This window comes from Butyricicoccus sp. AM78-15b2TA, assembly GCF_027665985.1.
GTDB lineage: Bacteria > Bacillota > Clostridia > Oscillospirales > Butyricicoccaceae > Agathobaculum > Agathobaculum butyriciproducens.
Window position 1 is genome coordinate 267 of the sequence record NZ_JAQEHY010000004.1, and the last position, 115,343, is coordinate 115,609.

The 115,343-nt window shown below is 53.2% G+C and carries 105 protein-coding genes, 3 tRNA genes, 6 pseudogenes, 1 riboswitch and 1 other annotated feature (1 of these 116 only partly in view); of the genes and pseudogenes, 51 read left to right on the forward strand and 63 right to left on the reverse strand.

The window, feature by feature from the left end; translation table 11 throughout:
* Window positions 1-199: pseudogene (locus tag PGS25_RS05060) on the reverse strand (IS256 family transposase); the annotation flags it as partial.
* Between the two features lie 227 nt (window positions 200-426).
* On the opposite strand from PGS25_RS05060, the gene PGS25_RS05065 reads away from it, so the two are divergent.
* Window positions 427-502: transfer RNA gene (locus PGS25_RS05065), tRNA-Ala, on the forward strand.
* A 128-nt stretch (window positions 503-630) separates the two neighbouring features.
* Here PGS25_RS05065 and PGS25_RS05070 read toward each other — a convergent pair.
* The 7 genes from PGS25_RS05070 to PGS25_RS05100 all read right to left on the reverse strand — a co-directional run bounded on the left by PGS25_RS05070 (window position 631) and on the right by PGS25_RS05100 (window position 3,759).
* Window positions 631-990, reverse strand: a complete 360-nt coding sequence (locus tag PGS25_RS05070; protein ID WP_270417886.1) for a hypothetical protein — start codon at window positions 988-990, stop codon at window positions 631-633.
* Between the two features lie 21 nt (window positions 991-1,011).
* Window positions 1,012-1,530, reverse strand: a complete 519-nt coding sequence (locus tag PGS25_RS05075) for a rolling circle replication-associated protein (RefSeq protein WP_270417887.1) — start codon at window positions 1,528-1,530, stop codon at window positions 1,012-1,014.
* 40 nt (window positions 1,531-1,570) lie between these two features.
* Window positions 1,571-2,002, reverse strand: a complete 432-nt coding sequence (locus PGS25_RS05080; RefSeq protein WP_270417888.1) for a hypothetical protein — start codon at window positions 2,000-2,002, stop codon at window positions 1,571-1,573.
* A gap of 66 nt (window positions 2,003-2,068) precedes the next feature.
* Window positions 2,069-2,725 carry an FtsK/SpoIIIE domain-containing protein gene (locus PGS25_RS05085; RefSeq protein WP_270417889.1) on the reverse strand — a complete coding sequence of 219 codons (657 nt, stop codon included), beginning with the start codon at window positions 2,723-2,725 and terminating at the stop codon, window positions 2,069-2,071.
* A gap of 53 nt (window positions 2,726-2,778) precedes the next feature.
* Window positions 2,779-3,003 carry a hypothetical protein gene (locus PGS25_RS05090; protein ID WP_270417890.1) on the reverse strand — a complete coding sequence of 75 codons (225 nt, stop codon included), beginning with the start codon at window positions 3,001-3,003 and terminating at the stop codon, window positions 2,779-2,781.
* 2 nt (window positions 3,004-3,005) lie between these two features.
* On the reverse strand, window positions 3,006-3,143 hold the full coding sequence (locus tag PGS25_RS05095) for a hypothetical protein (RefSeq protein WP_270417891.1): 138 nt from the start codon (window positions 3,141-3,143) through the stop codon (window positions 3,006-3,008).
* A gap of 382 nt (window positions 3,144-3,525) precedes the next feature.
* The gene (locus tag PGS25_RS05100) at window positions 3,526-3,759 is read right to left on the reverse strand and encodes a helix-turn-helix domain-containing protein (protein ID WP_270417892.1); all 234 of its coding nucleotides are present in this window, start codon (window positions 3,757-3,759) and stop codon (window positions 3,526-3,528) included.
* A gap of 146 nt (window positions 3,760-3,905) precedes the next feature.
* Between PGS25_RS05100 and PGS25_RS05105 the strand changes: the two genes are divergently transcribed.
* From PGS25_RS05105 to PGS25_RS15720, 3 genes are all read left to right on the forward strand, one after another.
* Entirely contained in the window at window positions 3,906-5,654 is a 1,749-nt protein-coding gene (locus tag PGS25_RS05105; protein ID WP_270417893.1) for a leucine-rich repeat protein, read from the forward strand.
* Between the two features lie 228 nt (window positions 5,655-5,882).
* Window positions 5,883-6,854: an S-layer homology domain-containing protein gene (locus PGS25_RS05110; RefSeq protein WP_270417894.1), complete on the forward strand. Its 972-nt coding sequence runs from the start codon at window positions 5,883-5,885 to the stop codon at window positions 6,852-6,854.
* Window positions 6,784-6,969, forward strand: coding sequence for an S-layer homology domain-containing protein (locus PGS25_RS15720; protein WP_442865237.1), 186 nt, complete (start codon window positions 6,784-6,786; stop codon window positions 6,967-6,969). The genes PGS25_RS05110 and PGS25_RS15720 overlap by 71 nt, the downstream gene beginning before the upstream one ends.
* A 142-nt stretch (window positions 6,970-7,111) precedes the next feature.
* Here the strand turns inward: PGS25_RS15720 and PGS25_RS05115 are convergent, their stop codons facing one another.
* Window positions 7,112-7,321 (reverse strand): hypothetical protein, encoded by a 210-nt coding sequence (locus PGS25_RS05115; protein ID WP_270417895.1) that lies wholly within the window; start codon window positions 7,319-7,321, stop codon window positions 7,112-7,114.
* A 212-nt stretch (window positions 7,322-7,533) separates the two neighbouring features.
* On the opposite strand from PGS25_RS05115, the gene PGS25_RS05120 reads away from it, so the two are divergent.
* The 4 genes and pseudogenes from PGS25_RS05120 to PGS25_RS05135 all read left to right on the forward strand — a co-directional run.
* Window positions 7,534-8,052: a helix-turn-helix transcriptional regulator gene (locus tag PGS25_RS05120; RefSeq protein ID WP_270417896.1), complete on the forward strand. Its 519-nt coding sequence runs from the start codon at window positions 7,534-7,536 to the stop codon at window positions 8,050-8,052.
* Window positions 8,053-8,215: 163 nt separating this feature from the next.
* A complete protein-coding gene (locus tag PGS25_RS05125) occupies window positions 8,216-8,584 on the forward strand; it encodes a helix-turn-helix domain-containing protein (RefSeq protein WP_270417897.1) in 369 nt (122 codons plus the stop codon).
* Window positions 8,585-8,759: 175 nt separating this feature from the next.
* The gene (locus PGS25_RS05130; RefSeq protein ID WP_270417898.1) at window positions 8,760-9,263 is read left to right on the forward strand and encodes a recombinase family protein; all 504 of its coding nucleotides are present in this window, start codon (window positions 8,760-8,762) and stop codon (window positions 9,261-9,263) included.
* A pseudogene (locus PGS25_RS05135) lies at window positions 9,260-9,673 on the forward strand (recombinase family protein); the annotation flags it as partial. The gene PGS25_RS05130 and the pseudogene PGS25_RS05135, both read left to right, overlap by 4 nt.
* A gap of 584 nt (window positions 9,674-10,257) precedes the next feature.
* Here the strand turns inward: PGS25_RS05135 and PGS25_RS05140 are convergent.
* The 4 genes from PGS25_RS05140 to metG form a co-directional block, all read right to left on the reverse strand.
* Window positions 10,258-11,031, reverse strand: a complete 774-nt coding sequence (locus PGS25_RS05140; protein ID WP_110436818.1) for a TatD family hydrolase — start codon at window positions 11,029-11,031, stop codon at window positions 10,258-10,260.
* 12 nt (window positions 11,032-11,043) lie between these two features.
* Window positions 11,044-11,808, reverse strand: a complete 765-nt coding sequence (locus tag PGS25_RS05145; protein WP_270417899.1) for an HAD hydrolase family protein — start codon at window positions 11,806-11,808, stop codon at window positions 11,044-11,046.
* A 264-nt stretch (window positions 11,809-12,072) separates the two neighbouring features.
* Window positions 12,073-12,486, reverse strand: coding sequence for an EamA family transporter (locus tag PGS25_RS05150; RefSeq protein ID WP_117488099.1), 414 nt, complete (start codon window positions 12,484-12,486; stop codon window positions 12,073-12,075).
* A gap of 203 nt (window positions 12,487-12,689) precedes the next feature.
* Window positions 12,690-14,624, reverse strand: coding sequence for a methionine--tRNA ligase (metG, locus tag PGS25_RS05155; protein WP_270417900.1), 1,935 nt, complete (start codon window positions 14,622-14,624; stop codon window positions 12,690-12,692).
* Between the two features lie 527 nt (window positions 14,625-15,151).
* Window positions 15,152-15,394 (forward strand) — a binding site (T-box leader).
* Between the two features lie 76 nt (window positions 15,395-15,470).
* Between metG and PGS25_RS05160 the strand changes: the two genes are divergently transcribed.
* The 4 genes from PGS25_RS05160 to leuB are packed head-to-tail and all read left to right on the forward strand — an operon-like array spanning window position 15,471 to window position 19,856.
* A complete protein-coding gene (locus tag PGS25_RS05160; RefSeq protein WP_118359336.1) occupies window positions 15,471-16,982 on the forward strand; it encodes a 2-isopropylmalate synthase in 1,512 nt (503 codons plus the stop codon).
* A gap of 21 nt (window positions 16,983-17,003) precedes the next feature.
* The gene (gene leuC / locus PGS25_RS05165) at window positions 17,004-18,266 is read left to right on the forward strand and encodes a 3-isopropylmalate dehydratase large subunit (protein WP_270417901.1); all 1,263 of its coding nucleotides are present in this window, start codon (window positions 17,004-17,006) and stop codon (window positions 18,264-18,266) included.
* 17 nt (window positions 18,267-18,283) lie between these two features.
* Window positions 18,284-18,775: a 3-isopropylmalate dehydratase small subunit gene (locus tag PGS25_RS05170; RefSeq protein WP_117488093.1), complete on the forward strand. Its 492-nt coding sequence runs from the start codon at window positions 18,284-18,286 to the stop codon at window positions 18,773-18,775.
* Window positions 18,776-18,779: 4 nt separating this feature from the next.
* Window positions 18,780-19,856, forward strand: coding sequence for a 3-isopropylmalate dehydrogenase (leuB, locus tag PGS25_RS05175; protein ID WP_118285757.1), 1,077 nt, complete (start codon window positions 18,780-18,782; stop codon window positions 19,854-19,856).
* Window positions 19,857-20,019: 163 nt separating this feature from the next.
* Here the strand turns inward: leuB and PGS25_RS05180 are convergent, their stop codons facing one another.
* On the reverse strand, window positions 20,020-21,756 hold the full coding sequence (locus PGS25_RS05180) for a carbon starvation CstA family protein (RefSeq protein WP_195385599.1): 1,737 nt from the start codon (window positions 21,754-21,756) through the stop codon (window positions 20,020-20,022).
* A 766-nt stretch (window positions 21,757-22,522) separates the two neighbouring features.
* On the opposite strand from PGS25_RS05180, the gene thiD (PGS25_RS05185) reads away from it, so the two are divergent.
* The 7 genes from thiD (PGS25_RS05185) (at window position 22,523) to PGS25_RS05215 (ending at window position 27,984) form a co-directional block, all read left to right on the forward strand.
* Window positions 22,523-23,314: a bifunctional hydroxymethylpyrimidine kinase/phosphomethylpyrimidine kinase gene (gene thiD, locus PGS25_RS05185; RefSeq protein WP_118480029.1), complete on the forward strand. Its 792-nt coding sequence runs from the start codon at window positions 22,523-22,525 to the stop codon at window positions 23,312-23,314.
* 6 nt (window positions 23,315-23,320) lie between these two features.
* Window positions 23,321-23,830 (forward strand): energy coupling factor transporter S component ThiW, encoded by a 510-nt coding sequence (gene thiW, locus PGS25_RS05190; protein WP_118480031.1) that lies wholly within the window; start codon window positions 23,321-23,323, stop codon window positions 23,828-23,830.
* Window positions 23,827-24,654, forward strand: a complete 828-nt coding sequence (gene thiM / locus PGS25_RS05195; protein WP_243022916.1) for a hydroxyethylthiazole kinase — start codon at window positions 23,827-23,829, stop codon at window positions 24,652-24,654. The genes thiW and thiM overlap by 4 nt, the downstream gene beginning before the upstream one ends.
* Window positions 24,655-24,732: 78 nt before the next feature.
* Window positions 24,733-25,401, forward strand: a complete 669-nt coding sequence (gene tenA, locus PGS25_RS05200) for a thiaminase II (protein WP_270417902.1) — start codon at window positions 24,733-24,735, stop codon at window positions 25,399-25,401.
* Window positions 25,402-25,404: 3 nt separating this feature from the next.
* Window positions 25,405-26,160: an ABC transporter ATP-binding protein gene (locus tag PGS25_RS05205; RefSeq protein WP_270417903.1), complete on the forward strand. Its 756-nt coding sequence runs from the start codon at window positions 25,405-25,407 to the stop codon at window positions 26,158-26,160.
* Window positions 26,157-26,906 (forward strand): ABC transporter permease, encoded by a 750-nt coding sequence (locus tag PGS25_RS05210; protein WP_270417904.1) that lies wholly within the window; start codon window positions 26,157-26,159, stop codon window positions 26,904-26,906. Before PGS25_RS05205 ends, PGS25_RS05210 begins: the two co-directional genes overlap by 4 nt.
* Before the next feature lie 61 nt (window positions 26,907-26,967).
* Window positions 26,968-27,984 carry an ABC transporter substrate-binding protein gene (locus tag PGS25_RS05215; RefSeq protein ID WP_270417905.1) on the forward strand — a complete coding sequence of 339 codons (1,017 nt, stop codon included), beginning with the start codon at window positions 26,968-26,970 and terminating at the stop codon, window positions 27,982-27,984.
* A gap of 50 nt (window positions 27,985-28,034) precedes the next feature.
* Here the strand turns inward: PGS25_RS05215 and PGS25_RS05220 are convergent, their stop codons facing one another.
* Window positions 28,035-28,979, reverse strand: coding sequence for an L-lactate dehydrogenase (locus PGS25_RS05220; protein WP_117488082.1), 945 nt, complete (start codon window positions 28,977-28,979; stop codon window positions 28,035-28,037).
* Between the two features lie 116 nt (window positions 28,980-29,095).
* Between PGS25_RS05220 and PGS25_RS05225 the strand changes: the two genes are divergently transcribed.
* From PGS25_RS05225 to pyrB, 6 genes are all read left to right on the forward strand, one after another.
* On the forward strand, window positions 29,096-30,349 hold the full coding sequence (locus tag PGS25_RS05225; protein ID WP_270417906.1) for an S-layer homology domain-containing protein: 1,254 nt from the start codon (window positions 29,096-29,098) through the stop codon (window positions 30,347-30,349).
* A gap of 51 nt (window positions 30,350-30,400) precedes the next feature.
* On the forward strand, window positions 30,401-31,099 hold the full coding sequence (locus PGS25_RS05230) for an N-acetylmuramoyl-L-alanine amidase (RefSeq protein WP_270417907.1): 699 nt from the start codon (window positions 30,401-30,403) through the stop codon (window positions 31,097-31,099).
* 10 nt (window positions 31,100-31,109) lie between these two features.
* Entirely contained in the window at window positions 31,110-32,465 is a 1,356-nt protein-coding gene (radA, locus tag PGS25_RS05235) for a DNA repair protein RadA (RefSeq protein WP_110436803.1), read from the forward strand.
* Window positions 32,466-32,526: 61 nt separating this feature from the next.
* Window positions 32,527-33,483: an efflux RND transporter periplasmic adaptor subunit gene (locus tag PGS25_RS05240; RefSeq protein ID WP_270417908.1), complete on the forward strand. Its 957-nt coding sequence runs from the start codon at window positions 32,527-32,529 to the stop codon at window positions 33,481-33,483.
* Window positions 33,480-34,652 carry an ABC transporter permease gene (locus PGS25_RS05245; protein WP_270417909.1) on the forward strand — a complete coding sequence of 391 codons (1,173 nt, stop codon included), beginning with the start codon at window positions 33,480-33,482 and terminating at the stop codon, window positions 34,650-34,652. Before PGS25_RS05240 ends, PGS25_RS05245 begins: the two co-directional genes overlap by 4 nt.
* Before the next feature lie 88 nt (window positions 34,653-34,740).
* Entirely contained in the window at window positions 34,741-35,805 is a 1,065-nt protein-coding gene (pyrB, locus tag PGS25_RS05250) for an aspartate carbamoyltransferase (RefSeq protein WP_117488072.1), read from the forward strand.
* A 215-nt stretch (window positions 35,806-36,020) separates the two neighbouring features.
* On the opposite strand, the gene PGS25_RS05255 is transcribed toward pyrB, so the two are convergent.
* Window positions 36,021-37,073, reverse strand: a complete 1,053-nt coding sequence (locus PGS25_RS05255; RefSeq protein WP_117488071.1) for a tyrosine recombinase XerC — start codon at window positions 37,071-37,073, stop codon at window positions 36,021-36,023.
* 129 nt (window positions 37,074-37,202) lie between these two features.
* On the opposite strand from PGS25_RS05255, the gene PGS25_RS05260 reads away from it, so the two are divergent.
* Both PGS25_RS05260 and PGS25_RS05265 read left to right on the forward strand, forming a co-directional pair.
* Window positions 37,203-37,727, forward strand: coding sequence for an O-acetyl-ADP-ribose deacetylase (locus PGS25_RS05260; protein WP_270417910.1), 525 nt, complete (start codon window positions 37,203-37,205; stop codon window positions 37,725-37,727).
* Complete coding sequence (locus PGS25_RS05265; protein WP_118480049.1) at window positions 37,720-38,718, forward strand: helix-turn-helix transcriptional regulator; 999 nt, start codon at window positions 37,720-37,722, stop codon at window positions 38,716-38,718. The genes PGS25_RS05260 and PGS25_RS05265 overlap by 8 nt, the downstream gene beginning before the upstream one ends.
* Before the next feature lie 478 nt (window positions 38,719-39,196).
* Here PGS25_RS05265 and PGS25_RS05270 read toward each other — a convergent pair whose 3' ends face one another.
* Genes PGS25_RS05270 through metF form a run of 3 tightly spaced genes read right to left on the reverse strand, consistent with a single transcriptional unit; the run spans window position 39,197 to window position 43,073 of the window.
* Entirely contained in the window at window positions 39,197-41,566 is a 2,370-nt protein-coding gene (locus tag PGS25_RS05270) for a homocysteine S-methyltransferase family protein (protein ID WP_270417911.1), read from the reverse strand.
* A 5-nt stretch (window positions 41,567-41,571) separates the two neighbouring features.
* The gene (locus PGS25_RS05275; RefSeq protein WP_270417912.1) at window positions 41,572-42,216 is read right to left on the reverse strand and encodes a vitamin B12 dependent-methionine synthase activation domain-containing protein; all 645 of its coding nucleotides are present in this window, start codon (window positions 42,214-42,216) and stop codon (window positions 41,572-41,574) included.
* Entirely contained in the window at window positions 42,213-43,073 is an 861-nt protein-coding gene (metF, locus tag PGS25_RS05280) for a methylenetetrahydrofolate reductase [NAD(P)H] (protein WP_110436794.1), read from the reverse strand. The genes PGS25_RS05275 and metF overlap by 4 nt, the downstream gene beginning before the upstream one ends.
* Window positions 43,074-43,249: 176 nt before the next feature.
* On the opposite strand from metF, the gene PGS25_RS05285 reads away from it, so the two are divergent.
* Entirely contained in the window at window positions 43,250-44,143 is an 894-nt protein-coding gene (locus PGS25_RS05285) for a radical SAM protein (protein WP_270418013.1), read from the forward strand.
* Between the two features lies 1 nt (window position 44,144).
* Complete coding sequence (gene thiD, locus PGS25_RS05290) at window positions 44,145-44,942, forward strand: bifunctional hydroxymethylpyrimidine kinase/phosphomethylpyrimidine kinase (RefSeq protein WP_270417913.1); 798 nt, start codon at window positions 44,145-44,147, stop codon at window positions 44,940-44,942.
* Between the two features lie 237 nt (window positions 44,943-45,179).
* On the opposite strand, the gene hydF is transcribed toward thiD (PGS25_RS05290), so the two are convergent.
* The 4 genes from hydF to PGS25_RS05310 all read right to left on the reverse strand — a co-directional run bounded on the left by hydF (window position 45,180) and on the right by PGS25_RS05310 (window position 49,227).
* Complete coding sequence (gene hydF / locus PGS25_RS05295; protein ID WP_270417914.1) at window positions 45,180-46,397, reverse strand: [FeFe] hydrogenase H-cluster maturation GTPase HydF; 1,218 nt, start codon at window positions 46,395-46,397, stop codon at window positions 45,180-45,182.
* 12 nt (window positions 46,398-46,409) lie between these two features.
* The gene (gene hydG / locus PGS25_RS05300) at window positions 46,410-47,858 is read right to left on the reverse strand and encodes a [FeFe] hydrogenase H-cluster radical SAM maturase HydG (RefSeq protein WP_119194651.1); all 1,449 of its coding nucleotides are present in this window, start codon (window positions 47,856-47,858) and stop codon (window positions 46,410-46,412) included.
* A 72-nt stretch (window positions 47,859-47,930) separates the two neighbouring features.
* On the reverse strand, window positions 47,931-48,977 hold the full coding sequence (hydE, locus tag PGS25_RS05305) for a [FeFe] hydrogenase H-cluster radical SAM maturase HydE (RefSeq protein WP_270417915.1): 1,047 nt from the start codon (window positions 48,975-48,977) through the stop codon (window positions 47,931-47,933).
* Entirely contained in the window at window positions 48,970-49,227 is a 258-nt protein-coding gene (locus PGS25_RS05310) for a TM1266 family iron-only hydrogenase system putative regulator (protein ID WP_110436788.1), read from the reverse strand. Before PGS25_RS05310 ends, hydE begins: the two co-directional genes overlap by 8 nt.
* Before the next feature lie 426 nt (window positions 49,228-49,653).
* Between PGS25_RS05310 and nrdD the strand changes: the two genes are divergently transcribed.
* The 3 genes from nrdD to PGS25_RS05325 are packed head-to-tail and all read left to right on the forward strand — an operon-like array spanning window position 49,654 to window position 52,806.
* Window positions 49,654-51,774, forward strand: coding sequence for an anaerobic ribonucleoside-triphosphate reductase (nrdD, locus tag PGS25_RS05315; protein WP_118480065.1), 2,121 nt, complete (start codon window positions 49,654-49,656; stop codon window positions 51,772-51,774).
* A gap of 5 nt (window positions 51,775-51,779) precedes the next feature.
* Window positions 51,780-52,274: an anaerobic ribonucleoside-triphosphate reductase activating protein gene (gene nrdG / locus PGS25_RS05320; RefSeq protein ID WP_270417916.1), complete on the forward strand. Its 495-nt coding sequence runs from the start codon at window positions 51,780-51,782 to the stop codon at window positions 52,272-52,274.
* 16 nt (window positions 52,275-52,290) lie between these two features.
* Window positions 52,291-52,806, forward strand: a complete 516-nt coding sequence (locus PGS25_RS05325; RefSeq protein WP_118285774.1) for a deoxyuridine 5'-triphosphate nucleotidohydrolase — start codon at window positions 52,291-52,293, stop codon at window positions 52,804-52,806.
* A gap of 153 nt (window positions 52,807-52,959) precedes the next feature.
* Here the strand turns inward: PGS25_RS05325 and PGS25_RS05330 are convergent, their stop codons facing one another.
* A complete protein-coding gene (locus tag PGS25_RS05330) occupies window positions 52,960-53,106 on the reverse strand; it encodes a hypothetical protein (protein ID WP_158557213.1) in 147 nt (48 codons plus the stop codon).
* A gap of 141 nt (window positions 53,107-53,247) precedes the next feature.
* Between PGS25_RS05330 and PGS25_RS05335 the strand changes: the two genes are divergently transcribed.
* The 8 genes from PGS25_RS05335 to PGS25_RS15725 all read left to right on the forward strand — a co-directional run bounded on the left by PGS25_RS05335 (window position 53,248) and on the right by PGS25_RS15725 (window position 61,250).
* Entirely contained in the window at window positions 53,248-54,723 is a 1,476-nt protein-coding gene (locus PGS25_RS05335; protein WP_270417917.1) for a DUF3794 domain-containing protein, read from the forward strand.
* A gap of 14 nt (window positions 54,724-54,737) precedes the next feature.
* Window positions 54,738-56,213, forward strand: coding sequence for a stage IV sporulation protein A (gene spoIVA / locus PGS25_RS05340; protein ID WP_270417918.1), 1,476 nt, complete (start codon window positions 54,738-54,740; stop codon window positions 56,211-56,213).
* Window positions 56,214-56,343: 130 nt separating this feature from the next.
* Complete coding sequence (locus PGS25_RS05345; RefSeq protein WP_118729857.1) at window positions 56,344-56,856, forward strand: hypothetical protein; 513 nt, start codon at window positions 56,344-56,346, stop codon at window positions 56,854-56,856.
* A gap of 61 nt (window positions 56,857-56,917) precedes the next feature.
* The gene (locus tag PGS25_RS05350; RefSeq protein ID WP_270417919.1) at window positions 56,918-58,837 is read left to right on the forward strand and encodes an HlyD family secretion protein; all 1,920 of its coding nucleotides are present in this window, start codon (window positions 56,918-56,920) and stop codon (window positions 58,835-58,837) included.
* Window positions 58,838-59,000: 163 nt separating this feature from the next.
* Window positions 59,001-59,873 (forward strand): pyridoxal 5'-phosphate synthase lyase subunit PdxS, encoded by an 873-nt coding sequence (gene pdxS / locus PGS25_RS05355; RefSeq protein WP_110436780.1) that lies wholly within the window; start codon window positions 59,001-59,003, stop codon window positions 59,871-59,873.
* Between the two features lies 1 nt (window position 59,874).
* The gene (pdxT, locus tag PGS25_RS05360; RefSeq protein ID WP_270417920.1) at window positions 59,875-60,459 is read left to right on the forward strand and encodes a pyridoxal 5'-phosphate synthase glutaminase subunit PdxT; all 585 of its coding nucleotides are present in this window, start codon (window positions 59,875-59,877) and stop codon (window positions 60,457-60,459) included.
* A gap of 355 nt (window positions 60,460-60,814) precedes the next feature.
* Window positions 60,815-60,997 (forward strand): transposase, encoded by a 183-nt coding sequence (locus tag PGS25_RS05365; protein WP_442865238.1) that lies wholly within the window; start codon window positions 60,815-60,817, stop codon window positions 60,995-60,997.
* Complete coding sequence (locus PGS25_RS15725; protein WP_442865239.1) at window positions 60,969-61,250, forward strand: helix-turn-helix domain-containing protein; 282 nt, start codon at window positions 60,969-60,971, stop codon at window positions 61,248-61,250. Before PGS25_RS05365 ends, PGS25_RS15725 begins: the two co-directional genes overlap by 29 nt.
* A 69-nt stretch (window positions 61,251-61,319) precedes the next feature.
* Here the strand turns inward: PGS25_RS15725 and PGS25_RS05370 are convergent, their stop codons facing one another.
* The 22 genes from PGS25_RS05370 to PGS25_RS05470 all read right to left on the reverse strand — a co-directional run bounded on the left by PGS25_RS05370 (window position 61,320) and on the right by PGS25_RS05470 (window position 86,635).
* Window positions 61,320-62,132 (reverse strand): HAD family hydrolase, encoded by an 813-nt coding sequence (locus PGS25_RS05370; protein WP_270417921.1) that lies wholly within the window; start codon window positions 62,130-62,132, stop codon window positions 61,320-61,322.
* Window positions 62,129-63,049 carry an RluA family pseudouridine synthase gene (locus PGS25_RS05375; RefSeq protein ID WP_270417922.1) on the reverse strand — a complete coding sequence of 307 codons (921 nt, stop codon included), beginning with the start codon at window positions 63,047-63,049 and terminating at the stop codon, window positions 62,129-62,131. Before PGS25_RS05375 ends, PGS25_RS05370 begins: the two co-directional genes overlap by 4 nt.
* A gap of 2 nt (window positions 63,050-63,051) precedes the next feature.
* Window positions 63,052-63,522 carry a signal peptidase II gene (lspA, locus tag PGS25_RS05380; protein WP_270417923.1) on the reverse strand — a complete coding sequence of 157 codons (471 nt, stop codon included), beginning with the start codon at window positions 63,520-63,522 and terminating at the stop codon, window positions 63,052-63,054.
* A 61-nt stretch (window positions 63,523-63,583) separates the two neighbouring features.
* Window positions 63,584-66,373 carry an isoleucine--tRNA ligase gene (ileS, locus tag PGS25_RS05385; protein WP_270417924.1) on the reverse strand — a complete coding sequence of 930 codons (2,790 nt, stop codon included), beginning with the start codon at window positions 66,371-66,373 and terminating at the stop codon, window positions 63,584-63,586.
* Between the two features lie 27 nt (window positions 66,374-66,400).
* Window positions 66,401-66,994, reverse strand: coding sequence for a DivIVA domain-containing protein (locus PGS25_RS05390; protein WP_117488033.1), 594 nt, complete (start codon window positions 66,992-66,994; stop codon window positions 66,401-66,403).
* Window positions 66,995-67,089: 95 nt separating this feature from the next.
* On the reverse strand, window positions 67,090-67,368 hold the full coding sequence (locus PGS25_RS15730; protein WP_147358098.1) for a YggT family protein: 279 nt from the start codon (window positions 67,366-67,368) through the stop codon (window positions 67,090-67,092).
* A gap of 9 nt (window positions 67,369-67,377) precedes the next feature.
* Window positions 67,378-67,878: a cell division protein SepF gene (locus tag PGS25_RS05395; protein ID WP_243022707.1), complete on the reverse strand. Its 501-nt coding sequence runs from the start codon at window positions 67,876-67,878 to the stop codon at window positions 67,378-67,380.
* 20 nt (window positions 67,879-67,898) lie between these two features.
* Window positions 67,899-68,624, reverse strand: coding sequence for a YggS family pyridoxal phosphate-dependent enzyme (locus PGS25_RS05400; RefSeq protein WP_118729850.1), 726 nt, complete (start codon window positions 68,622-68,624; stop codon window positions 67,899-67,901).
* Window positions 68,621-69,910, reverse strand: a complete 1,290-nt coding sequence (locus PGS25_RS05405; RefSeq protein ID WP_270417925.1) for an HlyD family efflux transporter periplasmic adaptor subunit — start codon at window positions 69,908-69,910, stop codon at window positions 68,621-68,623. Before PGS25_RS05405 ends, PGS25_RS05400 begins: the two co-directional genes overlap by 4 nt.
* A 19-nt stretch (window positions 69,911-69,929) precedes the next feature.
* Complete coding sequence (gene hfq / locus PGS25_RS05410) at window positions 69,930-70,178, reverse strand: RNA chaperone Hfq (protein WP_199667438.1); 249 nt, start codon at window positions 70,176-70,178, stop codon at window positions 69,930-69,932.
* 32 nt (window positions 70,179-70,210) lie between these two features.
* Window positions 70,211-71,152, reverse strand: coding sequence for a tRNA (adenosine(37)-N6)-dimethylallyltransferase MiaA (gene miaA, locus PGS25_RS05415; RefSeq protein ID WP_118359415.1), 942 nt, complete (start codon window positions 71,150-71,152; stop codon window positions 70,211-70,213).
* A gap of 16 nt (window positions 71,153-71,168) precedes the next feature.
* On the reverse strand, window positions 71,169-73,175 hold the full coding sequence (mutL, locus tag PGS25_RS05420; protein ID WP_270417926.1) for a DNA mismatch repair endonuclease MutL: 2,007 nt from the start codon (window positions 73,173-73,175) through the stop codon (window positions 71,169-71,171).
* Between the two features lie 60 nt (window positions 73,176-73,235).
* Complete coding sequence (gene mutS, locus PGS25_RS05425; protein WP_270417927.1) at window positions 73,236-75,830, reverse strand: DNA mismatch repair protein MutS; 2,595 nt, start codon at window positions 75,828-75,830, stop codon at window positions 73,236-73,238.
* A 15-nt stretch (window positions 75,831-75,845) separates the two neighbouring features.
* On the reverse strand, window positions 75,846-77,243 hold the full coding sequence (gene miaB, locus PGS25_RS05430; protein ID WP_270417928.1) for a tRNA (N6-isopentenyl adenosine(37)-C2)-methylthiotransferase MiaB: 1,398 nt from the start codon (window positions 77,241-77,243) through the stop codon (window positions 75,846-75,848).
* A 12-nt stretch (window positions 77,244-77,255) separates the two neighbouring features.
* The gene (locus tag PGS25_RS05435) at window positions 77,256-77,924 is read right to left on the reverse strand and encodes a TIGR03936 family radical SAM-associated protein (RefSeq protein ID WP_118359423.1); all 669 of its coding nucleotides are present in this window, start codon (window positions 77,922-77,924) and stop codon (window positions 77,256-77,258) included.
* On the reverse strand, window positions 77,917-79,767 hold the full coding sequence (locus PGS25_RS05440; RefSeq protein ID WP_270417929.1) for a TIGR03960 family B12-binding radical SAM protein: 1,851 nt from the start codon (window positions 79,765-79,767) through the stop codon (window positions 77,917-77,919). The genes PGS25_RS05435 and PGS25_RS05440 overlap by 8 nt, the downstream gene beginning before the upstream one ends.
* Before the next feature lie 132 nt (window positions 79,768-79,899).
* On the reverse strand, window positions 79,900-82,596 hold the full coding sequence (locus PGS25_RS05445; protein ID WP_270417930.1) for a heavy metal translocating P-type ATPase: 2,697 nt from the start codon (window positions 82,594-82,596) through the stop codon (window positions 79,900-79,902).
* A 5-nt stretch (window positions 82,597-82,601) separates the two neighbouring features.
* Complete coding sequence (locus PGS25_RS05450) at window positions 82,602-82,976, reverse strand: ArsR/SmtB family transcription factor (RefSeq protein WP_442865240.1); 375 nt, start codon at window positions 82,974-82,976, stop codon at window positions 82,602-82,604.
* 152 nt (window positions 82,977-83,128) lie between these two features.
* Window positions 83,129-84,052 (reverse strand): SPFH domain-containing protein, encoded by a 924-nt coding sequence (locus PGS25_RS05455; RefSeq protein ID WP_118645575.1) that lies wholly within the window; start codon window positions 84,050-84,052, stop codon window positions 83,129-83,131.
* 12 nt (window positions 84,053-84,064) lie between these two features.
* On the reverse strand, window positions 84,065-84,511 hold the full coding sequence (locus tag PGS25_RS05460) for an NfeD family protein (protein WP_118359429.1): 447 nt from the start codon (window positions 84,509-84,511) through the stop codon (window positions 84,065-84,067).
* 154 nt (window positions 84,512-84,665) lie between these two features.
* Window positions 84,666-85,031 (reverse strand): DUF2752 domain-containing protein, encoded by a 366-nt coding sequence (locus PGS25_RS05465; protein ID WP_118645579.1) that lies wholly within the window; start codon window positions 85,029-85,031, stop codon window positions 84,666-84,668.
* Window positions 85,031-86,635 (reverse strand): ABC-F family ATP-binding cassette domain-containing protein, encoded by a 1,605-nt coding sequence (locus PGS25_RS05470; protein WP_118359433.1) that lies wholly within the window; start codon window positions 86,633-86,635, stop codon window positions 85,031-85,033. The genes PGS25_RS05465 and PGS25_RS05470 overlap by 1 nt, the downstream gene beginning before the upstream one ends.
* A 181-nt stretch (window positions 86,636-86,816) precedes the next feature.
* Here PGS25_RS05470 and PGS25_RS05475 point away from each other — a divergent pair, with 181 nt between their 5' ends.
* From PGS25_RS05475 to PGS25_RS05485, 3 genes are all read left to right on the forward strand, one after another.
* Window positions 86,817-87,338: a nitroreductase family protein gene (locus tag PGS25_RS05475; protein WP_270417931.1), complete on the forward strand. Its 522-nt coding sequence runs from the start codon at window positions 86,817-86,819 to the stop codon at window positions 87,336-87,338.
* 101 nt (window positions 87,339-87,439) lie between these two features.
* Window positions 87,440-88,156: an NAD-dependent protein deacylase gene (locus PGS25_RS05480; RefSeq protein WP_188886191.1), complete on the forward strand. Its 717-nt coding sequence runs from the start codon at window positions 87,440-87,442 to the stop codon at window positions 88,154-88,156.
* A 66-nt stretch (window positions 88,157-88,222) separates the two neighbouring features.
* Window positions 88,223-88,438, forward strand: coding sequence for a DUF378 domain-containing protein (locus PGS25_RS05485; RefSeq protein WP_118285795.1), 216 nt, complete (start codon window positions 88,223-88,225; stop codon window positions 88,436-88,438).
* A gap of 80 nt (window positions 88,439-88,518) precedes the next feature.
* Here PGS25_RS05485 and PGS25_RS05490 read toward each other — a convergent pair whose 3' ends face one another.
* The gene (locus PGS25_RS05490; RefSeq protein ID WP_117488003.1) at window positions 88,519-89,811 is read right to left on the reverse strand and encodes an O-acetylhomoserine aminocarboxypropyltransferase/cysteine synthase family protein; all 1,293 of its coding nucleotides are present in this window, start codon (window positions 89,809-89,811) and stop codon (window positions 88,519-88,521) included.
* Between the two features lie 371 nt (window positions 89,812-90,182).
* A complete protein-coding gene (locus PGS25_RS05495; RefSeq protein WP_110436756.1) occupies window positions 90,183-91,595 on the reverse strand; it encodes a glycine--tRNA ligase in 1,413 nt (470 codons plus the stop codon).
* Window positions 91,596-91,981: 386 nt separating this feature from the next.
* Here PGS25_RS05495 and PGS25_RS05500 point away from each other — a divergent pair.
* Window positions 91,982-92,057, forward strand: a tRNA-Ala gene (locus PGS25_RS05500).
* 144 nt (window positions 92,058-92,201) lie between these two features.
* Complete coding sequence (locus PGS25_RS05505; RefSeq protein WP_270417932.1) at window positions 92,202-92,465, forward strand: DUF1653 domain-containing protein; 264 nt, start codon at window positions 92,202-92,204, stop codon at window positions 92,463-92,465.
* A gap of 94 nt (window positions 92,466-92,559) precedes the next feature.
* On the opposite strand, the gene PGS25_RS05510 is transcribed toward PGS25_RS05505, so the two are convergent.
* From PGS25_RS05510 to PGS25_RS05520, 3 genes and pseudogenes are all read right to left on the reverse strand, one after another.
* Window positions 92,560-92,712: a hypothetical protein gene (locus PGS25_RS05510; RefSeq protein WP_270417933.1), complete on the reverse strand. Its 153-nt coding sequence runs from the start codon at window positions 92,710-92,712 to the stop codon at window positions 92,560-92,562.
* Between the two features lie 271 nt (window positions 92,713-92,983).
* Window positions 92,984-93,151: pseudogene (locus tag PGS25_RS15735) on the reverse strand (ssDNA-binding protein); the annotation flags it as partial.
* 257 nt (window positions 93,152-93,408) lie between these two features.
* Entirely contained in the window at window positions 93,409-93,579 is a 171-nt protein-coding gene (locus tag PGS25_RS05520) for a hypothetical protein (RefSeq protein WP_158577985.1), read from the reverse strand.
* Window positions 93,580-93,770: 191 nt separating this feature from the next.
* Between PGS25_RS05520 and PGS25_RS05525 the strand changes: the two genes are divergently transcribed.
* Window positions 93,771-94,139, forward strand: coding sequence for a S24 family peptidase (locus PGS25_RS05525; protein ID WP_117487993.1), 369 nt, complete (start codon window positions 93,771-93,773; stop codon window positions 94,137-94,139).
* A gap of 164 nt (window positions 94,140-94,303) precedes the next feature.
* Window positions 94,304-94,690 (forward strand): annotated as a pseudogene (locus tag PGS25_RS05530) (tyrosine-type recombinase/integrase); the annotation flags it as partial.
* Between the two features lie 152 nt (window positions 94,691-94,842).
* Here the strand turns inward: PGS25_RS05530 and PGS25_RS05535 are convergent.
* The 3 genes and pseudogenes from PGS25_RS05535 to PGS25_RS05545 all read right to left on the reverse strand — a co-directional run bounded on the left by PGS25_RS05535 (window position 94,843) and on the right by PGS25_RS05545 (window position 99,888).
* Window positions 94,843-94,918 (reverse strand) — tRNA-Val (locus PGS25_RS05535).
* Between the two features lie 165 nt (window positions 94,919-95,083).
* Entirely contained in the window at window positions 95,084-98,758 is a 3,675-nt protein-coding gene (locus PGS25_RS05540) for an S-layer homology domain-containing protein (protein WP_270417935.1), read from the reverse strand.
* 383 nt (window positions 98,759-99,141) lie between these two features.
* Window positions 99,142-99,888, reverse strand: a pseudogene (locus PGS25_RS05545) (transposase).
* Window positions 99,889-100,158: 270 nt separating this feature from the next.
* Here PGS25_RS05545 and PGS25_RS05550 point away from each other — a divergent pair.
* Window positions 100,159-101,350 (forward strand): annotated as a pseudogene (locus tag PGS25_RS05550) (IS256 family transposase).
* Window positions 101,351-101,561: 211 nt separating this feature from the next.
* Here PGS25_RS05550 and PGS25_RS05555 read toward each other — a convergent pair.
* The 8 genes from PGS25_RS05555 to PGS25_RS05590 form a co-directional block, all read right to left on the reverse strand.
* A complete protein-coding gene (locus PGS25_RS05555; protein WP_110436750.1) occupies window positions 101,562-102,173 on the reverse strand; it encodes an ECF transporter S component in 612 nt (203 codons plus the stop codon).
* Between the two features lie 89 nt (window positions 102,174-102,262).
* Window positions 102,263-102,394, reverse strand: a riboswitch (FMN riboswitch).
* Window positions 102,395-102,503: 109 nt separating this feature from the next.
* Window positions 102,504-103,418, reverse strand: a complete 915-nt coding sequence (argF, locus tag PGS25_RS05560) for an ornithine carbamoyltransferase (protein ID WP_270385745.1) — start codon at window positions 103,416-103,418, stop codon at window positions 102,504-102,506.
* A gap of 113 nt (window positions 103,419-103,531) precedes the next feature.
* Complete coding sequence (locus PGS25_RS05565; RefSeq protein WP_118729826.1) at window positions 103,532-104,713, reverse strand: aspartate aminotransferase family protein; 1,182 nt, start codon at window positions 104,711-104,713, stop codon at window positions 103,532-103,534.
* 65 nt (window positions 104,714-104,778) lie between these two features.
* The gene (argB, locus tag PGS25_RS05570) at window positions 104,779-105,651 is read right to left on the reverse strand and encodes an acetylglutamate kinase (RefSeq protein WP_118729825.1); all 873 of its coding nucleotides are present in this window, start codon (window positions 105,649-105,651) and stop codon (window positions 104,779-104,781) included.
* A 43-nt stretch (window positions 105,652-105,694) separates the two neighbouring features.
* Window positions 105,695-106,903, reverse strand: coding sequence for a bifunctional glutamate N-acetyltransferase/amino-acid acetyltransferase ArgJ (gene argJ / locus PGS25_RS05575; RefSeq protein ID WP_270417936.1), 1,209 nt, complete (start codon window positions 106,901-106,903; stop codon window positions 105,695-105,697).
* A 21-nt stretch (window positions 106,904-106,924) separates the two neighbouring features.
* On the reverse strand, window positions 106,925-107,845 hold the full coding sequence (gene argC, locus PGS25_RS05580; RefSeq protein WP_270417937.1) for an N-acetyl-gamma-glutamyl-phosphate reductase: 921 nt from the start codon (window positions 107,843-107,845) through the stop codon (window positions 106,925-106,927).
* A complete protein-coding gene (gene argH / locus PGS25_RS05585) occupies window positions 107,835-109,229 on the reverse strand; it encodes an argininosuccinate lyase (RefSeq protein ID WP_118480142.1) in 1,395 nt (464 codons plus the stop codon). The genes argC and argH overlap by 11 nt, the downstream gene beginning before the upstream one ends.
* Before the next feature lie 70 nt (window positions 109,230-109,299).
* Window positions 109,300-110,553: an argininosuccinate synthase gene (locus PGS25_RS05590; RefSeq protein ID WP_117487980.1), complete on the reverse strand. Its 1,254-nt coding sequence runs from the start codon at window positions 110,551-110,553 to the stop codon at window positions 109,300-109,302.
* Window positions 110,554-110,805: 252 nt separating this feature from the next.
* Between PGS25_RS05590 and PGS25_RS05595 the strand changes: the two genes are divergently transcribed.
* The gene (locus tag PGS25_RS05595) at window positions 110,806-112,248 is read left to right on the forward strand and encodes a nicotinate phosphoribosyltransferase (protein ID WP_118480144.1); all 1,443 of its coding nucleotides are present in this window, start codon (window positions 110,806-110,808) and stop codon (window positions 112,246-112,248) included.
* A 262-nt stretch (window positions 112,249-112,510) separates the two neighbouring features.
* Complete coding sequence (locus PGS25_RS05600; protein ID WP_270417938.1) at window positions 112,511-113,719, forward strand: MFS transporter; 1,209 nt, start codon at window positions 112,511-112,513, stop codon at window positions 113,717-113,719.
* A gap of 45 nt (window positions 113,720-113,764) precedes the next feature.
* Here the strand turns inward: PGS25_RS05600 and PGS25_RS05605 are convergent, their stop codons facing one another.
* Window positions 113,765-114,751 carry an alpha/beta fold hydrolase gene (locus PGS25_RS05605; protein WP_118359493.1) on the reverse strand — a complete coding sequence of 329 codons (987 nt, stop codon included), beginning with the start codon at window positions 114,749-114,751 and terminating at the stop codon, window positions 113,765-113,767.
* Window positions 114,752-115,006: 255 nt separating this feature from the next.
* On the opposite strand from PGS25_RS05605, the gene PGS25_RS05610 reads away from it, so the two are divergent.
* Window positions 115,007-115,343, forward strand: the 5' portion of a protein-coding gene (locus PGS25_RS05610) for a phenylpyruvate tautomerase MIF-related protein (RefSeq protein ID WP_158575149.1). 5 nt of this gene lie beyond the right edge of the window; only the first 337 of its 342 coding nucleotides appear in the window; its start codon is at window positions 115,007-115,009; its stop codon lies beyond the right edge, outside the window.

Consider the following 115,343-nt stretch of genomic DNA (forward strand, 5'->3'; position numbering starts at 1 on the left):
TCTTGTTCTTGTAGTCATACCGGTTGTAGCCCAGCTGATCGTCCAGCTCGGCTTCCAGACCGTTTTCCATGAACTCCGCGATAGTGTCCTTGAACAGTTCCTGAATGTCATCCATGCTGCCTACATTCGCCAGCTGCAGCAGCTCACGAATTTTTTCGCGACGTGTGTTTTCTTCTGGGGTTCTTTTCCTTCTTGCCATTGTGATTACCTCCGTCATCCTGCTTCTATTCTACACCTTGTTGGAGGTTTACACAAAGTTTGGGATGGAGTCACAGCAGCGGATAAAAATTGGCAGTTCCGCCTAAATTTTAGGCAGCACTACCAATTTTTACTTTGCGATTTCGGTGATACTGCCAGATGCTCTGTGCTTGACATTAACCGATCCGTTGCGTTATAATTTTTATACGAAGTTATTTTAGCCGAATCGGGGGCGTAGCTCAGCTGGGAGAGCGTTTGACTGGCAGTCAAGAGGTCATGGGTTCGATCCCCACCGTCTCCACCAAATCAAGATAATCCGAACCTTTTTCCGGTAGGGAATGGGTTCGGATTTATCATTTATTTAGACGAGATAGTATAAAGTAAAACGGCGGCGGTATGTGTGGTACATACTGCCGCCGCTGTTATTTGGAATTATCCCCCTGTTTTTGCTGCTGTGTCAAGCTGGCCCCCCTCCTTTGAGGCACTATTGTATTGTCGATAGTTGATAATGTTCTTGACTGCCCCGGCTTCATCGGTGATGGAGATTGTTTTTTCGTAGGTGAGCGGTGCGCCGTGTACCAATGCTTGCGCTTCGGCTTCCGTTGTCTGCCATATTTCCGGCCTTTTCACACCCCGGCTTGCCCGGTACAGATTAAAGCCGGGCGGGTACAGGTGCAGCCGCGCCCCTTTGATAATTGCTTTCTTTTGGTGCCTGCCCTGTGTGTCCGTTATTTTCGCTTCTGCTATCTGCCCTTTGGCGTTTCCGGCGCGGAGCGCTTCCGATAATTCCATATCGCCCAGATATGCGGTCAGCTACAAGCCGGGGTTGTCAATTCCTTGCAGGCCTTTGGTCTTGGTGAATCCATGCCCCAAAATTCGCGCCATATCCGCATTAGGAATGTAAGGCGCTTTTTCCGGGAACAGAAAGAGGCAATGCAAATGCCATGCGCCCCGCCCTTGCGGTTCTGCCGCCGTGATATATTCCGCAGGGCGGTATTCATGCTTTTTGAGGTAATACCGAAATCGCTGCCAGAAACGGCGGAAATCTTCGTAGACGCGCCTTTCATCCCGCATGTTTTCTTTATATGTCAGCGTTACCCACAATGCCGTTTCCGGGGCTGTTAGATTGGCATTGATTAAGTCGCGCAGCTTGCGGAGCGATTGTGCAACACTGGCTTTGCTGTCTGCGCGGTTTGCTGAATGGCAGAACTCTTTGACTTCGCCAGTCCGCTTATCAACATACAAGTCGGCGTTTACCTTTTCAATGACAGCACATGGAGTTGAACGCATATAGCGAACTTCAATCACATTCCCGCATCGTTTGACCGTCACGGGCGTTTCCGCCGTGTCTGGCCGCACATCCAGGATTCTGTCAATGTTCATAAAATATCAAGTTAAGCCGCCTGCGGCGGCGGGCGGTTCGGCGGCTCTCGCGCTGCTTCGCCGCCCGCCCCGCCCAACACCAACGGCTCATTGCCTCTTGAATCGCCTCGTCCAAAGCATCCATGCTCTGCACCTCCGCAATTCTGATTTTCTCGATACCAACGCCATCAATATAAAGATGCCCCTCACGCTTGTTGCACTGTGTAATGGATTCTGCAAAATCATCCGGGAACAACATTCTCCGCCCCTCACAGCTGAGATTGCCAAGAGCAAGACAGCATTGAAAGTTATCTCTCGCCCCGGCAAAATAGGCAGCATCCGGCCTCTGGATTCCGACAATCGGAAAGAAGCGATATGCCCGCCCCAGCATGAGCAGCTCCGCGAGTTTTGCTTTTGTCTGTTCGGCGGTTTTCTTATCCAAAGACAGGAGAAAGCTGCCCCACTCATCAATGATAAGGTATTGGGGCACACCCGCTGTGCCGCTTTCCTACTGCTGCTTGAACGCCGCATAGCAATCTTCCAAGCCTTGCAGACAGTCTGTGTAACCGTAATATCTGGGTTTGTCCATAAGATTTCGAAAGTCGAATTGCTTGAAATCAAGCAGCCAAATTTTCGCGTCCGGCTGGAATCGTGCAATTTTTGCAAGCAGGATTTTTAGGGCAACGGTTTTCCCCGTACCCGTCGCGCCGACAATCAGCATATTGATTATGTGTTTGACATCAATGCTGCCGGAAGCCGAATCATCTGGTGTGAATAAGGCGGGGCGAATATATTTTTGTGGAAGAAAGAATAGAAGAGTATAGTTTATATTGCACCCGTACTCCATGCGGAAGATTCCACCCATTGTTACCTTTAGCCGCTCATAATGGCGGTCAAAATCCGGCAGCGACAGTCCTTTATTTCTGACTTTCAAAATCAAGCCATGCGGCTTGTCCTTATCCCGTTTGACGCTGATAAGCACAGGGTATTCGTTTTGCGCGTTGTGCAGGTCGCAGCGCCGCACAGCGCGGTCAAATCGCCGTTTCAAAAGCGGCGGTGTACGAATGACTTGAACAAGGCAGATAGCCACAGTCAAGACGAGGGCAAATATGACAGCAAACAAAGTAAAGTTTTCGTGGAAAATTAGATTTTTCACTTGCTCCATGTAAGATTCCTTTTCCGGGCAGACATAGGAAACCCTATGTCTGCCCTATATTTTTATTTGCTGTTAAGGGTAACGATCTGGGCGGTTTCCGCCGTAGCGGTCATGCCGATGCCGCCGCTGTTGCTTGAATAAAGGTTGACAACACAATCCGGGATTTGAACATAGATTAGGTTATTACTTACACAAGCTGCTTCAATGTCCTCGTCATGAAATTTTGGCAGCGGGTCATGCGAGTATCGGATAGTAAGCGGCGCAAAACGTGCACCTTGCAGCGCCACAGTCAGCTTAACCCCGATAGCTTCACTTGAACTGCGTTTTCCATCACTTCCGTATGGAAAATACTGGATTTTCCTGTAAGTACAGCGTAATCATACCCCGCATTGACTGCGGGAAGGTCTACTGAAAGCTTGTAGGGCATACTGTATGCTCCTTTCTCCCCGTCAAGCCGGATAGGACAGCTCTGTTTTATGATTTAGTTCATGACAATTTTCTGGGGAACTCCTTCCTCAAAGACAGCGGTTGCCCGTCATCGGTGGGAATAAGTTGGATTGTGGTGATTTTCTTCTGGGATATATGAGTTCTCCTTTCTGCACAACTGTGTAGCTATCACAGCAATGCGAAAAAGTTTAATTCAGCTAACGAGCCTCGCTGCAATACTATACTACCAAACGGATTTTTTGAACTCCATACCACAGAACATCTTTTGATTCGGTGTAGAATGTCCTGTATATGCATATATATGCTGAGCAACAAGAACAACAGCCCATGCAGTATTTAATACTGCATGGGCTGTTGTTCTTTCACTTTTCTATTAACAGGTCTAAGCTGACTTCCAGTGCTACAGAAATTCTATAAAAGGTATCCACGCTGAAATTGTAGGCAACCTTTTCACTCTCAATCTGTCGCATAAAGTCATGTGAGCGTCCGATTTGCTCTGCCAATTCCGCAGCCGTTAGGCCGCGCTGTTTACGATATTTTTTGATATTGCGCCGTATCGTATTATAAATATCCTCGTCGAATACAAGTTGTTTCATTTTGTGAGCCACCACCTAACGAAAGTGTACCCAAATTCGTTAGGAATGTATGTTAGGCAATGCCTCACAAATAGCGATTGCGCCAAAGAAAAATATATGGTAGACTACAAGTGGCCCACTTAACCAAAATTAGGAGGAAAGGAAAAATGAAAAAATTTTTATCCCTTGCACTTACATTAGTTTTTTGCTTTGGTCTATTTCCGGTTGTGACATATGCGGCAGATTCAGATTTTGTCATCGAAGATGTTTATGTCGAGGGGAAGGGTACATTTACTGATGTATTGGTAGCCTATAATGGACCGGGCGGAAATGTGGTTATCCCAGATGGAGTACAGTATGTCGGTTTAGGAATTGGTCTTAACGCCTCCGGTACAGGTGGCTATGTATTCGCAGGACGCAAAGATATTACTAGCGTAACAATTCCAAAGAGTGCAATTATTATAGGAAACGGTGCATTTGAGGGCTGTACTGCTCTCACCAACATAACAATTCCTGATAGTATAAAAGAAATTGGAAGTTTTGCGTTTTCCAATAGTGGTTTGACAAGTATAACAATCCCTGGCAGTGTTCAAAAAATCCATACATATGCATTTTCCGGTTGCACCAAATTGACCAATCTTACCCTGTCCGAAGGCGTAGGACTTATACGCGGAGACTCGTTTCGAGACTGCACTGGTTTAACAAGCGTATCATTCCCAAATAGTGCAACTGTTGAAGAAGGGGCATTTCAAAACTGTACCAGTTTGGCTCATGTAAATATTCCATCATCCGTTACTATTACCGGTAATCCGTTCAATAAAACGGCCTGGCGAGAGAAACAGGGAGCATGGCTGATTATAAACAACACGCTTCTTGAGTATGATCCATATGGTTTGTATCTTATTGGCGTTGATGAAGTAGAAACAGATAGTGTATCGTTTAACCCGAATATTGTAATACCTAATGGCGTCACAACATTGGGGTATGGATGGTGCCATGTCACTTGGGACGATATTAAGAGCATAAGCATACCGAATAGTGTAACAAAGATTGGATATGGTGCATTTTTTAGTGCGTTTAGCGGCGCGCCATGGGGCGTAAACACCATAAACCTTCCTGATAGTGTGACTGAAATTGAGTCTGACGCCTTTGCTTACAGTTACTTGGTCAGTCTGATACTGCCTGATAGCGTGACAGTTATCGGCGACACAGCGTTTCGAGAGTGCCAATATTTGAGCAGCATAACAATTCCCAACAGTGTGACTTCCATAGGTGATAGGACTTTCGAAGGGTCTCCCAATGTTACCATTCACGGCAGTTCCGGGAGTTATGCCGAAGCCTACGCAAAAAAGCATAACATACCGTTTGTTGCTGACATATCCCCAAAAGTAGGTGGTTTCAACGATGTAAAGGAAAGTGATTATTACGCTACCCCGGTTTTGTGGGCAGTCGATAAGGGTATCACAGCAGGAACATCTAAAACAACCTTTTCCCCGAATAGCACCTGCACCACGGCGCAGATTTTAACTTTCCTCTGGCGGTCACAGGGTTCGCCCGAACCGACTAGCAAGACGAACACATTCACCGACATAAAGGAAAGCGACTATTTTTATAAGGCCGCGTTGTGGGCGAAAGAAAATAATATCGTTTCCAGAGATAGCACTGTTTTCAATGGAAATACCCCTTGCACTCGCAGTTCGGCGGTTCTTTATATCTGGCGTGCGACAGGCTTCCCCGCTGCGACAAAAAGCAGCAGCTTTACCGATGTAGCCACTACAACGATTTATGCTCCCGCTGTTGATTGGGCGGTTGAACAAGGTGTGACAAGCGGCACAAGCAAAACGACATTCTCTCCCGATACCACTTGCACCCGCGCCCAGATTGTGACCTTCTTGTACCGGGCATTTTCTAAATAAGTCTTTGTTAGTTCAGAGGCGGTCAGAGTATTTATTCTGACCGCCTTGCTTTATTCTTCGTGTTGTCTACAACATTCATTTTGTGTGCCACTGTCGAACGAAAGTATTCCTCGATTTACCAAAGGCGTATGTTAGGTATAACCTCACATAAAATGATTGCGTCACTCAAAAATATATGTTAGACTACAAGTAGCAACCCCACTTCGCACAAATTAGGAGGAAAGAAAAATGAAAAAATTCCTATCCCTCGCACTCGCATTAGCACTCTGTTTCAGTTTGACTGTCCCCGCATTTGCCGCAAACAAAGCGGGAGACACCACCGTCACTGACAAATCTGGAAACATTTACACGCTTTCAAAACCCATCCTGTACACCATTCCTGTTTCGGATTTGGAAGCAATACAGGGCAGCAGCTACATTTTGAATCGAATCAAAGAGGAAACATCCGTTGTTTATGCGGTTTCTACCGGTACGGTTATTACGGCTCCAAATGGCGGCTGGATCGACTCTATGCTTGGCGTGTGGCTCACTCAGGAAGGCGATGCCTGCAAAGTCGATGAAGATGACGGCGGCGGCTACCCGTGGAAGTCTTTTGAGTACGAAGATGGTTCACAAGGTCTTTTAGCCGCGCACTTCTGCACATCGGGCGGCGCAATCGATGAATCGACTGGATATTTGACAAGCGATGCGGTCAATAACGGCATGATTGCTTTCTTTGTTCCATGGGACGAAACGGCGGGCAGTCCATTCACTTCAAAATCCACTCCGAGCACTCCGAGCAAACCCAGCACGCCCACCGGCCAGACCTTTACCGATGTAGCCGCCAACGCCTATTACGCGAACTCGGTGGCTTGGGCAGTCGATAAGGGTATCACAGCGGGAACATCTAAAACGACCTTCTCCCCGAATAGCACCTGCACCACGGCGCAGATTTTGACTTTCCTCTGGCGTTCACAGGGTTCACCCGAACCGACCAGCAAGACGAACATATTCACGGACATTAAGGAAAGCGACTATTTTTATAAAGCTGCGCAGTGGGCGAAAGAGAAGAATATCGTTTCCAAAGACAGCACGGTTTTTGGTGGAGATACGCCCTGCACCCGTAGTTCGGCGGTTCTGTATATTTGGCGTGCCGCTGGCTTCCCCGCTGCCACAAAATACCGATGTAGCTGCTACCACGATTTACGCGCCCGCTGTTGATTGGGCGGTTGAACAGGGCGTGACGAGCGGCACGAGCAAAACGACTTTCTCCCCCGATACCACTTGCACCCGCGCCCAGATCGTGACTTTCCTGTATCGGGCATTTTCTAAATAAACATTTATTGTTTCAGAGGCGGTCAGAGTAGTTATTCTGACCGCCTCTGTTTAAGCTATATTCGTGTTGACTGCAACCTAGCAACCAAAGGGGTTATTCTCCATTCCCCCGTCAAGTCGATAGGCTATCTCTGGTTTACGATTTATTCCATAACGACTTTCTGGGGAACTCCTTCCGCAAGAAAAATTGTTACAGCGCGGTTGTTTTCGACGCAGAATGCCGTAAATTCTGCATCTTCTGCGTTTCCATCTGCCAGTTTAGTTGTGGCTGCGCTATCAGCGTAGAGAATGAGCGTTCTCCCATCATCAGTGGGAATAAGTTGGATTGTGGTGATTTCCTTTTTATGTAGCATGAAGTAACTCCTTTCATCGTAGCTGTGTAGCTATCACAGCAATACGAGAAAAATTTAATTCAGCTAACGAGCCTCGCTGCAATGCTATACTACCAAATAACTTTTTTGAACTCCATACCACAGGGCATCTTTTAATTCGGTGTAAAATGTCCTACACATTGTAGCAATAATATTGTATGATAAAAAGTAACCTATATAGGAGGTCATTAACTATGAATTCTAACAAATCGCGCAAAAAAATCTTGAAGCAAAGTCATGGTGATAGAATACGCTTACTGCAAGATTTTGAGCATAAAACTCAAGAACAACTTGCGGAGATTCTTGGAGTTGGAAGCAAGACAATAAGCCGTATTGAAAATGGCGAGGGCATTTTATCTGGTGCAAGCGCAATAAAATTGTATTTGCTCTGGGGGTATCTTCCGGATTGGATATACGGAATATCCGAAATACCCAAGGATACAGAAAGTGTGTATCGTGTAGATATACGGAACATATTCGAAATTAAAAATGGAAAGGTCAATATTACAATTCCCAAATATTTGTTTGAACTCTTGGCTCGTAAAGATGAGGTTTTCAGTAGAATCGAAACTGATGAAAGCCAGCCGGCATTGCTTGAAGGAGTTTATAAGCAGATGCGAGCCTTGGTATATTCACACAATAAGAAGGAATTTTGTTGTGCAAGCATAGATACCGAACAATTTACAATTAGAGAAGATACTAAACAACAGTAACAATGGCCCTTGCAGCTTCGAATACTGCAATGGCTTTTTTGCGACATATATCATTCAAAAGCGGTCAGAGTATTTACTTTGACCGCCTCATTTTATGCTATATTCGTGTTGACTATTTAACTCATATATTGTATTATAAGAAAACAAGAAAGGAGTGTTAACCATGCAAGAGGTAGCGCAGCGGCTTAAATCTCTGCGAGAAAGTGTCGGCGTGTCACAGGCTAAATTGGCCGCGCTGATGGGCGCAACACAGGCCAGTGTGAACCGCTATGAAAACGGACAGTCCTCTCCGCCGCTAAAGATTTTGCGGTGGTATGCCGATTTCTTTGATGTTTCTTTGGATTACATTTTTGCCAGAACGAAGCAGCCGGAGGGAAAGCTATACGAGCATAAGCCGAAAGTGGTGGAAGCTATTACACAGGACAACAAGGAACTACGGCAGTTTGTCGATATGTGCTTTGACCCGGCTTCTCCGGTCAGTGAAAAATTACGGGAAACACTGACAAAGCTGTTGGAAGAACAGCGAAAATAAGGCGGGAGTTTCCCCTTGCGGAGAATATTCAAAAGATCTCCGCCCGTCAAGGTTAAAATGAACTGGCTGCGCCAGACCTTGACAAACGGAGATTTTTGAATGGCAGGACATCAAGGGAAACGCCCACCAGTGAGGCGGACAAGCCACCCACAGAGTAACGAAAGGTTGTGCAGATATGAAAGCTGTGATTTACGCCCGGTATTCCTCTGATAGTCAGCGCGAGGAAAGCATAGAGGGGCAGCTTCGGGAGTGCAAGGAATACGCCGAGCGCAACGGCATAACGGTGTTAAGCACCTATATTGACCGCGCATTGTCCGCGAAAACAGATAACCGCCCGGATTTCCAACGCATGATTAAGGACAGCGCAAACGGCCTGTTTGATATTGTACTTGTTTGGAAGCTAGATAGATTCGCCAGAAACCGCTATGACAGCGCCCACTACAAGGCCATTTTGAAGAAAAACGGCGTTAAGGTGGTATCGGCAAAGGAAGCTATCGCAGAGGACAGCACCGGAATTTTGTTGGAAAGTCTGTTAGAGGGGTACGCCGAGTTTTATTCCGTTGAACTGTCCGAGAAGATACACCGAGGGCAGAAAGAAAACGCCCTAAAGGGGTTGAACAACGGCGGCGGTATTCCGTTGGGGTATATGCTGATAAACGGTTGGCGGTTGACCCCATGACCGCGCCCGTGGTGTTGGAGATTTTTACCCGCTATGCCGATGGCGAAACCGTCCGTGCTATCGTGGAATCTCTCAATGAGCGAGGGTTGCAGACCAAGCACAACAAGCCGTACAGTTTAGGCAGCTTCAACGCCATCTTGAAAAACAGAAAGTACATAGGCGAGTATCGGTATCAAGATGTAGTTATTCCCGGCGGCGTTCCCGCTATTGTTCCGCAGGAACTATTTGACCGGGTACAAGCACGCATAGCACGGAACAAACGCGCCCCGGCTATGAGCAAAGCGGATGAAGCCTTTTTGCTGACAACGAAACTGTTTTGCGGCAAGTGCGGGCGGCTGATGGTAGGCGAAAGCGGTACAAGCCATACCGGGAAGAAGCACTACTATTACAAGTGCGGAAGCGCAAAGCGGAAAACCGGCTGCACCAAAAAGGCGGTTAAAAAAGACTGGATAGAAAATCTGGTGGTCGAGCGTACCATGCAAATGATATTTGATGATACAACGCTTAACGCAATCGCAAGTATGGTGCTTGATGTGCAAGCGCGGGAAAATACCTCTCTGCCCGTTCTAAAGGCACAGTTAGCGCAGACCGAGCAAGGCATACAAAATATGCTGAACGCCATTCAGCAGGGAATTTTCACCGTGTCTACAAAACAGCGGTTGGAGGAACTGGAAGCCACCAAGGATCGGTTGACGGTCAGCATCTTACAGGAAGAACTGCAAAAGCCGCATCTTAGCAAAGAACAGATTTTATTTTTCCTGCAACGCTTTCGCGCCATTGATACTACCAAGCAGGAGCAGCGGCAGCGCTTGATTGATAGCTTTGTCAATGCGGTTTATGTGTACGATGACAAAATCATTCTGACCTTTAACTATCAAGACGGAACGGAAACAATTACTTTGGACGATATAAACGGTTCGGATTTGGAAGCAAGCGCTCCACCATACAAAACAGGGACAAGAGATTTTACCTCTTGTCCCTGTTTTGTTCTATCTTACCCGGAAATACCAAACAGCTGTCTGCCGTTTTCGGTTGTAATCCGTTCAACCTCTGCGGCACTTATGCCCTTGATTTCCGCGATAGTCTCAGCCATGCGATGCACATACAGCGAGGAATTACGGCGGCCGCGAAACGGCTCGGGTGCCATGTAGGGCGAATCGGTCTCGATCATCAGTCGCTCAATCGGCACTTCACGAATGACTTCCTTCGCCTTTTTGGCATTTTTGAATGTGATAACACCGGTAAACGACAGATAATAGCCGAGTTTCAGCAGTTCGCGTGCCATTTCGACGTGACCGGCATAGCAGTGGTACACGCCGATCACATCCGGATACCGACGGGTGATCTCCATGCTGTCGGCGTGCGCATCGCGGTCATGCACGATGACAGGGAGATGCAGTGCACGCGCCAGCTCCATTTGGCGGGCAAATACAACCTGCTGCCGCGCACGCGCACGCTCGTCTTTTTCCCAGTAATAGTCAAGACCAATTTCGCCGATGGCGCGAACCTTGCTTTCGTTCTGTGCCAGTGCGCGGATGGTCTCCAGATCAGCCTCCCAGCCGTCCTCGATGTTCTCCGGGTGAATGCCGACCGCCGCATATACAAATGGATATTTATTCGCGTAGCTGACTGCCTTGCGCGAGCTTTCCACATCACAGCCGGGATTGAGAATCAGGCCGACATTGTTCTCGGGCATGGAAGCCAGCAGCGTATCGCGGTCCTCGTCGAACCGTTCATCGTCATAGTGTGCATGTGTATCAAAAAGCATAGTAAACCTTCCTCAAATCCAGCCGAAATGCCTGCAGGCGTTCCAAAGTCCGTCCTTATCCACGTCGGTTGTGATGTAATCCGCTTTCTCCTTGAGCGCGGCGCGGGCATTGCCCATCGCAATAGACAGCCATCCCTGACCGAACATGCAGATGTCGTTCATGCCGTCGCCAAACACCACAATATCCTCATCCGGAATGGATAAAAGCTGCTGAAAATAGCGAATCCCTCGCTGTTTTTCCTTCGGCTCAACGAAAATCACATGGGGATTGTACCGCACAAGCGGCAGACCGCCCGCGTCAATATGATTCTCTTCATCAGGCGTGCAGACGTAGTAAACCTTGTACAGATGCTCCAACCTGTGATAATCAAAATGCGGGTCCCACAGAACAGGGAAGTAGTTCTCCGGTGCATACGGAAGATAATTTTTATCCGTTGTTATACATAGTTTCTCGTTCTCCGGCGACACCGCCCACGGAATACCGGCCTGCTCGAGCCGCTCGATCAGCGCAATGCAGTCGGCCGTCGGCAGCGACTCCATCTCGACAATTTCGCCGTTGTGCGTTACGCTCCAGCCGCCGTCCGCTACAATGTCCGTGAAGCCGTAGCGCGCGGCAACGGCTGCCGCAGATGCCTGCAGCCGTCCGGTCGCAATGGCGGTAAAGTGGCCGTTCGCACGAAGCTGCGCCAGTGCCTTTACTGCGCTTTCCGGCATCATGGTGGTAAGACCGGTGGAAAGCGTGCCGTCAATGTCAAAAAAGAAGTATTTTTTGTGCATGTAAAACCCTCAAAACAGAGTGAAGAGTGGAGGGTGCAGAGAACATAAATCTCTACTCTTCACTCTCCACTCTGTTCTTAAGGCAACACCGCACAATTAAAGCGGCGGTGCTTTGCGGAAATTTTGTGTCCTGACTTTGTTGCAGTTTCACGGTAATACATCAAGTATTACCGCAAAACTGTGCCTCGTCAGTACGCAAAATTTACTCGTAAATCACTCTTGTTCAATTATGCGGTATTGCCTTAACTCTTTTGCTTAAAATAATCACAGAATCATAAACAGCGTGCCTGCCGCAATCAGAATGCCGCCGATCACACCCTTGACCGTCACGGTCTCGTGCAGGACAACAAACGCCAGAATCATCGTGATAACAACGCTCAGCTTGTCGATCGGAGCCACACGGCTGGCCTCTCCCATCTGCAGTGCCTTATAGTAAAACAGCCACGAGCCGCCGGTCGCCAGTCCGGACAGGGTAAGGAATACCCAGCTTTTGGCGCCGATTGCGCTTACGCCGCCCTGTTTTCCCAGCAGGAAGACCATGCCCCATGCCATCACGAGCACCACAGCGGTTCGGATAGCAGTAGCAAGCGTGCTGTCCACGTTTTCCACGCCGATTTTGGCTAAAATCGTTGTCAGTGCGGCAAATACCGCAGAGAGCAGCGCATAAATGATCCACATTGCATTTCGCCCTCTTGTCATAATTTTCGCTTCCTAAATTGTTGATTGTAGTGTGTGCGAAATTATACATGGGATAACACATCTGTTAACCCATTCGTAGGGCGGGCTGCCCTCAGCCCGCCGTTGCAACCGAGTGTTCCCGTTTATGTGCGGCGGGGTGAGAGCACCCCGCCCTGCGGAATCCGTTGTAAAGTGTGTTTATTTTAGCACAGTTTAGCGCCAGCCGGAATGCTGTCGTCCAGCATGAGCAGGTTGAGCTTTTCGTCCTTTTCGGCGGAGAGCAACATGCCGTTGGACTCCTGACCCATCATCTTGCGCGGCGGCAGGTTGGTAACGGCGACGACCGTCTTGCCGACCAGCTCCTCCGGCTTGTAATACTTGGCAATACCGGACAGAATCTGACGCGGCGTGCCCGAGCCGTCATCCAGCTGGAACTTGAGCAGCTTATTGCTCTTCTTGACGTTCTCGCATGCGAGTACCTTGCAGACCGTCATATCGACCTTGCAGAAATCGTCAAACGGGATATCCGGCAGGAACTCAACTGCGGGCTTCTGCTCTGCCTCGGCAGCCTTCTTTTCCTCCTCGATCTCAGCGAGCTTCTTCGGAATGTCGATGCGCTCGAACAGGATGAAGGCTTCGCCGACCGGCTGACCCGGCTGCATGCCGTCAAACGAGGTCAGGCTCTCAACACCCTTGTTTTCAACACCCAGCTGTGCGAAAATCTTGTCGGCGGTGTCCGGCAGATACGGCTTCAGCTCAACAGCGGCAAAGCGGATCGCTTCGAGCAGGTTGTACAGTACCGTGCCCAGACGCGCCTGCTTGCTCTCGTCCTTGGCGAGTGCCCACGGCATGGTCTCGTCGATATACTTGTTGGAGCGACGCAGCAGTGCAAATACCTCGTCGATGGCATCTGCAACGTGCAGGGTGTCCATCTTCTTCTCAACAGCCGCCGGCAGACCGAGTGCGACTGCCTTCAGCTCGTCGTCGAGTGCTTCCGGTGCGGTCGGCGCCGGAACAATACCGCCGAAATACTTCTTGGTCATGGCAATCGTGCGGTTGACCAGATTGCCGAGCACATTTGCCAGATCAGAGTTAATGCGCTCGCAGATCAGCTCGTAGGAGAGTACACCGTCATTTGCGAACGGCATCTCGTGCAGAACGTAGTAGCGGATGGCATCCACACCAAACAGGCGAACCAGATCGTCCGCATAGATAACGTTGCCGAGCGACTTGGACATCTTGCCGTCGCCGACCAGCAGCCACGGATGACCGAATACCTGCTTGGGCAGCGGCTCGCCAAGAGCCATCAGGAAGATCGGCCAGTAGATGGTGTGGAAGCGGATGATATCCTTGCCGATCAGGTGCACATCAGCCGGCCAGAACTTCTTGTAGTGCTCGTCGTGGTTGCCGTCCGGATCGTAGCCGCAGAAGGTGATATAGTTGGTAAGTGCATCCAGCCAAACGTAAACAACGTGGCCCGGGTCAAAGTCTACCGGAATGCCCCAGCTGAACGAGGTGCGGGAAACGCACAGGTCCTGCAGACCCGGCTTGAGGAAGTTGTTTACCATCTCGTTCTTGCGGCTCTCCGGCTGGATGAACTCGGGGTGCTCCTCGATGTGCTTCATCAGGCGGTCGGCGTACTTGCTCATGCGGAAGAAGTATGCCTCCTCCTCAGCGTCTACACACGGGCGGCCGCAGTCCGGGCAGCAGCCGTCCTTCAGCTGGCTTTCGGTCCAGAAGGACTCACACGGCTTGCAGTATTTGCCCTTGTACGCACCCTTGTAAATATCGCCCTGATCATACAGTTTTTTGAAGATCTTCTGCACCTTTTTCTCATGCATCGGGTCGGTGGTGCGGATGAATTTGTCATAGGTGGTGTTCATCAGATCCCAGATGGTCTTAACCTCACCGGCAACCTTGTCAACGTGCTGCTGCGGCGTAATGCCGGCTGCCTCGGCCTTCTCCTGAATCTTCTGACCATGCTCGTCCGTACCGGTCTGGAAGTAAACATCGTAACCGGTCATGCGCTTGTAGCGTGCGATAGCGTCGGCCAGCACGATCTCGTAGGTGTTGCCGATGTGCGGCTTCGCCGAGGTATAGGCGATCGCCGTCGAGATATAATAGGGTTTCTTGTCCATTCGTGTATTCTCTCCTTACATATATAAATATGTTTTATGCGTAACAGCGGGGAACAGGGAACAAAAAATCCTCCGTTCCTGCAATGGCCTGTATTTTGCCACTGCAAGGACGGAGGACAAACCTTCCGTGTTACCACCTTGCTTTACGCCTTCCTCGCGGAAAGGCGCCTCAGCGGGTAGGATGCTACCCATCGTCCTCGATAACGGCAGGATCTTGCCGCCGCAGCCTTGCCTACTATTATAAAGTAGGTTCGGTGCGAAGCTCCAAGACCATGTTCGGCAGTGCCCTCCGTGCTCCGCTTTCACCGCCCGGAACTCGCTTTGACGTACCTCACTGCGTACTCTTCTCTTCACTGCTTTTAACAGATGTGCTCAGGAAAACAGCGTTTTCCTGTATACAATGTTATTTTACTATATCGGGAAAGGTTTGTCAAATCTGTTTACGGTGCAGCATGGCCGGTCGTCGCAGCCTCAAGTAAAAAAAGTCTTGACAACAGTGGCTCAGAGGTCTAATATAAAACATATTGATAAAGGTGATGAACGGGTAAAGTAATTGTCACCCCTGTCCGCAGAGAGTTGCCGGTTGGTGTAAGGCAGCGTCAGGAAGCAGTGAAACTCGCCCGGGAGCTGTCCGCTGAAAGTCCTTCGGACCGGTAGGAGGGAACGGATACCCACCGTTACAGGGGAGCGCATTGTCAGATGTGCATAGAGTGGTCGCACCTACTGCGGCAACAAGAGTGGTACCGCGGAGCTTTCGCTTCGTCTCTTAATGATTGGATTAAGGGACGAAGCTTTTTTTGTCCCTGTAAGCCCGGTAAAATTCTGAATAGGAGAGGACAAGATACCATGGGAAGAACAGTTAAGATTTTTGATACGACGCTGCGTGACGGTGAGCAGTCTCCCGGCTGCAGCATGAACCTGAATGAGAAGATCGAGGTTGCAAAGCAGCTCGAAGCCCTCAAGGTTGATATCATTGAAGCAGGCTTTGCCGCTGCTTCGCCCGGCGATGCTGCTGCTATCGCAGCAATCGCTGATACTGTACGCGGCGCTACCATCTGCTCGCTGGCACGCTGCCGTGAGCAGGACATCGAGGCGGCATGGAACTCCATCCGCCGTGCAGAGTCTGCCCGCATTCACACCTTCCTGGCAACCAGCCCGGTACACATGGAGTACAAGCTGAAGATGACACCGGATGAGGTGCTGGAATCCGTAGCGCACAACGTTGCGTTCGCTAAGAAGTTCTGTTCGGACATCGAGTTCTCCGCTGAGGACGCAACCCGCTCCGACCTCGACTTCCTGTGCCGCGTTGTGGAAACCGCCATCAAGGCCGGTGCTACTACCATCAACATTCCGGATACCGTCGGCTACATGATTCCGCAGGAGTACGCATCCCGCATCAAGTATCTGCGTGAGCACACCGAGGGTATCGAGAACGTAATCCTGTCCTGCCACATGCACAACGACCTCGGCATGGCAGTTGCAAACTCTCTGGCAGGCGTTGAGGCCGGTATTGACCAGATCGAGTGCACCATCAACGGCATCGGCGAGCGCGCAGGCAACGCCTCGATGGAGGAGTGCGTTATGGCGCTCAAGACCCGTGCCGACCACTTTGGCATCGGCTGCAACATCGAAACCACCCAGATCTACCGCGCAAGCCGCATGATCCAGACCATTACCGGCGTTGCTGTTGCACCGACCAAGCCGATCATCGGTGCAAATGCGTTCGCACACGAGGCAGGCATCCACCAGCACGGCGTAATGGCCAACAAGGAAACCTACGAGATCATGACTCCGGAATCCGTCGGTATCCCGAAGAACGCGATCGTGCTCGGCAAGCATTCCGGCCGTCACGCCTTCGAGGAGCGTCTGCATGAGCTGGGTTACACGCTCGACCATGAGAAGCTCGAAAAGGCATTCGAGAAGTTCAAGGTTCTGGCCGACAAAAAGAAGGTCATCAAGGACCGCGACCTCGAGGGTCTGATCGGTGCTGTTCCGGTTTCCGGCGAGGAGCGCTATACGCTCGACCGCTTTGTTATCAACTCTGGCAACACCATTACCTCTACCGCTGTTATCCGTGTCAAGAAGGGCGACGAGATGTTCGAGCGCGCTGCCGCTTCCGACGGCCCGATCAACGCATCGTTCCATGCAATCGACAAGATCATCGGCAAGGAAATCGTTCTGGAGGACTACTCGCTGCGCGCACTGACCGACGGCGAGGACGCACAGAGCGAGGCTATTGTCAAGATCCGCGTAGACGGCAGCAACGAGGTTGTTACCGGCCGCGGCGTATCGGTTGACGTTATGGAGGCGTCCATCAAGGCGTACATCAACGGCATTAACAAGTATTTTAACGACTAATTCAGCAGGAGGAACGCTGTTATGGGTATGACAATGACGCAGAAGATCCTCGCAAAGCATGCGGGTCTGGAAAGCGTAACGGCAGGTCAGCTGATCGAGGCAAACGTAGATCTCACGCTGGCAAACGATATCACCGGTCCGGTTGCCATCCGAGAGATGGAGAAGGCGGGCTTCGACAAGGTGTTCGACAACACTAAGATCGCGCTCGTAATGGACCATTTTGCACCGAATAAGGACATCAAGTCCGCCGAGCAGTGCCTCGAGTGCCGCGAGTTCTCCAGGAAGTACAATATCGTCAACTTTTTCGATGTTGGCGCAATGGGCATCGAGCACGCGCTGCTGCCGGAAAAAGGTCTGACCGCTCCCGGTGAGCTCATCATCGGCGCGGACAGCCACACCTGCACCTACGGCGCACTGGGCGCATTCTCCACCGGCGTCGGTTCTACCGATCTCGCGGCGGGCATGGCGACCGGCAAGGCGTGGTTCAAGGTGCCGAGCGCCATCAAGTTTGTGCTCACCAGCAAGCTGAACCCGTGGGTATCCGGCAAGGACGTCATCCTGCACATCATCGGCAAGATCGGCGTGGACGGCGCGCTGTACAAGTCGATGGAGTTCGTCGGCGAGGGTGCACACGCGCTGTCCATGGATGACCGCTTCACCATCTGCAACATGGCGATCGAGGCCGGTGCGAAGAACGGCATCTTCCCGGTAGACGACAAGACGATGGACTACATCAAGGGCCGCGTAAACCGCGAGGTTATCGCATTCGAGGCTGACGCTGACGCCGAGTACGAGCAGACCATCGAGATCGACCTGTCTGCACTCCGTCCGACCATCGCGTGCCCACACCTGCCGGAGAACACCAAGACCATTGACGACCTCGGCCATATTGAGGTTCAGCAGTCGGTCATCGGTTCCTGCACCAACGGCCGCATCGACGATATGCGCGTTGCAGCCGAAATCCTCAAGGGCCGCAAGGTAAATCCGAATGTGCGCACCATCATCATCCCCGCGACACAGGAAGTTTACCTGCAGTGCATCGAGGAGGGTCTGACCAAGATCTTCATTCAGGCTGGCGCTATCGTTTCCACACCGACCTGCGGCCCGTGCCTCGGCGGTCATATGGGTATCCTGGCGCACGGTGAGAAGGCGGTTTCCACCACCAACCGCAACTTTGTAGGCCGTATGGGTCATATCACCTCGGAAATTTATCTGGCAAGCCCGGCCGTCGCTGCCGCAAGTGCGGTAGCAGGCTATATCTGCGCACCGGACGACCTGAAGTAAGGGAGGAAACACATACTATGAACGCAAAAGGCAAGGTTTTCAAGTACGGCGATAATGTCGATACCGACGTTATCATCCCCGCACGTTATCTGAATATCGCAGACCCGAAGGAGCTGTCCACCCACGCCATGGAGGACATCGACGCGGATTTCGTCAAAAATATGCACCCGGGCGACATCGTTGTTGCGACCCGAAACTTCGGCTGCGGCTCCTCCCGTGAGCACGCACCGCTTGTTCTCCGTGAGAACGGCGTTTCCTGCGTTATCGCGTCCTCGTTCGCGCGTATCTTCTACCGCAACGCTATCAATATCGGTCTGCCCATCCTCGAGTGCGAGGCAGCGGCGAACGGCATCGACGCGGGCGACGAGGTAGAGGTCAACTTCGACACCGGCGTTATCACCGACGTTACCAAGGGCGAGAGCTGGCAGGCAGCCGCTTTCCCGCCGTTTATCCAGAACATCATCAAGGCGGGCGGCCTGCTCAAGTCGCTCAAGGAGAGAGAGGCATAATCCCATGGAATACAATATTGCTGTTGTCAAGGGCGATGGCATCGGTCCGGAAATCGTATCCGAGGCTATGCTCGTGCTCGATAAGGTCGGCGAGAAGTTCGGCCACAAGTTTGGTTTTCAGGAGGTCCTCGCAGGCGGCTGCTCGATCGACAAGAACGGCATTCCGCTGACCGATGAGACCATCGAGATCTGCAAGAATGCGGATTCCGTGCTGCTCGGCGCGGTAGGCGGCCCGAAGTGGGACGATGTGCCGAGCGCTAAGCGTCCGGAAAAGGCGCTGCTCGGTCTGCGCGCCGCACTGGGCCTGTTCGTCAACCTGCGCCCGGCGCAGATGCACAAGGCACTCGCGGATGCGTGCCCGATCAAGCCCGAGATTATCGGCGACGGCTTCGATATCCTCGTTTGCCGCGAGCTGACCGGTGACGTTTACTTCGGCAAGCACTATCGCCGCGAGAGCGACAAGGGCTGGGGCGAGACCGGCGCGGACGACATGAACTACTCGGTTTATGAGGTAGAGCGCATCGGCCGCCGTGCTTTTGAGATGGCGATGAAGCGCAATAAGAAGGTCTGCTCGGTAGACAAGGCAAATGTACTCGAAACCAGCCGCGTATGGCGCGAAACCATGCACCGCATCAAGGACGAGTACCCGGAGGTTGAGTACACCGATATGTACGTTGACAACTGCGCGATGCAGCTCGTCCGCAATCCGGGTCAGTTTGACGTTATCGTAACCGGCAACCTGTTCGGCGATATTTTGTCCGATGAGGCTTCCATGATCACCGGCTCTATCGGTATGCTGCCGTCCGCCTCTATGAACGAGAGCGGCAAGGGTATGTACGAGCCGATCCACGGCTCCGCGCCGGACATCGCGGGCAAGGGCATCGCGAACCCGATCGCGACCATCCTGTCGTGCGCGATGATGCTGCGCTACTCCTTCGGTCTGAAGGACGAGGCAGACGCCATCGAAACCGCTGTTGAGAATGTCCTCAACGCAGGCCACCGCACCGCGGACATCGCCGCAAAGGGTGAGAAGGTACTGTCCACCTCCGAGATGGGTGCACTGATCCGCGAACAGCTTTAATTGTGCGGTGTTGCCTTAAGAATAATCAGGAATGAGTAATCTGTAATTACTCCGTGAATTTTTCCTATCAAGAAACCCGGTTGCGATTAGGCTGCAACCGGGTTTTTCGATAGTCTTGCGGCTTCGTTTTTTGAAGCCGTTTTTGTTATATGGAGAATCGGCTTTACGCGTTCTCACTGTTTCTCTCGCTCTTGGCATAGCTCTTGAACGAGTGGATAACGATCGTCAGACCGAGTACGATCAGCAGTACCGCAAGGATAAGCTGCAGACCGTTTGCGATGAATACCGCTCCCCAAGTGGTCTCACCGGCCGGAATAGCCGTTGAGGCGGCAGCAGAGATCGCCTTTACCATAGCGAGGAAACGCTGCACCAGCGCGGTGAAGGTAACACACAGCATGATGATCAGCGGCGGGAAGATCATCTTGTTGCTGCGGCCGGTAACCTTGAGGAATACGCAGAGCGTGATGAGCACCAGAGCGCTCAGCAGCTGGTTGGCCGAACCGAACAGCGGCCAGATATTGGCATAGCCGATCTTGGTGAGCAGGAAACCAAATGCCAGCGTGATAACCGTGGAGAAATATACGTTGCAGAACAGCTTGCGCCAGCCCTCGGCATGCTCCATGTCATCGACGGAGAACAGCTCCTGAAAGCTCATACGGCCGATACGCGCAACCGCATCCAGACTGGTCAGCGCCAGTGCGGAAACACACATGGTCATAAATGCAGTAGCAACATAAACCGGAACGCCGAACATCTCGAAGAAGCCTGCGACACCGCTGCTGAATACCTGGAACGGCGTGCCCGCTGCCGGCGTACCGTCAGCTGCTGCAGCAGCACCGGCAACGCACAGTGCCAGAACAGCCAGCAGGCTTTCCAGCACCATTGCGCCATAGCCAACCTTGGGCATGTCCTTTTCGTTCTCGATGGTCTTGGAGGACGTACCCGAGGAAACCAGACTGTGGAAACCGGAAACCGCACCGCATGCAACGGTTACAAACAGGATCGGGAACATCGTGCCGAGCTTCTCATTGGTAAAACCGGTGAATACCGGCAGGTTCATAGTCGGATGTGCAACAACCAGACCGACGACTGCACCTGCGATCATGCAGATGAACATGAAGGTGGTCATGTAGTCGCGCGGCTGCTTGAGCAGCCACATCGGAAGGACAGCGGCAAAGAAGATATAAACGAAGGTGATATAGCTCCATGCTGCCTTGCCGAAGATAAGCGGGCAGTTCATGCCGATTGCAAAGGAGGCAACGATGCACACAATGCCGACAACGGCTTCCTTCCAGCCGGTCAGGTTAAACTTTTTCTGGATAAGACCGAGCACAACCGCGAATACCATAAACATGATGGAGATCATGCCTGCTGCACCGTTGGTGGTTGCGGTAGCAGCCAGCTCGGTAACGCCTGCGTCAGTGACAGTGTAGGCGTTGAATGTGCCCGCAACCATATCTGCGAATGCCGCAACAACGATGCAGCAGAAAATCCACGAGAAAATCAGGAACAGCTTGCGGCCGGTTTTGCCGATGTACTTCTCAATCAGCATACCCATCGACTTGCCCTTGTTCTTAACCGAAGCGTACAGCGCGCCGAAGTCGGCTACCGCGCCGAAGAATACGCCGCCGATCAGCACCCACAGCAGTACCGGCAGCCAGCCGAACGCCGCAGCCTGAATTGCGCCGGTTACAGGGCCTGCACCCGCGATGGAGGAGAACTGGTGACTGAATACCGTCCAGCCGTTGGTCGGCACAAAGTCCTTGCCGTCATTAAATTCAACGGCAGGCGTCTTGGCTTTCGGGTCGATACCCCATTTGTTCGCCAGCCAGCGTCCGTAGAAAACGTACGCGCCGAACAGAACAACAGCCGCGATCAGCACGATTACAAGTGTGTTCATGTTTTTTCGTCTCTTTCTTGAAATGATTTGCGATTCCGCAGCCAAAGACGCAAAAAAGCCTTCGTCCATGCAGGAGGATCACGAAGATGATCCTGCAAAGACGAAGGCATATACATTGCTATTGCTGTATTTACTTCCGCGTTACCACTTTGCTTGCCGACAGTACGCTGCCGACCTCTCATTGCCGCCCGGTACCGCATTCTTCCGGAGGGCTTTTCCTGTTAACGGTGGATATCCGGCCTCGACTACTCGGCATTGCCTTTGATCGAAGCTGCTCGCAGGGGATAGCGAACCCGTGCCTTGCTGCCGTCTTGCACGACCGACGGCTTTCTGTGAGCGGTGATACGGATACGTCATGTCCTGTTCAAAGCATTTGGCTACTGAACGATTCGTATGATAGACCTCTTTTTGCCGTTTGTCAACCGGACAGGAGACGAAAAATGCAATTTTGGCAACACCTGCAAATCAGGCAGTATTGATAAATAAAAATTTGTTTATTTTTTAACGGCGTATCAGATACAGCAAGATTCTATACTTGACAAATGCATTTTACACGGCTTATACTGATATTATGTAAAAGACAAGCAAGGGTGCTGTGATGAGCGGCTGAGAGGGCGAGAAACCCAACCTTTTGAACCTGTTGGTTAATGCCATTGTAGGGAAGCTGTCGCATTGCTGGGATTGAGTGCTTCGGTTTTGCCGCAGGGTGAAAACGAGGCGTTTTTTTATTTTCCCGGCAGCGATGATAAAATTGGAGGGAACAGGAATGAAAACAGTGCTTACTATTGCCGGTTCGGACTGCTCCGGCGGTGCAGGTGTACAGGCCGATCTGAAAACCATGGCGGCACACGGCGTGTTCGGCATGAGCGTTATCGTATCAGTCGTAGCGGAAAACACCGCACGCGTGATCGACATTCAGGACATCAGTCCCCGGATGATCGAGGAGCAGATTGACGCGGTGTTTGAAGACATCGTGCCGGATGCGGTTAAAATCGGCATGCTGTCCTCGCCGGAGTGCATGAAGGCGGTAGCCGGCAAGCTGGCACAGTACAAGCCGGCGCACATTGTGATTGATCCGGTGATGTTCGCTAAAAACGGTGATCCGCTGATGGATCCGGCGTCTGTCGGCGCACTTATTGAGACCGTGCTGCCGTTTGCCGAGGTGCTGACACCGAACGTACCGGAGGCGCAGTATCTGGCAGATATGGAAATCCGCACGCCGGAGGACATGGAGGAGGCGGCACGCCGCATCTATGCCAAGGGCTGCAGAAACGTGCTAGTCAAGGGCGGCAAGAACATCGCGGGCGCGGTGGATGTACTGTTTGACGGCGAGACCTGTCACCGCATTGAGATTGAGCAGATCGACACCACCAGCACGCATGGCACGGGCTGCACGCTGTCCTCTGCGATCGCATCCAATCTGGCGCTCGGCCACAGTGTACCCGAGGCGGTGAAGCTGGCTAAGGAGTATGTCACCGATGCCATCCGCCATGCGCCCGGTCTGGGACATGGCTGCGGTCCGCTGGGCCATTTTTGCCGTATTTTTTCGGAGGAGTAAGAGAAAATGAAGAAAAGTTCTATCCGTAAACTGACAATCGCAGGTGTTCTGGTCGCGGTAGCAGTCGTTGGCAGCCTGTTTTCCATTCCGGTGCTCGGCGCGAAGTGCTCGCCGGTGCAGCATATGGTGAATGTGCTCGGCGCTGTTCTGCTTGGACCGTGGTACGCACTTGGCATGGGCTTTGCAGCAGCACTGATTCGCAATGTGCTCGGCTTGGGAAGTCTGCTGGCGTTCCCGGGTTCGATGATCGGTGCGCTGCTGTGTGGTCTGGCCTACAAGGCCTGCCCGAAGCTGCCGGTCGCTTACATCGGTGAGGTATTCGGCACCGGCATTCTCGGCGGTCTGGCTTCCTACCCGATTGCCGCATTCGTGATGGGCAATACCAAGGCAGCTCTGTTCACCTTTGTGCCGTCCTTCCTCGTGTCCACTGCGGTAGGTGCCGCAATTTCTGTTCTGGTGCTGAGTGCCCTCAAGCGCACGCATGTTCTCAGCACACTGGAAGGTGCTAAGCATTGATCGAAACCATTAAAACCGTTCTCGAAAATACACAGAACCGCACACCGATGGTGCATTCCATCACCAATAATGTTACCATCAACGATTGCGCGAATATCATCCTTGCGGCAGGCGGCACGGCCATTATGGCGCAGGATGAGCGCGAGGTCGAGGAGATTACCTCGCACGCGCAGGCGCTTGTACTCAACATGGGTGCTGTCCGCGCGCAGGAGGCCATGCTGCGTGCAGCCAAGATTGCCAGGCGAAACGGCAATCCGGTCGTACTCGATCCGGTAGCCGCCGGTGCCAGCACGCTCCGGCGTGAAATGTGTTCCCGTCTGTTAAGTGAAAATCTTGTTTCGGTCATTCGCGGCAATGCATCCGAAGTGCGGGCGCTCGCCGCAGGAGCCGAGCAGGAAACCGGCGTGGAAGCCAGTGCGCTCGACAGCGTGACCGAGGACAATTTACAGGAATCCGCAGCGTGGCTGCGGTCGTTCAGCCGCCGGACCGGAGCTGTTGTCATGCTCACCGGCGCGATGGATGTAATTACCGATGGAACCCGTACCGCAGTGGTGCGCGGTGGCAGTGCGTATCTGCGGCGGATCACCGGCGCGGGCTGTATGCTCACTTCGCTGACCGGCGTATACTGCGGTGCGAATCCAGATACATTGTTAGAAGCCGCAGTCACGGCATCGGAGGTGATGAAGCATTGCGGAGAAACAGCCGAGGCGCGTGTGCGTAAAGAGATGGAGGGCACCGCTTCCTTTCGTACGCGCCTGATCGACGCGGTAAGTCTGCTGAACGCGGACGAGCTGACGCCGAACCTCTGTTTGCAGATTCTGTAAGCAGGAAAAGTGCTGCCGGCAGAATTTTGCCGTCAGTCTTAGGAAAATCATCAACATACTTTCATTGGGGGTACCACCTTGAACAACAAAACCACCGAAAGACTGCTTGCCGCAACGCAGGACATCTGGGAAGGCTATCTGAACCATCCGTTTGTCCACGGTATTGCCGACGGCAGCCTCGACATTCAAAAATTTCGTTTTTATCTTCTGCAGGATTATGTTTATCTGTTTGATTACGCAAAGGTATTCGCGCAGGGCGTTGTCAAGTCCCGTGATCCCGAGATCATGCGCGTGTTCGCAACCTCGGTGGCGAATATTCTCGGCGGCGAGATGAACATTCACCGCGGCTACATGGGCCGTCTCGGCATCACCGAGGAGGATGCAGAGCGCGTCAAGCCATCGCTGAATAACGAGTCTTACACCTCATACATGCGCGCTGTTGCGGCCGAGGAAGGTCCGGCGGAGATCATGGCGGCTGTGCTTTCGTGTGCACTCAGCTATGAATACATCGCCAAGTGGATCGTCGCCAACTACCCGAACGCCGATCAGCATGAGTTCTACGGTGAGTGGGTACAGGGCTACGCATCCGAGGACTATGCGGCAGAAAACCGCAAGCTGGTCGCTTATATGGAGCGCCTGAGTGAGGGCTATACCGAGCCGCAGCTTGCGCGTCTGACCGATATTTTCGTCGCATGCTCGCGCTACGAGGGCATGTTCTGGGACATGGTCTGGAACGAGGCGATGTAAGCCATGCTGGAGTTTCAGAGCGTCGTTTTTCAGTACGACAGTGAGGATTTTAACATCATCGACGGTCTGTCCTTCCATCTTGAGAAGGGAGAATTTGTGTCGGTCATCGGGCCGTCCGGCTGCGGCAAATCCACCATTTTCCGCCTGACCAACCAGCTTCTGCCGCGCAAGAGCGGTGAAATTCTGGTGGACGGCAAGAGCATCGACGGACGGCGCGGCTACTGCGGCTACATGCCGCAGCGCGACCTGCTGTTTCCGTGGCGCACGGTGAACGAAAACCTGCGTCTGCCGATGGAAATTCGCGGCGGCATTTCCCGCGCGGAGATGGACAAGCGTGCAGCGGAAACGCTTGAGCACGTCGGTCTGGCTGGCTGGGGCGACAAGCGCCCGGAGGAGCTTTCCGGCGGTATGCGTCAGCGTGCGGCATTCGCGCGTACGCTGCTGACCGGCTCGGAACTGCTGCTGCTCGATGAACCTTTTTCCGCGCTCGACTTTCTCACGCGCATCACTATGCAGGAGTGGCTGCTCGACCAGTGGGAGCAGGACAGCAAGACCGTCCTGTTCATCACGCACGATGTGGAGGAGGCCATCTTCCTCTCCGGCCGCGTATTGGTCGTGGAGGATACGCCGATCCGCAAGCTGCACTCGTTTGAAGTGCCTGCGCCGTATCCGCGCACGCGTGCGTGCCTGACCGATCCGAAGATGCTCGAGCTGAGAGAAAATCTGATTTCGCTGCTCAGAAAAGAGGTGCAGGCATGAAAAAGAATGCAAATCTGCCCGCACTGATCTTTATGTTCGCGCTGCTCATCGTCTGGCAGTGCATAGCCATGGGCATGAATGCGGCCTACATTCTGCCGTCGCCGACACAGGTGCTTGTGCGCCTGTGGGAGCTGCGCAAGCCGCTGTTCACCGCACATCTGCCGGCCACCATGCTGTGTACCGGAGTCGGCCTTGCGATCTCGATCGCGCTCGGTCTGCTGCTCGCCATCGTAATGGACGCGAGTCCGTCGGCGGAGAAAATGCTGTATCCGCTCATCGTCGCTTCACAGACCATTCCGACGACTGCACTTGCGCCGCTGTTTGTGCTCTGGTTCGGCTACACGATCTGGAGCAAAGTGCTCGTTACCGTGCTCATCACGTTTTTCCCGATCGCGATGACCGTGTTTGACGGTTTCCGCTCAGCGAAGACCGATATGATCGATATGCTCAAGACCTTCGGCGCAGGCAAGAAGGAGATTTTCCTCAAGCTGAAGATCCCGGCAGCGCTGCCGTACTTTTTCTCGGCGCTCAAAATGGCGATCCCGATGTCGATCATCGGCGCTGCGATCGGTGAGTGGTTGGGCGCACAGGCGGGTCTCGGCTATTTCAGCCGCCGCATGATGACGCAACTGGACGGCGCAGGCGTGTTTGCACCGATTGTACTGTTGAGCGTGGTTGCGATGATCTCAGTAGGTATTATAAGCTGGCTGGAAAAGAAGATCATCACCTGGCGCAGCAGTTTATAATCTTGATAACACAATTTTAAGAAAACGAAATTTTTGTTCTAACATAAGGAGAAAATTACATATGAAAAAGCGTATTCTTGCACTTCTGGCAGCAGGCACCATGCTGCTGACCGGCTGCGGCGCACAGAACGCCGCACAGTCTGATGCGGCAAACAGCGGCAGCGATGATCTGCAGCACCTGACCGTTGTGCTCGACTGGTATCCGAATGCTCTGCACGCATTCCTGTACGAAGCGCAGGAGAAAGGCTACTTCGCAGAGGAAGGTCTGGATGTGGATATCCAGTCTCCGGCAGGCGTAAACGATGCTATGAGCATGGTTGCCGCCGGCAAGGCAGACATCGGTCTGTACTATCAGCAGGATGTGATTCAGGCTCGCGCAGAGCAGAATGTGCCGATCAAGTCCATCGGTGCGGTAGTTCAGGGTCCGCTGAACATCATCCTGTCGCTCAAGGACAAGAACATCACCAAGCCGCAGGATCTCGAGGGCAAAACGGTCGGCTACGCAGGCACCGAGCTTTCCGAGGCACTGGTCCGCAGCATCATGCAGTCCAACGGTGCCGATCCGAACAGCGTGAACATGGTTGACGTTGGCTTCGACCTGATGAGCTCGATGACCACCGGCAACGTCGATGCAACCATCGGCTGTCTGGTCAACCACGAGGTACCGCAGATGGAGAAGGAAGGCTTCGAGGTCAATTACTTCTTCCCGGATGATTACGGTGTGCCGAAGTATTACGAAGGTATTTTCCTCGCAAGCGATGATATGATTGCGAACAATTCCGATACGCTGAAGGGCTTCCTGCGCGCTTGCAGCAAGGGCTTTGAGGACTTCAAGAGCAACACCGCTGATGTTCTGCAGGTTCTGCTCGACAATCAGGATGAGGCAAACTTTGCACTCGACCCGGACGTAGAGAAGAAGTCCTGTGAGACGCTGCTGCCGCTCATGGAGACCGAGGACACGAAGTTCCTCTCTCAGACCGAGCAGTGCTGGCAGGAAAATATTGATTGGATGTACGATCAGGGCCTGATTGCAGAGAAGCCGGATGTTTCCGACGTTATGGTAAACCTCGACTTCTAAAAATACGCATATAGAACAGGGGACAGAGCATTGGCTCTGTCCCTTTTGTGTTATCCGTCCAGCTTGTCGATCATCTCGCGCATTGTGTTCGCAGAACGCTGCAGCTGTGCCAGTTCTTCCTCGGAGAGCGGAATATCCAGCACGGCTTCCGCGCCGTTTCGTCCGACGATGGTCGGCACACCCAGACAAATACCGTCCACGCCGTAGTGTCCGTAAATCATCGAAGTGACCGGCAGCACGGAATGTTCATTGCGTACAATGGCCTCCGCGATGCGCCGCACCGCCATGCCAATACCGTAATAGGTGGCGCCTTTGCTGTCGATAATCTGATACGCTGCATCGCGCACATGCTCGTAAATGCGGGAAAGCTCATCTGCTGGCTTGGTGATGCCGGCAATGCGGCAGTAATCGTCCAGATCGGCACCGGAGATGTTAGCGCTCGACCATACCGCCAGCTCGCTGTCGCCGTGCTCGCCGATGATGAACGCATGCACGTTGCGGCTGTCCACGCCAAGCCGCTGTCCGAGCAGATACTTGAGCCGCGCGGTATCCAGTACGGTACCGGAACCGAGTACACGTCCGGCAGGGAAGCCGCTCAGCTGCTGCGCCAGACAGGTCAGCACATCGACTGGATTGGACACAACCAGCAGAATCGCCTCACGATTGACTGCCGTAAGCTGTGCGATGACGGAGGACAGGATGCCTTTATTTCGTCCGAGCAGCTCCAAACGGCTTTCGCCGGGCTTCTGGTTTGCGCCTGCCGCAATGATGATAAGACCGCATTCGGCGAGGTCAGCATAGTCTCCGGCCATGACGCGGCACGGCTTGCTGAACGCCACACCATGATTGATGTCCGCAGCTTCACCGATAGCCTTGTCGCGGTTCATATCCACGAGTACCAGATCGGAGAACAGTCCGGAAACCGCCAATGTGTATGCGCAGGTCGCGCCGACAAAGCCCACGCCGATCACGCCGCATTTTTGAATATTCGTCATATTGGATACACTCCTTCTGCGAGTAGTATATCCGTTTTGTTGTTGGAAAACACATGACTTTGTGCTATACTTATACTGTATTTTTATCGGCAATATCAGTTCAGGAGGATAGGGCTATGAATAAATGGTTACGCGCTGTCTGTGTTGGCGCGGCTGCCGCTGCTATGCTGACCGCTTCGGCCTTTGCGGCAAATTATACGAATTGTGCGGATTCGCTGCACGAAATGGGGCTGTTTCAGGGCACGCAGAACGGCTACGATCTTGACCGCACGCCGACCAGAGCGGAAGCGGCTGTCATGCTGGTGCGGCTGCTCGGCAAGGAGGCTGAGGTCAAGACGCTGACGTATACTGCACCGTTTACCGATCTCAAGGGATGGGAAAAGCCGTATGTGCAGTATCTGTACAGCAACGGTCTGGTGAACGGCACGAGCCGGACGACCTTCAATCCGACCGGCAAGTGCACCGCGCAGATGTACGCGACCTTCCTGCTGCGTGCGCTCGGCTACTCGGATACGGCGGATTTCAGCTATGCGAACGCAATAGAGACTGCTCGTGAGCAGGGTATTTACGACACCGGTATCATCAACACGCAGAATTTTCTGCGCGATGATGCTGCAGCGGCAAGCTACACGGCGCTGTCCGTTTCGCCGAAGAACAGTGAAGGCACGCTGCTCGATCAGCTTGTCAGCGAAAACGCGATAACCGAAGCGGACGCGAAGCGGTATCAGAGCCTGTTTTTAAGCTATGCACAGTACCGCGAGACAACCGCCGGTATGGATGCTCTGCTGCATTACTCGGTCAACAGCGAGTTTGCGTCTCCGGCGGCTGTGACCCATGACGGCAGGACGGTCATGCAGGTGCAGACGAGCGAGACCACCGTGTTCGACCGTGAGAAGAATGAACTGCTCACCGATCGCAAAATGACGCTTTCCGCGCCGAATACATCGGATAAGCAGCTGCTGACGCAGAGTTATCTGTCGGACGGTGCGCTGTATCACAAATTGAACGGCTCATGGTCGGCAGAGCTGGTGACTGTCGCTGAGCAGGAGAGCCTTGCCGCGATGTATGGCCGCGTACCGCTGGTATGTGTCGATTCGCTGAGTCAGCGTGCAGGCAGCTGGACCATTATCTGTGCCGATACGCCGAACGCGTACACCGAACTGCTCTGGTCGGTCGAAAGTGCAATGGGTGATTTAGACGAAGCCGTCCGGCTGCAGCCGACCACGGTAACGCAGTCGGTCAGCGGCGGTACGATTCGCAGGCAGAGTGTTTCCGCAGCCTTCACGCTGGACGGCATGACGGCAGAGCCTATTATCATCAGCACACTGGACAAAACCGGTGCAGATGCTGTGCTGAACGCGCCCAAGTAAACGCATAAGTTCCGCCTTTTTCGCATATTTGTGTGATACGGAGGTGCGGAGATGGAGAGACGGCTGAAATGCGGCGTTTGCGCCGCGGCGGCACTGGCGCTGGTGCTGTGCTTTGGCATGGAACAGAAAATCCGTGCAATACAGACAGCAGGGAACACCGAAGTTACGCTCGTCATCGATGCCGGACACGGCGGCTTCGACGGCGGCGCGGTCGGCGCGGATGGAACCGCCGAGCAGGATATCAATTTGAGCATTGCAAAACGGGTGCAAGTGCTGGCGAATTTCTTCGGTGTGCCGACTGCTATGACGCGGCCGGATGAAAATGCACTTGATTACGACCCTTCCCGCACGGTGCGAGAGAACAAAATCGCGGATATCAAGGCGAGAGAAAAGCTGGTAAACAGCATTCCGTCACCGGTGTTTCTGAGCATTCACCTGAATAAATTCAGTGACGCACAGTACCATGGCGCACAGGTGTTCTACTCGGCAGGGAATGTGCAGAGCAAGCCGTTGGCCGAGCAGATACAGCAGTGCTTGATCGACGGCTGCGACCCATTGAATCATCGCAAGGCTAAACAGGCAGACAGCGCCATCTATCTGATGAAAAGGCTGGACTGTCCGGCGGTTATCATCGAATGCGGCTTTCTGTCCAATCCGGCCGAAGAAGCGCGGCTGCGGGACGAAACCTATCACAAACAACTTGCTGCTGCCGTGATCTGCGGATATTTACGCAGTCAGAGCGGTATGTAACGGAGGAAATATGAAGCAAAAGACAGTTTTTCTGTGCGGTGACTGTGGCTATGAAAGTCCGAAATGGTACGGCAAATGCCCGTCCTGCGGCGCATGGAACACCATGAGCGAATTCAAGGAGAAGCCGGTTTCGGCGGCACGCGGCACGAATACATTTCAGCGCGGCGAATCGCGGCCGACGCTGCTCAAGGATATTGATACCGGAGACGAAAGCCGGTTCCATTCTGGAATCGGTGAACTCGACCGCGTTCTCGGCGGCGGCGCTGTACACGGCTCGTTTGTGCTGGTCGGCGGTGAGCCGGGCATCGGCAAATCAACGCTGCTGCTGCAAATGTGTCAGGAAATGTGCAAAAATGCCCGCGTGCTCTATGTTTCGGGTGAGGAATCGCTCAAGCAGATCAAAATTCGTGCGGCACGTCTACACATTTCTTCACCCGAGCTGTACATCCTTGCAGAAACCGACATGGAGCAGATCATCAACGAAACTGAGTTGCTTGAGCCGGATATTCTGATCGTGGACTCTATCCAGACGGTCTACAAGCGTGATTTAACTGCCGCTCCCGGCGGTACAACGCAGATCAAGGAATGTGCGATGAGCCTGATGCAGTACGCGAAGAATCGCAACGTGACGATTTTTATTGTTGGTCATGTCAACAAAGAGGGTACGCTGGCAGGCCCCAAAATCCTCGAGCATATGGTAGACTGCGTGCTGTATTTCGAGGGGGAATCCGCAGGTCCGTTCCGCTGTCTGCGTGCGGCGAAAAACCGCTACGGCTCAACCAATGAAATCGGCGTGTTTGAAATGAGCGATCACGGTTTGCTCGAGGTGCAGAATCCGTCTGCGGCTATGCTGGCCGGTCATCCGCAGGGTGCGTCCGGCAACTGCATTGCCTGCGTGATGGAGGGCAGCCGTCCTCTGCTCGCCGAGGTGCAGGCGCTTGCTGCGAAAACGCAGTTTGGTGTGCCGCGCCGCACCGCTGCCGGCGTGGACTACAACCGCATGGTGCTGCTGCTCGCCATTCTGGAAAAACGCTGCGGGCTGTTTCTCTCATCGAGCGATGTGTACGTCAACGTCGTCGGCGGCATGCGGCTGGACGAGCCTGCTGTGGATTTGCCGATGGTGCTGGCAATCGCATCCAGCTTTCGAGACAAGCCGCTGCCGGAAGGCGTCATGAGCTTCGGCGAGGTCGGCCTGACCGGCGAGCTGCGTGCGGTGTCCAATCCGGGACAGCGTATCAATGAAGCATATCGTCTTGGTTTCCACACCTGCATCATGCCTATGCAGGATGTGGACGAGGACCTGCTGCAGAAAATGAATATCGTGCGTGCGAAAACCGTCGGTGACGCGATTCGTGCCGTATTGTAAGCATAATTTTCACCTCCTCTCCGCAGACTAAACTCAGTTTGCGTCAGAGGAGGTTTTGCATTTGGAGAAAAAGATCCGCGCGGTGCTGCTTACGACGGCAGGTGCGCTGACGGCAATGCTGTTCTGGTCGTGGAAGCACCGTCCGCCGGAGGCGGTTTTGGTACGCACAGCGGCCGCCGAAACGCAGGATATCTACAATAGTGTGACGATTTTCGGCACGGTCGAGTCCGCAGAAAGCACAGCGGTTTGTCCGGCGGAAAATGCCGTAGTAAGCGCAGTGTATGCCGCGGCAGGTGATACTGTACAGCAGGGCGATATCCTGTGCACGCTGACTGATATCGGCAGATCGCAAACAGCTGCGGATTACTGGCAGACCGCACAGAGCGTGTTTGCGATTTCCGGCACAGTGAATACTGTCACCGCCGAGGACGCTCACGCGCTGTATGCGCCGATGGACGGTACTGTGCTGACCGTTCCGCAGGCGGGCGAGAGCGTATCGGCCGATATGCCATGCATACAAATTGCGAATCCGGATAAGCTGCGCGTGCGTGCGCAGTCTCCCGAGCTATATGTGGGAGAGCTTGCTGTCGGGCAGCGCGCTAACATCACATTTTCGGCAGTGGACGGCACCTTTCACGCCGAATTAACCGCAATCGCGCCTGCGGCTGTGAAAACCTTTAGTCTGACAAACGAAGATGCCGAAGCAACCGTTGAGGTGCTGCTTGATTTGAACGGCTCAACCGAAAATCTGCGCCCCGGCTATTCCGCGACCGTTAAGGTATTCACAGACCATCGAGACGATGCTGCGGTTGTACCATATGAAGCAATTTGCCAGCGCGGAGAACAAGAGTTTGTATTCTGCGTGCAGGACGGCCATGCCGTGCAGTGCGCGGTACAGACCGGCTATCTGCTCGAGGATACGGTTGAAATTATAGACGGCTTGCCGACAGGTGTATCAGTCATTCTGTCGCCGCCCGATGAATTGACTGACGGTGATCCGGTGGAGGTACAGACATGAAACTGCGGGATATTCTGTCACTGGCGGCACATAATCTGCGGGAAAGTCCGCTGCGGACGGCACTTTGCGCGCTTTCTGTTGCGGTTGGAAGCGGTGCACTGCTGCTTATCCTTTCCATTGGTCTGTATGGGCGAAAACAGGTGGACGTCGGTTTGCAGACACTCGGCGTCAGCGGTTTATCGGTGTACACGGAAAGCGGACACGCGGGAACGATACTCTCGGCAGCACTGGCGGATGAGATAGAGCAGGATGTAGACGGCATTCGCGCGCTGATGCCGATCAAGGCGCAGAGCGGCACCGTGCGCGTCGGACACACAACTGAGCACGCGGTACTTCTCGGTGCAGACGAACGGCTCGGTGAAGTCATGCAAATGGAGATGCTGGCAGGCACACTGCCGAACGCATGGCAGTGTGCAAACGCTGAGCCGGTCGCCGTGGTCGGCGATGATCTGGCACAGACGCTGTACAGACGGACAAATATCACCGGACGGCAGATTCGGCTAAAGGTAAACGGCACCGACCGGTATTTCACGGTATGCGGTGTTGTGCGGGCACAGACGGGGGCATTCGGCGGAATGCTGTCGGCGGTTGCACCGCATCTGGTCTATGTGCCGTATGCGTGTATCGCGTCGCAAACCGAACGCACGGATCAAGTGTTCGTGCAGTGCATTTCGCAGACAGATACTGCTTCGGTCAGCTCTCAGATCGAAAAGTACCTGACCGATCGACAGCAGGTGCGCGGCGTGCATGTACAGAATATGTCGGGTGCGGTGCAGACCGTACAGCAGCTTGCCGAAATGGGAATCGGCCTGTTTGCCGCCGTCGGTGCGGTGACACTGTTTGTCGCGCTCATCGGTGTGATGGGAAGCATGCTGGCTGCCGCTCACGAGAAAACAGGGGAGATCGGCATTCTGCTGGCGCTCGGCGCACAGCCGCATGATATTCGCCGGACATTTCTCCTGCAGGCTGTGCTGCTGTGCCTGTTCGGCGGAATCGTCGGTCTGGCAGCCGCAGGTGCGCTCCTGCACTTCGGAGCAGCACTGCTCCTGCCGGAAGGCCGTGTGTTTGCCGGATTGCTGATACTTTCCACACTCAGCGGAGCCGCTGCCGGACTGCTCCCGGCGGTTCGTGCGGCCGCTCTCGATCCAATCGACGCAATGTGCAAATAACTCTTTTCTTTCGCCTTTATTTGTGCTATCATTAACAGTGACAAATAACGAATAGGGCGATTGTACCGTAGAAAGGAATGGAGTTCGCATGCGCCATATTATTGATTTATGTGATTTAACGGAAAAAGAATTTTCCGATCTGTACAAGCTGGTCAGCAATATTATCGACCGACCGGAGGGTTATGTAGATGCCTGCCGCGGCAAGGTGCTGGGCAGCCTGTTTTATGAACCTTCTACCCGTACCAACCTGTCGTTTTCCACCGCAATGATGAGACTGGGCGGCAGTGTTGTCGGTTTTTCCGATCCGAACGCCACTTCTGCGTCCAAGGGCGAAACGCTCAAGGATACTATCAACATGGTATCCAGCTATGCGGATATGATCGTCATGCGCAACCCGCGAGAGGGCGCAGCCAAGGTAGCTTCAATGTACTCGTCTGTGCCTGTCATCAATGCCGGCGACGGCGGTCATCTACACCCGACCCAGACGCTTGCCGATATGATTACCATTTTGCGTATGCGCGGCTCTGCTGACGATATGAAGATTGGTCTGTGCGGTGATTTGAAGTACGGCCGTACCGTGCATTCTCTGTTGCATTTCCTGCAGCGGTATCATAATGTACAGTTTTATCTGATCGCACCTGATGCACTCAAGCTGCCGGACTATATGGTAAAATTCCTGAAAGACAACAATATGCCGTTCTGCGAGGTAGACAGCATTGATGAAGTTCTGCCCGAGCTGGATGTGCTGTACATGACTCGCATTCAGCGCGAGCGCTTTGTCACGGCAGAGGAGTACGCAAACCTTGAAGGCAATTATCAGCTGACTGCTGAGAAGATGAAGCGCGCCAAGAAGGACATGCTGGTGCTTCATCCGCTGCCGCGTGTTGATGAGATTGCACAGGACGTGGATGATGATCCGCGTGCAGTCTATTTCCGCCAGGCACGATTCGGCATGTTCGGCCGTATGGCACTGCTGCTGACGCTGTCCAAGCTGCCGTTCGAGCGTGCCGGTCATCATGAAATCGGTGCAGATCCCGGCATCCGCTGCTCCAACCACAAGTGCATTACGCGAAGCGAGCTGTATGTACCGCTGCACGGCAAGGTCGGTGACCGCTGTCCGTACTGCGATGCCGCGCTGGAGATGCAGCTGTAATAAAAAAAACAAAGAGTCTGTTGCAGAACAGGTCCGCAAAGAACGCAGGGACGAAAAGTCGCATAAGGCATTTCGTCCCTGCGTTTGTTTTCGAAAATGGGTGGTTTGATCTTGTTTCACACCTAATCATAAAGCAAAAAGACGAGTAAGCAATCCCTTTCGAGGAAACTTACCCGTCTTTTCTTACGCACTATTTTGCAGCGCGCCCTTTTATGTTACTTATCGCTGTTTTTCGGCTGTTTTACAGGCACACGCTCACCGTTCGGCCGGATTTCCGCCAGCGGATTCCTTGCCGCAGCTTCGCGCATGTTTTCATTCTCGATGTGGGTGTAGATCATGGTCGTATCCACACTCGAGTGACCAAGAATGCTTTGCAGTGTGCGGATATCCACGCCGTTCTGGTACATGAGCGTTGCCGCTGTGTGACGCAGCTTGTGCGCAGAGTATTTTTTCTGATCGAGACCGGCCTGACCGATATATTTCTTTACCAGCCACTTGACCGTCTGTGCGTTAATACGGTTGCGCTTTTTGCTGACGAACAGCGCGTCCGCGTCCTGCTCATTCGGCTCCAAGCGTTTGGGCAGATACTGCTCGAGCGCGGCGAGACACGCATCGTTGAGAAATACCGTCCTCTGCTTGCCGCCCTTACCGAGCACGCGCACGGTATCGTCCTTGAAGTCGGTCAGATTCAGACCGACCAGCTCGGAAACACGCATGCCACAGTTAAGGAAAAACGTCAGGATGCAGTAATCTCGCTCGGCATACGGGCCGGTGACGGATTCCAGAAGCCGCACACTGTCGTCTGTCGTGAGGTAAGTCGGCAGGGACTTTCGGACAGTCGGCGCTTCCAGTCCGCTGACCGGATTAACCTCTAAAACATGCTGTTTATCGGTCAAATACCGGAAAAATGCGCGTATCGCAGAGACCTTGCGTGCACGCGAGTTGACACTCAATCCGTAATTGGTGTGGTTGCTGTTCTGCTGAGTTGGGCGGCTCTGCGCCATGTATTCCAGATAATCATAGGTGTCCGACAGCGTGATATCACGGATAAAATCCAGATCAATGTCGCTGATGTCGATCTCATCAAGCGGAAGATTTTTATCGACTGCGCCTTTGTTGTGCTTGAGTACGCGAAAAAACAGCCGCAAATCAAGATAATACTCGTGTGCGGTTTTTGCGGATTTGCCGCGTATTGTGGAAATATAGGTTAAAAAATCCCGCAAAACGCGCGGTGCGTCTGCGGCGTATTCGTTCATCGGCTTGTCCATTGCTGCGCTCTCCTCGCCTGCTGTGATACTGTATTTATTATAACGCATTCTGCAATTTGCGTCAAACTTGCAATTTTCGGAAAAACAACGTATAATAAAGCCAACAACTTAATGGAAGGGGCATGGCTGATGAGCCGAATTTCTATTCAGCGTGGAGATATTACTCAATGCACGACCGATGCGATCGTAAACGCTGCCAACACGTCCCTGCTGGGCGGCGGCGGTGTGGACGGTGCCATTCATCGAGCGGCAGGACCGGAGCTGCTGGCGGAATGCCACACGCTCGGCGGCTGTCGGACCGGCGAAGCCAAAGCAACACGAGCATATCGTCTGCCATGTCGGTATGTCATTCATACGCCGGGACCGATCTGGCGCGGTGGACATGCGGGTGAGGCGGTACTGCTGGCAGGCTGCTATCAAAACTGCCTGCGCATTGCATCTGAATTAAATTGCAAAACCGTGGCGTTTCCGTCCATCAGCACCGGTGTGTATCGCTTTCCGCTGAATCGTGCCGCTGAAATCGCTATCCGTACGATTGAGGAATATCTTTCAACTCATGCAGAAATTGAACAGGTAAGCATGATCTGCTTTGATGGAACCACGCTTTCGGCGTATCAAAACGCGCTTTCTGAACGGGAGGCTAACCATGTCTAAAAATCCGAATCAAAAGCTGAAGCTGCTGTATTTATACCAAATCCTGCTGCAGCGAACGGATGAGAACCATAAACTCACCACAGATGAACTGCGTGCGGCGCTCGAGCGCTGCGGCATTACCGCTGAGCGCAAAAGCATTTATTCGGACATCGAAGCACTCCAGAATTTTGGTCTGGATGTAATTTGTCAGAGAGGTACCGGCGGCGGCTATTACGTCGCGTCACGCGAATTTGAACTGCCCGAGCTCAAGCTGCTCGTGGATGCAATCCAGTGCTCCCGCTTTATCACCGAGAAAAAATCCAACGAGCTCATCGGCAAAATCGAGCACCTCACCAGTGACCATGAAGCGCATACGCTCCAGCGTCAGGTGTATGTTTCCGAACGTGTGAAAACGCTTAATGAGCAGATTTACTACAATATTGATGCGCTGCATGCGGCCATATCCAACGATGTCCAGATTACGTTTCACTATTTCAACTGGGTGCTGAATTTCTCTGCCAGTCCGCGCATTCAAAAGCAGTACCGCCGAGATGGTGCGCGCTACCGCGTCAGTCCGTGGGCACTAACGTGGGACAATGAAAATTACTATCTGATTGCCTTCGATCACGATGCCGGTGAAATCCGCCACTACCGCGTAGATAAGATGGATTCACTTGTGCAGACCGACCTGCCTCGTGAGGGTAAACAGCTGTTCGACGATCGGTTTGACGCGGCAGCCTACTCCCGTAAGGTGTTCGGCATGTTCTCCGGCGAGGAGAAAACCGTGAAGCTGAAATGCCTGAACCGCTTTATCGGTGTCATGCTCGACCGCTTCGGCAGCAGTCTGCGTCTGTTTCCGGCGGATAACGAACATTTTTATCTGGATGTGGATGTTGTCGTCAGTCCGCAGTTTTTTTCCTGGGTGTTCAGTCTGGAAGGCGATGTGCGCATTGTAAACCCGCCGGAGGTCTGCGAAGCGTTTGAAAAGCAGATTCACAAATTCATAGACTAAGTACCGTTTAACGTACTTTTCTTTTGTTATACTATGTACAACAAAAGGAAAGGGGATGCGCAAGATGAACTGCACTCTCGAATATGTAAACGGACACATTGAAGTATATGACGGAACCGGCGCGTTTCTTTTCTCTGCCGACACCAAACAGGAGGCGCTTGAAGAACTCGAAGACGCCGCTTAATTTCATAAAAAAGAGACTGTATCGGTGATACAGTCTCAGCTTGTCGAAAAAGTCAGATTTCTATTTTGTGCTTCGTGCGACAGCACGCATAAAATAGAATTTGCGCAGCAAATTCATAAAAACCGGGGGCGTGTACCTCGGTTTTTATACAAGGGAAGAAAAAATGTGTCCGGAGGACGCGGTTTTTCTTCAGCATTCGATCGAAAGCGTGGTTTCGATCGAGAGGCTGCTCGAAAAACGATAGTTTTTCGACAGCCTCAGACTGTATCGGTGATACAGTCTCTTTTCCTTATCTTATACGCCAAATACGGAATCCGCATAATGCACGGTTGCCATAGCGTCCTTCGCGTAGCAGTCCGCGCCGATGGAATCTGCGTATTCCTGCGTAAGCACGGCACCGCCGACAACGACCTTGGTGCCCGGTTTTCTCTCACGCAGCTGCTTAATGGTTTCTTCCATGCTGACAACCGTCGTCGTCATCAGTGCACTCAGGCCGACCACCGGAACATCTTCCTTGATAGCGGTATCAACGATCACCTCGGGCGGAACGTCCTTGCCGAGATCAAGCACCTGATATGCGTAGTTTTCCAGCAAAACCTTGACAATATTCTTGCCGATATCGTGAATATCTCCCTTGACGGTCGCAAGAATAATTTTGCCCTTAATCTGCTGGCTCTCGCCCTTCATCGCGTCCTTTACGACTTCGAAAGCCGCCTTGGCCGCTTCTGCGCTCATGAGCAGCTGCGGCAGGAATACGGTGCCCTTCTCGAAGCCCTTGCCGACGCGGTCAAGCGCCGGAATCAGCTCGTTATTGACGACCTCGAGCGGTGGAACCGTCTGCAGCATTTCCTTTGCCGCGTCGATCGCGCGCTCACGCAAGCCGCGTTCAATGCTCTCCGCGAGCGGCATCGCCGTGCCGCCTGCTGCCGCAGGAGCCGCTGCCGGCTGGTTGCCGTAGGCCGCAATGTAGCCTGCGCACTGCTCATCCAGATTGGCCAGCGCCAGATAGGAACGGTACGACCTCATCATCGCCTCGTTATTCGGGTTGATGATCGCGCAGGACAGACCGCTCTGCATCGCCATCGTGAAGAAGTTCGAGTTGACAATCTCACGCTGCGGCAGACCAAATGAAATGTTCGATACGCCGAGAATCGAGTGACCGTGCAGCTCATCACGAATGCGGCGCAGCGTTTCAAGCGTTACGAGAGCCGAACCGCTGTCCGACGAAATGGTCATCGCCAGACCGTCAATCACGATATCCTCATGCGGAATACCGTATTTCTCCGCTGTATCGTAAATCTTCTTTGCAATCCGGATGCGGCCCTCTGCCGTGGACGGAATGCCGTTTTCATCCAGTGCCAGACCAACAACAACACCGCCGTACTTGCGTACAAGCGGGAACACGGCTTCCATGCTTTCCATCTTGCCGCTGACCGAATTGATCATCGGCTTGCCGTTGTACAGACGCATGCCGCGCTCCATTGCGATGGTATCCGAGGTGTCAATCTGCAGCGGCAGCGCGATAACACTCTGCAGGCGCGTAACAACGCGCTCCATCATCACGGGTTCGTCGATTTCAGGCAGACCGACGTTGACATCAAGGATATGTGCGCCGCTGTCCTCCTGCGCCATGCCTTCACCGAGGATGTACTCGATGTTATTCTCGCGCAGAGCCGCCTTGAATTTGCTCTTGCCGGTCGGGTTGATACGCTCACCAATGATAACCGGCTTCGGACCGATCTCCACGGCCTGCGAGAACGAGGAGACCACCGTGCGGCGCTTGGCTACCGGCGGTCGGAACGGTACTTTGCGGCACTTTTCGATGGTCAGCCGCAGATGCTCCGGTGTGGTGCCGCAGCAGCCGCCAAGCGCCTGCACGCCCATACCTGCAATTTCTTCCATCAGGTCGGAAAACTCAGCAGGCGCGATATCGAATACCGTCTTGCCGTTTTCGCTGCGCGGCAGACCGGCATTCGGGTTGACGATGATCGGCAGTGAGCTGACCTGCGTCAGTCGTTCGATGATCGGGTGCATCTGCTTCGGTCCCAGACCGCAGTTAACGCCGAGCGCGTCTACGCGCAAACCCTCGAGCATGGCAACCGTGGAATCCACCGTGCCGCCGGTCAGCAGCTTGCCTTTTTCGTCGAAAATCAGCGTTACGAGCACCGGCAGATCGCAGTTTTCCTTGGCAGCCAACACGGCCGCCTTAGCCTCGTAGCTGTCGCTCATGGTTTCGATGAGCACGAGGTCTGCGCCCGCCGCCGCGCCGATACGGATGGTTTCGCCGAACAGCTCGACCGCACGCTCGAACGGCAGATCGCCCATCGGCTGCAGCAGCTTGCCGGTTGGGCCAATATCGAGCGCAATATAGGCGTCCTCTCGGTCTGCCTGCTGACGCGCGGTTTTTGCATGCGAAACTGCAGCTTGTACGATTTCCTGCAGGTTATCCGGATATTTAAGGGCATTTGCACCGAAAGTGTTGGTGTTCACTACATCACAGCCAGCTTCAAAGTAGCTGCGGTTCAGCGCAATAATCTCATCCGGATGGGACAGGTTCCACGTTTCCGGCAGTTCACCGGCTTTTAAGCCGTGCTCCTGCAGGATGGTGCCCATGCCGCCATCGAAAAATACCCATTCTTTTCCCAGTCGTTCGGTCAGTTTCATTCTTTTCATCTCCTGTAAGCGCAATCCGTCTTGCCGCATTCCTCACAGCCCTTGCGGTGACACGGCTGCGGTGTTTCAGACAGACCGATTACCGCCGTTACCGACTTGATAGGTGCCAGAAGACAGCTTTCGGTCACGGTCAAGCCAATCTTGCGCGGCGTATCCAGCAGGCGGCTGAAATCCCGCTGGTGTGCGATCGGAAAATCGCCGTAGCCGGGACTGAACCGCGGCCGGCAGTACATGCCGCGCTGCGCTGCGTCCTGCCGGATGTGTTCGTTGACCTCATCGCAATAGGTCTCGACCATGGCCGCTGCCGCCGCCTGATAGATCACCGCGTCGCTCATCCGGACTGCAGACGCGCGGGCAATCAGGCGATCCGGTCCGATGCCGAGCGTTGCTGCCATCAGACAGACCTCGCTGCAGCCCTGCAGATTGCGTGCCAGATTTTTGCTGTGAATTTGTACATCTGCGATCTCGAGTGTTTGCGCGTCAATATGCTGCAGCGGAAACACGCGGTAGATCGATTTGGGTTCTGCCGCCTGCTGCAGTGCTTCACCGCATCGTGTCAGGCTGGCCTGCACAGCCTCATCCGGCTGCGTGCCGTGATAACCCATGTAGCGGATGGCTTCCGATCTGTCCAGTTCAATCACTTGAGAATCTCCGACAGGCTGGACTGAATGCCTGCGGCAATTTCCGGCTTGTTCATCGAGTAAACATGGATATGGTTGACGCCGTTTGCAATCAGGTCGATGATCTGCTCGGTCGCGTAGATAACGCCTGCCTGCTTCATAGCCGCCGGATTGTCACCGAAACGGTCAACGATGGCCTTGAAGCGTTCGGGCAGGTAGGTGCCGGACATAGAAGTGATACGCTTGATCTGCTTGACATTCGTCACCGGCATAATGCCTGCAACAACCGGAACCGTAATGCCCTTTTCTCGGATACGGTACAGGAAGTTGTACATGATGTTGTTATCAAAGAACATCTGCGTGGTCAGAAATTCACAGCCTGCGTCTACTTTTTCCTTGAGGTGCAGAATATCCTCGGTTTTATTGGCTGCCTCAACGTGACCCTCCGGGTAGCAGGCGCCGCCAACGCAGAAATCGCCCTGCGACTTGATATCGCGTACCAGTTCAGCGGCATAGTGGTAGTCAGAATGCGGAGCGCCGCCCTCCGGAATATCACCGCGCAGTGCAAGAATGTTCTCGATACCGGCATCCTTATACTTTTTTACCATCGCTGCAACGTGCTCACGGGTAGAGGAAACACAGGTCAGATGGGTCAGAACGGTAACATCATACTTCTTCTTGAGATCTGCCGCGATGTTGACAGTGTGTTCGCTCGTGCCGCCGCCTGCACCGTATGTAACGCTCATAAAGTCCGGACGCAATGCCGCAATTTCCTGCGTTGCGTGTGCGACAGACTCATAGCTGCTGCTGGTCTTGGGCGGGAATACCTCAAAAGAAAGGGTTACTTTGTCCTGATTCAAAAGTTGAGAAACCTTCATATTGCATCTCCTATGTTTCTACTTGTATTTCTGTTTAATAAAAGACACGATTTTGATCCGAGCGAAAATTCTATACGTTCCAAAGCCGTAGTGTTTATTATATCACATTTCCCTACTTTATTTCCAGACAAAAATACGATATAATATAACGTATCGGAGGGATTATTTTGACCGATATGCTTAAGAACTGTCAGCTGTGTCCGCGCGCCTGCGGCGCAGACCGCACAAAGAGCCGCGGAGCCTGCGGTGCAGGCATCGAAATCGAAGCTGCACGCGCATCGCTTCATATGTGGGAGGAGCCGCCGATTTCGGGTACAAATGGCTCGGGCACGGTGTTTTTCTCTCATTGCTCGCTCGGCTGTGTGTTCTGCCAAAACCGCAAGATCAGCCGCAGAGAGGCCGAGGGACAGAACATTACGGTAGATGCACTGGCGAAAACCTTTCTCTCTCTGGAGAAAAAAGGTGCGCATAACATCAACCTTGTTACCGGCGCCCATTATGTGCCGCAAATTATCGAAGCGCTGCAAATTGCCCGAAAACAGGGGCTTTCACTTCCTGTTGTATACAATTCCAGCGGATATGAGCAGGTGGAAACGCTGCAGCTGCTCGATGGTCACATTGACATCTATCTGCCGGATTACAAGTATTACAGCAGCTACTATGCAGGTCTGTACTCGCATGCGGAGGATTACCGTGAGTTCTCCGTTCCGGCTATTGATGAAATGGTGCGCCAGACAGGTGCACCGCAGTTTGATAAAAATGGTCTGCTGAAGCGTGGCACCGTCATCCGGCATTTGATGCTGCCCGGACTGGCCGGCGACACCGCGCAGGTGCTCCGGGATATTGCCTCTCGATGGGGTGACAGCGTGCTTGTCAGCCTTATGCAGCAGTACACGCCGTTTGATATGCAGGATTATCCCGAGCTTGACCGCACCATCACCGCAGAGGAGTACGCAGATGCCTGTACGCTGTTCGGTGAGCTTGGACTCGGCGGTTTTTTTCAGCAGGACGAATCCATCAGCGAGAGTTTTATTCCCGCCTTTGACGGCACAGGATTGGAGGAAAATTAACATGAAAACCGTTCTCAGCATTGCAGGCACCGACCCGACAGGCGGCGCAGGTATTCAGACCGACCTGAAAACCTTTGAAGCCTTCGGCGTGTATGGCATGGCCGTTATCACTGTCGTGTGTGCACAAAATACCACTGGTGTATTCGGTATGCAGCCGGTTTCCGCTGAACTGGTTGGCAAACAGATTGACTGTGTGTTTGACGATATTTTCCCGGATGCCGTCAAGGTCGGCATGCTGTATGACGCAGAGATTATTCACACAGTAGCGGAGCGCTTGAAGGCGTACCAGGCCAAGAATATCGTACTCGACCCGGTAATGATGTCCTCAAGCGGTACCGCGCTGCTGCATCACGATGCGGCAAAGGTTCTGCAGGAGGAGCTGTTCCCGCTGTGCACTCTGGTAACGCCTAATCTGCATGAGGCAGCCGCTGTCTGCAGCCATAGCATCACCAATCGTGAAGATATGGAGCAGGCGGCACGTGAAATCGTCGGCAAGACCGGCGGCGCCGTTCTGGTCAAGGGTGGTCATCTGGCAGACTGCGCAGATGATCTGCTGTTTGACGGCACAGAAATGCACTGGCTTCCCGCGCCGCGTATTGATAACCCGAACACGCACGGTACCGGCTGCACGCTATCCAGTGCAATCGCATGCGGACTGGCACAGGGCGTGTCGCTCGTCGGCAGCGTCAAGCGGGCCAAGCGGTATCTGACCGCCTGCATTGACTTTAGGCTGGATCTTGGTCACGGTTCCGGTCCGCTGCAGCACCGCATTGTGGATTGGGAGAACTGGCATGCGTGAACTGCGGTGCATTCCCGACGCAGGCCAAGCATTTCAATTTTTCAAAATGTAAGCAGGAAAAAGCGCAAAGAATACAGGGGCAAAAGGCTGAAGAAGGCTTCTTGTCCCTGCACTCATTTACACTGCACCGGTGTTGTTTCACACCTTAATCTAAAGCAAAAAAGACGAGTAAGCAAACCCCATTCGGAGAAACTTACTCGTCTTTTTTTGCGCGCTGTTTTCAGCGCGCCCCATGTTTTATCCGTTTGCGGTGCTGCTCCATGCCTGATGCAGATCAGGGAACGGAGCAAGCGCACGATCGAGAATGCCGTGCATATGAGCGATGGCAATGCCATAGTTGGTCATCGGCACATTCCGCTCGGCGCTGTGCCGCAGACGATACTGCATTTCCCGCTCGTTCAGCATGCAGCCGCCGCAGTGCACGACAAGTGCGTACTTGCTCACGTCCTCAGGAAACTCATTACCCGCGGTAAACGAGAACTGCACATCTTTGCCGGTAAATCTGCGAATCCAGTTCGGCAGTTTTTCCGTGCCGATATCGCCGCACTGGCGGTGATGCGTGCAGCCTTCGGAGATGAGCACAGTATCGCCATCCTGCAAAGAATTCAACTGTGCAGCACCGAGAATCGCCTGCCGTAGATTGCCTTTGTATCGGGCAAACAGGATGGAGAATGAGGTCAGCCGGACATTTTTCGGCACCAGCTTGTCCACAATGCCGAACGCCTGCGAATCCGTGATAACCAGCCGCGGCGGCTCACGCAGGGATTCCAGCGTGCGGGTCAGCTCGGTTTCACGGGTGACAAGCGAAATTGCGCCTGCTTCCAGAATATCGCGGATGGTCTGCTGCTGCGGCAGGATGAGCCGGCCTTTCGGTGCAGCTGAGTCGATCGGCACGACCAGTACGACTGTGTCATTCGGCGCAAGCAGGTCAGCAACCAGACGTTTTTCCGGCTCGGTCGGCTTGACGGCTCGTGCGATTAGTTCCTTGAGTTCACGGATGTTGCTGTCGGCTGCTGCGCTGATGTAAATCTCGTTTTCCGGCATGGCGGCAGGAACCGAAGTCAAATCCGCCTTGTTGTGCGCGATGACAAACGGAATCTCCCGCTTGCGGAACAACTCAAGCAGTTCCTGCTCGGCAGGCTGCAAACCGCGCGTGCTGTCCGTGACAAGAACCGCAATATCCGTCTTGTCCAGCACGCGGAGCGCCCGGCGGACACGTTCCTCACCGAGCGTGCCCTCATCATCAATGCCCGGCGTGTCGATGATAACCACCGGACCGATAGGGAGCAGTTCCATCGCCTTCTGCACCGGATCGGTGGTCGTGCCCTTGACATCGGAAACAATGGACAGTGTTTGTCCGGTCACGCGGTTTACCACGCTGGATTTGCCCGCATTGCGCAGGCCGAAAAAGCCGATGTGTACGCGCTCGCCGGAGGGCTGTGTGTTCAGTCCCATAGGAAACCCTCCTTAGAAGCGGAAATCACGGCGGTTGGAGCTGCAGATATCCTTGATATGCTCGGCTGCAATTTCGCGTACCTTATCGCGCGGGATTTTTTTAAGTTCCTCCTGAATCAGCTCCATGCCGACGCGCCTGGTGTCCTCGCTTGCGTAATCGACCAGATACTCCGCGAGTGTCATCAATGCGTTCGGGTGGCAGCAGTTGAGGATCTGACCGTTCTTGCACAGGCTCATGAAACGGTCGCCGGTGCGCCCCTCGCGGTAGCAGGCGGTGCAGAACGACGGAATAAACCCAAGCTGCATGAGCCAGTGAACAACCTCATCGAGCGAGCGCTGATCGGATACATCAAACTGCTCAGAGTCGTGCGGACGCTCCTCTTCCTCATAGCCACCGACCGAGGTACGGGAAGCACCGCTGATCTGCGAAATGCCCAGACCAAGTGCCCTCTCACGCACCTGCTGGCTCTCGCGGGTGGAGATGATCATGCCGGTGTACGGCACGGCAATGCGGATGCACGCGATAACCTTTGCGAACAGCTCGTCGCTCAGGCCGTTGTCGAATACATCCGGGTCAATATCGTCCGCGCGCTTGATACGCGGTACGCTGATAGTATGCGGGCCAACGCCGTGTACAGCCTCCAGATGCTCGGCGTGCATGAGCAGACCAGCGAACTCGTACTTGTACATTTCCAGACCGAACAGAACACCCAGGCCAACGTCGTCGATACCGCCGTCCATCGCGCGATCCATTGCTTCGGTGTGGTAGTCGTAATCGTGCTTCGGACCTGCCGGATGCAGCTTGAGGTAGCTCTGCTTGTGGTAGGTCTCCTGGAACAGAATGTAAGTGCCGATGCCGGCGTCCTTCAGCTTGCGGTAGTTCTCGACTGTGGTCGCCGCAATGTTGACGTTGACACGTCGAATTGCACCGTTTTTATGTTTGATGGAGTAAATGGTGTTGATGCACTCGAGAATGTACTCAATCGGGTTGTTGACCGGGTCCTCACCGGCCTCGATGGCAAGGCGCTTGTGACCCATATCCTGCAGTGCGATAACCTCGCGGGCAACCTCTTCCTGCGTCAGCTTTTTGCGAGTGATATGGCGGTTTTTTGCGTGATACGGACAGTAAACACAGCCGTTTACGCAGTAATTCGACAGATACAGCGGTGCAAACATAACAATACGGTTGCCGTAGAACGCCAGCTTGATCTCCTCGGCCAGCTGATACATCTCCTCGATCTTCTCGGGGATATCGCAGGCCAGCAGCACAGAGGCTTCGCGATGCGTCAGACCGGCACAGTGTACGCCGGTAGCCGTTTTCTGCGGACGGGCCTTTTCCAGAATGCTGTCGATCAGCTCGATGTTGTGTTTGTTCTCCTCGGCGTATTTCAGCGTTTCAAGGATTTCCTCATGGTTGATAAACTCCTCTGCATGGAGTGATTTCGGGTTGTACTGAGCCATTTTTTCGTTTTCCTTTCTTATCTTGCGGTCAGAGGATTACTCTTTCCGTCAGAGTCCCTTAAAATGTATCACTTATCGGATAATATCTCCGCGTGCGGTAACAATCCGGCAGCCGACCGACGCCACACGGCGCGACAGGCAGCCGATGCACTGTGCAGCCTCCTCACCGGTACATAGTTTGCCGTCGTACAGTGCATATTTTTTTCGCACCCCAAGCGGAGACAGATTGGGCATCACTACGTTTGCACCAGCCTGCAGTCCGCGTTCGCGGCCGTCCGGCCGGATGGTGCCGAGCGCCGTTGTGGCGGGCAGCAACAAATTCGGTTGAATCAACCGCAGCAGTGACAGCAGATACACTGTCTGCTCACACGTTCCGGCCGAAAAATCGCGGAACGGTGTGTCCTTCTGCGGAATAAACGGGCCGATACCGCACATCTCCGGCCGAAATTTTTCGATGAACTTTAAGTCCTCAGCGAGTGTTCGTGCCGTCTGATACGGCGAGCCGACCATAAAGCCGCAGCCGGTCTGGTAGCCGATGTCTTTCAAATCACGAAGGCAGCGCATACGGTTGTCAAACGACATCTGCGCCGGATGCAGCTTTTCATAATGTGCCTTATCGGCGGTTTCGTGACGGAGCAGATAACGGTCCGCGCCTGCGTCGAACATCGCCTGATAGGCTTCACGAGGGAACTCTCCGAGCGACAGCGTTACTGCACAATCCGGGAACTCTGCTTTGATCTGTCGTACCAGATGGCAAACCACATCGACTGAGAATGCGCTGTCCTCGCCGCCCTGCATGACAAAAGTGCGGAAACCGAGCGCATAACCTTCCCGGGCACAGTCCAGTATCTGCGCCTCGGTCAGTCGGTAGCGGTCACATGCGGGATTGGAGCGCCGGATACCGCAGTAATAGCAGTCGTTGCGGCAGATATTGCCGATTTCGATCAGTCCTCGAATGTACACATCCATACCGTATACCTGTTTTCGTAAGGCAACCGCTTTCTCCGCGGCATAGGCCGCCAGTTCGTCGCTCTGGTTTTCGATCAGATATTCGTATTCCTCTATTGACAGGCTGTGCTGCGCTTCCAGCCGGTCAATGAGCTGCTTCGCCTTATTCATCGCTCTGCACATTGGAATATGCGGTCTTGACGCTGATACCGTCCAGATTGCCGATCTTGCCGGACAAAGCCGAGATCACATCCTGCGGCGCATCAATGGCGATGGACACAATGTTGATATTGCGCGCTCGATAGGGAATACCCATGCGCCCGATGATATAGCTGCCGTACTCATGCAGCAGGGTATTGAGCCGTTCCACAGAATCCGTGTTCTCTACCACGATTCCCATTACGGCAACTCTTGTTTGCATAAAAACACCTCGGAATAAAAAATAACTGCGTCCTCTGAAAGACGCAGTCCGGTACAGATATAAACGGCGCTTCCGTGCAGGAAACGCTGCAATACAATATGGACGGCTCCTTTCATGCAGAATCTGCGGACGCAGAGGCTTACTGTCAGGATCGCTACATCTATTATAGAGGATAGTCGGCAGACCCGCAAGCAAAACCGACGATTTTATGCAAAGAATTATTTTCGCAAAAATATGTATGATATTTTTGTCGAATTTTATCCTTCCAAATCTATATCTTGTATGGTACAATGCAATAGCAGCACATGATGTATGGGTATGTACTTTTACACTTTACCTGTAAACGGCAGTGCTTTTTTGTTCGCTTTTTGTCGGACAATATGATATAATAATGAACGTATGAAATTTAGAGAGGAAGAACAACACATGGTTCGAGTTGTCAAAAAGGATCACACCAAAGAACCGTTTAACATCCAGAAGGTTGTTATCGCCGTTAATAAGTCGGCAAACCGTGTCCTCTACAACTTTACAGAGGATGAGTTGAAGTCGATCTGCAATCATGTCGAGGGTTATATCCGTGACCATCACATGACCGAGATTCAGATCTGGCAAATGCACAACATCGTTGAGTCTGCACTTGAGTCGGTGCAGCCGGAGGTTGCCAAAAGCTACCGCGACTACCGCAACTATAAGCAGGATTTTGTCGGCATGCTGGACAGCGTATACCAGAAAAGCCAGTCTATCATGTATATCGGCGATAAGGAAAATTCCAACACGGATTCCGCGCTGGTCTCCACTAAGCGCAGCCTGATCTTCAATCAGCTCAACAAGGAGCTGTACCAGAAGTTCTTTATGAACACCGAGGAACTGCAGGCCTGTCGGGACGGCTACATTTACGTCCACGATATGTCGGCACGCCGCGATACCATGAACTGCTGCCTGTTTGATGTAGCGAGTGTCCTCAAGGACGGCTTTGAGATGGGCAATCTGTGGTACAACGAGCCAAAAACACTTAATGTTGCATTTGACGTGATCGGTGATATCGTGCTTTCCGCTGCAAGCCAGCAGTACGGCGGCTTTACCGTGCCGTCGGTCGATCTGCTGCTCGAGCCGTATGCCGAGCGCAGCTACAAAATGCTGACCGAGAAGTATACTCGTCTGGGACTGGATGCTGATACGGTCGAGAAGGAAGTTATGGCGGACATTCTCAACGACTTTGAGCAGGGCTTCCAGGGCTGGGAGTACAAGTTCAACACGGTAGCATCCAGCCGCGGCGACTATCCGTTCATCACCATGACAATGGGAACCGGCACCGGTCGTTTTGCCAAGCTGGCCTCCATTACCATGCTGAATGTACGCCGCAAGGGGCAGGGCAAAAAAGGCCAGAAAAAGCCGGTCCTGTTCCCGAAGATCGTATTCCTGTACGATGAGAACTTGCACGGTCCCGGCAAGCTGCTTGAGGATGTATTTGAAGCCGGTATCCTGTGCTCGTCCCGTGCGATGTATCCGGACTGGCTGTCGCTGACCGGTGAAGGCTATGTGCCGAGCATGTATAAGAAGTACGGCGCGATCATCAGTCCGATGGGCTGCCGCGCGTTCCTGTCTCCGTGGTACGAGCGCGGAGGCATGAAGCCCGCTGATGAGAGCGACAAGCCGGTATTTGTCGGCCGCTGGAACATTGGCGCGGTATCGCTGCACCTGCCGATGATCTACGCTAAGGCACAGCAGGAGAGCCGTCCGTTCCGCGAGGTACTCGACTATTATCTGGAGCTTATCCGCAAGCTGCATATCCGCACCTATGCGTACCTGGGGGAGATGCGTGCATCTACCAATCCGCTGGCGTACTGCGAGGGCGGTTTCTACGGCGGACATCTCAAGCCGTCGGACAAGATCAAGCCGATCATGAAAACCGCTACTGCGTCGTTCGGCATTACTGCACTTAACGAGCTGCAGGAGTTGTACAACGGCAAATCGCTTGCCGAGGACGGTCAGTTTGCCCTCGAAACACTGCAGTATATCAACGATAAGGTCGAGCAATTCAAGAACGAGGACGGCAATCTGTATGCTATCTACGGTACACCGGCAGAGAGTCTGTGCGGTTTGCAGGTCGAGCAGTTCCGCAAGAAATACGGCATCATCGAGGGTGTTTCCGATCGTCCGTATGTCTCCAACAGCTTCCACTGCCACGTTACCGAGGACCTGACACCGATTCAGAAGCAGGATCTTGAGGGTCGTTTCTGGAATCTGTGCAACGGCGGTAAGATTCAATACGTCAAGTATCCGATTGACTACAACCATGAGGCGATTCGCTCTCTGGTGCGCCGCGCCATGGCAAAGGGCTTCTATGAGGGTGTCAATCTTTCACTCGCGTACTGCGATGACTGCGGTCATGAGGAACTGTCTATGGATGTCTGCCCGAAGTGCGGCAGCCGCAACCTTACCAAAATCGAGAGAATGAACGGCTATCTTTCCTACTCTCGCGTGAAGGGCGATACGCGCCTGAACGATGCCAAGATGGCCGAAATTGCTGAAAGAAAGAGTATGTAACACGAATGCAGTATCACAATATAACCAAGGACGATATGCTCAACGGCGATGGCCTGCGTGTTGTGCTGTGGGTGGCCGGCTGCGGACACGCCTGTCCCGGCTGTCACAACCCCATCACATGGGACGCGGAAGGCGGTCTGCTGTTTGATCAGGCAGCAAAGGCTGAGCTGTTCACCGAGCTTGGCAAGGACTATATCTCCGGCATCACGTTTTCCGGCGGTGATCCGCTTTTCCCCGGCAACCGCGAGGAGATCAGCGAGCTGTGCCGCGAGGTTCGGCAAAAGTTTCCGGATAAGACCATCTGGCTGTATACCGGCTACCGTTGGGAGGAAATCAAGTGGCTGCCGTTTCTCGATCAGATTGACGTGCTGATCGACGGTCGTTTTGTACAGGCGCAGGCCGATCCGCAGCTTCACTGGCGCGGCAGTGCCAACCAGCGCGTGATTGATGTTCCGCGCACGCTTGCGGCTAACAGTATCGTCCTGCATGACGATAAGTAAAAAGGAGTGCTGAATTATGCAACAGATCGCACAGTTTTTCAAGGTATCCGAGGAACAGTTTGTCCGTGACTGGTGCGCGGCTACCCGCCGCAGCGCGGATGAGGCCAAGAAGGTCTATCAGAACATCCGGCTGCCGCGCCGCGCGACCAAAGGCTCTGCCGGCTATGATTTTTTTGCGCCGGAAAGCTTTACGCTTGTTCCGCACGAGACCATCCTTATTCCGACCGGTATTCGCGTTATGATCGAGGACGGCTGGGTGCTGAGCCTGTACCCGCGTTCCGGTCTGGGCTTCCGTCACCGTCTGCAGCTCGACAATACGGTCGGTATTATCGACAGCGACTACTTTGAGGCTAAAAATGAAGGACATATTCTCATTAAGATGACCAGCGACGATCACAAGGGCAAGACCCTTTCGGTTGCCGCCGGCGACGGCTTTGCACAAGGTATTTTCCTGCCGTTCGGTATCACCGTGGACGATGAGGCTGACGGTGAACGCACCGGCGGCTTCGGTAGCACGACTGAAAAGAAGTAACGATTTCATAAACAGCCAAAAGCGCATTCACAGAGATTTATCTGCGAATGCGCTTTTTCTTATGCCCTGTTTACATGAAACAGGCAGCACAGGATCCCGCGTAAGCACTTGGGACTTTTCCATACAACGACCTTCATCATGCCTTACCCTCCTTCAGCACTGCAGCAGGAACAGCCCTGCCGCGATCACTGCCAGTGCAATCAGCCACACCGGCAGACAGGATGGGAGCAGACTGCCCAGAAGCAAGCCTGTTCCAAACATAAATACGGCAAGGCCGATTGCCTGACCACGGCAGAACATAGCGCATCACGCTCCTGTTACCAGTATAAGCAGCGAGGATGGAAAATGTGACAGCAAAGCGAAAACGATCTGCTCATATTTTACACAAGCGCTTCATATGGTAATGCAGGAGCAGCGGTGAAACCAAAGGAGGCAGCATCAATGGAACTGAATCAAACAAGCATCTGCTACTATGAAAAGAAATTAGCGCATATCTCTGTGGCGACAGAGAGTGCGGATTCGATTGTGCCGGACACGTTTCCAGATATCGGACGAATCGTGTGCGCATATGGTACGGCGGTCATCAAGGACCAGACTCCGCAGAATGGTCGCCTGTTGGTATCTGGCACCGTGCAGACGACCGTACTGTACGAACCGGAAAACGGCGGTAAACTGCGTCGGCTCTCCGTGCCGGTCACGTTTGCACATATTGAGGAATGCGAGGGTGTCTCGGCAGAATCTGTCTGCAGCACCGTGTGCCGCATTGCTGCGGTAGAGGCCGAAGCTATGAACAGCCGCAAGGTGTGCGTCAGCGTTCAGCTTTGCCTTTTAACCGAAGGCTACTGCAAAGTAGAGTGCGACGTGACAGAATCGGTCGAACTGGACAGCATAGAATGCCTGAGCCATTTGCAGAGCATAACGCTGCTGGAGCAGGTACGCAGTTATCCGGTGACAATACTGGACGACATACAGCTTGCGGATGCAGCGGAGCTGTCCCTTCTGCACACCGACTGCACGATGCAGGTATCCGAGTGCCGCGCCATGCATGGCAGAATCATCGTGAAAGGTGAAGCGATACTGCACTGTCTTGCCATGCAGGAGGATGATGCTGTGCGCGTACTGAACAACAGCACGCCGTTCACGCAGATTCTCGAGTTGCCAGAAGCAGAAGAAGGCGCCCTGACCGCAGTTCATATGACCGTATCCGAGGCAGACTGCCGATTGGAATCCGATGGCATGTTGTCCTGCACCATCGGCGCACAGGCAATAGTACTGCTGCGGCAGGAGCGCAAGCTGCGCTGCATCGAGGATATGTATCTGCCCGGCAAGGTGCTTGCTGCACAGGCAGAACATCCTGTATTGCAGAATATGCCGTCCGCGCAGCCGTTTACCGCCGAAGGCAGTGAGACTTTGCAGACTGCACAGCATGTTTCTCATGTGATTGCCGCGCAGGCGGTCTGCTGCGGCGCAAAGCGCGTATCGGAGAGCGAGCTGCAGGTCAAAGCCGGTGTTCGTGTGCTGTATTTGAGTGATGAACAGCAGCTTTGCGCAGTACAGCGTATTGTACCGCTGACCATGCCGTATAGTGAGGCCGGAGAGCCGGAAGATCTTACACTTTCGGCACGCGCCACAGCGGCGGGTGAGCGCGGATTACTTTTGACTGTCAACGCAAGCGGCACTGCTGCAACACAGGAGCGCGTGACGTTCTGCTATATCTCTGCGCTGGAGATCAAGCCAAAGGAGAGCAGACATAACGGCGTAACACTGGTGCTCAGGCAAATCACCGGCGAAGAACGGCTATGGGACATTGCCAAAAACTGCGATACGACCGAGCAGGCGATTCGCTGTGCGAATGACTTGCCGGCAGAGGCAGAGCGTGTGCAGAATGCCATGCTGCTGATTCCGATTCAGGACTGAAAGGCGGGAAGAGAATGGAAAACCAGATTTACGATCAAATCAGCAGTCGCACCGGCGGTGATATTTATATTGGCGTTGTCGGTCCGGTTCGTACGGGAAAATCCACATTTATCAAGCGGTTCATGGAGACAATGGTGCTGCCGGATATGGAGAATCCCTACAAGCGGGAGCGCGCACGGGATGAATTGCCGCAGTCCGGCACCGGACGGACAATTATGACTGCCGAACCCAAATTTGTGCCGGAAGAAGCGGCGGAGATCGCTCTGCCGGAAGGCGGCGCATGCCGGGTACGGCTGGTGGACTGCGTAGGCTATCTGGTAGAGGGCGCACTCGGCGGCATGGAGGGAGATACACCGCGCATGGTATCTACACCGTGGCAGGAGGAACCCATGACACTGGCCGAAGCGGCAGAGATCGGTACACACAAGGTTATCGGTGAACACTCTACCATCGGACTGGTGGTGACGACCGATGGCAGCTTTACCGATCTACCGCGTGAAGCCTATATACCGGCAGAAAAACGCGTAATCGAGGAACTGCAGTCACTCGGCAAGCCGTTTCTCGTACTGGTAAACTCGTCAGAGCCGAATGGCGAAGCGGCACAGTGTGTATGCGCCGAGCTGCAGTCGCAGTACGGGATTGCACCGATTACGGTGAACTGTCTTGAACTGGATGAGAGCGGCATTGCGGATATTCTGCAGCAGGTGCTGTATGAATTTCCGGTCTGCGAGATTGGTTTTGTCCTTCCGCGTTATATCGGTACTCTGCCGCTGCATCATCCGGTGCAGAACAGCATTTACCAGTGCATCCGCACAGCCACCGAAGGCGGAGAAAAAATGCGCGATGTACAGAAGCTATGCCGTACCCTCGAAGAGAACGAATACGTCGAGCGGGCAAGTGTGGACAATATGGCGCTCGGCAGCGGCTCGGCGGTCGTGCATGTGGACGTACCGGAAACCGTATTCTATGGCATTGTCGGCGAGCAGACCGGCATTCAGGTGCGGGATGACGCAGATTTGATTCATGTGCTTGAGGATTTCGCTACGGTGAAACAGCAGTACGAACGGCTGCATGGTGCGCTCGATCAGGTATATCAGACCGGTTACGGCATTGTGATGCCGTCGGTGGAGGAGCTGTCGCTCGAGGAACCGGAAATCGTTCGGCAGGGAGGACGGTATGGCGTGCGTCTGCGGGCTTCTGCACCATCCATCCATATGATGCGGGCCAACATCAAAGCCGAGGTCAATCCGATCGTCGGCACGGAAAAGCAGTCGGAAGAACTGGTACACTATCTGCTCAGCGAGTTTGAGGAACAGCCGGAGAAGATTTGGGAGACCAATATTTTCGGAAAGTCGCTCAATGAACTCGTGCGTGAGGAATTGTCGCACAAATTGAGCCGTATGCCGGACGATGCTCGCGGTAAAATCCGTGAAACACTGGAAAAGATCATCAACGAAAGCGCAGGAGGACTCATCTGCATCATCCTGTGAAATCGGGCGTGCCTGCCAAAAACAGGCACGCTTTTTTAACAGAATTGTAAAGACTGTCCGCTTGTAAAGGTCGATTTGCTGTGATAAAATGTATAGTGTATAGAAATGCGCATTTGAAGGAGACTTTTACTTGACCAAACAAGTGTTTATCATAAACGGCAGCGGCGGTGTCGGCAAGGATACCGTATGCAGTGCTGCCGCGCAAAGCTGGAAGGTGCAGAACATTTCGTCCATCACACCCATTTTGCAGGTGGCCAAAGCCGCCGGATGGGACGGCACCAAAACACCGGCGGCACGTCGTTTTCTTTCGCAGCTGAAGGCAGACTGCACGGAATTCAACGACCTTCCGTTCCGCTACTGCACAGAACAGCTGCAGATATTTGCTGAAAATGATGCAGAACTGCTGTTCGTCCATATCCGGGAGCCGGAGGAAATCGAGCGCTTCCGTCAGGCGGCAGGCGTAAACTGCAAGACCATTCTCGTGCGTCGACCGACACTTGAGCAGGCACGCGGACAGCTTGGCAACCGCTCGGATGACGGTGTTGCAGCGTATACCTATGATGCGGAATTCCTCAACGACGGTTCGCTGGAGGAACTGCCCGCAAAAGTACATGACTTTTTACAGGCTCTGATCGAGAGATAACTTTCAAGATCGGGCACGGCTCTGTTTTACAGGAACAGCGCATAGAAAGGAACATCAAAATATGAGCCAGAACAAGAAGAAGTTCTTCGGCAAACACAAGCATGAACAGGAGCTTGAGCAGACACAGACGCTTCCGTCGATGTCAGAAAACGCTGCTGACAAGACCGTTCAGACGGAGGACAATACTGCACTGGAAGAAGCATCCGAAAAAGCTGATGCTGACGAAAAAAATGAGAAGGCAGAGCAGATAGCTGAATCCTTTCGCAAAAGATTTAATCGAAGCAAGTGCGTCCGCGTTATCATTGCAGCAGGATTGATTATTCTGCTGGTCGGCGGTTCGGTATTTGCTGTCATTCAGTCGCGCAATACCGGCACGGAGGACACAGTTCCGACGACTGCAGTCGTTACCTATGGCGATATTGGCACTTATATCGAGGGCAGCGGTGAAACGGCTGCACGCAACACGGAAGAACTTGGCCTGGGACTTGAGGGCAAAATCTCTCAGGTGCTGGTTTCCGAGGGAGATGAGGTGCATGCCGGTGATCCGCTGGTCGTTGTCGATCCGACCGGAATCCGCGAACAGCTGACAGCGGCACAGGCCGAATTCACGGCCGCGCAGAGTGAGTTGACCAACGCACAGGCAGCGATCACGCAGGCACAGAGCCGCATTGCCTCGGCACAGAGCCAGTACACCCACAGCAGCGCTACGGCACCGTTCAGCGGCAAGTTTATCGCATCAAGCACATTTGCGGTAGGGCAGAAGGTAAGTGCAGGACAGACCATCGGCCGTATGGTCAACGACAGCCAGATGCAGCTTGCTGTACAGTTTAGTTCGGAATATGCCAAAGATATCAAGGCCGGTCAGACGGCTACGATCTCTACCTCTGCCGGACAGGTTTCCGCTGTGGTTTCGTCGATTGATTCCACTTCCGGCAAAGGTACGTTCCTTGTCGTATTAACCGTGCAGAATCCCTCCGGTTCACTGGCGCAGGGAACGAGTGCTACCGCAACGATCAACAGCGACAGCGCCGGCACGATTTTCTCTTCCGGCTCAGGCACGCTGGACTACAGCAAGGAGCAGGTTATCACGGCACCGATCGGCGGTGAAATCACGGCCTATAACGGCTCGAACCGCACATACAGCAGCGGCGCAGTCATTATGTCAATTTCCAATGTTGCAGCGCCGGATACTTCGGACGCGCGAAGCAGTCTCACGGCTGCACAGAGCACGGCTGCAGCCGCACAGGCCAAGGTGAGCGAGATTCAGACGCGCATTCTCAAGCTGCAGCAGGAGATTCTGGATGCTACGATGACGGCTTCGATTGACGGCGTTGTCACCTCACTGAACGCAGAAGAAGGGGAGGAGACCGATGGTACCGAGCCTCTGGTTGTTGTTTCCGACCTGAACGATACCGTTGTTACGGCCGAGCTGACGACAGATGAAGTGCAGTCTGTCGAGCCTGGTCAGACGGTAACAATGAACATGTACACGATGGATGGTTCCGAGCTGCCGCTCACCGGTGTGGTTGACTCGGTTTCGCCGGAGCCGAGTCAGAACACGGGCAGTCAGGGCAGTCTGACGACTTTTAAGGCAATTATCACGGTTGATTCTATCGAAGGTCAGGCGATTTCCAGCGGCATGATGGTCGATTACAAAATTGCAGTTGCCGAATCGGACAGCTGCCTGATGGTACCGACTTCCGCTATCGTTCACACGGCGGATGGCAGTACGGGTGTATTCACCAAAACGCTCATCGACAAGGACGGCAACGAAATTCCGTTCGATGATACACTGCCGATTCCGGACGGCATGGAAGCACCCGAAGGTTATCAGCTGGTAGCGGTGGAAACCGGCGTTTCAGATGCGAACAATACCGAAATTTTCTGGGGCATCGATGAAGGTGCAACAGTTTATCTGAATGCCACACCAAATACATCAAACGCGGTAACTGATGAGGAAAATACAGCATATAACAGCTGATAAGTAGTATAAAGCACGGATTTTGTTTTAGAAACAGAAACCGTGCTTTCCTTTATTTCTTGCAAACTGGCATTATAAAATAATTATAATCTGAATATTTTAACATATTCAGATTAGGCGTATAATGCGTTCATACACCAAACAACAAAGGAGTCTGAACGACATGAGCGTACAGTATAAGCTGAACAAGGAGCTGGCCCAGATGCTGAAGGGCGGCGTCATTATGGACGTAACCACACCGGAGCAGGCGAAGATTGCCGAAGCAGCAGGCGCATGTGCAGTTATGGCATTGGAGCGCATTCCGGCTGATATCCGTGCAGCAGGCGGTGTTTCCCGTATGAGCGACCCGAAGATGATTCGCGGTATTCAGGAAGCGGTTTCCATTCCAGTTATGGCAAAGTGCCGTATCGGTCACTTTGTTGAGGCACAGGTGCTGGAAGCAATCGAGATCGACTATATCGACGAGAGTGAAGTGCTGTCTCCGGCGGACGATGTATACCACATTGATAAGACACAGTTCAAGGTTCCGTTTGTATGCGGTGCGCGTGATCTGGGTGAAGCTCTGCGCCGCATCGCTGAAGGCGCAGCAATGATCCGTACCAAGGGTGAGCCGGGCACAGGTGATGTTGTGCAGGCAGTTCGTCACATGCGCGCTATGAACGCAGAAATTCGCCGTGTGCAGAATCTGCGTGAGGATGAGCTGTTTGAGGCCGCAAAGCAACTGCAGGTTCCGGTTGAACTGCTCCGCAGTGTGCATGAAAATGGCCGACTGCCGGTCGTAAACTTTGCAGCAGGCGGCGTTGCAACTCCGGCTGACGCAGCACTGATGATGCAGCTTGGCGCAGAAGGCGTATTCGTTGGTTCGGGCATCTTCAAGTCTGGCGATCCGGCAAAGCGTGCTGCAGCAATCGTAAAGGCGGTTACTAACTACACCGATGCAAAGCTGATCGCAGAACTGTCTACCGATCTGGGTGAAGCAATGGTTGGCATTAACGAGAACGAAATCGCATTGCTGATGGCAGAGCGAGGCAAGTAAAATGGCAGTTGGAATTCTGGCGCTGCAGGGCGCCTTTGCAGAGCATGCCGCAGTGCTGGATAAACTCGGCGTACCGCACTTCGAAATTCGCCAGAAGCGCGATTTGGATCAGCCGATGAATGGTTTGATTATTCCAGGTGGGGAAAGCACAGTAATGAATAAACTCTTGCGCGAGTTGGATTTGTATGATACGCTGCGTGAGCAGATTCAAAACGGACTTCCTGTATTCGGAACCTGTGCCGGTCTGATTCTGTTGGCTAAGCAGATTGATGGCGGCATACCATGCTTCAGTGTGATGGATATTCGCGTAAAGCGTAATGCCTATGGCAGGCAGCTTGGCAGTTTTTTCACGGATGATCGGTTTGGCAGTATCGAGAGAATCCCGATGACATTCATTCGCGCACCATATATTGAGAGCGTAGGAAATAATGTCGAGGTGCTATCCATTGTTGACAGTAATATTGTTGCCGCGCAGCAGGATAATATGCTCGTGACCGCATTTCATCCGGAATTAGATAAGGATTTGACGGTGCATCAGCATTTCATTCGGATGGTTGAGCAGTTTCGGTTGAAGAATGCAGGATAACTAAAATAAGCGGCTCTGTATGAGCCGTTTACAGTCTGTCGAAAAACCCAGTTGCCCATTAAGCGGCAACTAGGTTTCTATCACATATACAACAGAAAATAGACAGGTCCTTAGGACTCCATTGCTACTGCAATGTGTGACGGAAATGTGTGACGGAGCCGGATCCGATGCTGAGTATGCTGGAATGGCTGTGCACAGAGCTCATGGAGGTCGAGGTGGACCAGCAGCTAGGAGCAGAGAAAAGTCAGCGCATTGTCAGCATGGTGGTACTTATCGTGTGCGGTGTGGATGAAAACGGCCATAGGATATCATTGCCGTTGAATCTATGGCCGAAGAATCCGGAAGCTCCTATGGAGTGCTGTTTCAGAATCTGGAGGACCGTAGTCTGTCCACGCCTAGGCTTATCATTTCAGATGCACACGCCGGACTGGTTTCGGCAATTCGTGAATCCTTTCCCGACGCCTCATGGCAGCGCTGCAAGGTGCATTTCATGTGGAATATTCTGGCCTATGTGCCGCAGAAAGAGAAGAAATCCTAATCGTATTCGTGAAGCAAGGCGACGTTCCGGTGTTTCAACGCTTAAAATTGCTTCGGCGCTCGGTATCTGCCGTGATACGGTCTATCGCTGGGAACGTGGCGAAACATTATTTTCGTCCAGCGTCCTGTTGAATCTGGGGGACATTTTTGGTGTAACTTGTGATTGGCTGGTATGTCGTAGCGATGACCCGTATAAAACAGTTGACGAGGTAGGCATTCGTAGTGTAGAATCTAATTTAGACATAGTAATCTAATTATACAAAATAAAGATTTTGTATAATTAACAAACCATCTATCTAATAACAACTAATAATTAACTGTTTTCATCCTATTTTCTCCAGATACTCTATCATATCAGCCACAGCACGATCATTATTAGAACTTACCATCACATTTACATTTCGCAGCACTTCCGGCTCTGCATTGGCTGGTGCAAACGAAATCTGAGCTTCTTGCAGCATGGATTCATCATTGTAGCTGTCGCCAATAGCAAATACACGTTCAACGTCCGGTAAGTATTCAACAATACTCCGTAGAGCCGAACCCTTATTCACACCAGCGGCTGTGATTTCACAGAATGTCGGCATGCTGGATGTCACATCAAATACATGCGGATACCGAATCAGTAAATCCTGCGTCAGTGCGGTGATTGGTGCCGGTTCACCGGTAAAATTGACCGTACACCAATCCGCAGTTGCGCTTTTTGCAAACTGCTCATTAGAAAACATCTGATAATCTAAATGCAGCTTGTGCATGTGCTGCAGCGTGTGATCGCTCATTTGACGAATCAGCGCTGTTTCGGCGGTAAAAATCTCGCATCCAAATTGTGAATTATTTAACAATACATACTCAATCATTTCTTTCGTCTCGTACGGCATACCGGAGCAATGCAAAATCTGGCGATTTTCATCGCAAATCAATGAACCATTCATCACACTGTATGGCGCATTGACCGGCAACTGAGCTATATATGTGCCAATAGCATGAGGAGAACGGCCGGTCGCAAGCGACAGCCGTCCTCCCTTTTTCGTAAAATATTGTAATGCGCGCAGATTTTCTTCCGGAATTTGCTTTGAATCATCAAGCAGCGTACCATCCATATCGCAGGCCAACAGCATACCCTTAAACTTTTTCATTGCATACGCTCCAATTTATCAAGAACTTCAGTAAAATATTGTGGTAGCGATGCCGAAAAATCCATTCGCTCCCCTGTTCTCGGGTGCGTGAGCGTCAGCTTCGCTGCATGCAGACATTGACCGCCGATATTGGAAAACCGGTCTTTTTTCAGTCCGTACACCGGATCACCGATAATCGGATGACCAATAGACGCCATATGTACACGAATCTGGTGCGTACGTCCAGTCTCGAGCTGAAACGCCATATGTGTGTAGCCGTTATACCGTTTGATGACAGTATAATGCGTGATTGCCTCCCGTCCGCCTTCCACGATTGCCATTTTTTTTCGATCAGTCTTGTGACGGGCAATCGGCTTATCCACCGTTCCCGTATCATCCTTAACAGAACCAACCACAATCGCTTCATAGCCGCGATATGCCGTATGCGCCGCAATCTGAGCCGCCAGACTCTGATGTGCGGCGTCATTTTTCGCCACAACGAGCAGACCACTGGTATCCTTATCTATACGATGCACAATGCCCGGTCGATGTTCACCGTTAATACCAGACAGGCTGTCACCACAGTGGTACATCAATGCATTAACCAACGTGCCGTCCCAGTTGCCAGCCGCAGGATGCACAACCATGCCGCGCGGCTTGTTGACCACCACAATATCCGCATCCTCATAAACGATATCCAGCGGAATATTCTCCGGCTTGAGATCAACTTCCTTTAACTCCGGGAGTTGAACCGTAACCGCCTCGCCGCCGACCAGCTTGTAATTTTTCTTGAGCGGCTGACCGTTACAGCTTACTGCCTGCTCTGACAACAGATTCTGCGCCGCAGAGCGGGTCAGTCCTTCAATCTGCTCTGCCAGCCAGCTGTCGATACGCTTGCCGGATTGCTCTGCCGGAACTGTAAATTGTAATTCACTCATGGTTACTTCTCCGCTTCGCTTGTCTCCTTGTGCTGAAACATAAAATATAGCACAAACAGTACGCCACCTACACAAATGAAGATATCTGCCACATTAAATACCGGGAAATGAATCAGACGGAAGTCAAACATATCGACAACAAAACCGCGTGCTACACGATCAATGGCGTTGCCGAGTGCGCCTGCCGCTACCAGAATCAGCGACCAGCAGCCAAGCTGAGTCTGCAGCATATTCCTGTAAATCGCTGTGAAAATGGCAATTGTAATCACAATGGCCAATACAACAAAAATCCAGCGTGAATCAAACTGCGCGAACAGGCTGAATGCTGCACCGCGGTTCTCAATATAGGTCAAGTGAAACACACCATTGATCAACGGAATGGTCTGCTGTGCCTGCAGGGATGTAAACGCCCAGTATTTCACTGCCTGATCTGCCGCGATCATCAGCAAGATTGCACAAATATAAATCGGCATTTTCTACCTCCAAAACAAAAAGGAGGAACAGAATTGCTCTGCTCCCCCTTGGATTCTTCTTTTAACCTACAACCTTGGCACAGCGAGCACACAGCCCCGGATGCTTTGCATCAGAACCAACGGTCTTAGCCTGCTTCCAGCAGCGCAGGCACTTCTCACCTGCTGCGCGGGCAACAGCAATCTTCAGACCCGGCAGATTCTCGCTTGCAGCGCCCTCGCCGTCACCGGCAACCACATCAAGTTCGGAAACGATGCACAGATCAGCCAGATCCTGACCACAGCCGTTCAGGAATGCAGCCTGCTCAGCGTCAGCGTAAACAGTAACGCATGCTTCCAGCGGCTTGCCGATGGTCTTAGCGGTACGCGCACCCTCGAGCGCCTTGTTTACGTCATCGCGGAATGCGGTCAGCTTGTCCCACTTAGCACGATCCTCATCGCTGAAGGACAAAGCCTCGTCAGCCTGCGGCATCTCGTTATATGCTACGTTGCGAGCATCATCCTCAGCAGCGTGCGGCATAGCCTGCCAGATTTCGTCTGCGGTAAAGCACAGAATCGGAGACAGCATGCGAACCAGCGCACTCAGAATACGATAGATCGTAGTCTGTGCAGAGCGGCGGCTCAGACCATCGGTCTCATCGCAGTACAGACGATCCTTGATCACATCAAGGTAGAAGTTGGACATATCAACAACACAGAAATTATGAATTGCATGGAATACGGTGTGGAATTCGTAGCTATCATATCCCTCACGAACCTTTGCAGCAAGGTCGTTCAGCTTCATCAATGCCCACTTATCCAACTCCGGCATATCTGCGTATGCAACAGCGTTGGTCTTAGGATCAAAGTCAAACAGATTGCCCAGAATGTAGCGAGCCGTGTTACGGATCTTGAGGTAGTTCTGAGACAGATGCTTGAGCATGTCCTTGGAAATACGCATATCCTGACGGTAGTCAGAAGAAGCAACCCACAGACGCATTACGTCTGCGCCATACTGCTTGAGGATATCCTCCGGAGCAATACCATTGCCCAGAGACTTGGACATCTTCTGGCGCTCCTCATCAACAATCATACCGTGGGTGATAACCGTCTTGTACGGAGCCTTGCCCTGTGTAGCAATAGAAGTCAGCATCGAGGACTGGAACCAGCCGCGATACTGGTCGTTGCCTTCCAGATATACGTCAACCGGGGTCTTCTGGCCTTCGCGGTTCTCGATAACAGCGCGCCAAGAGGAACCGGAATCGAACCATACATCCATGGTATCGGTTTCCTTGTCGAACTCGCTGCAGCCGCACTCACACTTGGTGCCTGCCGGCAGAATCTCAGCAGCCGCCATGTCGAACCATGCGTTGGAGCCCTTTTCACGGAACAGATCAGCAACGGTCTTAATCGTCTGCTCATTTACCAGCGGCTTGCCGCACTTCTTGCAGGTGAAGATCGGAATCGGAACACCCCAAACACGCTGACGGGAAATACACCAGTCGGAACGCTCACGGATCATGGAGGTCATGCGCTCCTGACCCCAGCCGGGAATCCACTTGATGTCCTCACAAGCCTTGACTGCGTCATCCTTGAGCGCATCAACAGAGCAGAACCACTGCTCTGTAGTGCGGAAGATGATCGGATTTTTGCAGCGCCAGCAATGCGGATAGCTGTGCACGATGTCCTCAGTTGCGAGAAGTGCGCCGCAGTCATCCAGATCCTTGAGGATAACCTCGTTGGAATCGTCAACAAACATACCCTCGTACTTGCCGGATTCGGCGGTGTGACGGCCCTTGCCGTCAACCGGAACGATAATCGGGATGTTGTACCTCTGGCAAACGATAAAGTCATCAGCACCAAAGCCCGGAGCGGTATGAACACAGCCGGTACCGGCATCGAGCGTTACATGGTCACCGGTGATAACCAGAGAATCACGGTCGAACAGCGGGTGCTTGGTCTTGATCAGCTCCAGATCAGAGCCGAGAACGGTTGCGAGAACTTCCCAGCTGTCAATGCCGGCAGTCTTCATAACAGAAGCAACCAGTTCCTTAGCCAGAACATAAACCTCGCCGTTCGGAACCTTAACGAAATCGTACTCGAAGTTCGGGTTCAGAGAAATTGCAAGGTTGCCCGGAATGGTCCAGGTAGTGGTGGTCCAAATTACGAAATATACATTCTCCTTGGTACCAAGCAGCTTGGTGATGACACCCTTATCATCGGTTACAGCGAACTTTACAAAGATAGACTTACACGGAACATCCTTGTACTCAATCTCTGCCTCAGCCAGTGCGGTCTCGTCGTGCGGGCACCAGTAAACCGGCTTCTGACCCTTGTAGATGTAACCCTTCTTAGCCATCTCGCCGAAAATCTCAATCTGAGCAGCCTCGTAATCGTGGGTCAGGGTCAGGTACGGACGATCCCAGTCGCCGATAACGCCCAGACGCTTAAACTGGGTACGCTGGGTATTGACATGATCGTGTGCGAACTCTTCACACTTGGAGCGGAACTCCGCAGTGGAAACCTTGCTGCGATCCATGCCGTAAGCCTTGATTGCCTGACGCTCAATCGGAAGACCATGGGTATCCCAGCCCGGAATGTACGGAGCCTGATAACCCATCATATTGCGCGAACGCAGAATAAAATCCTTGAGGATCTTATTCAGTGCATGACCCATATGCAGATTGCCGTTTGCATATGGAGGGCCGTCGTGCAGAACGAAAAGCGGCTTGCCTTCGTTCTTCTTCATCAGTTCATGGTAGAGGTCGTTCTTCTCCCAGTTTTCCAGAAAACCCGGCTCGCGCTTCGGCAGACCGGCACGCATCGGGAATTCGGTTTTGGGCAAATTGATCGTGTTGTTGTAATCCTGCTGCATTGTGCAGTATTCAGTCCTTTCGCTTATTTACTTAACGTCCTTCGGGTCGTATTCAGTGCCGAACTGCAGTTCGCCGAAGTCGAATTTACGCGTTGCATCTTCCACTGGTGCATCGCCCTTCCCAGTCGCATTTGTGTTCTTTGCATCTTCAGTCTGCTGTACCGGAGCGAGGTTTTCGCCCTTCGCCAACTCTGCCAGTGCTCTTGCCTGCGACTGATACAGCTTTGCTACATGAGCGATGAACTCAGCAGTGTTCTTGCGGGCAGTCTCCAGTTTCTGTTCCTCGGTGTTGATTTCCGCCTGGGTGTCTTTCACCTTGTTTGCGGTTTCATCCTTCGCAGAAGCAATGATCTCCTCTGCTTCCTTCTTTGCCTTGTCGATTGTCTCCTGTGCAATCGACTGAGCGGTCAGTAGGGTACGGTGCATTCCTTCTTCAACACCGCGGTATTCTTCAATTTTATCGACCAGCACCTTCATTTTTGCCTTCATAGCAGCGTTTTCCTTCTGCATCGCTGCAAATTCCTCTGCAACACGCTCGAGAAAAGTATCGACAGACTTCATGTCATATCCGCCGAAAACTGCTTTTTCAAAGCCGATTTCTTGTATTTCCTGCACCGTCATATGTTTTTCCTCCGTTTTTATATCATTTGCCGTACTGACACGGAAAAATGGTCGGGCTGCGCCCGACCAAAATCAGCGCCGTTTGTCCGGCAGGCTTAAAGCATATATACCATTTGTTCTAAAACAATCAGAACAAAAAATGCCAGCATAAACGCAAAATCAAACGGACAATTCCGCAGTGCGCTCACGCGGCTCAGCAGACTGCGAAAAGGTTGAATGAGCGGCTCGGTAACAAGGCACAGAAACTCGTAGATTTTTGAGTCGCTGCCCTGTACGAACCAACTCATGATTGCCCGTGCAAAAAACATAAACTGCAGAATGCGCAATAAGCTTCCTACGAAATATATTACCAAGCTGTTCACGATAGTACTCACGATCTGCGCTTAGAAATACATACCGCTGTTTTCCAGTTCATCGATCAGATCGCCCATAATATCAACATTGTAGGGTGTGATAATATAGGTGCTGTTTGCGACCTTCTTGATCTTGCCTTCGTTTGCATATGCAACACCGCTGAGGAAGTCCACCAGGCGACGGGCAATATCCTTGTTGGTCTGCTCCAGATTGAGGACAACCGTACGCTTGTCCTTGAGATGATCTGCAATCTCTGCAGCCGCCTCAAAGCGATCCGGCTTGACCAGAACCACAGCCAGCTGTGTAGTAGTATTGATGTTTACAACCTTATCGCTGCGATCGTGACGGCGCACCTGAGGCGCGTCCTGTGCATCGCTGTCGTACGAACGGTCATAGGATCTTCTATTGTAAGATGATGGCTCGCTATCCATCGCAGGTTCTTCGTTTCTCTGACGGGGCATCTCGTCTTCGTAGTCGTCCTCCAACTCGCTGCCCTTTACCCAATCAATAAAGCCTTTGATTGAACCCATGCCAAGTTCCTCCTTATGTTTTAAGGCGAAACGATCTGATACGGCCGTTTGCCAAAGATCGCCGTGCCCACGCGAACCATGTTCGCTCCGCACGCAATCGCCGTTTCAAAATCATTCGTCATTCCCATAGACAAATAATCCATATCTACATTATCGTATTTTTTCGTCAAAATGTCAATAAATACTTGACGCATTTCGGTAAAGTAGTTTGAATTTTTTGTTTTTTCATCTGCAACGGGAGGAATTGCCATCAATCCGCGGATATGAAGTGACTTTTTTGCGCTCAATTTCACGATCGCATCGTGCAGTTCTTCGGGCGGAAGACCGCTTTTTGCGGCTTCTCTGCCGATATTTACCTCCAGAAGAATATCCTGACAAACACCGCGCTTCTCGGCTTCCTTAGCGATAGCCTCGCCGAGATGAACCGAGCCGACTGACTGAATCAGCGAAACCTTGCCGATCAGGTACTTGACCTTGTTGGTCTGCAGCGTGCCGATAAACTGAAGGTCTGCGCCATCGTAGGCGTCCTGTTCATACTTCTCCTGCAGCTCCTGCACACGGTTTTCACCGCACACGCGGATTCCTGCTTCGATAGCCACCTGCACGCGCTCGGCGTCATTCATTTTGGTCGCAGCCACCAGCGTAATTTCACTGGGATCGCGCCCTGCCTGCACGGCGGCATTGTTGACGCGCTCGATCACAGATTTTACGCGTTCCTGCAGTTCTTTCTTTTCTTGCTCCGTCATGTTTTCACCACCATATTGTTTTGCAGATTTTTACCTTGAACGATAACCTGGTCTCGCTCGACCAGCATATCGGAGTCGGTCGCACTCTGTTTGACGACATAATAATCGTCCGCCTCAAACAGCTCGTTGATCATTTTGAATTTCTGTATCGAGCCGCTCAGGATGAACACGCCGGGGATTTGCGTGGTCTTTCCGTCGCTGTCTGTTTGTTCCTGCACGCGGACGGCACTCTTCGGCACCTTGAGTCCGGTGTAGGTCGCAATGATAATTTCGATTGGCTGTTCGCGCATGGAAACCATTTCACTGCTGAATTCTGTGCCTTCCATCACCAGCAGAGCTGTATCGCTGTCACCTTGATGGTTGATGGAATGCACGGTTACTTTGGATTCCATCGAAGCCTGCGTAAAGTTTACCGTCAGCTCCTGACCGACCTGCAGACGCTCGGCCTGCTCGGCCGGAATCTTAGCTGCCAGATACCAGTTGAATCCCTTGACGATCTTGCCGAGCGAATTGCTGTTCTCAGCAGACGGCTGCTGCGCAACGGTCTTGTCAAACTGCTCCACGGTCATCTCATCCAGTGAGGATGGCACGAGAATACTCTCGTATCCATCCACTACCTCGGAGAAATATCCGGACGAAGATGCAGTAAGTTCCGTGGTCCTGCCGGTAAGCTGATGCTCAAGCGAGGACTGCTCAGAAACCAAAGCGTCACGTTCGGCAGATACCTCGTTGGTATCCACATTGCCTGCCTCTCGGCGCAGCGACAGCGTGCGCAGCGAACTTGCGGCGGATGCGACCGAAGAACCGCTGCCTTCCTTCACCTGCTCGGCCAGCTGCTCGATCGTCAGCGTGATGACCTGATCCAGCTTTGCGATGTTTGAGCTGTCCGATGCGGACTGCAGCGCCGTATCCAGAAGAGAAATACGTTCCTCCAGCGGATCGAGCTGTCGGCTCAGGTCCATAGATTCCTGATCGGAATAGATGATCGCCAGCGGTGCGTCCTGCTGTACGCGTTCACCGCTGTACACGATGTGCTTGACCGAGCTTCCCGTGGCATTGTCGATCGGTTCTTCATCGCGGAAGAACCAGCCATCGCTCGTAAAGCTGTCATTAACTGTGACATGCAGAGCCGGTGTGGTCTCCGGTGCAGCCGAAAAAGCGTTAGAAAGACGGCCTCCCAGATAAATCACCATCAGCACCGCCGCAATGATAAATACAACGCGGTTTCCGCCGTCATTCCGCCGTTTTCGCGGCTTGGATTTTGTGCTTTTTGTCTGTTGTCCCATGTAAAGACCTCGTATATGTTCACTGTTCCGCACGCTCCCCTCTCGGTGCATGGAGATCGACTCTATGCTGTGGGATCAGAGTAGAGATTGCGTGCTTATAGATCATTTGCTGTTTTCCGTCGCTCTCCAAAATCACAACGAAGCTGTCGAATCCGCGGACAATACCGCGCATCTGAAACCCGTTCGTTAAAAATACGGTAATGTTCTGCGCCTGCTGCCGCAGTGCACTGAGCATTCTGTCCTGTAAGTTGATTTCGTTTCGCACAATGATTCCTCCAGTTGAAATTACAATTTATGGTATCATTGTACACCGTGGTTTTGAAGATATTTTGTCGTTTCCTGTAAGACGAAAGGAAGTTCTTCTCCACTATTATAATATATCCAGTGGATGCTGTCATCCCTTTTCAGCCAGGTAAGCTGACGTTTTGCATAATTTCTGCTGCGGCGCTTGAGCAATTCGGTACATTCTTCCAATGTTTGCTCGCCGCTCAGATAGCCGAGCAGCTCTTTGTAGCCGATGGCCTGCGCGGCAGTGCCGGTCAGCAGACCGCGCTCCACCAGCCGTTTCGTCTCCTCCAGCAGACCGTTTTCCATCATAAGATCCACTCTGCGGTTGATGCGGTCATACAGAATTTCACGGTCAGACGGGCAAACACCGATCTTGAGAGCATCATACTTTGGCTCCGGGCGCTTGTTCCTGCGATTAAATTCGTCGATCGTCATACCGGTCTGCTCATACACCTCAAGAGCACGAATGACGCGCTTGAGATTATTCGGGTGCAGACGTTCCGCTCCGGCCGGATCTACCTTAGCCAGACAGTCATGTACCGCCTGATTGCCCTGCTCAGCCGCCATCCGCTGATATTTCTCACGCACGGTCAGGTCGGTCTCATCGCCGGAGAATACGCTGCACTCGATGAGCGCGTCCATGTACAATCCTGTGCCGCCGACAACGATCGGTGTCATCCCGCGCGACAGAATATTCTGCGCAGCAGCGTCTGCCAGTTCGACATACCGCGCCACCGAGAACGTTTCGCCGGGCTCGCATACATCGAACAGATGGTGCGGTACGTCCTGCCGTTCCCTCATATCCGGCTTGGCGGTGCCGATATCCATTTCACGGTAAAGCTGCATGGAATCCGCAGAAATGATCTCGGTATGCAGTTGTTGCGCCAATGCGACCGATAAGGCGGTTTTGCCGCTGGCAGTCGGTCCGCAGATACAGATCAAACGGTTTTCCATGCTGTTTCCTCGCTTTTTATTGATTTACACGCTTGAACATCTTGTCAAGCTCATATTTGGTCAGACGAACGGTCGTCGGTCTGCCATGCGGGCAGGAACGCACGTTGTCATCGCTCAGCACCCGCTCGCACAGGTCCTGCAACTCGGTCATCGTGGTCGGTTTGCCTGCCTTGATAGCCGCCTTGCATGCTACCGTATGAATTAAATCGTCCAGACGATCCGGCACGGTAGTACGGCTGTTCATCGCCTTTTCGGCCAATTCACTGATGACGCTCTGCACATCGCCGCTATCCAGATAAGCGGGCACGCTGCGTACGGCAAAGCTGTTCTCGCCAAAGCTGTCGATGGCAAAGCCTGCCTGACGGATGTCCGCGATCTGCGACTGCACAGCGGCGGCTTCCTCGCCGGTCAGCTCTACAATTACAGGCGTGAGAAGCTGCTGCTGCGGCATATCGGTCTCCGCACGCAGTTTGTTGAACAGAATACGTTCATGCGCGGCATGCTTGTCGATGAGAATCAAGCCGTCCTTGTCCTCAGCAATGATGTACGTCTGGAAGCATTCGCCGATTACACGCACACCGGCATCCAGCGGCTGCAGGATCTGCGGCTTATCCTTGACCTCCGGCGCGCTGACAGGCGGCACAACAACCATCGGTTCATCTTCCGGCTCCGGTTCCGGCGTATGCACGGCAGGTGTTGGTTCTGCGACCGACGACTTAACCGGCTGTGCCATTCGCGGACGAATCGGTTCCTGCGGTTCGTCCTGCAGGATGCGCGGCGCGGATAGATAACCCGATGCATTGCGCGGACGCTCTGCCTTTGGCGGGATCGAAACAAGAAAATCCTCTAAATCCGGTGCTTCCTCGCCGTTCTTTACCGGTGTAATCGGTGTTGGCTTTACACGCGGCGCGGCAAACGGCTTGGGGTCCACCGGCTTCGGAATCGCAAATCGCTGCTGCTCGTGCGTCAGATTATCCTCACGCGGCGCGGCAGTTGTCCCTTTTTCTTTATGCTCCAGATGCGGCATATTGTCGTTTGCGGCAAGTGCATTCTTGCAGGCAATATACACGACTTCGAAAATCGGCTTTTCCTGCGAAAATTTGACTTCGGTTTTTGCCGGATGCACGTTGACATCGACCGCTGACAGCGGCAGATCAAGGAAAACCGCACCAGACGGATACTTTCCGGTGATGATCGCATTGCGATAGGCCTCTTCCATTGCAGCCTGCATAAGACGGCTCTTGACATAGCGGCCATTGACAAAAAAATGCTGCATGGAACGGTTGGCACGTCCGGCGTGCGGCTTGACAATGTAGCCGTGCACGGTCATACCGTTGCGCTCGGTCATCGGCACTTCAATCATATTGGCAGTCATTTCCTTGCCGAATACGCCAAACACCGGTGCAATTAGCTTGCCCTTGCCGTCCGACGAGAATACCTGCTTGCCGTCGCGAATAAGCGTAAACGCAATTTCTGGATGTGAGAGTGCCGCATGCTGTACTACGCCGAGAATGTAACCCGCCTCGGTAAAGTCCTTTTTGAGAAACTTCATGCGAGCCGGTGTGTTGAAGAACAGGTCGCGCACAACGATTGTTGTGCCTTCCGGACAGCCGGCTTCCTCCTGTGTCTGAATCTCACCGGCTTCCAGATGCAGGTGCAGACCCGCAATCGAACCTGCCTGACGCGTAAACAGATCAATGCGCGTAACCGACGAAATCGCAGCCAATGCTTCACCGCGGAAACCCAATGTGCCGATGGCGTTCAAATCTTCCTCGGTGCGCAGCTTGCTGGTCGCGTGGCGGCGGAAAGCCACGGGCGCGTCCTCTGCCGACATGCCGCAGCCGTTATCCGCAATACGCAGATAGGTAATGCCGCCGTTTTCAATCTCCACTGTAATGCGGGTAGAACCTGCGTCGATCGCATTCTCGACCAGCTCCTTCGCCACAGAGGACGGCCGTTCAACAACCTCTCCCGCCGCGATCAGATCCGCAAGATGCGGAGATAATTCATGAATCACTGCCATTTTTCTTTGTTTTCCTTTCCGGAACAAATCATGGTTGGTCTTTCCTGCCCTGATAAATGATTAAACCAGCTTTTTCAGCTCATACAGTGCGTTGAGCGCCTCGATCGGCGTCATGGTGTCCACCTGCAGTGCACGCAGCCGCTCTGCGACTGCATCGCCGGAGAGCGAATCTATCGTAATCTGCGGAACGTCTTCCGGCTCCTCGGCTACGGCGTGCAGCTCGATTTTCGGCATGGTGGATTCCAGATCAGCCAGCACAGCCTTTGCTCGCTTGATGACCGGATTCGGCACACCGGCCAGCTTTGCAACCTCAATGCCATAGCTGTCATCCGCGCCGCCGCGCACGATTTTGCGCAGGAACGTAATGTCATCACCGCGCTTTTTGACTGCGATATTGTAATTCTTGACGCCCTTGACCAGATCTTCAAGCACCGTCAGCTCGTGATAATGCGTTGCAAACAGCGCGCGTGCGCCGATGCGCTTCTTGTCCGCTACATACTCTACGACTGCGCGGGCAATGCTCATGCCGTCATAGGTAGAGGTTCCGCGGCCAATCTCATCCAAAATGATCAGGCTGGACTTGGTAGCGTGCCGCAGAATGTCCGCGACCTCGCTCATCTCCACCATGAAGGTGGATTGACCGCTTGCCAGATCATCCGACGCGCCGACACGGGTAAACACGCGGTCTGCCACGCCGATATGCGCGGATGAGGCCGGTACATACGAGCCAATCTGCGCCATGATGGCAATCAGTGCCACCTGCCGCATATAGGTGGATTTGCCTGCCATATTCGGGCCGGTGATGATAGCAACGCGGTTTTCCCTGCTGTCGAGCAAGGTGTCGTTCGGGATGAACAGACTGTCGGACAGCATTTTCTCAACAACCGGGTGACGACCGTCCTTGATGTCAATGCGGTCGGAAAAATCTACCACCGGACAAACATAGTTGTTATCACAAGCCACATCGGCCAGAGCACACAGAACGTCAAGCGTTGCAATAGCCTGCGCGGTCTTCTGCACGCGGTGTACCTCGGCGGCAATCTGGTCGCGTACAGAAACGAATACCTCATACTCGAGTGCGGTCAGGCGTTCCTGCGCACCGAGCACGGTGCTCTCGAGCTGTTTCAGCTCCTCGGTGATATAGCGCTCGCTGTTCGCAAGCGTCTGCTTACGAATATAGTTCTCTGGAACCGCCTCCGCATTGGAGCGGCTGACCTCAATATAATAGCCGAACACACGGTTGTAGCCGATTTTCAGCTTGCTGATGCCGGTACGCTCGCGTTCCGCCTGCTCGATTTCGGCAATTTTGCCCTTGCCGCCGGACGCAAGGTCGCGCAGACGGTCAATCTCCTCGTTGAAGCCTTTGCGGATCATGCCGCCTTCCCGAAGAAGAATCGGCGGCTCGTCTACAATGGCCTGCTCGACCAGCGCGCGGATGTCTTCGAGCAGATCAATCTTGCCGGTCAGCTCGCGCAGCATAGCCTGGCCGAACAGAGCAGCCTGCGTTTTGATCTCCGGCAGACAAGAAATTGCCGCCGACAGCGCACGCAGATCACGGCAGTTTGCAGTGCCGTAGGCTACACGCCCGATCAGGCGCTCCATATCGAACACCCGCTTGAGTGCATCCGTCAATGCCGTGCGGGCAATTACATCGTCACACAATGCACCTACCGCCTGCTGACGGCGTGCAATATGCAGCGGATTATACAGCGGTTTTTCAATCCACTGACGAATCAGGCGCGATCCCATTGCCGTGCGCGTGTGGTCAAGCACCCACAGCAGCGTGCCCTTCTTTTCCTTGGTCCGCATGGTCTCGCACAGCTCGAGATTGCGGCGTGCGATCAGGTCAAGCTCCATGTACTGACCCTGATGGTACACCTGCAGCTGATTCAGACTGGAAAGGCTGGCCTTCTGCGTCTGTTCAAGGTAATCCAACAGACCGCCGAGGCACCGCACAGTGCACGGCAGGTCGGTCAGACCGACAGCGTCAAAGTCCTGCACCTTAAAGTGCTCCTGAATGCGTTCCGCACTGCGCTGTGCCTCAAAGCACTCCTCCGGCATCGGCTCGATAAGCGCCTCCAGACGTTCCTTCAGAAAGGACTGAAGGCTGTCTGCAGAAATGGCTCCGCCGCCGACCAACACCTCACGCGGCACAAAACGTCCGAACTCACTGGTTATGTCATTCCAGTTATCCGATCCGGTCGCGTACACCGAACCTGTCGTAATATCAGCAAAGCATACGCCGACAGAACCACCGGCTGCGTATACGCAGCCGAGAAAGTTGTTCCGATTTTCATCCAGCATGGAGGCTTCCACGACCGTACCCGGTGTCACGCGTCGGATGATCTCGCGCTTGACCAGACCTTTTGCCTTTTTCGGGTCCTCCATCTGCTCACAGATTGCAATTTTGTAACCCTTCTGCACCAGCTTGGCAATATAGCCTTCCGCACTGTGATACGGTACGCCGCACATCGGTGCACGTTCTCCCTGACCACAGTCGCGGCCGGTCAGCGTCAGCTCCAGCTCGCGGGAGACCAGCTTGGCATCGTCAAAGAACATTTCGTAGAAATCGCCCAGACGGTAAAACAGAATGTAATCTTTATTTTTGTTTTTGATCTCAAAATACTGCTGCATCATGGGCGTCAGTTCAGCCATGTTCTTACCTCTTTCTTATAATTTGTGTGCAAACAGACAGCGAAGCGAGGTTTTCTCGATCTCTGCCTCGATAAATTCACCGATTTTGATATTGTCACCGCGTACGCAGACGAGCAGGTTGCCCTCGGTACGCGCAGTGAACGGGTACTCCGATCCCTTGGCAGTACCGTCCACAAGCAGACGCAATTTTTTACCCTGATACGCCGCCTGCTTTTCGGCAACAATTTCATCCTGCGCCTTGAGCAGACGCTCGAAGCGGCGCTGCTTGTCCTGCTGTGTTGCGTTATCCTCATAAGAGGCCGCGGGCGTGCCTGTGCGCGGCGAATACAAGAAGGTGAACAACAAATCAAATCGGGTGTCCTGCACCAGCTTTAAGGTGTCCTCGAAATTCTCTTCCGTTTCGCCCGGGAAACCGACGATAATATCGCTCGACAGCGTAATATCCGGCATTTTCGATCGTGCGTCCGCAATCAGCGATTTGTAGTGCTCTGCCGTGTAGCGGCGGTTCATACGGTGCAGGATCTCATCGCTGCCCGACTGGAACGGCAGATGCAGCTGCTTTGCAACCTTATCGCACTCTGCCATAGCAGAGAACAGTTTGGGAGACGCATCCTTCGGGTGGCTTGTCATAAACCGCAGCCAGAAATCGCCGGGCACGGCGTTGAGACGGCGCAGAAGATCGGCAAAATCCACGTCAATGCCGAGATCCTTGCCATAGGAGTTGACGTTCTGGCCGAGCAGCGTAATCTCCTTGTAACCCGCCGCGACCAGCTCACGCAGTTCTTTCTCGATCTCCTCCGGTCGGCGGCTGCGCTCTCTGCCTCGCACATACGGCACAATGCAGTAGGTGCAGAAGTTGTTGCATCCATACATGATGGACAGCCACGCCTTCGCGCCCTTGGCACGCAGCACCGGCAGGCCTTCGGCGATATCGTCCTCGCCGCCGATGTCAAATACGCGTTTTTTCTCGGTCAGCACGCGGTACAGCAGCGACGGAAACCGCCAGAGCGCATGCGTGCCGAACAGGAGATTTACCTGCGGATAGCTTTTCTTGATCTTCTCGACATTCTTCTCCTGCTGGGCCATGCAGCCGCACATTGCAATAACAATGCCCGGGCGCTCCTTTTTCAGATGGCGGAGTGCGCCGATGTTGCCGAACGCACGATCCTCGGCATGCTCACGCACAGCGCAGGTGTTGAAAAGAATAAAATCCGCCTCATCCGGTGTATCGGTCATTTCGTAGCCCATTTCGGACAGCATACCGCGGATACGCTCGGTATCCGCCTCGTTCTGCTGACAGCCGAACGTATGCGTATAGGCTTTGGGACGCTTGTCCCCCAACAGGCGGGCTACCGCGTCAATATAGGTAAACTGCGACTGCAGTTGTTCTTCGGAAACATTCTGAGTTGCCATGAAACTCTCCTTTTATCGGAATGGAGTGCCGTCAGAAGTAAACACGTTCATGCGGTGGTACGCGCTGAACGGAATTTCGTACTGCGGCAGATACTGCCGGATGGCACGGGTCAGGTATTCCGGACTCATGTTGTTATTGCCGGCAGCGGTGGTGACAACAGCGGTCACCTCATCAGGACCATCGGTAACGGTCAGGTCGCGCATCAGCTCACGCATATTGACCGTCTTTTCGCCGCGCTTGGAGCGCTTGACGATCTCGACCACCGGACGGCGGAACAGATTGCGCACATCCTCGGCAAAGCCCTTGGGCGTGCCGCCCTCAAAGCCCCAGGTGATGCGGTACTGCGACCATTCGATCGAACCGACCTTCATGCCGCCGTCGGCAAGCGGGTAAATCTCGATTGCACGCAGGCCCTCGGGAAATACGTCATTGAGCGCTTCCACCGCATTTTCCGGCACGGCTTCTGCCGTGATATTGAAATCCAGAAATTCGCACTCGCCGGAGTAGCCGGTCGAGAGCGGCAGCGCCACCGAAACGTAGGCGTGCTGGTTGAAGCCCTCGGTAAACCACAGCGGCATTTGACAGCGCGCCATCGAACGCTGCATGGCGTGCATGAGATCAAGGTGGGAGATATACTTGGCGCGTCCCTCCTTGGCAAACTTCATTCTTGCCTTAAACATGGCACTTGCCTCCCTTCAGCAGTGCGCTTGCGCCGCAGCCGGCACACTGGTGCATACAGTCCGGCGTGATAGCCGCTTCGCGGGAACGCTCCCACTCACGCTTGAGGTGCTCTTTGCGCGTGCCGCAGCCGATGTGATCCCACGGAAAGATCTCGTCCATCGGGCGCTGACGGGATGCGTAGAACGCGGGATCCAGTCCGCAGTCGCGGAACGCCTGCATCCACTTGTCGAAATCAAAGCACTGATCCCAGCCATCCATCTTGCAGCCGCGCTGCCACGCCAACAGAATCGCCTTACCCTGACGGCGGTCGCCGCGTGCAATAACGCCCTCGAGTACCGAGGTCTCGGCATCATGCCAGTTGTAGGTGACATTCTTGGTTTTCATGACCACCTTGAGATGCGCCTGCTTCTCGCGGAACTGTTCGAGCGTGTCCTGCGCGTCCCACTGGAACGGGGTCTGCGGCTTGGGCACAAAGCACGAAGCCGACGCTGTGATACGCACGCCGCGCGCACGGTTGGGCGTGTTCTCACGCCAGCAATAGGCGACCTTTTTGCAAATGTCGGAAATGCCGTCCAGATCCTCGTAGGTCTCGGTCGGCAGACCCATCATAAAGTACAGCTTGACATTATTCCAACCGCCCTGAAAGGCAATCTCGCAGGCATGGAGCACGTCCTCCTCGCGGATGTTCTTGTTGATAACATCACGCAGGCGCTGCGTACCGGCCTCACATGCGAACGTCAGGCCGCTTTTGCGGGTTTTCTGTACACGCTCCATCAGTTCGGCGGAAAAGCTGTCCGCACGAAGAGACGGCAGTGACAGACTGATATGACGCGGCTCACAATAGTCGAGCATGCACTCGGTCAGACCGGACAGCTCACCGTAGTCGCTCGTAGACAGCGAGGACAGAGAGATTTCCTCGTAACCGGAGTTCTTGAGCACCGCCTGCGCCTGCTTGAGCAGCACTTCCTTGGACTTGGTGCGCAGCGGACGATACGTGTGGCCGGCCTGACAGAATCGGCAGCCGCGCGGACAGCCGCGGAATAGCTCGATCATCGCACGGTCGAACACAATATCCGTCGAGGGCACGACGAAAGACTCCGGATAGTACATGGTATCCAGATCCTTGACGATGCGCTTCTGCACGAGTGCGGGTGCGCCGTGTGTCGGCGTAACGCTCTCAATCGTGCCGTCCTCGTGGTACTTGACCTCATACAGCGAAGGTACATACATGCCCTCGATCTGTGCTGCCGCAATCAGGAATTCCTGCTTAGACCAGCCTTCGCGCTTGGCCTTGCGGTACAGATCGGTAAATTCCAGCATGATCTCCTCGCCGTCGCCGATCATGAACAGGTCAACAAAGTCAGCGAGCGGCTCCGGATTGTAGGCACACGGACCGCCACAGGCTACAATATGCTTGAGTTCGGTGCGGTCCTTTGCCAGCACCGGAATACCGCCGAGATCCAGCATATTCAGAATGTTGGAAAACGACAGCTCGTACTGCAGCGTAAAAGCGATAATATCAAAGTCCGACAGCGGGTCACCGCTCTCCAGACCGTACAGCGGCAGCCCTGCCTCGCGCATTTCGGCCTCCATGTCAATCCATGGCGCGCAGACGCGTTCGCACCAGATGCCCTTCTGATCGTTGAGCAGACCGTACAGGATACGCGAACCGAGGTGAGACATGGCAACCTCATAGGTATCCGGAAAACAGAACGCAAATCGTAGATCGATGTTCTTTTTATCTTTCATCACCGAGCCCCATTCACCGCCGACGTAGCGTGCCGGCTTCTGTACACGGGACAAAATGGCTTCCATCTTTTTATGCAAGACGTATTCCTCCATTTTCATTCATACAGATTATTGTATCATATCCTTCCGAAAAAAACCATACCGTTTTTGACCGTTTTCGCGCAGAAAGTACACGAAACAAAAAATAAACGCGAAGAAAGTTTTTACACTTCCTTCGCGTTTTGCTTATTCCTCCGGAATTTCCGGCTTGCTGCCGAGCAGTCGAGTCGTATTGAACACGGTCAGCACCGTGAGTACAGCATCGACGATAACTGCCATCCACATCTGCGCCAGACCAATCAGCGCCAGTACAGCAAGCACCAGCTTGATGGCGGCCAGCAGTGTCAGATTCTGCATTGCAACTCCGTGTGTAGTCTTGCAGACCTGAACAGCCTCGCCGAGACCGCTCAGATCATTTGCGGTAATCAGTATATTCGCCGCATCCGCTGAATAGCGGGAGCCGCGCGTGCCCATTGCCACACCGACATCGGCCATCTTGAGCTGCTCGATATCGCTTACGCCGTCGCCGACATAGGCGGTTGTGCCGTCTGTCGGAATCGTGCGCATCATAAAGTCCAGCTTCGCTTGCTTTTCCTCGGGCATCAAACCGCAGTGAACGGTGTCAATACCGGCGGCATTTGCAATTCGCTGAGTTGGTGTCTCAGCGTCACCGGTAATAAGCACCGTGCGCTCAACGCCCTGATCCTTGATCTTCTTGATTGCGTCAGCAGCGGACGGACGAACCGTATCCTCCAATTCAATCACACCAATGTGCTCACCTTCACAGGCGATGTAAACAACCGTGCCGTCGATATCCGGCAAGCCCTTGACACCGCGGGAGACCATCAGCTTGCGGTTGCCTACCAGCAGAACGTGATCACCGACACGGGCGCGCACGCCGCGGCCCGGGAATTCCTCAAATTCCTCGATCTTTGGCAGTTTTTCCTGGCATGCACTTGCGATTGCGCGCGCAATCGGATGCTGTGAAAGCTGCTCAGCTGCTGCGGCAAGTGCCAGACAGTTCTTTTCGGAAAACTCTTGTGTGGGATAAATCTTTTTAATCTGCAGATTGCCGTTGGTCACTGTGCCGGTCTTGTTGAACACGACCAGACGCAGGTCTGCAGTCCGTTCCATCGCTTCGCTGCCCTTCATGTGAACGCCTTCACTCTCAAGTCGGCCGCCGCCGCATACAAAAGCAAGCGGGACAGCCAGCGCCAGTGCGGTCGGACAGCAGGCGATGAGAAGCGTCAGTCCGCGATATATCCAGCCGGTCATATCTGAACCGGGCATGAACAGCGGCGGAAGTGCGGCTGCCAGTACGGCAATGACGATCACAACCGGAACCAGACGCTTGGCATTACGCTGCGCACTTTTTTCCAACGCTGCCTTGTGCTCGGCGGCCGCATTCTGTACGCGGCGAATCTGACGAACCGCGCAGTCTTCATAGCGCGAGATCACACGAATCAGCATCAGAGAGCCGTTATACCGGCTGCCTGCCAGCACACGCGTGTTCTTATCAACTGCCATCGGCACGTTTTCACCGGTAAGCACGCTGTCATCCACCGTGCCGTCTCCACGAAGTACAACACCGTCAATCGGTACGCGCTCACCCGAGTGTACCAGAACCAGCTCGCCCAGACGGATATCTGCCAGCGGAACCTGACGCTGTTCGCCCTTCATGTTGACGACCGTTGCCTTTTCCGGCATGAAATCATGCTGCTGCGGCAATGCCTGATAGGTGGATGATAGAACGATATCGCCTGCAATTTTTCCAATCTCAAACAGGATGAGCACGATCGTTGCTTCTGCACGGCTGCCGAGCGCGAATGCGCCGATGGATGCCATTAGCACGAGCAGATATTCATCGAAAAATGAACCGTGTGTCAGATTGGTCAGCACACGCGCTGCAATCGGCAGCGCTGTGATCAAAAACGCCAACAGGCAGAGCGGCAATGCCGCGCTCGAATCTCCCATCGCGATTCCGGCCACAAGAACGATTGCCGCGGCAGCCAGCCGTGCGCCTGTGCTCTGCATATCCAACCGTGTCATCGGCTGATAGGTCACTTCAGCGCCTTCCTGTATACGGCGTGCATTTTCTCGCCGCAGACGGGTCTGCTCACGCCGACGCATTTTCGCCCGGTACTGTGCCTTCTGCACGAAATTCATACCGGTGGTATCGTCCACGTCCTCCGGAGCTTCGATTACTGACGGTTCCGGCTTCTTTTCCTCCGGCTTTTTTTCATCCTTTGGTTTAGGCTTCTCCTTAGGTGCGGATTTTGCCTGTTCCTTTTTCTCCGCCTTGTCCTTTTCATGGTTTTTCAGTTTTTCTTTTAGCTTCTGCAGCCTGTCCGGCTTTTCCTCTACGATAGGCTCGAACTCCGCTTCCTGCGATTGTTCTTCCTCAGGAAGCTCGTCCTCTATACCTTCGTCGTCAAATTCCGGTTCATCCCAGTCGCCCTCGTCTTCAGCCTCATTCGGCGAATCTTCTTCTTCGTCAAATTCGTCTTCCGAATCTTCCGGCGATTCCTCAGCTGCGTCTGATTCCTCCGAGGGCTTTGCAGGCTCAGCTGCCGCCGCTTCCTCGGGCGGCGTTTCCGCCTCCGGAGATTCGCTTACACTTTGGTGCGATGTATCGGCTTCCGGTTCAGTCTCCGGCTGCTCCGCATTCTTGTCCGGCGGCTCAGGCTCGCCGGGCGGCGCTGATTCTTCTTTTTCAGGCGGTTTTTTGTTCTCTTCGGGTTTAGGCTTTTCCGGAGCGGCAAACAGCTGCGCTACTGCCGAATTTTCCAGATCCGCTAAAATCGAATCGACCTGTGCTAAAATATCTTCCGCCGTTGTCTGGTCCTTCTTCTGTTCCGAATCAGGGCGGTTATTTTCGCTCATTCCGTTTATCCCTCCTGCACGTGCGCGATTCCCTGTGCCAAAATGGTCTGAATATGATCATCGCACAGCGCATAATATACTGTTTTTCCGGTTTTTCGACTCTTGACCAACCGCGCCTGTTTCAAAAAACGAAGCTGATGCGATATCGCGGACTGGCTCATGTTCAGCAGCGACGCAATATCACAGACACACAGCTCCGCGGACACAAGCGCCGCCAGTATCCGCAAGCGGGTCTTGTCGGAAAACGCTTTGAAAAAATCTGATGCGGCTGTAGTGATCTCCTCTGCCGGCATTGCGCTGCGCGCTGCCATAACTGCGTCCGTATGGACGATATGCTCCTCGCAGCACTCCAGTTCTGCCTCTGTATGCTTTGCCGACAATTTGATCCCTCCCGCAATATGTGCATATCTATTCAACTTATGATAACATTCCAGTCCACTTCTGTCAAGAATCGAGTCGGACACAAATGACAATTTTGCGTGCAAAAAAGTCCTGCAGGCCGGATACGGTCTGCAGGACTTGAACGCATTTTTTACTTCTTGGGCTGTTCGCGCTTCGGATCGGTCATAACTTCCTTGAATGAGGTTGCCAGACCCGCAAGGCTCTGGATCTCGCTTGGGATAATGATCTTAGTTGCCTTGCCGTCAGCGGCGCTGCTGAATGCCTCGAGGGATTTCAGCTTGATAACCTGCTCAGTCGGTGCCGCTTCATTCAGCAGATTGATGGAGTCTGCCAGTGCCTTCTGCACGGTAAGCAGCGCTTCCGCTTCACCTTCGGCCTCCTTGATCTTGGCAAGGCGATTTGCCTCTGCAGCAAGAACGGTTGCTTCCTTTTCACCTTCAGCCACCAGAATCGCGGACTGCTTTTTACCTTCCGCTACCAGAATGGACTCGCGGCGTTCGCGCTCGGCCTTCATCTGCTTCTCCATAGATTCCTGAATGGCAGCCGGCGGAATGATGTTCTTCAGCTCCACGCGGTTTACCTTAATGCCCCAGTCATCGGTCGCTTCATCGAGGATGGAGCGCATTTTGGTGTTGATGATATCGCGGCTGGTCAGCGTCTGGTCAAGCTCGAGATCACCGATGATGTTTCGCAGTGTGGTTGCAGTCAGATTTTCAATTGCCGCCATCGGGCTTTCGATACCGTATGCAAACAGCTTCGGATCGGTGATCTGGAAGTACACGACCGTGTCGATCTGCATGGTTACGTTATCCTTGGTGATAACCGGCTGCGGCGGAAAATCGACTACCTGCTCCTTGAGGGTTACCTTGCGGGCAATGCGCTCAAACAGCGGCACCTTGAAATGCAGGCCGGTGCTCCATGTGTCGCGGTAGGTACCGAGACGCTCGATAACATACGCCTTCGCCTGCGGCACGATCACGATATTGCTTGCAATGAACGCGATGAACAGAATAATCAGCACAATCCAGATGATGGGTACAATAATATAATCCATGATAACGCTCCTTTACAGTTGGTTCGGTTTTACAATCGCCTTGACGCCGCGGATCTCCACAACCGTGACTCTTGTCCCGATTGCAATTTGCGCGTCAGTCGCACTGCGGGCTGTCCAGATCTTTCCGTTGATTTTCACCGCACCGGTCTCCAGAATATTGTCAATCGGTTCGGTAACAACAGCCGTCTGTCCGATGATACGATCTGCGTTGGTCGCCTGCTGCCGACTGCCGAGAAAACGGCGGCAGAGCGGACGCACCAGTACAAGCAGCAGCGCGGAGAACACGATGAACACAATCCACTGCCCCATCAGTCCGACCGAAAGGCTGGCTGCAATGAGTGCCGCGACACCACCGGCAGCGAACCAGATGCCGCACAGCGTGAGTGTAAACGCCTCTACCGCTACACTGATGATAATGACAGCCAGCCAGATATACAGGCTGTCAATTCCAAACATCATAAACTATCCCCTCCCTTGGCAACAGTATAGCATGTGCCTACGAAAAAGTACAGCAAAACCCGATTAAATTTCCGGTTAATTTTTGCATATTGCACAAAATGTCGAATAAAACAAATCCGCCCGGACCGTGCAGTACAGTTCGAGCGGAAAATCTTCAAAAAATCAGCGGGTCATGCAGCGCGAGACGTATCAGCCAAATTGCGATATCCAGCACGATAACGCTCCACAGCAGCATGCGCTCGAGGTTTTTGGAGCCGAAAAGCGGCTTTTTGCCAAACAGCGCGTACAAAACGACCGGCGGCAGCACGAAAACCATCGGGTGAAACCGCAGTGCCGCACGAAAGTCCAGTCGGAGCAGAGCGGCAAGTGCACGGCTCAGTCCACAGCCGGGACATGGCACGCCGGTCAAGTATTTGATCGGACAGTTCCAGCCAAACAGCAGCGCCGAGGCGTATGCCAGTGCACCCAGTATCAGCAGCACGAGCAGACCGTTCAAACCGCGCCGAAAGCGCTCCGGCATCAGCCCTTGTAGGTCTCGCGGAACTCGAGGAACTCGTCGTAGGTGCATTCCTTGTCCAGAACACCCTTTTCACGAATTTCGATAATACGGGTCGCGATGGTCTGCACGAACTCATGGTCGTGCGATGCAAACAATACCGTGCCCTTGAAATCACGAACGCCGTTGTTGACTGCGGTGATGGATTCCAGATCGAGGTGGTTGGTCGGCTGGTCGATGACAAGCACGTTCGAGCCGAAGAGCATCATGCGCGCCAGCATCAGGCGAACCTTCTCACCGCCGGACAGTACGCGAACCGGCTTGTAAACATCGTCGCCGGAGAACAGCATACGGCCGAGGAAGCCGCGCAGCGTGGATTCCAGTGTATCCGTGCGGGAATACGGTGCGATCCAGTCGAGCATGTTTTCCTCGTGGCCCTCGAAGAACTCGTTGTTGTCCTTCGGGAAATAGCTCTGCGAGGTGGTAACGCCCCACTTGAAGCTGCCCTCATCCGGTTTCATCTCGCCCATAAGAATCTGGAACAGCGTAGTCATTGCCAACTCGTTATCCGAGATGAACGCAATCTTGTCGCCGCGGCGAACGATGAAGGATACGTTGTCGAGCACCTTTTCGCCGTCGATGGTCTTGGAGATACCGCGCACCTCGAGAATGTCCTTGCCTGCCTCGCGGTCCGCGTCAAACGCTACCCACGGGTAACGGCGGGACGAAGCCGGCATTTCCTCGACGGACAGCTTGTCGATCAGCTTGCGGCGGCTAGTCGCCTGACGGGACTTGGACTTGTTTGCCGCAAAACGCTGAATGAAGTTCTGCAGTTCCTTGATCTTTTCCTCATTCTTGCGGTTCTGGTCCTTGATCATGCGCTGAACCAACTGAGAGGACTCATACCAGAACTCATAGTTGCCGACATACAGCTTGATCTTGCCGTAGTCGATATCGACGATATGGGTACATACGTTGTTCAGGAAGTGACGGTCGTGCGATACAACAAGGACGGTGCCTTCGAAATCAGCAAGGAAGTCCTCCAGCCAGCGGACTGCCTGAATGTCCAGATGGTTGGTAGGCTCGTCCAGCAGCAGAATATCCGGCTTGCCGAACAGCGCACGCGCCAGCAGCACCTTGACCTTCTCGACGTCACCGAGGTTCTTCATTTCGGTGTACAGGATGGCATCTGCATCCAGACCCAGACCGTTCAGCAGCTGGCTGGCCTCCGTCTCAGCGTCCCAGCCGCCCATTTCGGCAAACTCGGACTCGAGCTCGGCAGCCTTGTTGCCATCCTCCTCGGTGAACGGGTCCTTCATATAGAGCGCATCCTTTTCGCGCATGACCTCGAGCAGACGCTCGTTGCCGCCGAGAACCGTGTTGAGCACGGTTTCCTCGTTGAAGGCGAAGTGGTCCTGCTTGAGTACGCTCATACGGGTCTTGGGCGCAATCGAAACCGTGCCGGTGGACGGGTCCAGATCGCCGGACAGAATGCGCAGGAAGGTAGACTTGCCTGCACCGTTTGCACCGATAACACCGTAGCAGTTGCCCTGGGTAAATTTCAGGTTTACATCTTTGAACAGCGGCTCGCCGCTGAAGTTTAAGCTAAGATCGCTGATATTGATCATGAAAGAGATTCCTCCCGCATTATTTTTCAATTAGAATCAGTATACCACACAAACCGCTGTTTTCACAGATAATTTACAGGTGCAGCCGCATTTTTGTTCATGTTGTCTTGAAACAGCACCGAGAATGCTATATACTATATTTATAAATATCAATCCCTATTTGTTTCAGGAGGTTTTTCCTATGTCTAACCTGATGGAAGTTATCAAGTCCCGCCGCTCTACGCGCGCGTTCAAGTCCGAGCTGCCGCCGAAGGATCAGATCATGCAGATTGTTGAAGCTGCTGAATGGGCGCCTTCCGGCATGGGCAAGTACCTGTGGCACTTTACCGTGATTTACAATGCAGAGAAGTCGCTCAAGCTGGCTCGTGCCGTTGCTGAGGCAGACAATCGCGGTCCGGAGTATAATTTCTACGGTGCACCGGTCAACATTATCATTTCCTACAAGCGGGATGAGCACCACGCTCTGGTAGACGGCGCTGCTGCAATGGAGAATCTGCTGCTGATGGCTACCGAGCTTGGCCTCGGCTCCTGCTGGATCAACCAGCTGCGCGAGACCTGCGACGTGCCCGAGGTTCGTGCACTGTTGACCGAGTACGGCGTACCGGAGGACCACATCGTTGTCTGCTCCGCTGCAATCGGCTACATCGAGAAGGAAACGCTGGCAAAGCCGCGTCATGAGGGTCTGGTTTCGATTACCGAATAATCGAAACAATGGAAAACCCAGAATAGAAAATGCCAAATACCTTAATTTTCAATTCTCCATTATCCGTTTTCAATTCATTAGCGACGAAAGGAGCTAATATCATGGATGAGAAGATTGCTAAACTGAGAGAGTGGATCGACGGCAGCGACAATATCGTCTTTTTCGGCGGTGCGGGCGTATCGACCGAGAGCGGCATTCCGGATTTTCGCTCGGTGGACGGTCTGTACAACCAGCAGTACAAATACCCGCCGGAGACCATTCTCAGCCATACGTTCTTCCTGAGCGAAACCGAGGAGTTTTACCGCTTCTATCGGGCGAAAATGCTGGCGCTCGATGCAAAGCCGAACGCGGCTCACCTCAAGCTGGCCGAGTGGGAACGCGAGGGCAAGTGTCGTGCTGTTGTAACGCAGAACATCGACGGTCTGCACCAGAAAGCGGGCTCCAAGGAAGTACTTGAGCTGCACGGCTCGGTGCTGCGAAACTATTGCATGCGCTGCCGCAAGCCATATCCGGTTGAGGATATCGCCAAGGGCACCGGTATTCCGCGATGCTCCTGCGGCGGCATTATCAAGCCGGATGTCGTGCTGTACGAGGAAGGTCTGGACAGCTGCACGATCAACAAGAGCGTGGACTACATCTCCAAGGCGGATATCCTGATCATCGGCGGTACGTCGCTAGCGGTATATCCGGCGGCCGGCCTGATCGACTATTACCGCGGCAATAAGCTGGTTTTGGTCAACAAGTCCCCCACTCCTGCGGATCGCCGTGCTGATCTGGTCATTCATGCGCCAATCGGTGAGGTTTTCTCGCAGCTGTAACGTAAAAAATGCATGAAACTCCCCTTTTCGGTTATACTGAATGCAAACCGAAAGGGGAGTTTTTCTATGCTTATCGACAAAATCGCACTGATACTGATGATTATCGGCGGTCTGAACTGGGGACTGATCGGCATTTTCAAGCTCGATCTGGTCGCGCTGCTGTGCGGCGGACAGACCGGCGCCATCAGCCGCATCGTCTACACCCTAGTCGGACTGGCGGCAGCATGGTGTATCTCGCTGCTCTTCCGACAGGATGACACCACACAGCAGCCGAAAAGTTGAATAAAAAGCAAAGCCCGCCGGGAACGGCGGGTTTTGCTTATCAAATTGTAAGAGGTAAATAGGAATACGCGATACTTTGCTTAGTTGAATGCCTGCTCGAGGTCAGCCAGAATATCATTGATATTCTCAGTGCCGATGGACAGACGGATGGTGCCCTGATGGATACCCTGATCCTCCAGCTCCTCTGCGGTCAGCTGCGAGTGAGTGGTGGTTGCCGGATGGATGACCAGGCTCTTAACGTCAGCAACGTTTGCCAGCAGAGAGAAGATCTGCAGCTTGTCGATAAACTTGAATGCTGCTTCCTTGCCGCCCTTGATATCAAAGGTGAAGATGGACGCACCGCCGTTCGGGAAGTACTTCTCGTACAGTGCATGGTCCGGATGATTCGGCAGAGACGGATGGTTTACATGCTCAACCTGCGGGTGATTGGTCAGGAACTCAACGACCTTCTTGGTGTTCTCAACGTGACGCTCGATACGCAGAGACAGAGTCTCAGTGCCCTGCAGCAGCAAAAATGCGTTGAATGGAGAAATGGTAGCACCAGTATCACGCAGCAGGATAGCGCGGATGTAGGTTACGAAAGCAGCAGGACCAACTGCATCTGCAAAAGAGATACCATGATAGCTCGGGTTCGGCTCAGCAATCGGTGCATATTTGCCGGATGCCTTCCAGTCGAACTTGCCGGAATCAACGATGATACCACCAAGGGTCGTGCCGTGCCCGCCAATGAACTTGGTAGCAGAGTGAACAACGATATCAGCACCGTACTCGATCGGGCGGATGAGGTACGGAGTGCCGAAGGTGTTGTCAATTACGAGCGGCAGACCGTGCTTGTGCGCAATCTTTGCAATAGCCTCGATATCCGGAATATCGGAATTCGGGTTGCCGAGAGTCTCGATGTAAACAGCCTTAGTGTTGTCCTTGATAGCACCTTCCAGCTCTTCCAGATTGTGTGCATCAACGAAGGTGGTCTCAACGCCGAACTGCGGCAGAGTGTGTGCCAGCAGGTTATAGCTGCCGCCGTAGATGGTCTTCTGTGCTACGATGTGGTCGCCAGCCTGAGCAAGTGCCTGAATTGTGTAAGTGATCGCTGCGGCACCGGAAGCGGTAGCCAGAGCAGCAACACCACCCTCGAGCGCTGCAATGCGCTTCTCGAACACATCCTGCGTAGAATTGGTCAGACGACCGTAGATATTGCCTGCGTCAGCCAGACCGAAACGGTCTGCCGCGTGCTGACTGTCATGGAAAACATAAGAAGTGGTCTGGTAGATCGGAACTGCACGAGAATCGGTAACCGGATCAGCGGTCTCCTGACCGATGTGCAGCTGCTTGGTTTCAAAGGACCAGTTTTCGGTATTCTTGATAGTTGCCATGATAATAATCTCCTTTTTATATACATGTTTGAAGTGATTGATTCGTTTCGTGTACTAAAAAGAAGGTTCACATTCGCCCAAATCGGAAATTCGAGCGGAGCAGCTTTTCAAAGTAGTATCGCATAACCGCGTCTCCTAAATTCATATTATTTCACTGGGATTGCTATGATTATACTAAACTCCCCCTCTTCTGTCAACCCTTTCCGACAAACTTTTTTCGTTCCGGCAGATTGCCCAATTTCCGATGGTCTAATCCCTATTTTTCGATAGGTTTTAGGGCAGTGTTTTCTGTTCGCCATCCCAATAAAAGAAAACCGCCGCACAGGGATTGTGCAGCGGTTTTGATGATCAATGTTCAGCAGCGAAAAAAATCAGAACTCGATCTTCTTTGCGATATAAGCAGCAACTTCCTCGATCTTGATGCGCTCCTGCTCCATAGTGTCGCGGTCACGAACGGTTACGCAGCCGTCCTGCTCAGTCTCGAAATCGACGGTTACGCAGTACGGCGTACCGATCTCGTCCTCACGGCGGTAGCGCTTACCGATAGAGCCTGCATCGTCAAAATCAACAGAGAACTGCTTAGCCAGCTCCTGCCAGATCGGCATAGCCTTGTCGGTCAGCTTCTTGGACAGCGGCAGTACAGCAGCCTTGAACGGTGCCAGAGCCGGATGCAGACGCAGAACAGTACGAACATCGTCCTTGCCGTTCTTGTCCTGACCTACAACTTCCTCGTCATAAGCGTCGCACAGGAAGGCCAGTGCAACACGGTCAGCACCAAGCGAAGGCTCGATAACATACGGAATATACTTCTCGTTTGCTTCCTGATCGAAGTATTCCATCGAAACACCCGAGGTGTTCTGATGCTGGGTCAGGTCGAAATTAGTGCGGTCGGCAATGCCCCACAGCTCGCCCCAGCCAAACGGGAACATAAACTCGATATCGGTGGTAGCGTTGGAGTAGTGAGACAGCTCCTCCGGATCGTGGTCACGCAGACGCAGGTTCTCGTCCTTCATGCCGAGAGACAGCAGGAAGTTGTGGCAGTAATCCTTCCAGTACTTGAACCACTCAAGGTCGGTGCCCGGCTTGCAGAAGAACTCCAGTTCCATCTGCTCAAACTCGCGGGTACGGAAGGTGAAGTTGCCCGGGGTGATCTCGTTGCGGAAGGACTTGCCCACCTGACCAACGCCGAACGGAATCTTCTTACGGGTGGTGCGCTGGATGTTCTGGAAGTTTACGAAGATGCCCTGTGCGGTCTCCGGACGCAGATACAGCTCGTTCTTCGCGTTCTCGGTAACGCCCTGGAAGGTCTTGAACATCAGATTGAACTGACGGATGTCGGTCCAGTTGTGCTTGCCGCAGGTCGGGCATGCGATCTCATGCTCATCAATGAATGCCTTCATCTCAGCCTGGCTGAGCGCGTCAACACTCTTGCCGAGATCGTAGTTATTCTCAGCACACCAGTCCTCAATTACCTTATCGGCACGAAAACGCTCCTTGCACTCCTTGCAGTCCATCAGCGGGTCAGAGAATCCGCCAACGTGACCGGAAGCAACCCAGGTCATCGGGTTCATCAGGATCGCGGAGTCAAGACCTACATTGTACTGGCTCTCCTGCACAAATTTCTTGCGCCATGCTGCCTTGACGTTGTTCTTGAACTCAACGCCGAGCGGACCGTAGTCCCAGGTGTTTGCAAGACCGCCGTAAATCTCCGAGCCGGAGTATACGAAGCCACGGCCCTTGCAGAGCGCTACGATCTTTTCCATTGTTTTTTCGCTGTTTTTCATGTTAAATTCTCCTTTTGGCACAGCTGGCTGCTGCACGCTGTTTTTGCTTTGCACCCGAAAAAAGTGCTTGACATGAAATTATTCTACCGTTATAATTAATAATTGTCAAGGGTAGTTTAGCGAATTAAACGAATAGAGTTCGGTTTGATCGGTAAATTGCTTGCAAAAAGTTGACATTTGGGCGATTAGCGCAGTTGCAAGCAGTGCGGAAAGCAGTCTCCGTCTTCCCTGTTCTGTTGAGTTTGGTCAAAACACTTTTCTTGACAACATATATTCGGGCTTGTAGCTCAGTTTGGGAGCGGAAGCGGCGCAGAAAGCAGTCCCCATTCTTCTCTGTTTAGTTGAGTTTGTTCGAATTGCTTTTATTGGCAAAAATGTAAATATTCGGGCGATTAGCTCAGTTGGGAGAGCGCTGCGTTCGCATCGCAGAGGTCGAGAGTTCGAATCTCTTATCGTCCACCATAACGCGAAGATACGAACTCTTTTTCGTAGTTCGGAATATTTTCGCGTTAGCCATCAGAATAGAGCATACCCGATTGCGGGTGTGCTCTTTTTCTTTGCCCTCATCTCTGTTATACTAAAAACATAGGATTGGAGGAAATATGAATGGCTTCAAGAAAAATTCTGGTCGGTGAAAAATACTTACACTTTAAGAATAAGCTGTATCAGGTACTCGCTATCGCCACGCACACGGAAACCGGCGAACCGCTGGTGATCTATCAGGCGCTCTACGGCGACTTCAAAATTTATGCGCGGCCGTATGATATGTTCGCCTCCGAGGTGGATCACAAGAAGTACCCTGATGTTACGCAGCGTTTCCGCTTTGCTCATGTAATCTTTGACGGAGATACGCCGCAGCCAACCGAATAAAAAAACAACCCCTCTGAGAGCCGATATAAAACCAGTTCCCAGAGGGGTTTCGCTTTACTTCTCCATAGCCTTCGCCAGCTTCTTCACGAGGTCCTCACCGTACTGATTGATACCGCAGCAGATACTCGATGGTCTGCTCCTCCAGATCGGCAAGCTCCTGCACGGTGACGCTCAGCAGCTTGCGAATCGGGTCATACCCGATCATAAAGCCTGCCCGTTCCAACGACCGCAGTTTGATGTAGTTCACCTCATTCTTGGTAATGCACTCGCGTGTACGGGATTTCGGTTGCCTCGTAGATCTTGTCGTGCGTGCGAAAAACCTACAAGACCCATTTCTCGCCCGCAAGCCACGCAACCACACGCGCCTCGATAGCGGAAAAGTCCGCGTCCACGAATTTGTAGCCGGGGCTCGGGCACCAGTGCCGTCCACACCAACTGCGAAAGCGTACCGGGGTATGCTGCCGTACAGCATTTGCACGGCTGCCGAGCGGTTCGCCGTCGCGGGTCTTGCACACGTTGCCCAGACCGAAGCCTACGCTGCGGTTGCCGGAAGCATCATACGGGAAGAAGTTGACGGTCACGCAGGCATATATACCGGGGTAAACGTCAGTCGGCAGCAGGTCGGCATGGACGTTGGAAATATGCACGCACTGCGGCTTCTGCTTGTGACCCAGTGCCCCTTGCACTCCAGAACGAACGGCTCACCGGATGGTCGGGTGCCGTCGCCGCCGTAGATGACCGGATAGCGTATCTGCAGACGGTTGCCCTTTCACAGGTTCTTGACGTCGTATCCCACAGAGCGACCAGCTGCTCGAGCTGCTCCTCCGTCCAGCAGAAGTAAAGACGCTTGCTCGGCTTGATGCCGCAGCTGTGCTTCTCGACTGCAGCCAGATTGGCTGCGAAGTTGTTGTTTTACATTGAATCTTCTTCTTTCTTGTGCATTTTATCGTACAATGCCAATACGCCGCTTGACGATGTCGGTCGCAACGTCGCCAAGATAGTACATCACGCGATGCTCGCCGGACACTCTCGGTGCGCCGATTATGCGCTTGGCTTTGTGCTTGTCGGTAAAACCGTAGATTTTTGCGACTTGCTCCAGTGTCAGCAATACCATGTTCGAATACATCCGCATCAGGTCGTTCTTGCCCCCCTGACGGAGTTCCTGATTGGTTCAGGCGTTTATGTTTTACACCTCCTTGTGTGATTTATAACCACGCAGGTGGTACACTAATCACAACCAATCGAATGTTTGATACAAAGTGAGGGTGTTTGTTCTGACATTAGGAGAAAGAATCAAAAGAGTAAATGGTCGAAGTTCCCGACACCTATCTCAATGGCCGCAAGCTGGAGGATTTCTGCGCCATGCATGTCCGCGGTGACAGTATGTATCCTGATTTCCGTGATGGTGATATCGTGCTGGTGCTCAAGCAGAACACCATGAACCACAGCGGCGAAATCGGAATCATCAGCTATGGCGATGACGAAATGACCATCAAACGCATCAACTACGTTCAGAGCGAGGATTGGCTGGAGCTTGTGCCCCTGAAACCCGTCTTACCCGCCCAGACGGATCGAGGGCACCGACCCGGAAAGATACCGTATTATCGGTATCCCGCGCGTACTGATACGCGCGTTCTAAATATAAAAATTACGCCCACCGGCTGCAACCGATGAGCGTTAGCGAGTGCATTCTACCCTCTTATTTTACAACCAAAGATGTTTTACAATAAAAACAAATACATTAGACGGATGTTTCCGCAAAACGTTTAGCTATAATGGCAAGCGGTACTCCGTCCGGGTAAAGACCGCGCGATCTCTGGCACAAGGTCGAAGAAAAGAGTAGCGGCTGTCTTTTTACGCAGCCGACTACCGGCAGACCGCATACCGAAACGTCCATGAAGCAGATGTGGCGCTCGTTCAAGCAGGCGCTTGATCTGGATATGGGCGCGCAGATGGCTATCAGCGCAATCGACCCGGAAACGTCCGTCGTGGCTGACGATCTCACGCCGTACTGCCTGCGGCATACTTATGCGACCGACCTGCAGTCCGCCGGTGTCCCGCTTAATGTTGCAAAGGATCTTCTGGGTCACCAGTCGATTGCCATGACATCGCAGATCTACACTCACCTGTCCGTCGATGCCTTTGCCGAGGCATCGCTCAAGGTTATCAACTTCCAGCACGCACAGCAACGTAAGGAAAAGAAGAAATCCGTTGGAAACAGGTGACACATCAGGTGACACATCAAACAGCGAAAATAGCCTGATGCAGCGCATTTTACAAAAAAATACACTCTACCCATTAACCGTGTAGAGTGCATAAAAAGTTAAATTTTAATAAGAAAAAGCTCCCAAACCACACGGTTTAGAAGCTTTTCTGTTGGTGGAAGTTACAGGGCTCGAACCTGTGACCCTCTGCTTGTAAGGCAGATGCTCTCCCAGCTGAGCTAAACTTCCATCGGGTCGTTGTCGTCGTTGTTGTTGTCTTATCCCTGACGACTTGTTTAGTATATAACAGAATTACGAATCTGTCAACACATTTTCTGAAAAAATTCCAAAAAATTTTTAGACCCGAAAATTTACGCCGCGCACAGCGTTCTCCGACATGCGCGGCGTAATGTATTATCGTTCCATCTTTTCACAGAACCGCATCAGCATTGCCGCGACCTGTGCGCGGGTGGCATTCCCCTGTGGATTCAGCCTGCCGTGCGAGCCGTTGACGATTCCGTTCGCTGCCGCCCATCGCATCGCATCGACCGCGTAGGCGCTGACGGTATCTGCGTCTGTAAAGGCATCCAGTGTGCCGCCGGCTTCGGGGACATCCGCATAGCGGTACAGCATGGTGACGAGCTGCTCTCGTGTAATGCCAGCCTCCGGCGCGCGGCCATCCGAAATGCCTGCCGACTGCGCCCACGCCATGCCCTTCTCGTACCAGCTTGCACCGCCGGTCGTATCCGCACCCGCGTACCGTGCGAGAATCGTCATCAGCATACCGCGAGTGGTCGTGCCATCCGGCGAGAACGCATCCGTACCTGTGCCGCTCATCAGACCCTTTTCCACAACACAGCGCACGGCATCGGCGTACCACTCGGTTGGCTTGACGTCATCAAAGCTCACATTTTGAGCAGGCTGTCTCTCGAAAATAGACGTAAGCGTGACATTGCACGCAGGCATGACGAATGTAAACCGACCGTCCTTCTCCGTCACTGCGACCTGCTTGCCGCTCTGGTCAGTAACCGCGATTGTTTTGAGCGCATAGCCTTCCTTTGGCACAGCTTTAATCATCACTGTGCTGCCTTTGGCTGCGTTTTTCGGCGTGATTGAGACCTCGCCGTGCTCGCTCTTAGCCGCAGTCACCGCACCAGTCGGCGTGCGGACCGGACCGCCGCCACCACCACTGCCGCTCGTTCCGCCACTCTGCTGAGCGGTGAACACCGGTGCTGCAGTCTGCGTGCCGTTCAGTTTAGTAAGTGCTTCCTCTGTCAGCGTCGTGTACGTTTTATCACCGATTTTCCACCCGTCAAACGTGTATCCTCGCTTGCCGTCGGTCGGAAACGCCGTTCCGATATCTCCCGCGCCGTAAACGCTGGTCTGCGCACTGCTGTCCGCAAACACGAACGTGATCTCCGCGCGGCGCACGTCCACTGCAGAACGGTCGATCGTGTACGTCACGCCATGGATGGTCAGCGTATCGCCCGCGGCCACGGCATCCGGCGCAGAAACCGTGATCGGCTCGGTCGCAAAGCCGGTCAGTCGAATCGTCAGGCCATCGATTACGGCAGTAACGGTACTCGGCGTGACAGCTGCCGTCTCGAGCGCCTTCTTGATCTGAAACGAGAAAGCTTGTGCCTCGGGCAGCACATAGTTGCCCGCCTTTCCGCCTGCCAGAGCGACCGCGCGTGCGGTGTACGACCCGATTTCGGTCCGGCTGCCGTCCTCGATTATGACAGTAAGCGCATCTCCGTTCACCGCGCCAATCGCTTCTGCCGTGACCAACTTCGGTGTGCCATCATAATAGAAAACACTCTCGCCGTTCCATTTTATCTCAACAGGCTTCGGCTGTACGTTCAACACGCCGTTTTCGTATGTAATTTTGTAATTTTCGGCTTTTGCATCCATCGGAATAATCGTGTAAGTTCCAATATTGCTAAACTGCGCATAGTCAAACGCATAGTTCAGACCCGAAAGCACGTTTTCGTTCTCATTGTTCACGAATCCATTGATTTCCGCACCATTATCACTTAACGTTTCTCCATAGGTTATGGTTTTACCCTTAGCACGAATACACAGCGGCGCTTTTTCAATATGAAACCGAACCGCTTGCGAGGTTGCGGAAGCCGTACTGCTCGTTTCCGGCGCATACGCTTCCACCCAGTAAGTTCCAGCGTTGATCGGTGCACCGTCCAGTTGATTGCTTTTTGCGCCGTTGCTGTCGGCGTAGTAGCGATACGTCGGCGCGGACGTGCCCGAGCAGGTCAGATTGCCCTCGCTGTACGGCAGGCCGGTATAAACTGCATCCTTCGCAATTACAACAAGTTCGACTGTTTTAGGCAGGATTTTACCTTTTACGATGCAGTTTCCGTCTTTCAGCGTGTAATTTTCATTCGTAAGTGTAACTGCAATCGTCACGTCCCTCTCGCCGGCTTCAGCAGATGCGTAGCGCGTAGCGAGTGTGTAATCCGTGCCCTCACTCAGTACCGCGCCATCCGGTAGGTTGCTGAACGCCAGACCGCTAATCTGCGCATCATCATCGCGTCCGTTGTATGTCTTGTCTTCGATTTTCAGCACTGCTGTATCCAAAGAAATCGTGCGCCTATTGATTGAAAAACTGCCGATATCCATCCGTTTGACCGCAGAAAAGTTATCACTCGATGCAATCTCGACCGCCACGTTGTAAGTTCCGGCATGAACCGGCAAAGCCGTGCTGTCGTTGTACCAAACTGCGACCTCGCCAACGCCTGTTTTCGTCCACACAGACGCCTCACATGGCTTGCCGTCATATATCAGATCCGCAGGCAGCGCAACTTTGTAATCCACGTCCTTTTCCGGCATTTTCGGCGTGATTTGGAACGTTTTCTCAACTTTTCCGGTGTAATTACCCTTGCCGTTAATTGTCAACGTTGCCGTACCTCTGTTCACATTATTAGCGTAGGAAAGCTCAAAATCCGTGCCTTTTAACAATTCTTTGCCATTTATCATAACGATCGGCTTAGGATTATGCGCACTTTCGTCATACACATACTCGGTCTGCTTCATATCAATCTGCGCGTCCGCAATATCCCGCGGAGTAACTTTCAACGTACCATTGACGTAAGTAATTGCATAATTTCCCGTCTTATCTGTATCATTTCTGCATATTTTCGCGCCACTTGGCACATTTGACATTTCTCCAGCATCGGTCAGTGTTCCAGATACTATAACCTTGGTAATTTCATCGTCGTTTACCAGCCCGTCTGCCATGTACGAATTTCTCACCAGAGGTTCGCCATCGTACACTTTCTCTGCACTTTCCGCCGTAATTGTAAGCGCTTTCGGTTGGATTTCTGCAGAATACTCCTCGCTTTCCACGATGTACTTGCCGTCCTCCGACGCAAATTTGAGCCGATATTTGTCCCCGATATTCGGGACGGTATCACCGTTTACGACCTCGAATGTGCCGGGCAGTTCTGTGCCATTCAGCGTTGCACTGCAGCCGGAAGCATCAACCATTTCATTCCAGGTCTGGCCGTATGTGCCCTTAGCCGACGTAATCCAGTCTATAATCGGTGTTTCTTCTTTTGAACCTTCTTCTGAGATTAAAACAATCTCGAGTTCGTCAGATAAACCATTACACTCGGCTTTCATATGATATGTTTGCCCTGCTTTTGCATTACAAGTAACAATCATGTCCCAGCGCACATCTATTTTGTTTGTCTGCTTATTTGGTTCTTCTTCCCTACGAAATGTGACACCATTATTCGTGTTTTCGTCCACTATTGTTTTATCTTCTGCATACAATGAAATATTGCATGTTGCTTCGTGGTTGACCGTCAGATCCTGGAAAAGTGCATCCGCCGTATACATATCCTTGTATGGCTCATCACCAGTTGGAATCGAAACAGTAATCGACTTTTCAACTACGGGTGTACCATTTCGATTGATTCGGATTGATGTAGTTGGTTGAGCCTTTCTACATATCCGTTCCGGATAAACCGCATTCTGATAAGTACCGTCGGCCGCTCCCGCAGGAACGACTACCATGCCGAGCGCCATCGAGAGCGCCAAGACCACAGAAAATGCCGTTTTAAAACGTTTCACGTTTTCCTCCTGACCCGCAAGCTGGGATTTGACGATTGCGTGCGCTTCGTTCACTGCACTCTGCACAATTTTTCGCAGAGAACACACATATTTTTATTCAGCTTACCACGAGGTTTCGCATGCGTCAATATTTTAATCGACAAAATTCGACACATAATATTCAGCATTTTCCATAAAGGCGCAGCCAGTCGTTAGTCTGTTTCTTCGCGTCTCATCCGCTTATGCAGTGTGCCTTTTATTCGACAGAATATTCATATTTGCATATTTATGTTATTATCTTAAAAACGACTACCAATTCTCTATTATGTCATTTCCATATATACTGTCTAATATTTTTCGTTTAATGACTATGCGTTCATTTATCTGCGTTTCGTATAAATATTCTATAAGTGCAAGAAAACACCGTGAAGCTTTTCACAGAGCTGCGCCGTTGATGAGCAATAATAAGACGAAAAACACGAGCGCTGTATATTTACTCTGGAAGCAGACCAGTCCTCGGCGTATTCCATGAGATACGTTGTCACCAGACGAACATAGGAACTTTTATTCGGAAAGATTCCAATCACGCTGGTACGTCTCCGGATTTCACGATTCAATCTCTCAATCATGTTGGAAGATGAGATTTTTCACGCATCCAGCATTGGAAATGCATAGAAGGCCAGAGAATCTTCCAATCCGTCTTCAAGGCACTGAACCGCTTTCGGAAAGCGTTTGGCATAGGAGTCGATCACATCATATGCGCGATAATATCTCTGCGGCCATTTTCGTCCACACCGCGCACGATAAGCACCGCCATGCTGACAATTCTGCCATCTACACGAACTTTTTCGCACAGTGCGTCCACCCGGAGAACCGGGTATACTGTATCAGCGAGGGAGCGATTAACGAAGAACGGAATGTAGCCGCCCTGACGAACCTTGGGTACCATGAGGTACATCGTGCCCATTCGGGTATCCAAACGACGAGGACGATAACCGCTGCGGTAGCCGCTTCTTCCGTCCGTGCGTTGACTTTTCTCTGCGCCTAGCTGCTGATCGACCTCTGCCTCCATCAGCTCTGTGCATAGCCATTCCAGCCATACTCAGCATCGGATCCGGTTGCGTCACACATTGCAGTAGCAATTCTGTCAGATTTGTGGTATTCTATTTGTGTGCCATTAGGGTCTCTCCTTTACATCATGATTTTTTCGACAACTATCATTTTGCAGGAGCCCTGATGGCTTGTCTATTTTCTGTTTGCTTTTGCGAACTTGATCTCCATAAAGCCATGCTATTCTTCCTAATTCATATGATAAGGTACAATAAGTTGCGCAAATTGAAAACCGCATAAAAGAAGACATAGTTTGCAGGCTCTGGTAGAATGAAGTTACCACACACCATTCTGAAAGGAGACAACAAACTATGTCCGAGAAAATTGTACAGCTGAATGAGGAAATCATCAAGGGGAAAAACAAGGAATTGGTCCGCAGCAGCGTGGAGGAAACCCTGAATGAGCTGCCGGAAAAGGAGACGGAGTCCCTGAGACAGGCTGCCCGCTACGAACGCAGCGAGACCGTCAGGGCTACCGCAAGCGGCCACTATGACCGGAATCTCACCACCGCCTCTGGTGACGTCACGCTCCATATGCCGCGACTCAAGGGCGTATCCTTCGAGACTGCCATCATCGAACGGTATCGCCGCCGGGAGAGCAGCGTGGAGGAGGCCCTCATCGAGATGTACCTGGCAGGCGTGTTTCCGTGCACCGGGTAGAGGACATCACCGAGGCGCTGTGGGTCAGCAAGGTCTCGCCCGCCATCATCAGTGAACCGAACAAGAAAGCCTACGTCCATATCGAGGACTGACGCAACCGCCCGTTACAGGGCGGGCGCTATCCGTATGTCTACGTGGACGGCATCTATCCGCGCCGCAACTGGGGCGGAGAGTATGAAAATGTAGCCATTCTGGTGGCAATCGCCGTGAATGATGACGGTTTCCATGAGGTTTTAGGCGCCGCCGAGGGAATGAAAGAGGATAAGGCCAGCTAGGTCAGCTTCTTTCAGTGGCTCCGCGGACGCGGCTTGGACGGCGTAAAACTCATCGTCGGTGACAAGTGCATGGGGATGCTGGAGACCGTGGGCGAGGTGTTCCCAGACGCCAAATACCAGCGCTGCACAGTGCATTTCTATCGCAATGTTTTCTCTGTTTTGCCTAAATCCAAGGTCAAAATTGTGGCAAAAATGCTCAAGGCGATCCACGCCCAGGAGAGCAAAAAGACATTCCGCGAGAAGGCTAAAGCAGTCGTTGCCGGACTGCGCGCCATGAAGCTGAAGGAGGCTGCCAAGAAGGTCGAGGACGGCATTGAGGAGACGCTGACCTACTGCGATTTTCCCAGTGAGCATTGGACGCGCATCCGCACCAACAATGTGATCGAGCGGCTGAACCGTGAGATCCGCCGCAGAACCCGCGTGGTGGGGACGTTCCCTGACGGCAACTCTGCTCTGATGCTGGTCTGCGCTTGGCTTCGCCATGTGGCGGGCACGCAGTGGGGCAGAAAAAATATATGAACATGAAGCACTCGGAGACAGCGCTGGACGACGCCTTCATTGCCGGCTGACTTCACTCAGCCGGAGAACCTGCAAACATTTTTGCGCACAAATCTTGACGGGACCGAGTCTATTAGATGCACGCATGTGATATAATCTTGGTCACGCATTTTGTCAATTCGTATACAGATCTTTGTCGAAATCATAGATATTGCCGCACTGTTTGCGATTATTGAACAAAAAGGTGCTCTCCGTTTGCTGGAGAGCACCTTCGTTTTTTACTTAGCCGACACGCTGTCTGGAGTGGTGCAATTCGATCTGCTTGGACTTGATGAACACGCTCAGCTTCTTGTAGGCAAGCATGGTAATCGCAGTCAGGATTGCGCCTTTGATGAGATTGAACGGCAGAACGCCGAGCAGCAGATAGCCCTGCATGCCGGTCACATACGGGTTGATCGCGTTGCATGCATCAAAGATAGCCTGCAGCGGCATAACCTGCGAATAAAATGGAATGATAAGAAAATAGTTGGTCAGCATACCGACACAGGCCATAGCGACCGATCCGGCTGCACAGCCGAGGACAGCCATCTTGCGGCTCTTGTGACCGCGGTACAGCAGCACGGCGATAACAACGAGCGTGGAAAGCATCAGAAAATCTGCGACCTCACCGGAGCCGCCGGTCTGGGTCTGGGTCAGATGAATGATGTCCTTGATGCCGATCATCGTGATCGCCGGAGCGATGCCGAAGATAAACGCACCGATGAGCACGACTGCGCCGGACAGATCCACCTTGAGGAACGGCGGCATGAACGGAATCGGGAATTCAAAGTACATCAGCACGGTTGCGATAGCCGCAAAAATTGCGGTGTAGGTGATTTTGCTGGTTTTTGTCATTGCTGTTTTTCTCCCTTTCAGGAGTCCTGTTCCATAAATAAAACAAGCCCCTGGATTGCTCCAGAGGCATACAGACGTAGCGATAGGTACATCTGTTTCTCTCATCCGGACTATAACCGTCGGTTGGGATTCTAACCCATCATGCCTTGCGGCTCGCAGACTATCAGGCTCGAAGCCTGTATACTGCCGGTGGAGACTTTCACTCCGCCCTGAAACAGAACTGATTTATTTATACTGCTATTATAGTCGCCAGTAAAAGACTTGTCAACACTTCAGCAAGAAAAAACATAAAAGCCGCCTTCCCTTGCGAAAGCGGCTTTTTATCAGAAATCAGTCTTCCTTGCTGCTCATCAGAGTAACCATAACGGCCTTCTGTGCGTGCAGGCGGTTTTCTGCTTCCTCGAAAATTTCGTTTGCGTGCTCCTCGAACACCTTGGTGGTGATCTCCTGCTCACGGTAGGCCGGCAGGCAGTGCTGCACCATGCAGCCCGGCTTTGCAGCAGCCAGCAACTCATCATTGACCTGATAGCCCTGGAATGCCTTCATGCGGACTTCCTTCTCGGCTTCCTGACCCATGGACGCCCATGTATCAGTGATAACAACGTCTGCGTTCTCAGCAGCCTTCATCGGGTCATCGGTGATGAAGAAGTTCGGGTTCGGCTCTGCGAATGCCATAACCTCAGCGTCCGGACGGTAGTCCACCGGCGTTGCGATGGAAACCTTCATGCCGGTCTTGAGACCACCGACGATCAGCGAGTTGGCCATGTTGTTGCCGTCGCCGATGTAGCACAGCTTGAGGCCCTCGAGGACTGCGAACTTCTCGCGGATGGTCATGAGGTCCGCCAGAACCTGACACGGATGGCAGAAATCAGTCAGACCGTTGATGATCGGAATAGAGCCGTAGTTTGCCAGATCCTCTACTTCCTTCTGCTCGTAGGTGCGGATCATGATGCCATCCAGATAGCGGCTCAGCACGCGGGCCGTATCCTGTACCGGTTCACCGCGGCCAATCTGCAGATCACGGTTGGACAGGAACAGCGCCTGACCGCCCAACTGATACATGCCAGTCTCGAAGGAAACACGGGTACGGGTGGAGGACTTCTGGAAGATCATGCCAAGGCTCTTGCCTTCCAGGTGACGATGGGAAATGTTGTGTTTTCTCTCATACTTGAGCTGATCCGCCAGATCGAGCAGACCGATGATCTCCTCGGTGGAGCAGTCAAGCAGCTTCAGTAAATGCTTCATTGTAATAAACCCTTTCTGCAAATTAGCAATGAATAATTAGTAGTTAGTAATTATTTGGGTGCTGCTGCACCAGTGCGATAATCACGTTAATTACTAATTGTCAAGACCTTTGATTAAAATACCTTTGCCATGATAGCGAGTGCTTCATCCATCTCTTCCTTCGAAATGGTGAGCGGCGGGAGCAGACGAACGGCATTTTTGCCGGCGGTGATCGCCAGAACGCCGTTTTCGATCAGCTTATTGGCAAACACAGAGTGCTTTCCTTCCTCAACGATGATGCCGAGCATGAGACCCATGCCGCGCACACCCTTGATATTCGGCGAGCCAAGGGACAGGATGCCGTTGCGAAGGTACTCGCCCTTTTCGCGTACTTTCATCAGGAACTGGCCGTCACCGACAGTATCGAGCACGACGTTTGCTGCGGAGCAAACAATCGGCGTACCGCCGAAGGTGGTCGCGTGTGTGCCCGGCGTCAGGACGTTGCAGCAGGTATCCGCCGCCATGACGGCGCCGATCGGCATGCCGCCGCCAAGACCCTTTGCCATAGTGACAACATCCGGCTTGATGTCGTACTGCTGGAAAGCAAACAGGCTGCCGGTACGACCGATACCGGTCTGCACCTCGTCGATGATGAGCAGCATATCCTTCTCGCGGCAGAGCTTCTCTACCTCCTTGACGAACTCGCGGTCAAGCGGCAGGACACCGCCCTCGCCCTGAATCAGCTCCATCATGATGGCGCAGGTCATATCGTCCGCCTTTGCGCGTACCGACTTGATGTCGTTGGCAACCGCGTAATCAAAGCCCTCGGTAAACGGGAAGAAATAGTTGTGGAAACGCTCCTGACCGGTGGCCTTCAGCGTGGTTACGGTACGTCCGTGGAAGGAATTGATGAGCGTCAGCACCTTGAAGCGGCCCTCACCATACTTGTCGAACGAGTACTTGCGTGCCAGCTTGATGGCACCCTCGTTTGCCTCGGCGCCCGAGTTGGCAAAGAATACCTTGCCGCCCAGATGCGTCTTTTCTACCAGCTTCTTGGCAACCTGAACCATCGGCTCGGTGGTGAACAGGTTGGAAACATGCATCAGCTTGTGCGCCTGCTTATCGATCGCGTCAATGATTGCCGGATTGGCATAACCCAGACAGTTTACACCGATGCCGGAAGCAAGATCGATGTACTTCTTGCCCTCAACGTCCCACAGAGTCGCACCCTCGCCGTGGTCCAGCGCAATCGGGAAACGGCCATAGGTGTTCATTACATATTTATTTTCTTCGCTTTTTAATTCATTGTAAGTCATAGGGTATCACCTTTTATCGGAGATACGGAGCGAATCATTCTCCATTCTCCATTTTCAATTCTCAATTACTGAAACATAGTGCCTGCGCCGACCTTGGAAAGCAGCTCGATCAGAATCGAATGCTTGACACGGCCATCCAGAATGGTGGCACGCTCAACGCCCTTGCGGACTGCCTCAACACAGCAGTCTACCTTGGGGATCATGCCGCCCTTGATGATGCCGTCGCGCACCAGCTTCGGCACCTCGGACACCTTGAGACGGTGAATGACACTGTCCGGATCGTTAATGTCCTGCATCAAACCGCGTACGTCGGTCAGCAGAATCAGCTTTTTTGCACCGAGTGCAACTGCCAGCTTGCTGGCTGCGGTATCAGCGTTGATGTTGTAGTTGGTTTCATCGTCGATGCCCTGTGCAACGGTCGAAACGACCGGAATATAGCCCTGCTGCAGCACGTCGATAACCGGAGACGGGTCTACATCCATAATGTCGCCGACGTAGCCGTAATCCGTACCCGAGCGGTCGGTCAGGCGCTTCGCCTGAAACAGGCCGCCGTCCATGCCGCCGAGACCGATGCCGCGGCCGCCTGCCTTCTCGATCAGGGTTACAAGGTCCTTGTTGACCTTGCCGCACAGCACCATCTGGACGATATCCATGGTTTCACGATCGGTGTAGCGCAGACCGTTGACAAACTTGCTCTCCTTGCCGATCTTTCCCAGCATTTCATTGATTTCCGGGCCGCCGCCGTGTACGATAACGACCTTGACGCCGACCAGATTGAGCAGTACCAGATCGTGGATGACCGCGTCCTTCAGCTCCTCGTTGATCATTGCGTTGCCGCCGTATTTTACAACAACGGTCTGACCGTAATATTCCTGAATATACGGAAGCGCTTCGACCAGAATATTGGCACGCAGCTCCGCATCAAGTTGAGTATCCATACTAATTCGTTCCTTTATCGGGAGTTTTCTTCGTTTTTAAGAATCAAGTTCTGTAATCACCGTTGATCTTAACGTAATCGTAAGTAAGATCGCAGCCCCATGCAGTAGCGCTGTCCTCGCCCTCATTTACGTCAACCGCAATGGTAACCTCGTTCTCGGAGAGCACCTTTTTCGCCAGATCTTCATCAAAATCCAGAGCAGCACCCTTGTCGCAGACTGCTACGCTGCCTGCAGCGGACTCGAACGCCACAGAAACGTACTCCGGACGGAACGGTGCCTTGGAATAACCCATTGCACACAGCACGCGTCCCCAGTTTGCATCTGCGCCGAACATGGCCGCCTTGACAAGATTGGAGCCGACAACAGCCTTGGCCAGTCGCTCAGCTGCTTCCTCGGAGCGGGAGTTCTTAACGGTGCAGGTAACCAGCTTGGTTGCGCCTTCGCCGTCTGCAGCGATCTGGCGCGCCAGGCGGGTGTTGACCTCGTTGAGTGCCTTGCAGAACGCCTGATATTCCTCGTCCTGCCACTCGATGAGTGTATTGCCTGCCATGCCGTTTGCGAGCACGATGCACATATCGTTGGTGGAGGTGTCGCCGTCAACCGTTACACGGTTGTAGGTCTTCTTTACGTTCTCCTGAAGTGCATCAGTCAGCATTTCATGCGTGATGGCGCAGTCGGTCGTGATGAAGGACAGCATAGTGCCCATGTTCGGATGAATCATGCCGCTGCCCTTGCAGATGCCGCCGATGCGGCAGGTCTTGCCACCGATGGTGAACTCGACAGCCGCCGTCTTGGGCTTGGTGTCGGTGGTCATGATGGCACGGTTGGCCTTTTCGGAGGCATTGTCCTCCAGTTTAAGCTCCGGAAGGTGCTCCTCGATGCACTCGATGTTCAGGCGCTGGCCGATAACACCGGTGGATGCAACGGCAACGTCGGTTTCCGCAACGCCGAGCAGTTGAGCAGCTGCCTTTGCCATGCGGCGGGCGTTCTCCATACCGTCCGGTGCACAGGCGTTCGCGTTGCCCGCATTGGCAACGATCGCGCGTGCTACGCCGTCCTCGAGGTGCTCCATGGTAACATACAGCGGAGCCGCCTTGACACGGTTCATCGTGTAGGTGGCAGCCGCGGTGCATTCGCATTCGCTGAAAATGATTGCGGTATCGTCATTCGTGCGGCTTTCCTTGACGCCGCAGCGCACACTGCCCGCCTTAAAGCCCTTTGCGGCGCAAACGCCGCCTTCGATAATCTTCATAACTGTTTCCTCCTGCTGAAATCAGAGGTTTAAGCCGGTCGTTTCATCCAGACCGAGCATGATATTCATATTCTGCACGGCAGCGCCCGAAGCGCCCTTGCCGAGATTGTCAAACAGCGCGGTGACGATCGTCTGCTCCTCGTGGCCGCAGACAATGAGCTTTAAGCTGTCGTGACCGGCCAGCGTGTTGGCGTAGATCATCGGCTCTTCCCCGCCGAACGGCGCCACGGTGACAAGCTGTTGACCCTCGTAGTGCCTGGTGAGCGTCGCATGCACGAGATGTGCATCTACGCCCGGGAGCATAACTGTGGTGGCCATACCCTTGTAAAAGTCACCTACGATTGGCACGAACACCGGCGCCTGCGTCAGACCGCAGATGTAGCCCATCTCCGGCAGGTGCTTATGGTGCAGGTTCAGACCGTAAATGCGCTCGGAATCGTGTCGCGGATCGCGGTTCTCGTCCTGATACTCCGCGATCATTTTCTTGCCGCCGCCGGAGTAACCGGTCAGCGAAGCACAGGTGAGCGCGGTGTCCTCGGCAATGATACTGTTTGCTACCAGCGGGTAAACCGAGGAAATAAATCCGCTTGCGTGGCAGCCCGGATTGGCAACGCGCTTGGAGTTCTTGATGGCTTCGCGGTGCGCCTTGGACAGCTCAGCAAAGCCGTAATCCCAGTCCGGGTCGGTGCGATGCGCGGTCGATGCATCGATGACACGGGTGGTATCATTCTCGATGAGCGAAACCGCCTCTTTCGCCGCCGCATCCGGCAGGCACAGAAACGCAATGTCGGCTGCATTGAGGAACTTGCGGCGCTCCTCGGTGTCCTTGCGCTTATCCTCATCGATGAGCAGCAGCTCGATGTCGTCGCGGCCGCCGAGGCGCTCGTAAATCTGGAGACCGGTCGTGCCCTCTTTGCCGTCGATGTAAATTTTAGGCTTCATCGTCCTCAACCTCCGCGATGAACTTGTCAATTTTATCAATCTGGCGGGTTACTTCCTGCGGAGCCGGGCCGCCGATGACCTTACGCTCAGCAACACAGGTGCGCAGGTCGAGTGCGTCGTATACGTCGTCGCCGAACTTGTTGGAAATTGCTGCAAAGTCGCGCATGGTCATGGTCTCGAGGGTCTCATCGGCCTTGATACACTGGTTGACCAGACGGCCGACCGTCTTGTACGCATCGCGGAACGGAACACCCTTCTTGGTCAGGTAGTCGGCGCAGTCGGTTGCGTTGATAAAGCCACGGGAGGCTGCCTTGCGCATGTTGTCGCGGCGCAGCGTCATGGTGGAGAACATCGGCGTAAATACCTCAAGGCACTGCTTTACGGTGTCGATAGCGCCGAATACAGCCTCCTTGTCCTCCTGCATATCCTTGTTATACGCCAGCGGCAGACCCTTGAGTACGGTCAGCATGGTGGTCAGCGCACCGTAAACACGGCCGGTCTTGCCGCGGATCAGCTCGCAGACGTCCGGATTCTTCTTCTGCGGCATGATGGACGAGCCGGTGGAGTACGCATCGTCCAGCTCGACAAACTTAAACTCCCACGAGCACCACGAAATAATTTCCTCGGACAGACGAGACAGGTGCATCATCAGGATGGACAGCGCGGAGAGCAGCTCCACGCAGTAGTCACGGTCGGATACGCCGTCGAGCGAGTTGTCGGTCAGGCGGGCAAAGCCAAGCTGCTGACGAACGAAGTCACGGTCGATCGGATAAGTGGTCGAAGCCAGTGCGCCCGAGCCAAGCGGCATTTCGTCCATGCGCTCGCAGCAGTCCTGCAGGCGGGATACGTCGCGCTTGAGCATGTTGGCATACGCCATCATATAGTGTGCAAAGGTCGTCGGCTGTGCGCGCTGCAGATGGGTGTAGCCCGGCATAACCGCATCAAGATTCTCGCGGCTCTTTGCGGTCAGTGCCTTCATGAAGCCGAGGATCAGCTTGATGATCTCCTTGATCTCCTTCTTGACGTACAGACGCATATCGAGTGCAACCTGATCGTTTCTCGAACGGCCGGTGTGCAGACGCTTGCCGGTATCACCGATGCGCTCGGTCAGCAGCTGCTCGACGTTCATGTGGATGTCCTCGTAATCGAGCGAGAACTCAACCTTGCCGTCCTCGATATCCTTCAGAATGCCCTTAAGACCCTCGACGATCTTTTCGGCCTCATGCTCCTCGATGATACCCTGCTTACCCAACATGGTAGCGTGCGCGATAGAGCCGGTGATATCTTCCTTATATAAGCGGCAGTCAAACAGGATGGAAGAGTTAAAGTCGTTTACCACCAGATCGGTTTCCTTCTGGAAACGTCCTGCCCATAATTTTGCCATATCTATGTTACCTCACAAAACACTCATAGGGCGGCACACGACGGGCGTGCCGCCCTATGATTTCTTTTACTTACTTTTCAACAGACGGGAAATGCTCACCGGTCTTCTTGTACAGGATCTGATCGTTCAGGGCACGAACCTTGAGCGGCAGACCGAACAGGTTGATGAAGCCTGCGGAATCTGCCTGATCGTAGCAGTCATCCTCGTTAAAGGTTGCCATATCCTCGGAGTACAGGCTGTACGGAGAGGTTACGGAAGCCGGGATGATGTTGCCCTTGTACAGCTTCAGCTTAACATCGCCGGTAACGGTCTCCTGGGTGGAGTCAACAAATGCAGAGAGCGCCTTGCGCAGCGGCGTGTACCACTGGCCATTGTAAACCAGTTCGCCGAACTTGAGAGCAACCTGATTCTTGTAGTGTGCGGTCTCCTTGTCGAGGGTGATCTCCTCCAGCTTTGCATGTGCTGCGTACAGGATCGCACCGCCCGGAGTCTCATAAACACCGCGGCTCTTCATACCGACCAGACGGTTCTCAACGATATCGAGGATACCGATGCCGTTCTCGCCGCCGAGCTTGTTCAGCTTCTCGATCAGGGCAACAGACTCGAGCTTCTCGCCGTCAACTGCGGTCGGAACGCCCTTCTCGAAATGAATGGTAACATAGGTCGGCTTGTCCGGAGCCATTTCCGGGGAAACGCCCAGCTCGAGGAAGCCCGGCTTGTTGATCGGTGCTTCGTTGGACGGCAGCTCGAGGTCCAGCCCCTCATGGCTGAGGTGCCACAGATTCTTATCCTTGGAGTAGTTGGTCTCCTTGTTGATCTTCAGCGGGATGTTGTGTGCTTCCGCATACTCGATCTCCTTCTCACGGCTGTTCAGCTCCCAGAAACGCCACGGAGCGATAATGTCCATCTGCGGTGCAAATGCATGAATAGCCAGCTCGAAACGAACCTGATCGTTGCCCTTGCCGGTGCAGCCGTGGCAGATCGCGTCAGCGCCTTCCTTCAGTGCAATATCAACAATACGCTTTGCGATGATCGGACGAGCGAACGAGGTACCCAGCAGGTACTGCTCGTAGGTTGCGCCCGCCTTCATGGTCGGGATGATGTAGTCATCAACGAAGTCCTTGGTCAGATCCTCGATGTACAGCTTGGACGCGCCGGTCTTGAGCGCCTTCTCCTCCAGACCGTCCAGCTCGGTGCCCTGACCGACGTTGCCGGAAACCGCAATGACCTCACAGCCGTAATGCTCCTTCAGCCACGGAATGAGTACCGAAGTATCCAGACCGCCGGAATATGCCAGAACAACTTTGTTATATTTCTTTTCCATGTTTTTCGACCTCGCATTCTGCGTTTTTTTCGATGGTTTTATTATACTACCGCCATACTCATTTGGCAAGTGAAATTTATAATTATTTTCTCTATTGTATATTTATGCATACTATGAATTTGAATTTGATAAATAATGCTTGCACTTTCTGTAAAAACGTACTATTATATTATAAATGCACTGTGTCAAGACAGATTGCACGGAATGAATAAAAGCGCACAAAAAATAGTGCGCAAAGGGGCGTTTTTCGCAATGACCGAAAGAAATTTAACCATGCTCACTGACTTTTACGAGTTTACGATGGCGAACGGATACTTTGAAAAGGGTATCGGCAACCGCCGCGCATACTTCGATATGTTCTTCCGCCGTGTACCGGACGGCGGCGGATATGCCATCATGGCAGGCGTGGAACAGCTGATTGAATACTTCAATAACCTGCATTTTTCCGAAGAGGATATTGCATATCTTCGCAACCGCAAGTGCTTCTCGGAGTCCTTCCTCAATTATCTGCGCGATTTTGAGTTTGAATGCGACGTATGGGCCGTACCCGAGGGTACGCCGGTATTTCCCGGTGAGCCGCTCGTAACGGTGGCCGGTCCGATGATCCAGGCACAGTTTGTCGAAACCATGATCCTGCTGACCATCAACCACCAGACCCTGATCGCCACCAAGGCAAACCGCATCACGCGTGCAGCAGAGGGCCGTACCGTACTTGAGTTCGGCTCCCGCCGGGCACAGGGCTACGACGGCGCTATCCTCGGCGCCCGCGCTGCCTACATCGGCGGCTGTCAGGGCACGGCCTGCGTTCTGTCCGACCGTGACTACAAGATTCCGGCCGGCGGCACGATGGCGCACTCCTGGGTGCAGATGTTTGACAGCGAGTACGAAGCCTTCAAGGCTTATGCGGATATTTATCCGGATAACTGCGTATTCCTGGTTGACACTTATAATGTACTCAAGTCCGGTGTGCCGAACGCAATCCGTGTCGCCAAGGAACTGGAAGCGGAAAAGGGCATCCGCGCACGCGGCATCCGTCTGGATTCCGGCGATATCGCTTACCTTTCTATCGAGGCCCGCAAAATGCTCGATGCCGCAGGCTTCGAGGATATGCAGATCATGGCGTCCAACTCGCTTGATGAGTATCTGGTACGCGACCTGCTCGTGCAGGGTGCCCGCGTAGACTCGTTCGGCATCGGCGAGCGGCTCATCACCTCCAAGTCCGAGCCGGTATTCGGCGGCGTATACAAGTTGGCTGCCGTTGAGGATGAAAACGGCGAGATCATCCCGAAGATCAAGGTTTCCGAGAACGTCGAGAAGATCACCACACCGCACTTCAAGCAGGTGTACCGCCTGTTCGACAACAAGACCGGCAAGGCGCTCGGCGACGTGCTCACCGTGCACGACGAGCAGATCGACGCTTCTCTGCCGTATGTACTGTTCCATCCGGTCTACACCTGGAAGCAGCGTATCGTTACCGATTATACGGTTCGTCCGCTGCGCGTACAGCTGTTCAAGCACGGCAAGTGCATTTATAACAGCCCGGATGTTGAGGACATCCGCAAGTACTGCATCCGTGAGGTCGATACACTGTGGGATCAGATCAAGCGTTTCGAAAATCCGCAGACCTACTTCGTGGATCTTTCCAAAAAGCTGTGGAGCTGCAAGAACGAACTTCTTGAAGCCTGCCGCATCTAACAAGCAAATTCGCAGACAGCGAACCATAATATAGTGGTTCGCTGTTTCTTTGCGCCCAATCGCAAGATTGTATAAAAGCTGTGAGCATCCCTGCACAGGATTTCGCTCACGCAGCCTGTTTCAGCAGTTTTCCGCAGAAACACGCTATCTTTTCGCAGGTGTAAATCGCAAGAATTTAGTAGTACATCGCACCGCAGGAGATTATACTAATAATCGCGGTCAAAAAAACCGCATATTCCACACAAATCGAAGGGATACACCAATGAAAGCATTTCTATCCTCGCTGAGCCGCAGCAAGCGCTATGTTGTCGCAGAACTGCTTCTCGTTTATTTCGCACAGGGGCTGAGCTCCATCATGCTCGGCTCTGTGCTGCCGGATTTACGCGCGGCCTACGCGCTGGATTACCAGATCGGCGGCACGTTGCTGTCCGCACAGTCGATCGGCTATCTCGGCATCGGCCTGCTGTCCGGTCTGGCCGCCATCAAATGGGGACTCAAACGCGCGTACCTCATCCTATATTATGTATTCGCGGTCGGCTTTGTCATGCTGTTAACCAACGGCTCGCCGGTCTGGCTGCTGGCGGCCATGTTCCTGACCGGCATTTCCAAGGGCGCTATCACGGATTACAACAACCGCGTGATGAGCGAATACGCGAACGGCAGTGCCACTCCGCTCAACATGATGCACGCGGCGTATGCGTTCGGCGCGTGTGTGGCTCCGCTGGCTGTGCTCGCCTGCCACAAGCTGGGCGGCGACAACGGCTGGCGTCTTGCGCTCGAGATTTCCATTGTGCTGCTGACGGCTTCGTTTATCTTCGGCCTGTTCATGAAGATGGACGATGATAAATCCACGAAAACCGGGCAGAAATCCGCAACCGATTACGGCTTTTTCCGCGAAAAGCTGTTCTGGCTGTGCACAGCGCTCTGCTTTTTCTACGAGGCTGTTGAGGCTTCCATGATGGGCTGGCTGACCAGCTTTTACATTGATTCCGGCGTGCTCGCCGCAGACGCTGCGCAGATCATCACTTCCCTGCTGTGGGTTTCGCTGCTGATCGGCCGCTTCTCGTGCAGTGTGATCGCTGCGAAATTCCGTCCGTGGCAGATGATCACGGTCATGTGCTTCGGCATGGCGGCATTTCTCGTGCTGCTCGTCACCGGAACCACGCTTTCCGTGCTCACGATTGCAACGATCGGTCTGGGTCTATGCATGTCCGGCATGTACGGCACAACGGTAGCCAACGCCGGAGACCTGTTCTCGCGCTATCCGGCCTCCATGGGCATTTACGTTACGCTCAATGGCTTCGGCGCGGCTATGGCTCCAGCCGCGATCGGCATCGCTGCTAACCGTACGGGAATCCGCTGGGGTTTTGCTATCCTGCTGATCGCAGGCGTGCTGCTCGTTGTCTCGGCAGTGCTCAATGCACGGTATTTCAAAGACAGACAGCACAGCAAGGCGGTTTCCCGCACCTAAAAAGCACAAAAACCTCTCTCAAGCGTTTTGAGAGAGGTTTTATTTTTATTCCGCTGCCGTTTCCGGCTCCTGCTCGACAGCCTGCCTTGCAGCTCTTACGGCAAGGTGTGTCTCCAGCCAACGTGAAATATCTCCGAAGGTCTCAAGTCTGTCAAGCTCGTTGAGCACCTCGTGGCGCGCATCCTTATAAAAGATGACCTCGATATTCCTCACGCCGTTGCCGCGGTACAGATTGACCGTACGGCGCACACCCTCACCGTACCGCCCAACCGGGTCCTTATCACCCGAGATGAACAGCAACGGCAGGTCCTTCGGCGTTTTCCGGAAGGTCACCGGATTGTTCGCCTTGGTGATGAGCGTAAACAGGTCGCGGAATCCGGTCGCGGTAAACACGAAATTGCATTTTTCATCCGACTGATAGAGCGACACGACCGCCTCATCGCGGCTGAGCCAGTCAAACACGGTTTTCGGCTGCTTGATTTTCCTGTTGAAGCCCTTGAACACCAGATTGGACAACAGTCCGCTGCGATAGGTGATGCCGCGCGAGCGTGCTACCGAATCCGCAAGATGTACGATGCTGCCGGAGGCAGCGATCGGACCGACTGTGCCGATGAGGATGCAGCCGGACAGCTTCTCTCCGTAATCGAGCAGGTACAGCCTCGCGATCAGCGAACCCATCGAGTGCCCGAGCAGGAAATACGGCAGGTCAGGATAGCGGCGCTGCATCAAGTCGGTCAGGTGCTTGACATCCTCAACAAGATACTTCCAACCGTCGCGAGCGGCAAAAAATCCGAGATCCGCCGTGCGTGAGACCGATGCTCCATGTCCGATATGATCGTTTCCGCAGACAATAAAGCCCAGTCCGCAGAGATACTTCGCAAATGCGGTATAGCGTGAAAAATACTCGCACATGCCGTGAGACAGCTGCACGATACCGCGCACCTCTACTCCTTCAGGAGCAAGAATATAATAGGTGACATTGGAAACACCATTGGCACTTTTGTAAATATTTTGCGTACACTTGATATTCATATGCAACACCCGATCATGGACTGTACTTCTTCACTGTTAATACTATACCACAAATCCACTTATTGTGCACCTGTTTTTGATAAAGTTCACAGTTCATTTAAAAATACACTGTCAAAAATTGCTGATTTTTAAATACCTTTCCCGACTGCAAATTATGCAGGATTACGATATCGCAAACAGCGACCGATGTGCTACAATAAAATAAATCACGGGCAGTGCTGTATTGCCCAATCCAAAAGAAAGAAGGATATACCCATGCCGTATATTGCTGTTACCACCTCCAAGGCCCTGTCCGACGAGCAGAAGGACGAGCTGAAGAAGACCATCGGCCAGAAGATCTCCCTGATTCCGGGCAAGACCGAGGCTGCTCTGATGGTTGACATCTCCGACAACCACACCATGTACTTTGCAGGCGAGAAGCGCAAGCTGGCGTACGTTGATGTTCGCTGCTACGGTTCGACCGAGTTTGAGAACAAGAAGGCACTGACCGAAGCACTGTTTGATGCTGTCGAGCTGCACACCGGTCTGCACGATGACAGCATTTACCTGACGTACTCCGAGTTCTCCAACTGGGGCACCCGCGGCACCATGA

Bases quoted from the DNA above. Each gene is read 5' to 3' on its own strand.
- PGS25_RS05070 (WP_270417886.1), bottom strand. From the start codon at position 990: ATGGAATTATCGGAAGCGCTCCGCGCCGGAAACGCCAAAGGGCAGATA.
- PGS25_RS05085 (WP_270417889.1), bottom strand. From the start codon at position 2,725: ATGGAGCAAGTGAAAAATCTAATTTTCCACGAAAACTTTACTTTGTTT.
- PGS25_RS05095 (WP_270417891.1), bottom strand. From the start codon at position 3,143: ATGCCCTACAAGCTTTCAGTAGACCTTCCCGCAGTCAATGCGGGGTAT.
- PGS25_RS05100 (WP_270417892.1), bottom strand. From the start codon at position 3,759: ATGAAACAACTTGTATTCGACGAGGATATTTATAATACGATACGGCGC.
- PGS25_RS05105 (WP_270417893.1), top strand. From the start codon at position 3,906: ATGAAAAAATTTTTATCCCTTGCACTTACATTAGTTTTTTGCTTTGGT.
- PGS25_RS05110 (WP_270417894.1), top strand. From the start codon at position 5,883: ATGAAAAAATTCCTATCCCTCGCACTCGCATTAGCACTCTGTTTCAGT.
- PGS25_RS05115 (WP_270417895.1), bottom strand. From the start codon at position 7,321: ATGCTACATAAAAAGGAAATCACCACAATCCAACTTATTCCCACTGAT.
- PGS25_RS05120 (WP_270417896.1), top strand. From the start codon at position 7,534: ATGAATTCTAACAAATCGCGCAAAAAAATCTTGAAGCAAAGTCATGGT.
- PGS25_RS05125 (WP_270417897.1), top strand. From the start codon at position 8,216: ATGCAAGAGGTAGCGCAGCGGCTTAAATCTCTGCGAGAAAGTGTCGGC.
- PGS25_RS05130 (WP_270417898.1), top strand. From the start codon at position 8,760: ATGAAAGCTGTGATTTACGCCCGGTATTCCTCTGATAGTCAGCGCGAG.
- PGS25_RS05140 (WP_110436818.1), bottom strand. From the start codon at position 11,031: ATGCTTTTTGATACACATGCACACTATGACGATGAACGGTTCGACGAG.
- PGS25_RS05145 (WP_270417899.1), bottom strand. From the start codon at position 11,808: ATGCACAAAAAATACTTCTTTTTTGACATTGACGGCACGCTTTCCACC.
- PGS25_RS05150 (WP_117488099.1), bottom strand. From the start codon at position 12,486: ATGTGGATCATTTATGCGCTGCTCTCTGCGGTATTTGCCGCACTGACA.
- metG (WP_270417900.1), bottom strand. From the start codon at position 14,624: ATGGACAAGAAACCCTATTATATCTCGACGGCGATCGCCTATACCTCG.
- PGS25_RS05160 (WP_118359336.1), top strand. From the start codon at position 15,471: ATGGGAAGAACAGTTAAGATTTTTGATACGACGCTGCGTGACGGTGAG.
- leuC (WP_270417901.1), top strand. From the start codon at position 17,004: ATGGGTATGACAATGACGCAGAAGATCCTCGCAAAGCATGCGGGTCTG.
- PGS25_RS05170 (WP_117488093.1), top strand. From the start codon at position 18,284: ATGAACGCAAAAGGCAAGGTTTTCAAGTACGGCGATAATGTCGATACC.
- leuB (WP_118285757.1), top strand. From the start codon at position 18,780: ATGGAATACAATATTGCTGTTGTCAAGGGCGATGGCATCGGTCCGGAA.
- PGS25_RS05180 (WP_195385599.1), bottom strand. From the start codon at position 21,756: ATGAACACACTTGTAATCGTGCTGATCGCGGCTGTTGTTCTGTTCGGC.
- thiD (WP_118480029.1), top strand. From the start codon at position 22,523: ATGAAAACAGTGCTTACTATTGCCGGTTCGGACTGCTCCGGCGGTGCA.
- thiW (WP_118480031.1), top strand. From the start codon at position 23,321: ATGAAGAAAAGTTCTATCCGTAAACTGACAATCGCAGGTGTTCTGGTC.
- PGS25_RS05205 (WP_270417903.1), top strand. From the start codon at position 25,405: ATGCTGGAGTTTCAGAGCGTCGTTTTTCAGTACGACAGTGAGGATTTT.
- PGS25_RS05210 (WP_270417904.1), top strand. From the start codon at position 26,157: ATGAAAAAGAATGCAAATCTGCCCGCACTGATCTTTATGTTCGCGCTG.
- PGS25_RS05215 (WP_270417905.1), top strand. From the start codon at position 26,968: ATGAAAAAGCGTATTCTTGCACTTCTGGCAGCAGGCACCATGCTGCTG.
- PGS25_RS05220 (WP_117488082.1), bottom strand. From the start codon at position 28,979: ATGACGAATATTCAAAAATGCGGCGTGATCGGCGTGGGCTTTGTCGGC.
- PGS25_RS05225 (WP_270417906.1), top strand. From the start codon at position 29,096: ATGAATAAATGGTTACGCGCTGTCTGTGTTGGCGCGGCTGCCGCTGCT.
- PGS25_RS05230 (WP_270417907.1), top strand. From the start codon at position 30,401: ATGGAGAGACGGCTGAAATGCGGCGTTTGCGCCGCGGCGGCACTGGCG.
- radA (WP_110436803.1), top strand. From the start codon at position 31,110: ATGAAGCAAAAGACAGTTTTTCTGTGCGGTGACTGTGGCTATGAAAGT.
- PGS25_RS05245 (WP_270417909.1), top strand. From the start codon at position 33,480: ATGAAACTGCGGGATATTCTGTCACTGGCGGCACATAATCTGCGGGAA.
- pyrB (WP_117488072.1), top strand. From the start codon at position 34,741: ATGCGCCATATTATTGATTTATGTGATTTAACGGAAAAAGAATTTTCC.
- PGS25_RS05255 (WP_117488071.1), bottom strand. From the start codon at position 37,073: ATGGACAAGCCGATGAACGAATACGCCGCAGACGCACCGCGCGTTTTG.
- PGS25_RS05260 (WP_270417910.1), top strand. From the start codon at position 37,203: ATGAGCCGAATTTCTATTCAGCGTGGAGATATTACTCAATGCACGACC.
- PGS25_RS05265 (WP_118480049.1), top strand. From the start codon at position 37,720: ATGTCTAAAAATCCGAATCAAAAGCTGAAGCTGCTGTATTTATACCAA.
- PGS25_RS05270 (WP_270417911.1), bottom strand. From the start codon at position 41,566: ATGAAACTGACCGAACGACTGGGAAAAGAATGGGTATTTTTCGATGGC.
- metF (WP_110436794.1), bottom strand. From the start codon at position 43,073: ATGAAGGTTTCTCAACTTTTGAATCAGGACAAAGTAACCCTTTCTTTT.
- PGS25_RS05285 (WP_270418013.1), top strand. From the start codon at position 43,250: ATGCTTAAGAACTGTCAGCTGTGTCCGCGCGCCTGCGGCGCAGACCGC.
- thiD (WP_270417913.1), top strand. From the start codon at position 44,145: ATGAAAACCGTTCTCAGCATTGCAGGCACCGACCCGACAGGCGGCGCA.
- hydF (WP_270417914.1), bottom strand. From the start codon at position 46,397: ATGGGACTGAACACACAGCCCTCCGGCGAGCGCGTACACATCGGCTTT.
- hydG (WP_119194651.1), bottom strand. From the start codon at position 47,858: ATGGCTCAGTACAACCCGAAATCACTCCATGCAGAGGAGTTTATCAAC.
- hydE (WP_270417915.1), bottom strand. From the start codon at position 48,977: ATGAATAAGGCGAAGCAGCTCATTGACCGGCTGGAAGCGCAGCACAGC.
- PGS25_RS05310 (WP_110436788.1), bottom strand. From the start codon at position 49,227: ATGCAAACAAGAGTTGCCGTAATGGGAATCGTGGTAGAGAACACGGAT.
- nrdD (WP_118480065.1), top strand. From the start codon at position 49,654: ATGGTTCGAGTTGTCAAAAAGGATCACACCAAAGAACCGTTTAACATC.
- nrdG (WP_270417916.1), top strand. From the start codon at position 51,780: ATGCAGTATCACAATATAACCAAGGACGATATGCTCAACGGCGATGGC.
- PGS25_RS05325 (WP_118285774.1), top strand. From the start codon at position 52,291: ATGCAACAGATCGCACAGTTTTTCAAGGTATCCGAGGAACAGTTTGTC.
- PGS25_RS05330 (WP_158557213.1), bottom strand. From the start codon at position 53,106: ATGTTCTGCCGTGGTCAGGCAATCGGCCTTGCCGTATTTATGTTTGGA.
- PGS25_RS05335 (WP_270417917.1), top strand. From the start codon at position 53,248: ATGGAACTGAATCAAACAAGCATCTGCTACTATGAAAAGAAATTAGCG.
- spoIVA (WP_270417918.1), top strand. From the start codon at position 54,738: ATGGAAAACCAGATTTACGATCAAATCAGCAGTCGCACCGGCGGTGAT.
- PGS25_RS05350 (WP_270417919.1), top strand. From the start codon at position 56,918: ATGAGCCAGAACAAGAAGAAGTTCTTCGGCAAACACAAGCATGAACAG.
- pdxS (WP_110436780.1), top strand. From the start codon at position 59,001: ATGAGCGTACAGTATAAGCTGAACAAGGAGCTGGCCCAGATGCTGAAG.
- pdxT (WP_270417920.1), top strand. From the start codon at position 59,875: ATGGCAGTTGGAATTCTGGCGCTGCAGGGCGCCTTTGCAGAGCATGCC.
- PGS25_RS15725 (WP_442865239.1), top strand. From the start codon at position 60,969: ATGTGCCGCAGAAAGAGAAGAAATCCTAATCGTATTCGTGAAGCAAGG.
- PGS25_RS05370 (WP_270417921.1), bottom strand. From the start codon at position 62,132: ATGAAAAAGTTTAAGGGTATGCTGTTGGCCTGCGATATGGATGGTACG.
- PGS25_RS05375 (WP_270417922.1), bottom strand. From the start codon at position 63,049: ATGAGTGAATTACAATTTACAGTTCCGGCAGAGCAATCCGGCAAGCGT.
- lspA (WP_270417923.1), bottom strand. From the start codon at position 63,522: ATGCCGATTTATATTTGTGCAATCTTGCTGATGATCGCGGCAGATCAG.
- ileS (WP_270417924.1), bottom strand. From the start codon at position 66,373: ATGCAGCAGGATTACAACAACACGATCAATTTGCCCAAAACCGAATTC.
- PGS25_RS05390 (WP_117488033.1), bottom strand. From the start codon at position 66,994: ATGACGGTGCAGGAAATACAAGAAATCGGCTTTGAAAAAGCAGTTTTC.
- PGS25_RS05395 (WP_243022707.1), bottom strand. From the start codon at position 67,878: ATGGGTTCAATCAAAGGCTTTATTGATTGGGTAAAGGGCAGCGAGTTG.
- PGS25_RS05400 (WP_118729850.1), bottom strand. From the start codon at position 68,624: ATGACGGAGCAAGAAAAGAAAGAACTGCAGGAACGCGTAAAATCTGTG.
- PGS25_RS05405 (WP_270417925.1), bottom strand. From the start codon at position 69,910: ATGGGACAACAGACAAAAAGCACAAAATCCAAGCCGCGAAAACGGCGG.
- miaA (WP_118359415.1), bottom strand. From the start codon at position 71,152: ATGGAAAACCGTTTGATCTGTATCTGCGGACCGACTGCCAGCGGCAAA.
- mutL (WP_270417926.1), bottom strand. From the start codon at position 73,175: ATGGCAGTGATTCATGAATTATCTCCGCATCTTGCGGATCTGATCGCG.
- mutS (WP_270417927.1), bottom strand. From the start codon at position 75,830: ATGGCTGAACTGACGCCCATGATGCAGCAGTATTTTGAGATCAAAAAC.
- miaB (WP_270417928.1), bottom strand. From the start codon at position 77,243: ATGGCAACTCAGAATGTTTCCGAAGAACAACTGCAGTCGCAGTTTACC.
- PGS25_RS05435 (WP_118359423.1), bottom strand. From the start codon at position 77,924: ATGTTTAAGGCAAGAATGAAGTTTGCCAAGGAGGGACGCGCCAAGTAT.
- PGS25_RS05440 (WP_270417929.1), bottom strand. From the start codon at position 79,767: ATGGAGGAATACGTCTTGCATAAAAAGATGGAAGCCATTTTGTCCCGT.
- PGS25_RS05445 (WP_270417930.1), bottom strand. From the start codon at position 82,596: ATGAGCGAAAATAACCGCCCTGATTCGGAACAGAAGAAGGACCAGACA.
- PGS25_RS05455 (WP_118645575.1), bottom strand. From the start codon at position 84,052: ATGGATTATATTATTGTACCCATCATCTGGATTGTGCTGATTATTCTG.
- PGS25_RS05460 (WP_118359429.1), bottom strand. From the start codon at position 84,511: ATGATGTTTGGAATTGACAGCCTGTATATCTGGCTGGCTGTCATTATC.
- PGS25_RS05465 (WP_118645579.1), bottom strand. From the start codon at position 85,031: ATGCCGGAGCGCTTTCGGCGCGGTTTGAACGGTCTGCTCGTGCTGCTG.
- PGS25_RS05470 (WP_118359433.1), bottom strand. From the start codon at position 86,635: ATGATCAATATCAGCGATCTTAGCTTAAACTTCAGCGGCGAGCCGCTG.
- PGS25_RS05475 (WP_270417931.1), top strand. From the start codon at position 86,817: ATGTCTAACCTGATGGAAGTTATCAAGTCCCGCCGCTCTACGCGCGCG.
- PGS25_RS05480 (WP_188886191.1), top strand. From the start codon at position 87,440: ATGGATGAGAAGATTGCTAAACTGAGAGAGTGGATCGACGGCAGCGAC.
- PGS25_RS05485 (WP_118285795.1), top strand. From the start codon at position 88,223: ATGCTTATCGACAAAATCGCACTGATACTGATGATTATCGGCGGTCTG.
- PGS25_RS05490 (WP_117488003.1), bottom strand. From the start codon at position 89,811: ATGGCAACTATCAAGAATACCGAAAACTGGTCCTTTGAAACCAAGCAG.
- PGS25_RS05495 (WP_110436756.1), bottom strand. From the start codon at position 91,595: ATGAAAAACAGCGAAAAAACAATGGAAAAGATCGTAGCGCTCTGCAAG.
- PGS25_RS05505 (WP_270417932.1), top strand. From the start codon at position 92,202: ATGGCTTCAAGAAAAATTCTGGTCGGTGAAAAATACTTACACTTTAAG.
- PGS25_RS05520 (WP_158577985.1), bottom strand. From the start codon at position 93,579: ATGGTATTGCTGACACTGGAGCAAGTCGCAAAAATCTACGGTTTTACC.
- PGS25_RS05525 (WP_117487993.1), top strand. From the start codon at position 93,771: ATGGTCGAAGTTCCCGACACCTATCTCAATGGCCGCAAGCTGGAGGAT.
- PGS25_RS05555 (WP_110436750.1), bottom strand. From the start codon at position 102,173: ATGACAAAAACCAGCAAAATCACCTACACCGCAATTTTTGCGGCTATC.
- argF (WP_270385745.1), bottom strand. From the start codon at position 103,418: ATGAAGCATTTACTGAAGCTGCTTGACTGCTCCACCGAGGAGATCATC.
- PGS25_RS05565 (WP_118729826.1), bottom strand. From the start codon at position 104,713: ATGACTTACAATGAATTAAAAAGCGAAGAAAATAAATATGTAATGAAC.
- argB (WP_118729825.1), bottom strand. From the start codon at position 105,651: ATGGATACTCAACTTGATGCGGAGCTGCGTGCCAATATTCTGGTCGAA.
- argJ (WP_270417936.1), bottom strand. From the start codon at position 106,903: ATGAAGATTATCGAAGGCGGCGTTTGCGCCGCAAAGGGCTTTAAGGCG.
- argC (WP_270417937.1), bottom strand. From the start codon at position 107,845: ATGAAGCCTAAAATTTACATCGACGGCAAAGAGGGCACGACCGGTCTC.
- argH (WP_118480142.1), bottom strand. From the start codon at position 109,229: ATGGCAAAATTATGGGCAGGACGTTTCCAGAAGGAAACCGATCTGGTG.
- PGS25_RS05590 (WP_117487980.1), bottom strand. From the start codon at position 110,553: ATGGAAAAGAAATATAACAAAGTTGTTCTGGCATATTCCGGCGGTCTG.
- PGS25_RS05595 (WP_118480144.1), top strand. From the start codon at position 110,806: ATGACCGAAAGAAATTTAACCATGCTCACTGACTTTTACGAGTTTACG.
- PGS25_RS05600 (WP_270417938.1), top strand. From the start codon at position 112,511: ATGAAAGCATTTCTATCCTCGCTGAGCCGCAGCAAGCGCTATGTTGTC.
- PGS25_RS05605 (WP_118359493.1), bottom strand. From the start codon at position 114,751: ATGAATATCAAGTGTACGCAAAATATTTACAAAAGTGCCAATGGTGTT.